This is a genomic window from Streptococcus sp. 29887 (assembly GCF_032595075.1).
In the GTDB taxonomy this organism is placed as follows: domain Bacteria; phylum Bacillota; class Bacilli; order Lactobacillales; family Streptococcaceae; genus Streptococcus; species Streptococcus iners.
The window spans coordinates 955,073-1,070,415 of the sequence record NZ_CP118735.1 but is presented as its reverse complement, the minus strand read 5'-3'; the positions used below and the strand labels follow the sequence as shown (position 1 = coordinate 1,070,415).

At 41.3% G+C, this 115,343-nt stretch carries 114 protein-coding genes and 3 pseudogenes (1 of these 117 cut by a window edge); 32 read left to right on the top strand and 85 right to left on the bottom strand.

Going from position 1 to position 115,343, the window contains the following annotated elements:
• Window positions 1–103: 103 nt before the first annotated feature.
• From topA to PW252_RS05360, 4 genes are all read right to left on the bottom strand, one after another.
• Window positions 104–2,197 (bottom strand): type I DNA topoisomerase, encoded by a 2,094-nt coding sequence (gene topA, locus PW252_RS05375; protein ID WP_248050344.1) that lies wholly within the window; start codon window positions 2,195–2,197, stop codon window positions 104–106.
• 92 nt (window positions 2,198–2,289) lie between these two features.
• On the bottom strand, window positions 2,290–3,132 hold the full coding sequence (gene dprA, locus PW252_RS05370) for a DNA-processing protein DprA (RefSeq protein WP_248050346.1): 843 nt from the start codon (window positions 3,130–3,132) through the stop codon (window positions 2,290–2,292).
• A 58-nt stretch (window positions 3,133–3,190) separates the two neighbouring features.
• Entirely contained in the window at window positions 3,191–3,748 is a 558-nt protein-coding gene (locus PW252_RS05365) for a sugar O-acetyltransferase (RefSeq protein ID WP_248050348.1), read from the bottom strand.
• A 10-nt stretch (window positions 3,749–3,758) separates the two neighbouring features.
• Window positions 3,759–4,019 carry a metal-sensitive transcriptional regulator gene (locus PW252_RS05360; RefSeq protein WP_023370330.1) on the bottom strand — a complete coding sequence of 87 codons (261 nt, stop codon included), beginning with the start codon at window positions 4,017–4,019 and terminating at the stop codon, window positions 3,759–3,761.
• A gap of 108 nt (window positions 4,020–4,127) precedes the next feature.
• On the opposite strand from PW252_RS05360, the gene PW252_RS05355 reads away from it, so the two are divergent.
• The 4 genes from PW252_RS05355 (at window position 4,128) to trhA (ending at window position 7,400) form a co-directional block, all read left to right on the top strand.
• The gene (locus tag PW252_RS05355; protein ID WP_248050350.1) at window positions 4,128–4,451 is read left to right on the top strand and encodes a rhodanese-like domain-containing protein; all 324 of its coding nucleotides are present in this window, start codon (window positions 4,128–4,130) and stop codon (window positions 4,449–4,451) included.
• Window positions 4,448–6,100 carry an FAD-dependent oxidoreductase gene (locus PW252_RS05350; RefSeq protein WP_248050351.1) on the top strand — a complete coding sequence of 551 codons (1,653 nt, stop codon included), beginning with the start codon at window positions 4,448–4,450 and terminating at the stop codon, window positions 6,098–6,100. Before PW252_RS05355 ends, PW252_RS05350 begins: the two co-directional genes overlap by 4 nt.
• Window positions 6,101–6,208: 108 nt before the next feature.
• Window positions 6,209–6,760: a DUF1836 domain-containing protein gene (locus PW252_RS05345; protein ID WP_248050352.1), complete on the top strand. Its 552-nt coding sequence runs from the start codon at window positions 6,209–6,211 to the stop codon at window positions 6,758–6,760.
• Entirely contained in the window at window positions 6,750–7,400 is a 651-nt protein-coding gene (gene trhA, locus PW252_RS05340) for a PAQR family membrane homeostasis protein TrhA (protein ID WP_248050353.1), read from the top strand. The genes PW252_RS05345 and trhA overlap by 11 nt, the downstream gene beginning before the upstream one ends.
• Window positions 7,401–7,437: 37 nt before the next feature.
• Here trhA and PW252_RS05335 read toward each other — a convergent pair whose 3' ends face one another.
• The 5 genes from PW252_RS05335 to PW252_RS05315 all read right to left on the bottom strand — a co-directional run bounded on the left by PW252_RS05335 (window position 7,438) and on the right by PW252_RS05315 (window position 11,690).
• A complete protein-coding gene (locus PW252_RS05335) occupies window positions 7,438–8,445 on the bottom strand; it encodes a YdcF family protein (protein WP_248050354.1) in 1,008 nt (335 codons plus the stop codon).
• Window positions 8,442–9,221: a ribonuclease HII gene (locus PW252_RS05330; protein ID WP_248050355.1), complete on the bottom strand. Its 780-nt coding sequence runs from the start codon at window positions 9,219–9,221 to the stop codon at window positions 8,442–8,444. The genes PW252_RS05335 and PW252_RS05330 overlap by 4 nt, the downstream gene beginning before the upstream one ends.
• Entirely contained in the window at window positions 9,208–10,059 is an 852-nt protein-coding gene (gene ylqF / locus PW252_RS05325) for a ribosome biogenesis GTPase YlqF (RefSeq protein ID WP_248050356.1), read from the bottom strand. The genes PW252_RS05330 and ylqF overlap by 14 nt, the downstream gene beginning before the upstream one ends.
• Before the next feature lie 68 nt (window positions 10,060–10,127).
• Complete coding sequence (locus PW252_RS05320; RefSeq protein WP_248050357.1) at window positions 10,128–11,183, bottom strand: tyrosine-type recombinase/integrase; 1,056 nt, start codon at window positions 11,181–11,183, stop codon at window positions 10,128–10,130.
• Between the two features lie 252 nt (window positions 11,184–11,435).
• Window positions 11,436–11,690, bottom strand: a complete 255-nt coding sequence (locus PW252_RS05315; RefSeq protein WP_248050359.1) for a DNA-binding protein — start codon at window positions 11,688–11,690, stop codon at window positions 11,436–11,438.
• 532 nt (window positions 11,691–12,222) lie between these two features.
• On the opposite strand from PW252_RS05315, the gene PW252_RS05310 reads away from it, so the two are divergent.
• Complete coding sequence (locus PW252_RS05310) at window positions 12,223–13,425, top strand: IS110 family RNA-guided transposase (RefSeq protein WP_316716854.1); 1,203 nt, start codon at window positions 12,223–12,225, stop codon at window positions 13,423–13,425.
• 230 nt (window positions 13,426–13,655) lie between these two features.
• On the opposite strand, the pseudogene ltrA reads toward PW252_RS05310, so the two are convergent.
• Window positions 13,656–14,759, bottom strand: a pseudogene (gene ltrA, locus PW252_RS05305) (group II intron reverse transcriptase/maturase); the annotation flags it as partial.
• A 941-nt stretch (window positions 14,760–15,700) separates the two neighbouring features.
• On the opposite strand from ltrA, the pseudogene PW252_RS05300 reads away from it, so the two are divergent.
• A pseudogene (locus PW252_RS05300) lies at window positions 15,701–15,865 on the top strand (ISL3 family transposase); the annotation flags it as partial.
• 174 nt (window positions 15,866–16,039) lie between these two features.
• Here PW252_RS05300 and PW252_RS05295 read toward each other — a convergent pair.
• From PW252_RS05295 to secY2, 8 genes are read right to left on the bottom strand one after another with little or no spacing between them, the layout of a single operon-like run.
• A complete protein-coding gene (locus PW252_RS05295; protein ID WP_248051471.1) occupies window positions 16,040–16,207 on the bottom strand; it encodes a hypothetical protein in 168 nt (55 codons plus the stop codon).
• On the bottom strand, window positions 16,208–17,533 hold the full coding sequence (gene gtfB / locus PW252_RS05290; RefSeq protein ID WP_248051474.1) for an accessory Sec system glycosylation chaperone GtfB: 1,326 nt from the start codon (window positions 17,531–17,533) through the stop codon (window positions 16,208–16,210). It abuts the gene before it with no gap.
• Between the two features lies 1 nt (window position 17,534).
• Window positions 17,535–19,034, bottom strand: coding sequence for an accessory Sec system glycosyltransferase GtfA (gene gtfA / locus PW252_RS05285; protein WP_248051476.1), 1,500 nt, complete (start codon window positions 19,032–19,034; stop codon window positions 17,535–17,537).
• Window positions 19,035–19,049: 15 nt separating this feature from the next.
• The gene (gene secA2, locus PW252_RS05280) at window positions 19,050–21,428 is read right to left on the bottom strand and encodes an accessory Sec system translocase SecA2 (RefSeq protein WP_248051478.1); all 2,379 of its coding nucleotides are present in this window, start codon (window positions 21,426–21,428) and stop codon (window positions 19,050–19,052) included.
• A 13-nt stretch (window positions 21,429–21,441) separates the two neighbouring features.
• Window positions 21,442–21,984, bottom strand: a complete 543-nt coding sequence (gene asp3 / locus PW252_RS05275; RefSeq protein WP_248051480.1) for an accessory Sec system protein Asp3 — start codon at window positions 21,982–21,984, stop codon at window positions 21,442–21,444.
• Window positions 21,984–23,558, bottom strand: coding sequence for an accessory Sec system protein Asp2 (gene asp2 / locus PW252_RS05270; RefSeq protein WP_248051482.1), 1,575 nt, complete (start codon window positions 23,556–23,558; stop codon window positions 21,984–21,986). The genes asp3 and asp2 overlap by 1 nt, the downstream gene beginning before the upstream one ends.
• Window positions 23,559–23,562: 4 nt before the next feature.
• On the bottom strand, window positions 23,563–25,134 hold the full coding sequence (gene asp1 / locus PW252_RS05265; protein ID WP_248051484.1) for an accessory Sec system protein Asp1: 1,572 nt from the start codon (window positions 25,132–25,134) through the stop codon (window positions 23,563–23,565).
• 10 nt (window positions 25,135–25,144) lie between these two features.
• Window positions 25,145–26,398, bottom strand: coding sequence for an accessory Sec system protein translocase subunit SecY2 (gene secY2 / locus PW252_RS05260; protein WP_248051486.1), 1,254 nt, complete (start codon window positions 26,396–26,398; stop codon window positions 25,145–25,147).
• A 661-nt stretch (window positions 26,399–27,059) separates the two neighbouring features.
• On the opposite strand from secY2, the pseudogene PW252_RS05255 reads away from it, so the two are divergent.
• Window positions 27,060–28,443, top strand: a pseudogene (locus tag PW252_RS05255) (transposase).
• A 60-nt stretch (window positions 28,444–28,503) separates the two neighbouring features.
• Here the strand turns inward: PW252_RS05255 and PW252_RS11305 are convergent.
• The 10 genes from PW252_RS11305 to PW252_RS05200 all read right to left on the bottom strand — a co-directional run bounded on the left by PW252_RS11305 (window position 28,504) and on the right by PW252_RS05200 (window position 41,645).
• Window positions 28,504–34,113 (bottom strand): KxYKxGKxW signal peptide domain-containing protein, encoded by a 5,610-nt coding sequence (locus PW252_RS11305; RefSeq protein ID WP_398582954.1) that lies wholly within the window; start codon window positions 34,111–34,113, stop codon window positions 28,504–28,506.
• Window positions 34,114–34,371: 258 nt separating this feature from the next.
• Window positions 34,372–34,683 carry an LPXTG cell wall anchor domain-containing protein gene (locus tag PW252_RS05245; protein WP_248050493.1) on the bottom strand — a complete coding sequence of 104 codons (312 nt, stop codon included), beginning with the start codon at window positions 34,681–34,683 and terminating at the stop codon, window positions 34,372–34,374.
• 34 nt (window positions 34,684–34,717) lie between these two features.
• Window positions 34,718–35,596 (bottom strand): glycosyltransferase family 2 protein, encoded by an 879-nt coding sequence (locus PW252_RS05240; RefSeq protein ID WP_248050495.1) that lies wholly within the window; start codon window positions 35,594–35,596, stop codon window positions 34,718–34,720.
• A 1-nt stretch (window position 35,597) separates the two neighbouring features.
• On the bottom strand, window positions 35,598–37,355 hold the full coding sequence (locus tag PW252_RS11300) for an SP_1767 family glycosyltransferase (protein WP_248050498.1): 1,758 nt from the start codon (window positions 37,353–37,355) through the stop codon (window positions 35,598–35,600).
• Window positions 37,352–38,356 carry a sugar transferase gene (locus PW252_RS05225; RefSeq protein WP_248050500.1) on the bottom strand — a complete coding sequence of 335 codons (1,005 nt, stop codon included), beginning with the start codon at window positions 38,354–38,356 and terminating at the stop codon, window positions 37,352–37,354. Before PW252_RS05225 ends, PW252_RS11300 begins: the two co-directional genes overlap by 4 nt.
• Window positions 38,357–39,226 carry a glycosyltransferase family 2 protein gene (locus PW252_RS05220; RefSeq protein WP_248050503.1) on the bottom strand — a complete coding sequence of 290 codons (870 nt, stop codon included), beginning with the start codon at window positions 39,224–39,226 and terminating at the stop codon, window positions 38,357–38,359.
• A 120-nt stretch (window positions 39,227–39,346) separates the two neighbouring features.
• Window positions 39,347–39,610: a hypothetical protein gene (locus PW252_RS05215; RefSeq protein WP_248050505.1), complete on the bottom strand. Its 264-nt coding sequence runs from the start codon at window positions 39,608–39,610 to the stop codon at window positions 39,347–39,349.
• A 27-nt stretch (window positions 39,611–39,637) separates the two neighbouring features.
• Entirely contained in the window at window positions 39,638–40,306 is a 669-nt protein-coding gene (locus tag PW252_RS05210) for a polysaccharide pyruvyl transferase family protein (protein WP_248050506.1), read from the bottom strand.
• A 68-nt stretch (window positions 40,307–40,374) separates the two neighbouring features.
• Window positions 40,375–40,824, bottom strand: a complete 450-nt coding sequence (locus PW252_RS05205) for a pyridoxamine 5'-phosphate oxidase family protein (protein ID WP_248050507.1) — start codon at window positions 40,822–40,824, stop codon at window positions 40,375–40,377.
• 143 nt (window positions 40,825–40,967) lie between these two features.
• Window positions 40,968–41,645: a LexA family transcriptional regulator gene (locus PW252_RS05200; RefSeq protein ID WP_248050510.1), complete on the bottom strand. Its 678-nt coding sequence runs from the start codon at window positions 41,643–41,645 to the stop codon at window positions 40,968–40,970.
• 556 nt (window positions 41,646–42,201) lie between these two features.
• Here PW252_RS05200 and PW252_RS05195 point away from each other — a divergent pair.
• Window positions 42,202–42,423: an AbrB/MazE/SpoVT family DNA-binding domain-containing protein gene (locus PW252_RS05195; RefSeq protein WP_248050514.1), complete on the top strand. Its 222-nt coding sequence runs from the start codon at window positions 42,202–42,204 to the stop codon at window positions 42,421–42,423.
• A complete protein-coding gene (locus tag PW252_RS05190; RefSeq protein WP_248050518.1) occupies window positions 42,420–42,827 on the top strand; it encodes a type II toxin-antitoxin system death-on-curing family toxin in 408 nt (135 codons plus the stop codon). The genes PW252_RS05195 and PW252_RS05190 overlap by 4 nt, the downstream gene beginning before the upstream one ends.
• A gap of 573 nt (window positions 42,828–43,400) precedes the next feature.
• Here the strand turns inward: PW252_RS05190 and PW252_RS05185 are convergent.
• Complete coding sequence (locus tag PW252_RS05185) at window positions 43,401–43,607, bottom strand: LPXTG cell wall anchor domain-containing protein (RefSeq protein ID WP_248050519.1); 207 nt, start codon at window positions 43,605–43,607, stop codon at window positions 43,401–43,403.
• A gap of 465 nt (window positions 43,608–44,072) precedes the next feature.
• On the opposite strand from PW252_RS05185, the gene PW252_RS05180 reads away from it, so the two are divergent.
• Window positions 44,073–44,456, top strand: a complete 384-nt coding sequence (locus tag PW252_RS05180; RefSeq protein ID WP_248050523.1) for a hypothetical protein — start codon at window positions 44,073–44,075, stop codon at window positions 44,454–44,456.
• A 135-nt stretch (window positions 44,457–44,591) separates the two neighbouring features.
• On the top strand, window positions 44,592–45,053 hold the full coding sequence (locus tag PW252_RS05175) for a hypothetical protein (RefSeq protein WP_248050526.1): 462 nt from the start codon (window positions 44,592–44,594) through the stop codon (window positions 45,051–45,053).
• 502 nt (window positions 45,054–45,555) lie between these two features.
• On the opposite strand, the gene PW252_RS05170 is transcribed toward PW252_RS05175, so the two are convergent.
• The 3 genes from PW252_RS05170 to PW252_RS05160 all read right to left on the bottom strand — a co-directional run bounded on the left by PW252_RS05170 (window position 45,556) and on the right by PW252_RS05160 (window position 47,910).
• A complete protein-coding gene (locus tag PW252_RS05170; RefSeq protein WP_105117912.1) occupies window positions 45,556–46,707 on the bottom strand; it encodes an iron-containing alcohol dehydrogenase in 1,152 nt (383 codons plus the stop codon).
• A gap of 170 nt (window positions 46,708–46,877) precedes the next feature.
• The gene (locus PW252_RS05165) at window positions 46,878–47,426 is read right to left on the bottom strand and encodes a hypothetical protein (RefSeq protein WP_316716853.1); all 549 of its coding nucleotides are present in this window, start codon (window positions 47,424–47,426) and stop codon (window positions 46,878–46,880) included.
• 10 nt (window positions 47,427–47,436) lie between these two features.
• Complete coding sequence (locus tag PW252_RS05160; RefSeq protein ID WP_248050532.1) at window positions 47,437–47,910, bottom strand: hypothetical protein; 474 nt, start codon at window positions 47,908–47,910, stop codon at window positions 47,437–47,439.
• A gap of 129 nt (window positions 47,911–48,039) precedes the next feature.
• Here PW252_RS05160 and PW252_RS05155 point away from each other — a divergent pair, with 129 nt between their 5' ends.
• The gene (locus PW252_RS05155) at window positions 48,040–48,837 is read left to right on the top strand and encodes a helix-turn-helix domain-containing protein (RefSeq protein ID WP_316716852.1); all 798 of its coding nucleotides are present in this window, start codon (window positions 48,040–48,042) and stop codon (window positions 48,835–48,837) included.
• Between the two features lie 571 nt (window positions 48,838–49,408).
• On the opposite strand, the gene mutY is transcribed toward PW252_RS05155, so the two are convergent.
• Genes mutY through PW252_RS05115 form a run of 8 tightly spaced genes read right to left on the bottom strand, consistent with a single transcriptional unit; the run spans window position 49,409 to window position 57,833 of the window.
• Complete coding sequence (gene mutY, locus PW252_RS05150) at window positions 49,409–50,560, bottom strand: A/G-specific adenine glycosylase (RefSeq protein ID WP_248050537.1); 1,152 nt, start codon at window positions 50,558–50,560, stop codon at window positions 49,409–49,411.
• Window positions 50,561–50,612: 52 nt separating this feature from the next.
• The gene (locus tag PW252_RS05145; protein ID WP_248050539.1) at window positions 50,613–51,002 is read right to left on the bottom strand and encodes a PaaI family thioesterase; all 390 of its coding nucleotides are present in this window, start codon (window positions 51,000–51,002) and stop codon (window positions 50,613–50,615) included.
• Window positions 51,003–52,733 (bottom strand): ABC transporter ATP-binding protein, encoded by a 1,731-nt coding sequence (locus PW252_RS05140; protein WP_248050540.1) that lies wholly within the window; start codon window positions 52,731–52,733, stop codon window positions 51,003–51,005.
• Entirely contained in the window at window positions 52,720–54,456 is a 1,737-nt protein-coding gene (locus tag PW252_RS05135) for an ABC transporter ATP-binding protein (RefSeq protein ID WP_248050542.1), read from the bottom strand. Before PW252_RS05135 ends, PW252_RS05140 begins: the two co-directional genes overlap by 14 nt.
• 4 nt (window positions 54,457–54,460) lie before the next feature.
• The gene (gene pta / locus PW252_RS05130) at window positions 54,461–55,447 is read right to left on the bottom strand and encodes a phosphate acetyltransferase (RefSeq protein WP_105117919.1); all 987 of its coding nucleotides are present in this window, start codon (window positions 55,445–55,447) and stop codon (window positions 54,461–54,463) included.
• Between the two features lie 19 nt (window positions 55,448–55,466).
• Window positions 55,467–56,360, bottom strand: coding sequence for an RluA family pseudouridine synthase (locus PW252_RS05125; protein WP_248050544.1), 894 nt, complete (start codon window positions 56,358–56,360; stop codon window positions 55,467–55,469).
• Window positions 56,360–57,178 (bottom strand): NAD kinase, encoded by an 819-nt coding sequence (locus PW252_RS05120; RefSeq protein WP_248050585.1) that lies wholly within the window; start codon window positions 57,176–57,178, stop codon window positions 56,360–56,362. Before PW252_RS05120 ends, PW252_RS05125 begins: the two co-directional genes overlap by 1 nt.
• Window positions 57,162–57,833, bottom strand: a complete 672-nt coding sequence (locus PW252_RS05115) for a GTP pyrophosphokinase (RefSeq protein WP_105117083.1) — start codon at window positions 57,831–57,833, stop codon at window positions 57,162–57,164. The genes PW252_RS05120 and PW252_RS05115 overlap by 17 nt, the downstream gene beginning before the upstream one ends.
• A gap of 85 nt (window positions 57,834–57,918) precedes the next feature.
• Here PW252_RS05115 and PW252_RS05110 point away from each other — a divergent pair, with 85 nt between their 5' ends.
• From PW252_RS05110 to PW252_RS05085, 6 genes are all read left to right on the top strand, one after another.
• On the top strand, window positions 57,919–58,494 hold the full coding sequence (locus PW252_RS05110) for a CYTH domain-containing protein (RefSeq protein ID WP_248050546.1): 576 nt from the start codon (window positions 57,919–57,921) through the stop codon (window positions 58,492–58,494).
• Window positions 58,495–58,617: 123 nt separating this feature from the next.
• Window positions 58,618–59,595 (top strand): ribose-phosphate diphosphokinase, encoded by a 978-nt coding sequence (locus tag PW252_RS05105; protein ID WP_248050550.1) that lies wholly within the window; start codon window positions 58,618–58,620, stop codon window positions 59,593–59,595.
• An 11-nt stretch (window positions 59,596–59,606) separates the two neighbouring features.
• Complete coding sequence (locus PW252_RS05100) at window positions 59,607–60,722, top strand: cysteine desulfurase family protein (RefSeq protein WP_248050553.1); 1,116 nt, start codon at window positions 59,607–59,609, stop codon at window positions 60,720–60,722.
• A gap of 1 nt (window position 60,723) precedes the next feature.
• A complete protein-coding gene (locus PW252_RS05095) occupies window positions 60,724–61,068 on the top strand; it encodes a DUF1831 domain-containing protein (RefSeq protein WP_105210395.1) in 345 nt (114 codons plus the stop codon).
• A gap of 2 nt (window positions 61,069–61,070) precedes the next feature.
• Window positions 61,071–61,274, top strand: coding sequence for a DUF4649 family protein (locus tag PW252_RS05090; RefSeq protein WP_248033663.1), 204 nt, complete (start codon window positions 61,071–61,073; stop codon window positions 61,272–61,274).
• 180 nt (window positions 61,275–61,454) lie between these two features.
• Window positions 61,455–62,096 carry a redox-sensing transcriptional repressor Rex gene (locus PW252_RS05085; protein WP_248050556.1) on the top strand — a complete coding sequence of 214 codons (642 nt, stop codon included), beginning with the start codon at window positions 61,455–61,457 and terminating at the stop codon, window positions 62,094–62,096.
• 42 nt (window positions 62,097–62,138) lie between these two features.
• On the opposite strand, the gene radC is transcribed toward PW252_RS05085, so the two are convergent.
• The 3 genes from radC to gyrA form a co-directional block, all read right to left on the bottom strand.
• Window positions 62,139–62,819 carry a RadC family protein gene (gene radC / locus PW252_RS05080; protein ID WP_248050558.1) on the bottom strand — a complete coding sequence of 227 codons (681 nt, stop codon included), beginning with the start codon at window positions 62,817–62,819 and terminating at the stop codon, window positions 62,139–62,141.
• 76 nt (window positions 62,820–62,895) lie between these two features.
• Complete coding sequence (locus tag PW252_RS05075; RefSeq protein ID WP_248043456.1) at window positions 62,896–63,645, bottom strand: class A sortase; 750 nt, start codon at window positions 63,643–63,645, stop codon at window positions 62,896–62,898.
• A 4-nt stretch (window positions 63,646–63,649) separates the two neighbouring features.
• Entirely contained in the window at window positions 63,650–66,100 is a 2,451-nt protein-coding gene (gyrA, locus tag PW252_RS05070) for a DNA gyrase subunit A (protein ID WP_248050561.1), read from the bottom strand.
• A gap of 188 nt (window positions 66,101–66,288) precedes the next feature.
• Between gyrA and PW252_RS05065 the strand changes: the two genes are divergently transcribed.
• Complete coding sequence (locus PW252_RS05065; protein ID WP_024378725.1) at window positions 66,289–67,272, top strand: L-lactate dehydrogenase; 984 nt, start codon at window positions 66,289–66,291, stop codon at window positions 67,270–67,272.
• 37 nt (window positions 67,273–67,309) lie between these two features.
• Here the strand turns inward: PW252_RS05065 and PW252_RS05060 are convergent, their stop codons facing one another.
• The 10 genes from PW252_RS05060 to PW252_RS05020 form a co-directional block, all read right to left on the bottom strand.
• Window positions 67,310–67,681, bottom strand: a complete 372-nt coding sequence (locus tag PW252_RS05060; RefSeq protein ID WP_248050564.1) for a dihydrofolate reductase family protein — start codon at window positions 67,679–67,681, stop codon at window positions 67,310–67,312.
• Complete coding sequence (locus PW252_RS11295; protein WP_248050567.1) at window positions 67,642–67,842, bottom strand: dihydrofolate reductase family protein; 201 nt, start codon at window positions 67,840–67,842, stop codon at window positions 67,642–67,644. Before PW252_RS11295 ends, PW252_RS05060 begins: the two co-directional genes overlap by 40 nt.
• 363 nt (window positions 67,843–68,205) lie before the next feature.
• Entirely contained in the window at window positions 68,206–69,159 is a 954-nt protein-coding gene (locus PW252_RS05055; protein ID WP_248032938.1) for an ABC transporter permease, read from the bottom strand.
• A gap of 1 nt (window position 69,160) precedes the next feature.
• A complete protein-coding gene (locus PW252_RS05050) occupies window positions 69,161–70,222 on the bottom strand; it encodes an ABC transporter permease (protein WP_172049734.1) in 1,062 nt (353 codons plus the stop codon).
• Entirely contained in the window at window positions 70,215–71,750 is a 1,536-nt protein-coding gene (locus tag PW252_RS05045) for an ABC transporter ATP-binding protein (RefSeq protein WP_248050570.1), read from the bottom strand. Before PW252_RS05045 ends, PW252_RS05050 begins: the two co-directional genes overlap by 8 nt.
• Before the next feature lie 136 nt (window positions 71,751–71,886).
• Window positions 71,887–72,954, bottom strand: a complete 1,068-nt coding sequence (locus PW252_RS05040; protein ID WP_248050572.1) for a BMP family lipoprotein — start codon at window positions 72,952–72,954, stop codon at window positions 71,887–71,889.
• A gap of 81 nt (window positions 72,955–73,035) precedes the next feature.
• Window positions 73,036–73,425, bottom strand: coding sequence for a cytidine deaminase (locus tag PW252_RS05035; RefSeq protein ID WP_248050575.1), 390 nt, complete (start codon window positions 73,423–73,425; stop codon window positions 73,036–73,038).
• Entirely contained in the window at window positions 73,412–74,074 is a 663-nt protein-coding gene (deoC, locus tag PW252_RS05030) for a deoxyribose-phosphate aldolase (RefSeq protein ID WP_248050577.1), read from the bottom strand. The genes PW252_RS05035 and deoC overlap by 14 nt, the downstream gene beginning before the upstream one ends.
• 14 nt (window positions 74,075–74,088) lie before the next feature.
• Complete coding sequence (locus PW252_RS05025; RefSeq protein WP_248050578.1) at window positions 74,089–75,366, bottom strand: pyrimidine-nucleoside phosphorylase; 1,278 nt, start codon at window positions 75,364–75,366, stop codon at window positions 74,089–74,091.
• The gene (locus PW252_RS05020; protein ID WP_248050581.1) at window positions 75,363–75,953 is read right to left on the bottom strand and encodes a class I SAM-dependent methyltransferase; all 591 of its coding nucleotides are present in this window, start codon (window positions 75,951–75,953) and stop codon (window positions 75,363–75,365) included. The genes PW252_RS05025 and PW252_RS05020 overlap by 4 nt, the downstream gene beginning before the upstream one ends.
• A gap of 112 nt (window positions 75,954–76,065) precedes the next feature.
• On the opposite strand from PW252_RS05020, the gene coaA reads away from it, so the two are divergent.
• A complete protein-coding gene (gene coaA, locus PW252_RS05015; protein ID WP_105114818.1) occupies window positions 76,066–76,986 on the top strand; it encodes a type I pantothenate kinase in 921 nt (306 codons plus the stop codon).
• A 58-nt stretch (window positions 76,987–77,044) separates the two neighbouring features.
• On the top strand, window positions 77,045–77,293 hold the full coding sequence (gene rpsT / locus PW252_RS05010; RefSeq protein WP_012027069.1) for a 30S ribosomal protein S20: 249 nt from the start codon (window positions 77,045–77,047) through the stop codon (window positions 77,291–77,293).
• Between the two features lie 42 nt (window positions 77,294–77,335).
• On the opposite strand, the gene PW252_RS05005 is transcribed toward rpsT, so the two are convergent.
• From PW252_RS05005 to PW252_RS04890, 24 genes are all read right to left on the bottom strand, one after another.
• Window positions 77,336–78,592: an ISL3 family transposase gene (locus PW252_RS05005; protein ID WP_316716633.1), complete on the bottom strand. Its 1,257-nt coding sequence runs from the start codon at window positions 78,590–78,592 to the stop codon at window positions 77,336–77,338.
• 169 nt (window positions 78,593–78,761) lie between these two features.
• Window positions 78,762–79,991, bottom strand: a complete 1,230-nt coding sequence (locus tag PW252_RS05000; protein ID WP_248051512.1) for a transglutaminase domain-containing protein — start codon at window positions 79,989–79,991, stop codon at window positions 78,762–78,764.
• Window positions 79,992–80,161: 170 nt separating this feature from the next.
• Complete coding sequence (locus PW252_RS04995; RefSeq protein WP_248051514.1) at window positions 80,162–81,544, bottom strand: sensor histidine kinase; 1,383 nt, start codon at window positions 81,542–81,544, stop codon at window positions 80,162–80,164.
• Entirely contained in the window at window positions 81,537–82,208 is a 672-nt protein-coding gene (locus tag PW252_RS04990) for a response regulator transcription factor (RefSeq protein WP_105117942.1), read from the bottom strand. The genes PW252_RS04995 and PW252_RS04990 overlap by 8 nt, the downstream gene beginning before the upstream one ends.
• Window positions 82,209–82,349: 141 nt before the next feature.
• The gene (locus PW252_RS04985) at window positions 82,350–82,931 is read right to left on the bottom strand and encodes a hypothetical protein (RefSeq protein ID WP_248043473.1); all 582 of its coding nucleotides are present in this window, start codon (window positions 82,929–82,931) and stop codon (window positions 82,350–82,352) included.
• A gap of 89 nt (window positions 82,932–83,020) precedes the next feature.
• Window positions 83,021–84,520: an IS1182 family transposase gene (locus PW252_RS04980; protein WP_459559304.1), complete on the bottom strand. Its 1,500-nt coding sequence runs from the start codon at window positions 84,518–84,520 to the stop codon at window positions 83,021–83,023.
• 130 nt (window positions 84,521–84,650) lie between these two features.
• On the bottom strand, window positions 84,651–85,307 hold the full coding sequence (gene phoU, locus PW252_RS04975; protein ID WP_172091491.1) for a phosphate signaling complex protein PhoU: 657 nt from the start codon (window positions 85,305–85,307) through the stop codon (window positions 84,651–84,653).
• A 27-nt stretch (window positions 85,308–85,334) separates the two neighbouring features.
• A complete protein-coding gene (gene pstB / locus PW252_RS04970) occupies window positions 85,335–86,093 on the bottom strand; it encodes a phosphate ABC transporter ATP-binding protein PstB (RefSeq protein ID WP_105125424.1) in 759 nt (252 codons plus the stop codon).
• Window positions 86,094–86,104: 11 nt separating this feature from the next.
• Complete coding sequence (gene pstB, locus PW252_RS04965; protein ID WP_044760700.1) at window positions 86,105–86,908, bottom strand: phosphate ABC transporter ATP-binding protein PstB; 804 nt, start codon at window positions 86,906–86,908, stop codon at window positions 86,105–86,107.
• Between the two features lie 24 nt (window positions 86,909–86,932).
• A complete protein-coding gene (gene pstA / locus PW252_RS04960; protein ID WP_044758719.1) occupies window positions 86,933–87,820 on the bottom strand; it encodes a phosphate ABC transporter permease PstA in 888 nt (295 codons plus the stop codon).
• The gene (gene pstC / locus PW252_RS04955) at window positions 87,810–88,727 is read right to left on the bottom strand and encodes a phosphate ABC transporter permease subunit PstC (RefSeq protein ID WP_029176378.1); all 918 of its coding nucleotides are present in this window, start codon (window positions 88,725–88,727) and stop codon (window positions 87,810–87,812) included. The genes pstA and pstC overlap by 11 nt, the downstream gene beginning before the upstream one ends.
• Before the next feature lie 2 nt (window positions 88,728–88,729).
• Window positions 88,730–89,599 (bottom strand): phosphate ABC transporter substrate-binding protein PstS, encoded by an 870-nt coding sequence (locus PW252_RS04950; protein WP_248049786.1) that lies wholly within the window; start codon window positions 89,597–89,599, stop codon window positions 88,730–88,732.
• 138 nt (window positions 89,600–89,737) lie between these two features.
• Window positions 89,738–91,039 (bottom strand): RsmF rRNA methyltransferase first C-terminal domain-containing protein, encoded by a 1,302-nt coding sequence (locus PW252_RS04945; RefSeq protein ID WP_248049784.1) that lies wholly within the window; start codon window positions 91,037–91,039, stop codon window positions 89,738–89,740.
• A complete protein-coding gene (locus PW252_RS04940) occupies window positions 91,039–91,797 on the bottom strand; it encodes an inositol monophosphatase family protein (RefSeq protein WP_248049782.1) in 759 nt (252 codons plus the stop codon). Before PW252_RS04940 ends, PW252_RS04945 begins: the two co-directional genes overlap by 1 nt.
• Window positions 91,787–92,065, bottom strand: a complete 279-nt coding sequence (locus PW252_RS04935; protein WP_105117949.1) for a UPF0223 family protein — start codon at window positions 92,063–92,065, stop codon at window positions 91,787–91,789. Before PW252_RS04935 ends, PW252_RS04940 begins: the two co-directional genes overlap by 11 nt.
• Window positions 92,066–92,085: 20 nt before the next feature.
• Entirely contained in the window at window positions 92,086–92,487 is a 402-nt protein-coding gene (locus PW252_RS04930) for a Spx/MgsR family RNA polymerase-binding regulatory protein (RefSeq protein WP_105117950.1), read from the bottom strand.
• 73 nt (window positions 92,488–92,560) lie between these two features.
• Complete coding sequence (locus PW252_RS04925) at window positions 92,561–93,298, bottom strand: potassium channel family protein (protein WP_172028889.1); 738 nt, start codon at window positions 93,296–93,298, stop codon at window positions 92,561–92,563.
• A complete protein-coding gene (locus PW252_RS04920) occupies window positions 93,291–94,214 on the bottom strand; it encodes a bifunctional riboflavin kinase/FAD synthetase (RefSeq protein ID WP_248049780.1) in 924 nt (307 codons plus the stop codon). Before PW252_RS04920 ends, PW252_RS04925 begins: the two co-directional genes overlap by 8 nt.
• A gap of 19 nt (window positions 94,215–94,233) precedes the next feature.
• The gene (gene truB / locus PW252_RS04915; RefSeq protein ID WP_248049798.1) at window positions 94,234–95,124 is read right to left on the bottom strand and encodes a tRNA pseudouridine(55) synthase TruB; all 891 of its coding nucleotides are present in this window, start codon (window positions 95,122–95,124) and stop codon (window positions 94,234–94,236) included.
• A 52-nt stretch (window positions 95,125–95,176) separates the two neighbouring features.
• A complete protein-coding gene (locus tag PW252_RS04910) occupies window positions 95,177–96,502 on the bottom strand; it encodes a DUF438 domain-containing protein (RefSeq protein WP_248049778.1) in 1,326 nt (441 codons plus the stop codon).
• On the bottom strand, window positions 96,499–96,732 hold the full coding sequence (locus PW252_RS04905) for a DUF1858 domain-containing protein (RefSeq protein ID WP_029997990.1): 234 nt from the start codon (window positions 96,730–96,732) through the stop codon (window positions 96,499–96,501). The genes PW252_RS04910 and PW252_RS04905 overlap by 4 nt, the downstream gene beginning before the upstream one ends.
• Window positions 96,732–98,075, bottom strand: coding sequence for a DUF2130 domain-containing protein (locus PW252_RS04900; protein ID WP_248049777.1), 1,344 nt, complete (start codon window positions 98,073–98,075; stop codon window positions 96,732–96,734). Before PW252_RS04900 ends, PW252_RS04905 begins: the two co-directional genes overlap by 1 nt.
• 326 nt (window positions 98,076–98,401) lie before the next feature.
• Window positions 98,402–98,869, bottom strand: coding sequence for an SRPBCC domain-containing protein (locus PW252_RS04895; RefSeq protein ID WP_248049776.1), 468 nt, complete (start codon window positions 98,867–98,869; stop codon window positions 98,402–98,404).
• Window positions 98,870–98,938: 69 nt separating this feature from the next.
• Window positions 98,939–99,394, bottom strand: a complete 456-nt coding sequence (locus tag PW252_RS04890) for a GNAT family N-acetyltransferase (RefSeq protein ID WP_248049775.1) — start codon at window positions 99,392–99,394, stop codon at window positions 98,939–98,941.
• Between the two features lie 197 nt (window positions 99,395–99,591).
• On the opposite strand from PW252_RS04890, the gene PW252_RS04885 reads away from it, so the two are divergent.
• From PW252_RS04885 to PW252_RS04855, 7 genes are all read left to right on the top strand, one after another.
• The gene (locus tag PW252_RS04885; RefSeq protein ID WP_248049773.1) at window positions 99,592–100,407 is read left to right on the top strand and encodes a Cof-type HAD-IIB family hydrolase; all 816 of its coding nucleotides are present in this window, start codon (window positions 99,592–99,594) and stop codon (window positions 100,405–100,407) included.
• A gap of 9 nt (window positions 100,408–100,416) precedes the next feature.
• Entirely contained in the window at window positions 100,417–101,637 is a 1,221-nt protein-coding gene (gene pepT, locus PW252_RS04880) for a peptidase T (protein WP_248049772.1), read from the top strand.
• Between the two features lie 119 nt (window positions 101,638–101,756).
• Window positions 101,757–102,155: a DUF5684 domain-containing protein gene (locus PW252_RS04875; protein ID WP_105117962.1), complete on the top strand. Its 399-nt coding sequence runs from the start codon at window positions 101,757–101,759 to the stop codon at window positions 102,153–102,155.
• 150 nt (window positions 102,156–102,305) lie between these two features.
• A complete protein-coding gene (locus tag PW252_RS04870; protein ID WP_248049771.1) occupies window positions 102,306–102,623 on the top strand; it encodes a PadR family transcriptional regulator in 318 nt (105 codons plus the stop codon).
• Window positions 102,620–103,732 (top strand): DUF4097 family beta strand repeat-containing protein, encoded by a 1,113-nt coding sequence (locus PW252_RS04865; RefSeq protein WP_248049769.1) that lies wholly within the window; start codon window positions 102,620–102,622, stop codon window positions 103,730–103,732. The genes PW252_RS04870 and PW252_RS04865 overlap by 4 nt, the downstream gene beginning before the upstream one ends.
• An 11-nt stretch (window positions 103,733–103,743) precedes the next feature.
• Window positions 103,744–104,322, top strand: coding sequence for a DUF1700 domain-containing protein (locus tag PW252_RS04860; protein ID WP_248049767.1), 579 nt, complete (start codon window positions 103,744–103,746; stop codon window positions 104,320–104,322).
• Entirely contained in the window at window positions 104,309–105,163 is an 855-nt protein-coding gene (locus tag PW252_RS04855) for a DUF4097 family beta strand repeat-containing protein (RefSeq protein WP_248049766.1), read from the top strand. The genes PW252_RS04860 and PW252_RS04855 overlap by 14 nt, the downstream gene beginning before the upstream one ends.
• Window positions 105,164–105,198: 35 nt before the next feature.
• Here PW252_RS04855 and PW252_RS04850 read toward each other — a convergent pair whose 3' ends face one another.
• Window positions 105,199–105,558, bottom strand: coding sequence for a DUF1304 domain-containing protein (locus tag PW252_RS04850; protein ID WP_172091472.1), 360 nt, complete (start codon window positions 105,556–105,558; stop codon window positions 105,199–105,201).
• Window positions 105,559–105,562: 4 nt separating this feature from the next.
• Window positions 105,563–106,015 carry a MarR family winged helix-turn-helix transcriptional regulator gene (locus PW252_RS04845; protein WP_248049764.1) on the bottom strand — a complete coding sequence of 151 codons (453 nt, stop codon included), beginning with the start codon at window positions 106,013–106,015 and terminating at the stop codon, window positions 105,563–105,565.
• Between the two features lie 154 nt (window positions 106,016–106,169).
• Between PW252_RS04845 and PW252_RS04840 the strand changes: the two genes are divergently transcribed.
• From PW252_RS04840 to PW252_RS04830, 3 genes are read left to right on the top strand one after another with little or no spacing between them, the layout of a single operon-like run.
• Complete coding sequence (locus PW252_RS04840; RefSeq protein ID WP_248049762.1) at window positions 106,170–106,928, top strand: threonine/serine exporter family protein; 759 nt, start codon at window positions 106,170–106,172, stop codon at window positions 106,926–106,928.
• Window positions 106,929–106,932: 4 nt separating this feature from the next.
• Complete coding sequence (locus tag PW252_RS04835; RefSeq protein ID WP_248049760.1) at window positions 106,933–107,382, top strand: threonine/serine exporter family protein; 450 nt, start codon at window positions 106,933–106,935, stop codon at window positions 107,380–107,382.
• Window positions 107,383–107,440: 58 nt separating this feature from the next.
• The gene (locus PW252_RS04830; RefSeq protein ID WP_248049758.1) at window positions 107,441–108,631 is read left to right on the top strand and encodes a cation diffusion facilitator family transporter; all 1,191 of its coding nucleotides are present in this window, start codon (window positions 107,441–107,443) and stop codon (window positions 108,629–108,631) included.
• 136 nt (window positions 108,632–108,767) lie between these two features.
• Here PW252_RS04830 and PW252_RS04825 read toward each other — a convergent pair whose 3' ends face one another.
• The 6 genes from PW252_RS04825 to PW252_RS04800 all read right to left on the bottom strand — a co-directional run bounded on the left by PW252_RS04825 (window position 108,768) and on the right by PW252_RS04800 (window position 114,245).
• Window positions 108,768–109,610, bottom strand: a complete 843-nt coding sequence (locus tag PW252_RS04825) for an amino acid ABC transporter substrate-binding protein (protein ID WP_248049755.1) — start codon at window positions 109,608–109,610, stop codon at window positions 108,768–108,770.
• A 13-nt stretch (window positions 109,611–109,623) separates the two neighbouring features.
• Window positions 109,624–110,256: an amino acid ABC transporter ATP-binding protein gene (locus PW252_RS04820; RefSeq protein WP_044764579.1), complete on the bottom strand. Its 633-nt coding sequence runs from the start codon at window positions 110,254–110,256 to the stop codon at window positions 109,624–109,626.
• A gap of 9 nt (window positions 110,257–110,265) precedes the next feature.
• Complete coding sequence (locus tag PW252_RS04815) at window positions 110,266–110,907, bottom strand: amino acid ABC transporter permease (protein WP_105242502.1); 642 nt, start codon at window positions 110,905–110,907, stop codon at window positions 110,266–110,268.
• Between the two features lie 139 nt (window positions 110,908–111,046).
• Window positions 111,047–112,858: a glutamine--fructose-6-phosphate transaminase (isomerizing) gene (gene glmS, locus PW252_RS04810; protein WP_248049753.1), complete on the bottom strand. Its 1,812-nt coding sequence runs from the start codon at window positions 112,856–112,858 to the stop codon at window positions 111,047–111,049.
• A 185-nt stretch (window positions 112,859–113,043) separates the two neighbouring features.
• Window positions 113,044–113,586, bottom strand: a complete 543-nt coding sequence (lepB, locus tag PW252_RS04805) for a signal peptidase I (protein ID WP_248049751.1) — start codon at window positions 113,584–113,586, stop codon at window positions 113,044–113,046.
• A 38-nt stretch (window positions 113,587–113,624) separates the two neighbouring features.
• Window positions 113,625–114,245: a GDSL-type esterase/lipase family protein gene (locus PW252_RS04800; protein WP_248049750.1), complete on the bottom strand. Its 621-nt coding sequence runs from the start codon at window positions 114,243–114,245 to the stop codon at window positions 113,625–113,627.
• Between the two features lie 85 nt (window positions 114,246–114,330).
• Between PW252_RS04800 and PW252_RS04795 the strand changes: the two genes are divergently transcribed.
• On the top strand, window positions 114,331–115,343 hold the 5' portion of the coding sequence (locus tag PW252_RS04795) for an NAD(P)/FAD-dependent oxidoreductase (RefSeq protein WP_248049749.1). Its footprint extends 97 nt past the window's final position; only the first 1,013 of its 1,110 coding nucleotides appear in the window; it begins with the start codon at window positions 114,331–114,333; its stop codon lies beyond the right edge, outside the window.

The following is a 115,343-nucleotide window of genomic DNA, read 5'->3' as shown; positions in this document are numbered from 1 at the left end:
AACACAGTATTTTATAGAATGCAAGACTTTTCTCTTATTTTTTTAAAAAAATTCCCATACTTTGAAAAACAACTGCCATTCCCTTGAGAATAGCAGTCTTATCTTATTTAATTTTATCTTCCTCATAGTCACCATTCGGACAGACAACTTGTTTACCACCACCACGGACTTTTTTCTCAACGAGATAGTGGTCACATTTGGGACAGGCACGACCAACCGGCTTATCCCATGAAGTAAATTCACATTCTGGATAACGGTCACAACCATAAAATAAACGATTGCGTTTGCTCTTACGTTCAATGACCTGGCCTTGTTGACACACTGGGCAAGTCACGCCGATTTCTTTGGTAATTTGTTTGGTGTTGCGGCAATCAGGGAAATTACTACAAGCATAGAATTTTCCAAAACGACCTAGTTTAATAACCATTTCGTGTCCACAAACTTCACAATCAAATCCAGCTGGTTCATCTTTGATTTGGATTTTTTCCATCTGGTCTTCTGCTTTAGACAGTTCTACCTTAAATGGTTGGTAAAATCCATCGATGACCTTCTGCCACTGCTCTTTTCCGATCTCAACATCATCTAGTTTTTGCTCCATTTCAGCCGTAAACTTGACATTGACGATATCAGGGAAAAATTCGACAATGAGTTTGTTGACAATCTCACCAAGCTCAGTCGGTTCGAAACGCTTAGCAGCAAGCTTAACATAATAGCGTTTCTGAATGGTTTCAATGGTTGGAGCATAGGTTGACGGACGCCCTACACCATTTTCTTCCAAAGTCTTAATCAAAGTTGCTTCCGAATAGCGAGCAGGCGGCTGTGTAAAATGTTGTTCAGGATTTGTTGATGTGCGTACAACTGTATCGCCTTGCTCCATATCTGGCAACATCTTATTCTTATCAGAATCATTATAGACAGCCATATAACCATCAAATTTAACTTGGCTACCATTGGCAGCAAAAATCACTCCATTTTGACCTAGACGAACACTCATGGTATCAAAGACCGCTGCAGCCATCTGACTAGCCACAAAACGATTCCAAATCAAAGTATACAGACGAAGTTGATCCTTATCCAAATATTTGGCAATGGATTCCGGTGTCAATTGAACATTTGAAGGGCGAATGGCTTCGTGGGCATCTTGGGCACCTGTCGCATTTTTAACCTTGCTACCATGTTTGGAATACTTTTCTCCAAAACGTTCTGTGATAAACCCCGCTGCCTGAGCCTGAGCAACTGGACTGATACGGGTAGAATCCGTACGCATATAGGTAATCAAACCTTGGGTACCGCCTGTACCAAGACTAACCCCTTCATAAAGCTGTTGGGCAACCATCATGGTTTTACGGGTACGGAAGTTGATTTTATTAGCCGCATCCATCTGCATGGTCGAGGTTGTATAAGGTAGTGGGGCATTTCGCTTGCGTTCCTTACGCTCCACCTGTTCAACTAAGAAATCGTCACCCTTTAAGCGTCCTAAAATTTCTTTGACCTGCTCATTGTTTTCAGCCTTAACTTTTTTGCCATCTAGTCCATAGAAACTTGCTTGGAATTTCTTTGTCCCCTTTTTAAAGGTGGCATCAATTGTCCAATATTCCTCTGGTTTGAAATTGTTGATTTCATTTTCACGGTCAATGATGAGCTTGAGGGCAACGGATTGTACTCGCCCTGCTGACAAGCCTTTTTTGACTTTCTTCCAGAGAATGGGTGAAATCGAATATCCAACGATACGGTCTAAGACACGACGAGCCTGCTGGGCATCAACCAAGTCATGATTGATAGCGCGTGGTTCCTTGAAGGCATTTTTTACAGCATCCTTGGTGATTTCATTGAAAACAACCCGGTTTTTATCCTTTTCATCTAATCCTAAAATATGAGCCAGATGCCAAGAAATCGCTTCTCCTTCACGGTCCGGGTCACTTGCCAGGTAGACTTGCTTGGCATTTTTCGCCTCTTTCTTCAAAGAATTGATAAGCGGACCTTTACCACGGATATTGATATACTCTGGCGCATAGTCATTATCAAAGTCAATAGACATACTGGATTTTTTCAAATCACGAATGTGTCCGACTGAGGCAACAACCTTATAATTTTTACCAAGATACTTCTCGATGGTCTTTGCCTTTGCAGGCGACTCTACAATAACAAGATTTTTCTTACTTACTGTTTTTTTCTTACTAACTGATTTTGTAGCCATTCTATTTCCTTACAAATATGTTTAACCTCACAAAGAATATACTATTTTTCAGTCAGTGTCAAGATTTTTATTTTCCTATAGGAGAACTTATTTTATAATTGATAGTCTGAAAGGATATCCAAGCCTGATGTAATGCACTTTGCGCCTTCTTGAATCAAATGATGGCAACCATCTGATTTCCCATCCAAAATGGAACCAGGAATGGCATAGACTTCTCTTCCACCTTCCAAGGCACGTTCGCAGGTAATAAGGCTACCAGACCGCATTTTAGCTTCGCAAACTACCAATCCTTCCACCAAACCAGCTATAATGCGATTGCGTTCTGGAAAATGATATTTGAGAGGGTCTGCACCTGGTTCGTATTCAGTCAAAACTAAATGGTGTTTTCCGATGTAGGTCTGTAATTCTCTGTTTTCTTTGGGATAAATCTTATCCAAACCTGTTCCAATAACGGCAATGGTTTGTCCACCATTTTTCAGGCTAGCAATATGGGCAGCTGTATCAATTCCCCTTGCCAGACCACTAACAATGACAAAACGATTGCTCAATTCCTTGATAATTTTCTGAACAGACTGAATACCATTTTTGCTAGCATTTCGAGTACCAACAACTGCTAGCTTGGATTTTTCCAGCAATTCTAAATCCCCTTTGTAAAACAAAAGTACAGGTGGATTGTAAATTTGCTTCAATGCTAGTGGATAGACGTCATCCAAAATCGAAAAAGATGGAAACTTGTTAAATTCTTCCCGACAGGCTTTTACATCTAAATTCTTATAATTCTCCATGAAGAGAATGGGATTTTTACACTCGGATACCACTGCAATATTGCGTAGGGATAACTTTTTGCCAACTGTTTCCTGATAGGTTAAGACCTTGTTAATGTTGAGATTTGTCAAACCTGCTTTTTTCCATTTATACAATTCAAAATTATTCATTTTCTTCACCTCATTTAGTCTATTCGCAAGGCAAAGAAAAAATTCTCCCGAAGAAGAATTATTTTTTAGGTATTTCTTTGATAACACGCGCAGGATTGCCAGCCAAAACAACATTATCACCAAAAGACTTAGTCACGACAGAACCAGCACCAACAACGACATTGTTGCCCAAGGTCACCCCAGGTAAGATAATGGCTCCGCCCCCAGCCCAAAAATTATCACCAATGGTAATTGGAGCTCCATATTCCAAACCAGAATTCCGTTCATCAGGATCCAGTGGATGAAGAGGAGTTAGCAACTGTACATTGGGACCAAGCATGGCATTTTTGCCAATGGTGATAGGACAGACATCCAACATGGTACAGTTGAAATTAGCGTAAAAATCCTCTCCGACATGAATATTACTACCGTAGTCACAGTAGAAATTGGGCTCCATATATATACGCTCACCCGTACTCCCTAGCCAGATTTTCAATTGTTCCGAACGAACCTGACCATCTAATTCATCGTTAAATCGTTTCATATTTTGACGAGCTAAAATCCGCATCTGAACCAATTCTGGATCACCAGCCTGATAAAACTGACCTGTAATCATTTTTTCTCTTTCTGTCGACATACCCCTACTCCTATTTTTTAATGATTAGATTGATGGCTTGTGCAAGACGAGCCTCTTGTTCTTCAGGGTTTTCAGACGGATGAGCGATACAATCTTGGACCTTCTGAGCAATGACCATTCCCATCATACTATTGATGCTGGAACGAACAGCACTCAACTGAGTTACGATATCAATACATTCCTGGTCTTCTTCAATCATTTTCTGAATGCCACGGAGCTGACCTTCGGCCCGTTTCAAACGGTTAATCATCTTTTTCTTATCAGTATTCATACCCTATATGGTACTGCTTGCTTCACAAAATGTCAATTTTTAACCTTGACATCTTTCGAATTCCTTGATATATTTTAGATACCCCTAAGGGTATAAAAAGGAGTAACAATGTTTAAACAACTATTATCTGGATTTTTTTCAAACTCTGACAGTCTTCCGATAACTGATGTAGAACAAGCAATACAATCATCGAATGCTGTTTTGCTTGATGTCCGCGAAATTGACGAATTTGCTAGTGGTCATATTCCACAAGCTATCAACCAGCCCTTAAGTCAGCTTGACCAATTTAAAGGCGACAAAACCAAGAACTATCTTATCATTTGTCAATCTGGCATGCGTAGCCAACGGGCGACAGAATATCTAAAATCCCAAGGCTATCAAGCAATCAACATTAAAGGCGGTATGAATGCCTGGACAGGAGGAATAGCATGAAAATAATTATTGTAGGTGGTGTCGCTGGTGGTATGTCAGCAGCTACTCGTCTCCGTCGTCTGATGGAAGATGCTGAAATCATTGTTTTTGAGAAAGGACCTTATGTTTCCTTTGCCAACTGCGGTTTACCTTATTACATTTCTGGAGAAATAGCAGAGCATGACAGTTTATTGCTTCAAACGCCAGAAAGTTTGAAACAACGCTTCAATCTAGATGTCCGCCCCTTCCATGAAGTCATTAGTATCAATGCTGACAAGCAGACTGTCACAGTGAATACTCCAAATGGTGACATCATTGAAAGCTACGACAAACTAATCCTATCCCCTGGCGCCAAGCCTGTCATTCCAAATCTATCTGGTATTGAAGAAGCAAGCAATCTCTTTACTCTTCGGAACGTACCTGATTTGGACAAGATTATGGCCAAGTTAGACCAAATCAAGTCTGGTCATGCTGTGGTAATTGGTGCAGGTTTTATCGGTCTAGAGATGGCTGAAAACTTAGCTTTAAAAGGCTTGAAGGTGACACTTGTCGAACAGGCTCCCCATGTTTTGCCAACATTTGACCTAGAGATGGCTCGATATGTGGAAGCAGAGTTAACAAGTAAGGGTGTCGAGGTTATCACTGGGCAGTCTGTCACTGCTTTTCATGAAAAAGGACAGGTTCTAGAATTGTCTAACGGACAAACCTTGTCATCTGATGTGACCATTTTATCGGTTGGCGTTGCGCCTGATAGTCCACTGGCTAAAAATGCTGGAATTGCACTGGGCCTCCGCGGTGGTATTCTCGTGGACCAAAACTACCAAACTAGTCAGAAGAATATTTATGCCGTTGGTGATGCTATTGTTGTTAAACAAGAAATTACAGGTCAAGACGCCTTGATTTCTCTGGCTTCTCCTGCCAACCGACAAGGCAGACAGGTGGCGGATGTTATCGCTGGACTTGCCAGAAAAAATAAAGGTTCTATTGGAACAGCTATCGTTAAAGTCTTTGACCTAGCTGCCGCTTCAACTGGTTTAAGCGAAGGTACTGTCCAATCACTCGGCTATAAATATGCCGTCGTTCATACGACTGGAAAGGACCATGCTGGTTACTATCTTGGTGCAACTGATATTGTTTTAAAACTCATTTTCTCACCGACTGACGGAAAAATCTTCGGTGCCCAGGCAGTCGGTCCAAAAGGTATTGATAAGCGGATAGATGTCCTTGCCACTGCTATCAAGGCTGGACTGACGATTTTTGATTTGCCTGAGCTTGAATTGACTTACGCTCCGCCATTTGGCTCAGCCAAAGACCCTGTCAATATGATTGGCTACGCTGCTATGAACATCGCAGAAGGGATTAGCCAAAACATCCAGTGGCACCAGTTAGATGAGGAGCTAGCAAACGGAAAAATCTTGCTTGATGTTCGTAATCCTGGCGAGGTAGCAAAGGGCCAGTTCAAGGAATTCATTCATATTCCTTTAGACCAACTCCGTGAGAGAATTGGAGAACTGGATGCTTCAAAAGAATACATTGTCAGCTGCCATAGTGGACTTCGTTCTTATATTGCCGAACGAATCTTAAAAGAAAAGGGATTTAGCGTTAAAAACCTAGATGGTGCCTATTCACTCTATAAGATGGCATTGCCTGAAAATATAATCCATCCATAAGCAACTAACCTTCTGTGATTTTGGGTCCAGAAGGTTTTTTCTTGACTTTTAATATGCAATATCTTACAATCTAGTTATTATTACTAGATATAAGAAGGTTAATAATCTATGAAACATTCCCTCCCCTACTGGCATGAATTACCTGATTTGGACCTCTATTTAGACCAAGTTCTGCTCTATGTTAATCAAGTAGTCAATTCTCAGGAAAGCCTTGAACAGAAAAGTTTATACTCAATGAAAATCAACAGTAGCCTAGAAAACGAAGCCGATGATAGAACTGGGGTTCATCAAGGCAAGTTGACAACGGATAATGTTGATATTCGAAGAGTATTAACGGCTGCCATGATCAATAACTATGTCAAACACAAGCAGCTCGAAAAACCTGTTAAGAAAAAATACCAGAAGCAGCAAGTGGCGCGCTTGATTGCCCTCACTATCTTAAAAAATGTCTTTTCCATTCAAGAAATCAGTCAGACCTTACATCTTCTTCTCCAGACAAACAGTTCTGAAACACTATACAATCATTTTGTTGACTGTATGCGAAACGAGGAAAATGAAGAAACACCTGACATCATTCGCTACGCTTGTCAATCCGTCAAACTCTACTACAAAACCCGTCAACTCACTGTTGAATTAGAAAGGAAATTTCATGAATCCTAGTTTGAAATTAAGTCTAAAACTTTCATTTGGTGAAGAAGTCGCAAATAGTGTCACACATGCAGTTGGGGCCTTGCTTATGCTGATTTTACTCCCTATTACTGCTATTCATTCTTTTCAAGATTATAATGTGACAGCGGTAGTCGGCATGTCCATCTTTGTTATTAGCCTCTTCCTCATGTTCCTATCCTCTTCCATCTACCACTCCATGCCCTATGCTTCTACTCACAAGTACATCCTGAGGATTATCGACCATAGCATGATTTACATTGCCATCGCTGGGAGCTACACACCTGTTGCCCTTTCCTTGGTCGGTGGTTGGTTGGGGTATCTAATTGTTGGTCTACAATGGGGATTAACTATTTTTGGTATTCTATACAAAATATTTGCCAAAAAAATCAATGAGAAATTCAGCCTCTTTCTCTATCTCTTTATGGGCTGGTTAGTTGTCTTTATCCTGCCTGCAATTCTGCAAAAGACTGGAATGGTGTTCGGCATTCTTATGCTGGCTGGCGGCTTATCCTACACTATCGGCGCCCTCTTTTATGCTAAGAAAAAACCATATTTCCATATGATTTGGCATCTCTTTATCCTACTGGCTTCCGCACTACAATATATGGCCATTGTCTATTTTATGCTATAAGAAAACAGCTTCTAGATTGTTCTAGAGGCTGTTTTTACTACATTAAACTGATGATCATACCAAGCAGATAAAGGACTGACACGATGCTCAAAAAGACCAAATGCGCCTTTCGGCTCATGACCACATAACCTACAAATTCACGAATGAAGGCATTAAGGCTAAAGTAAAATTTGGTTTTGGCGCCATAGCCGATACACTTGATTTTCAATTGTCGGGCCAATAGCAGAGCTCTGAAAACGTGATAGTAATTGGTTACAAGGGCAAATCGACTGCCTGGTTTCATCAAGGCATAGGAGAATTTCAAATTTTCTTCTGTATTGGTCGATTGGTTTTCAATAATGATATCTTCCGCAGGGATACCCTGTTCCATAGCATAATTTGCCATAGCCTGTCCTTCTGTTATGATTTCATCAGGACCTTGTCCGCCTGACATGATGAGCTTGCTGCCAGGATGTTTCTGGTAGACCGCTATGCCTTTATCAATCCGCGAAGCCAAAAGTGGTGTCACCTGGTCGCCAATCAAGCCTGCTCCCAAGACCACCACATAATCAAGTTTTCCAGGGAAAAGATTGACAAAGTTGACAAAGCTAGATGTCGTATAAAGCATGCTGATGATAATGGCATAGGACACTAAAAATCCAACATAGACAAACACCATATTGAAAAAGCTGATAGCAGAAAGGGTGCTTGCTACAGACGGCGCGATAAAGAGATAAAAAGTTAAGCCGATAGCCAATCCTAACGATAAAAAGTTATGAAAACGGACACCCTCTCGCTTCAAAATCCGAAAACCGTTCAGATAGAGGGTAATCAACAAGACAAATGGACCACTTAACAAAGCTAGAGCCAATAACATTGCCAGAGCGATTGCCAAGACCCGCAAGATTTCATTGGTTTCTAAAATACCTGTTGACACGACCCAGGCCAAAGCCCAGACAAGGATGTTCAAGGCAAATAGGGAGATAAAAATCGACCGTCGCTCCCAGAAATAAAGAAGGGCAAATAATCCAAAGGAAGCTAGTAAAAGCCAGAAAAAGACCGTCACGACGATTCCCCTCCTGCTAGCATTGACTTAATAGGCTCAAAGGTCTTACGGTGAATGGGCGTAATTCCTATCTTGTTCAAGCCGTCCAGATGCTCCGCCGTGCCATAACCTGCATTCTTGGCAAAGCCGTAGCCTGAAAACTCCCTGTCATAGCCCGCCATCATCTTGTCCCGCGTCACCTTGGCAACGATTGAGGCTGCTGCGATAGACAGGCTATTGGCATCTCCCTTGATGATGGAAGTTTGCGAAATAGGCGTATCCAGCTTCATGGCATCGATGAGCAGGTGGTCAGGTTTCTGGCTTAATTTCCCCAAAGCCTCCAACATGGCTAACTTGGTCGCCTCGTAGATGTTGACCTGATCGATGACAGCTGCATCTTTTATTCCAACACCGACTGCCACTGCTCGCTCCAGGACCTCTTGGTAGATTGCTTCGTGCTTGGACTTAGGGATTTTCTTGGAGTCGTTGAGGTATCGGATTTTACAGCCCTTGGGCAAGATGACCGCCGCTGCCACCACAGGACCTGCTAGAGGCCCCCGGCCGACTTCGTCGATACCAGCGATGAACTCCACCCCATTTTCATAAAGGGCTTTTTCGTAAGATAGCATAGCTTCTAAGCGGGCATCTTCTGCTGCTTCTTTTTCCAGCTCCTTACGGCGTTTCTTTATGGCAGCCTGAACCCCTGCTCGCTCATCCTGAGCTAAGTCCGCCCAGACTGGACTGTCCAGACTGTCTACCTGGGCCAGCAGAGCAGTCAATTCCTTAATCGTTGCCATCTAAGTCACTCACCCTGTCTAATGTATAAGTGCCTAAACGACCATCTCGAACGTCCTTGACAAAGAGATTATAAAAACGGTCATAATCATCACGGAAGCCCAATTTCTTGGTCCAGTCCATGATGAGTTCAGGCGTTTCCTGCTCCAAATCTATGCCCTTGAATCGCTCTTCTAGGCGTTCTGGATAGTTTGCCTTGAAATAGTCCAGACCAAAAATGGTCACTTCATCCATAGGCAAGAGTTGGTCCTTGATAGCTCCTGTCAGAGCCAATTTGAGCCCGACTTCTTGGTCCTCAAACTTAGGCCAAAGAATTCCTGGCGTATCAAGGATTTCAAGGTCCTTGTTAGATTTAAGCCACTGTTGGCCTTTGGTTACACCTGGTTTGTTGCCGACAACGGCAATCTTCTTCCCAGCCAAACGATTCATGAGGGTGGATTTTCCAGCGTTTGGAATACCGATAATCATGGTTCGCAAGGTCTCCTTTTGAATCCCTCTTTCGCGGAGGCGTTCAATCTTGTCTTTCATCAAACTCTTTGCTGCGTCGGTCACCTTTTTCACCGTCGCTTGCTCTTTTGAGTTGATGGCAAGGGTACGGATGCCCTGTTCTTCAAAGTAGCTCTGCCATTCTTTGGTACGAACGGGGTCAGCCAAATCGACCTTGTTGAGAATCATGAGCTTGGGCTTGTCGCCAACAATCTTGGTCAGCATGGGGTTTTGGCTGGATAGGGGCAGGCGGGCATCGACCAAAATGGTCACGAAATCAACGTGCTTGATGTTCTCCTGTACCTGTCGACGAGCCTTGGACATGTGGCCCGGAAACCATTGAATAATTGCCATGGGATTAAAACTCCTTTACTTTGGGCTTTTGTGAGCCTAACTTGATATTCTTTATAAGAAATGGGCAGTTATTGGGCAAAATCAAGCTTATTAAAATAAGTTGTGATTGCTTGAACTGATTTTTCCTGAGTCCCAACTTCAAGATGTGTAGATCCATTAGTTGTCTCGACTTCAACGTGTCCAACTCTTAATTGAATTTCTTTTAATGGTACATCATTATTATTTCTCAAAGCTGAAGTGTGAATATGACGAAAACTATGTGGAACCACGTTTTTATTCCATTTAAAACCATACCGAGCTTCGCAGTTTTTTCGTAAATCTTTATTGATTCGTGTCAGTATCGCTCGAAAACTTTGTGAGGTGATTGGTAAACCGTACTCCGTCTTAAAAAGATAATCATTCTCCCAAAATGCCTCTGATGGATGGGTTGTTATATGTGTTTGAAAATCTTTATTACGAATGGAAACTCGTTGAATTGCCTCTATAACAAAATCTGGTAGCAAGATTGTCCGCTCACCAGCTGTAGTTTTTGTTGAATCATCATAAAAATCTTCAACTTTCAAGTTATGAGATTGAAGTGACTTTGAAATTTCAACACTTTGTTTATCAAAATCAAAATCTGTTTCACGCAACGCGGAGGCTTCACCAATTCGACAACCTGAACCTACTAGAAAAATTGCTAAATCAAAGTAATTTTTATTCCTTCGCTTATTTAGTTCTATAAATAGAACTTGCACTTCTGCTTCTGTCAAAAACTTTGCTTCTTTACGTTCTTTCTTATCTGAAATTGAAGCATAAAGCTTAATCACTCTAGATGGTGAATAAGGAACAACTGAATGCAACACTCCGTAATCAAAAATTTTATTTAATGTTGATTTAATATGTTGCATGGGTGAATGACTAGCATTATATTTAGCTCGATATTCTTCTAAACTATTTCTTATCATAAGAGGTGTCATGACATCTAGAAGTATGTCATTAGGAAGCATCTCGGAAAGTCTGTTTAATACCACTCTTTCACGATTAACTGTGTTAGGTTTGACTGTTGTAGACCAAGTTGAAAACCAATGTTCGATTAATTCTCCGAAAGTTTTTATTTGATTTATATTTTGATTCAATATCATTTATGATTTTATCAATCTTGTCCAATAGTTCGCGTTCTGCTTGTCGAATAGCTTTTGGACTATTCTGTTTAAATGAAACGGAAGCTCTTTTAGTCTTATTTGTAAATGGATCTTTATATCGTTCTATTACAACATAAGTTTCATTGCCATTTTTATCTATTCTCGTTTCTAAATACATATTTTTCCTTTCATTAAAAACGATAAAATAGATAGCTAACCCATCTATTCTACCATTTTTTTTAATTTTCGTCTTCATTGTTTTATTTTCTTTTTGTCCTTATATCTCAGAAATTCTTCAAGTCGGTCAATTTGAACAAACAATGTTTTATGTGATGGATTAATAACTGCATCTCGAAATTTTTTACTCTTCTTCATTTCACGTAGCCATCTGTTCAAAGTGTGTATAGACAGCCCTGACCAAATTTTCAAAATAGTTTTCTTATCACCCCAGCCACTTTCGATACCAAAATTCATATCATTGCGATACTTACTATTTTTTGAATTCATAAATTGATCCACTTTCTTAACTCAAAAATAGTATGCCACAATTGCAGTGAAATTTAGACAAAAAATAACAGTAAGTCTTTTTCTGATGAAAAAAAGTTACATAGAAGTGATTAAATAAAGATTAATAGATGATATAAAATGCTTCAATTGGCAGTGATTCTTATTATTTATATATAGACAAAAAATAAACTTACAGACGAAAATCACTGATTCTACAAAAGGCAAATATATTATAGTCCTCCGAACTTGAAGTCAATTTTCATAAAGTTAATACTCATTTAAAATCAAAAACATACTAAGATTAGTAGTGAAGAAATCTCCGACGGGAGAGAGTACTCACTACTTTTTCTTTATGATAAAGTAGAGGTGTCTTGTTAAGTCGTGGGGCTTTTTGACGCTAGACGTCGCATCAAAAACTGGCAAGACACCTGTTTTAGAAAGAATGTTATCAAAGTATGTGGGACGCCAGACGTCGAGTATTGAAAATGACATCACTAAAACAAGGAATCATTCAAGACAAAGAGGTAATATCATGCGTGCAGTTTTTGGGATTGATGTGAGTAAGGCAAGTTCAGAAGTGGCCATTCTAGTCAATGGTGAGAAAGTTCATGGCTATACCATGTCCAATGATGCCATCGGCTTTGCTCGGCTACTTGGCGATTTGAAAACCGTTCATAAGCCAGAAATCATCTTTGAAGCAACAGGTGTCTATTCTCGTCGTCTTCAAGCTTTTCTGGATAATCATGGCTACGCTTATACGCGGCTTAATCCCTTAGAAGCTAAGAAGCAACTGGATAGCTTGCGTGTGCGGAAAACAGATCAAATTGACGCCGAAAAACTGGCTCAATCTCAATTTGTGCTGAATCGTAAACCCACTTATGTCCAAGAAGAAGTCTACCAAAACTTGCGGGATCTTAGCCGTTTCTATCAGAATCTGACCGAGGACATTGTTCGAGCTAAAAACCGTCTGCACAAGGTCTTACAAGTCACTTTTCCTGAATTGGAAAATATCTTATCAACACCATCTGGCGAACAATACTGGAACCTGGTCATAGCTTTTCCTTGCAAGGACTTCGTGCTTGATTTAAGCAAGGACGAACTCTCAGAAAGCATTCGTCAATCTACTTCAAAACGGATTTCGGACAAGCGTGTAGCGTACTTAGCCGAGAAGCTGATAGCACTAGCTAATCAATCTTACTGTGCCGTCAAGAAAACCTCTCCAATACTAGAAGAGGTGCGTTACTATGCAAAAGAATTGCTTCGGCTTTCTGAACAGAGACAAGCTGTCCTAGACCAAATGGTGGAACTAGCTCAGCCATTACCTGAATATGACATTCTGCTCTCTATTCCTGGAATAGCTGAGACTACTGCAACAAGTATTATTGGTGAACTGGGAGATATTCGCCGTTTTCAGTCTACCAATCAAATCAATGCCTTTATCGGTATTGACCTGAGACACTATGAATCTGGTAACTTCCTCGCTAAGGAACACATTACCAAGCGTGGCAATCCCTACGCTAGAAAGATTCTGTTCAAATGCATTCACAATATCGCTTCAGCCAGTCACACCAATCCTTGCCATATCGCCGACTTTTATGAGAAAAGAAAAAGACAATCGCAAACGACTTCTACAAAGCCACACACGATTGCCTCCATACATCGTCTCATTCGGACAATGTATTACCTCATTATGCATAACAAACTTTACGATTACACTTTAACCCAAAATCAGTAAGATTGTTTATGCAATATTATTGTAACACCTTATCAAAAATTTTCAACATAAGGTGTTAATTTCGTGTACTCTTTTTTACACGAAACTTTAGTCCAAAAGAAAACAATTTCCTTATTTTGACTATTGAACTCAAAATATTTTTCATCAAATACCTTGATAGGCTTGACAAATGGTAGAAAATAGCCACCTACCACTCCAAGTGGATATGGAGCGTTTTGATTTTGTTATTTTTTGAGAAGTCCCCATAGTCGCCTAGATTTCTTCTTCCATTGTTTCCAGATAACAACTCTTATTCGAGTTTTTAGTCGTTCATCAATGCTTTCCATGACTGATTTCATGTTCGTCATAGAAAAGTAGTTTATCCAACCTCGGATGACCCAGTTTAGTCGCTCAATTCGGTTGTCTAAGTCAATGCTCCACTTACGGCCTGTTAGTTTCTTGAGTTCTCTCTTGAAACTCTGTACGCTATCCTGATGTGGACGACTTTTCCAGCCCTCAGATGATTTCCAGAGCCCAAATCCTAGGTACTTTAATTTGCTCGGTCTCACAATCTTGGTCTTGGTCATGTTGACTTTCAAACCTAATCGTTTTTCAATATAACGACTAATTGAATGCATCACACGTTTAGCCGCCACCTCACTACCAGCTGTAATGACGCAGTCATCTGCGTAGCGAACGAAGCGAAGTCCGCGATTTTCCAACTCTTTATCTAGCTCATTAAGCATGATATTGGACAGGAGCGGTGATAGGTTTCCTCCCTGTGGCGTTCCAACTAGTGTTTTATACCGTTGTCCGTTGATGACTACACCAGAATGAAGGTACTTACGAATTAAAGATTCTGTATCTCCATCCTGGATAATGTTATGAACAAGTGACATCAGTCTATCTTGAGGAACAGTATCGAAAAACTTCTCAAGGTCTATGTCCACTATCCACTCATAGCCGTCATTAAGATATTCTAATAACTGGATAACGGCATGTTCGCAGGACCGATTGGGTCTGAATCCGTAGCTCTTCTCAGAGAAATAGGGTTCACAAATAGGACTAATGACTTGGACAATAGCTTGTTGTATCATTCTATCCATGACCGTTGGGATACCTAGCTGACGAACTCCGCCGTTAGGCTTGGGAATTTCAACTCGTAAAACTGGCTGAGGTTTGTACTTTCTCTGCTTTATGAGTTCTTTAGTTGACCGCCAGTGTTTGCGGAGATAGTCATCTATTTCGTCAATAGTTATACCGTCAATTCCTGCTGAACCTTTGTTAGCTCTAACTTGATTGTAAGCATCCAACATATTTGAACGAGATAGGATATTATCTAGTAACTGTGACATGTGTATATTAGCTTTCTTGTTTCGGTGTCTGTAGGATATCTTCTATTGGCGAACTTTCTTCTAGTCAATACATGACTGCATCCAATTCTATCAGACCATTCTTTACAGACACAAGTGAAGTAAGTATACTTCTGTTTGACAGCCTATATCTTTAGTGTCAAACTTTCAACAGTCACTCCCCTGACTATTGAAATATTCAGTCCTTCGTTCCGTTTCCATTACAGAAATTTCATCACTACTATAGCTTCGGCTGAGAGCTTGCCCCAGCCATTGTTGTTCAACGAAGAATATGTTGATAACAACAATAGGCGAGGTGCTTCTCATGATTCGTTGTTACTGCATCTTATTGACGACCATGAGACCTCACGGAATAAGTCATACATCTTTCCTCGTTTACACAAGATATGAGGACGTTAAAAGGTCTAAGTGAGAATAGGAATTCCGACGAAGAATCCAGTGACTCTAGGAGGAATTATCTTTTTCACACTGACCTTAGTCCGAATTCAATTACACTCGTGATTTACGCATATAGGTACGACTACCTTTTTGGATTTTAGTTTTCTGAGCCACCTTGTCCGCTATATACGCCTTCGTATCACGTTTCTGTTCGTAGTGCCACGTTTTCGCTATCCCTTCCTCTGACGATCTTGGTTTCTAGCGTCAGACTTAAATCGGTCTCTCCTCAGACCGTTTTAATCCGCTACCTCACGATAGTCAGGCTTGGGAGTCGCTATTGGGTTCACCTGTAGCGGGTGCCCACGGAGAACTTCCACCTCAGGTGTACGACATGCTCCTTCGTACACAGAAAAAGACAAACAGGCTCTATAAGACTGTAGTGGGTAAATCCACTGTAGAGATTATGGAGCCTTTTTGAGTGTAGAAAAAAAGTCCCATATGACTTACAATGAAAAGCGACAAAACTATCATTTAGATAGACTCATATGGAACAATTCAATTTTATCACACAACTACTCGGAATTAAAGACCCTAATATCGTTATTTTGGAGGTTGTGGATGCCAGGAGCCGCAAAGTGGTCATAGCTAAGCTGGATTGCCCTGCTCCCATATGCCAACATTACCAAGGGCAGATGGCCAAGTACGACTTCTAAAAACCATCCAAAATACCCTAAAACTGGGACCAATTGATCAGCAAGAGCAGCCGCTCGGTCATTCAAGAGTATATCGTCTCACATGGCTCTTCCCCCACATTCTTATTTGACATATTTTCTCACATTTTCATGCAATTTTCAAGATTTCAATTAGCTTGTAGGCAAGAATTTCTATAAGTAACGAAGGAGGGAGAAAATAACTGCCAATGTCACAAGGAAAATGATGGTGAGGTAAAAATAATTCCGTCTCTGCTTGTCTTTCTTAGGCTCAACATAGCGAGCTTCCTTGATCTGTTTCTCAATCGCTTCATCCAATAAGGGATTGCGTTTCTCTGCCATTTAGCGCTCCTCCTTCCCAAGTAACAGTTGGTAGCCAGTAACAGATTCATTGCTAGTTTCTTCACGTTGCAAGGCCACCATCTGTGGATAAGATGCTGCAAAGCCTGCCAAAGCCATCACCATGTTAGTTGGCTGGCTGGCATCAAAGCGGTGGGAAGCTGGAATCAGATCACGGTTATGAATGGTTTGCTCAAAGGCCAAAATCACCATATTTTGCTCAAAGGCCTTGCGAACCGCATCCATTACTTCTCCACTATGATTGATATCGAGGTAGATATCGCATTCTTGGAACAATTGTTGCAGCTGTTTCTGTGAAATATTTGGATAGAGGGTAATATTTGACTTCGCTTCAAAAGCCATCAATCGTTGAGACATTTCTGTCAATGCGCCGATATGGAAGTGGAAGTCTGGTAGTGCTTGGGTTAGCTCCTCTAATTTCTCAATCTGATCCGAGTTGGTTAGGATAAGGATTTCCTTTCGTCCAGCATTCTCACGCAAGCTTGGATAGATATAACCTAGGTAAGCAATCTTGGCCTTTTGTTCTTCCGGCAAGATATCCATCATCTTCTGATAAACCTGACGCTGCTGTACCAAAACACGTTGTGTACGAACGTGGGAAGAATTCAACATGACCTTCATATTTCCTGGGATGTCCTCCTGGATACCTTCCTGCCAAAATAGGATATCTTGACCTGCTTCTGGACTGTTGTAGGAGAGGAAAAAAGGAGTCGATAAAGAGTTGTACCAAATCTCTGACAATTCCCAGCCCATTTCCGCAAAATAATGGCGGAACAATTCCACACGATTGTCAAAGAAATACACTTTTCCCTGCCAGTTTAACTGAATGTCACCCGTCATGAAATTCTCAACCAAGACCTCTTGTTTTGCCTGATTGAAATAAATACGGCTAGTCACCTTCTGCTCGGCATTAAAATAGGTTCGTGCAAACAACCAACCAAAGCGATTGTAGTGGTCTGTAAAACGTACCTTTTCATTTGGTCCAAACCAGTCAACATTTTTGATGCGACGGAGGTGCTTGGGTTCGGCATAAAAAATCTTTGCCTTCCGTTGGCTGTAATCCCAGACTTCCCCTTCACCATTGGTCCCTGTAATTTCCCAAAAAGGAGGGACTTGGAGTTGGTTGAAATAAAGCGAGCACCCCTGACCTGTCTCCATTTGGCAATAGTATGAATAGGCAGAGGTCACACCTTCTGGTAGAAAACCATCATCATTAATGACAACCACAGGACCTTGGAAACCTGCCTGAGTCAGTGAATAATACAGATCCTTACTGGCCTGATGGAAGCTATCATATAATTGAATCATTTTAAACCTCCTCAATAAAGCGCAGCCACGCTTTTTCCAATTCGACCGTCAGAAATTCCTTAGCACGGTCATAGGATGCCGCCTGCCAGTCTTCCAGCTGACCTGATTGGAATAGGTCCAGCAGTTTTTCGGCAAAGAGTCGGCCATAGACAGTTGGATCATCAATGTCCAAACGACTGATCAAGCTGCCATTTCGTCCATCCTGCACAAAGGTTTGGTTGCCATAAGGAACATCCAAGCCAATAATCGGCAGGCCAGAACCAATGGCTTCCATCAAGGTCAAACCAAAACCTTCTGAGGTCGAACCTGCCAAGTAGGCTTGGTAGTGTTTATAAACCTCTGTTAAATCATGGTGCCCCATCAAGCGAATAAAAGACCAAGCATCGTGTTCTTTGATCATGGCTTCCAAGCGGCTACGTTGCCCACCCTCACCATAAATATCAAACTGAAGGTCTGGCAAGTATTTTTGGGCCTGAATCACCGCATCCACCAACCAATCAATGTGTTTCTCACTAGCCAGTCGCGAACAGGTCACTAAAGAGAAAGGACGACGGTCCCCTTCGGGCTGGCGCAATTCATCCAAACTACCAACTGGTAAAGTAAAAATTTTCGGGCGGAAAGGCGTATAGGTCTCAAATTGGGCCGCCAGCGTTTCCGCTTGCGCCTTGGTTGAGGTAATAAAGGCATCAATCTTATCCGCATTCGAAAACTGATATTCGTAATAGTTATTCCAAAGAATGGTTTCTTCCGTCACAGAATTCATATTGTAATGCTCTGCATGAATCACGACCGCCACACGGGCCTCTCCTCGGTGGCGCAGAATCGCCTGACCTGTCCCAGTAGCACGATCAATCAAGATAATGTCCTCTTTTGTCAGAGCCAATCGCTCCAACATGCGACCAATCAACTCCTCTTTTGTACAAAGGATAGCATCAGGAAAACGGAAGATACTCTGGTCACCAGAACAGTTTTCTTCATAGGCGATAGAACCATCTTCGTTGAAAAATACCCGCACATTTAAAACAGGTGCATTATCCACTGGAGCATAGTATTCCGAAAACATCTTGGTATAGCTATAGTAGTCCTTGCGAATCAGCTTCCCTTTGGAAAGAAACTCTACCTTTTGTACATAGTCTGGATGATTTTTCCGTGTAAACACCAAGATGACCAAGTCCTTGTCTTTATGCTGGTATTTGACAGATTCGGGGCTCTGTGAAACCTTGATAAAATCAGAATCTAGACTGGCTTCAAACTCCATCAAAGGATAGGTTGTCGCTGCAATCTTGACATCGGTAAAAAAGCCATAGAGCCAGATAATTTCCTGGTCTTCAAAGCCAATATTGGCTGTAAAATGAGCCAGGTTTTCTCCTTGAAACATATCTGTAAAAATAAATTTACTATCTTGGCCAATCTTTCTAAAAATGCTGGCCCGATAGGCTTGGGCATACTCTACTCCGCTGCTGGCCCAACCAATTCCACGGTTGACATTATAAATGGTCATCTTCTGTTCCTTTTCTTATACAAAATAAATAGAATGTTTTCCATCTTTCGATTGCTCTATGGTACTGAGCATAACATTTCGAGCGATTTTCTGTTTGACAAAATCAGACATCTGTTTGTAGGAACGCAGGGATTCTTGGTAGTATTCGGACATCCCATCCCTCTGGGCTGTAGATCGTGTTGTGACAACCCCCTTCAATTGTTGGAGACTGTCAACTTCTTCGACCCAGCACTCATCAATTGCCTTCAAAACAGACAGACGATAGAACTCTGACAAAGCTTCTTCTGACTGCAAAAGCATCCCTTTTTTAGCCACTTCTTCTTCCACCAATTTTAACAAATAGTTCTTAACGTCCTGGTCATCGTCCAAGTCTAAAGCTCTTGGGAAATACCTGAAAGCATAGCTATAGTTGTCCAAGATATAGCGGCGTAGCTGATGGCGTGTTCGCTCCTTGTTCTCGGCCAAATAAGAATCGATCACTTCTTCCATGATCTGGCGAACATTTTCCGCCAAGTTCTCATCATCAAGAATCAAGCGGTCCCGCAAGCCATAAATCTTCTGGCGCTGGACTCGCAGGCTTTCATCAAAGCGAATAGTTGATTGACGAGCACTGACAGCATTATCCTCACTCTTTTCTTGAGCTTGATGAATAGCCGCATGGAAGCGGCGACCTGTCAAAGCTCGACCATAATTTCTACGATCTTCACGATTATGCTTTTTAAAGTATTTTTTGACCCATTCCGGACCATAGTTGGTCAACAATTCATCTTCCAAGGAGACAAAGAACTGAGACATACCTGGTTCACCTTGACGGCCTGCTCGACCGCGCAACTGCCAGTCCATCCGACTATTGGCCATCCGCTCGGTTCCAACAACTGCCAAACCACCCAATTGTTCCACACCTGGTCCCAACTTAATATCAGTCCCACGGCCGGCCATGATAGTCGCACAAGTCACCGTTCCCAACTGACCAGCCTCTTTGATAATCAAGGCTTCTTTTGCCACGTTATTGGCTGTCAGCGTCGAATGGGCAATCCCTTCTTGCAAGAGCAGTTGCGAATAAATTTGGGTGATTTCCACAGTTCCAGAAATCAACAGCACAGGTTGTCCCTTGGCATGCAGCTCCTTAACCAGCTCCATCGTTGCATACAATTTTTCTGGAAGAGTGGTATAAATTTTATCTGGATAATCGATTCGTTGAATCGGCACATTGGTCGGAATGGAGATAACTGGAACCTTATAAGTCGAAATCAATTCATCCTCTGCCTGGTGTCCTGTACCTGTCATTCCTGCAAGTTTAGGGAACATGTTGAAGAGGCTTTGATAGGTAACTGAGCCCATGGCACGACTTTCTTTGGTTTTCTTCACATTTTCCTTGGTTTCCAAGGCTTGGTGAATACCAGATTGTAGACGGGTGCCTTCTAACACACGTCCTGTTCGATTGTCCAAGAGCTTGACCTCATCATCCTGTACCACATAATCATGATTTTTCTTGTAGAGATAGTGGGCCCGTAAGGCTAGGTTGATATGGCGATTAAGCTCCCAGTTGTCTGCATTGTAAATACTCTCTTCTGCGAAATAGTGTTCCGCATAGTCATTGCCCTTGTCCGTCAAATAGACTTCCTTTTTATCTGGGTCAAAGTAAAACTCCTCTTCGCCCAAAGTTAGTACAAACTGATCGCAGATATCGTACATATTGGATTGAACTCGAGGGGTCCCTGATATGATGAGAGGAGTTTGGGCGCTATCTAGCAAGACCGCATCCGCCTCATCAACAATAACATAGTTAAAGTCACGTAGGAACTTCTCGCTCTTTGAAGAAGCAAGGTTATCAGACAGGTAATCAAAACCCAGACCAGCACCTGTTACATAGGTGATATCGGCTCCATAGACCATTCGTTTGGTCTCTGCATCTCCTTCTTGGTCATCATCATAGACACCAAGACCAACAGTTAGGCCGAGAAACTCATAGACTTGCCCCATTTCCAGAGCATCCCGCTTGGCCAGATACTCATTGGTGGTGACCAAAATCGCGCCATTTCCTGATAGGGCATTGAGGTATAGGGGCATTGTCGCCGTCAGGGTTTTTCCCTCACCAGTCTTCATCTCCGCAATGGTCCCTTGATGGAGGGCAATTCCCCCCATCACCTGCACATCATAAGGAAATTGACCTAGGACACGGTAACAGGCCTCCCTACAAACCGCAAACGCTTCTACCAGCAAATCGTCTAGGTCCTCACCTGCTTCCAAGCGCGCCTTAAAGAGATTTGTTTGATTAGCCAAGTCTTGATCGGTCATCCCTTCATAGGTATCGGACAGAGCATTAATCTGTCGGGTTAATTTTTTAATCTTTCTCAACCGTATCTGATTCAGCAAAGAAGTCTTGTATTGCATGGTTGCTATTCCCTTATCCTTTTTGGTGAATCAAGCGACTCACCAATCTTAGTTCCTCAGGTTCCTGACCTGATGTGTAACTGCTGACATGATTTCCTTCTATCAAAGGTTTGGCGCTATTTTCAGGTCCATAAATCGCAATATGGAAGAATTCCACCTGCCGACAACCTGCACTCATTAGGGAAATCCGATAACTGAAGGCATCTTTAGGAAAGGTAAATTCTTCTTGCCCATTTCTGAGGATATCCCGTTGGATTTCCTCATTCTGGCGATTGAAATATTGAATTTGAAAATAGGCGGTCTGTTCAGGCACAATGGTGACCTTTTGCTCTAGGCGATAGGTAACTCCTGGATAGAGCAAGGGGAGTTCTGGACAAGAACGATTGGCCTGGTAGTTAGTCTGAGACCGCCAAGTTTTAATGGGTTTACCTGGTGAAAAATGAAGGTTCTCAAAGAAAATCGAGTCATCCTGTATCTGAATCATTGAACCGTACAAGTAGTTCACACCTGGAGTTACTCCTGTCCAGAGTAATTTTTGCACTAACGCTTCTACCATTACATGTCCCTTCCAAAATCATTTTTTAAAATCTTATGGTACTGAGCCATAAACCAACGGTTGATGGCACGACTATTGTCATTGTGTCGGCCTTCATACCCCTTACAGAAAATATGGACATCTTTATCCGCCAAATAATCAATCAGGCGTTCCATAGCATTGCCATCATAGTCATCCTGCTCCATATACGCAATCGCAAATTGAGTCGTATGAAAATCAGATTCGCCAAATTTATCCCAGAATCGTTGGTTAAAGGCTTCAACCGAGGCAGAATCAGCTCCACCGACAACATTACGAATCATGTCACCACTGGTTTCAAACTCGCCGGGACGCTTCAACTTCAAATTAGAAACAGTCTCTCCTAAGTTTGTAAACGGCTTCCCGACGATAACAGCATGGGGATTAAAATAAGAAGAATAGTAAAGACCTCCGAATGCCCCCATTGATAGACCAGAAAGAATCAGCTGTTGCTTTTCAAAACCTAGGTAATCTAAAGCATCCTCAATCGCTTTTTGAACCCCTTCTTCTAATTCATCTGTCCCAGAATAGAAGCATCCACCCTCCAAACGCGGATCGGCTACGAGTAGAAAGGGAGCTCCCAAGCGTTTCATCATGAAGAAACCTTCAAACCCTTCCGCTCCCCGAAAACCAGAGAAATATACATTCAAAGGAGGTTTCATATCTCCCGGGTTAAAGTAATGAAAAATTTCTTGGCGTTTGGCATCCGAATGGCGCTTGCCCCCTAAGACAAAGCGGCCAAGTCCAGAACGCGAATAACGCCAATGGAGTACACCAGTCTTGATAGATCCTGTCCCTCTGGCAGAAACAGACACACTATAGAAACCAACCTCTGGATGGGGTGCTAGAACATAAGGTTCTTTCATTTCTTCTTCACTCAAGATCTGTTTCTCAAAAACATCCGCTAAAGATCCCTTACGGATCAGATCCAACTCTAGACGAAGTTCACAGTCTCCATTTTTTATGTATTCCAACCAGATTTCAAGAGACATGGGAAAGGTCCCCAAGTTATAACGAAATGTCATTAGGGGTTGAAAATTCTCCCAAAAATCACCTGTAAACGTAACACCGACATTGCCCTCATAATCAACTTGACCTGTAAAGTTGGGATTAACATCAATCTCAGGGATCTTTAACTTAGCCCCATATTGTCCTGAAAAAAGGTTCATATGGAGAAAAGCGATCAACTCTTCCTGACTTCCCTGTATAGGTAGGTAAGACATCACCTTTCTGCGGTAAAAACCAGTCGGAGCTATATCAAAGACCTCCACATTTTCTGTCATAAAGACAGCGTAAGCTTCGATGTTATTCATCAAAGGTTCAAGTTGCTTTTCCGATAGAGAATCGGTCACTAGGATACCTGTAAAGTAAAGTGGTACCTTGGGATTTTCTCCCATTTCTGCTAATTTTTCAGCAGGAGTTTTTGCCAAAGCTGCATCGTTTAACTCTTGGAGAAGGTCTGTAATGCCTTCTGCACTCGTATAAAGCCATTCCAGATCTGCTGGAAGCTCCTTTCCCTGCGACCAATCTTGGCTTCCTATCTGTAAAATTTTCATTCTGTTAGCCTTTATTTTCTAATAATTCTTTCCACTGATCTATAATGCGACCGCTAGTGTAATCCCCCATTTTTTGAACAGTTGAAACAAGGGACCTATTCCAGTTTGTCAGACCATCAAAGTAATAAGCTACTGCTTCTGTCAGATCTTTAATTCCCATCACAATCCAACCATTTTCCCCATGCGTTACATACTCTGAAGCTTGGCTATTGACTTGTGGGATTCCGGCGCTAATACTAGCAATCTGAGTATAAAGATGCGGAACCTGTCCCAAATCCAATACCAATCGGGTCGTATCTAATTGGCGAATGATCTGATTTTCATTGGTAAAGGTATGGAAGCGAATGCTGGACAAGGTCATCTCTTGATCCTCTTCCAATTGGTTTTCACCGGCCTCTTCCGATACTTTCATGAACCGAGCAAGTGTGTATTTTTCCTGCAGAAGAGCAATTAATTCACTTTCCAAAGCCTTCATATTGCGTGCACGTTCATAGCTGACAATATCTAATTCAATCAAGGGATTTTCTTCCATTAACTGCAATAAAACATGCAGGGTTTGTAAATAGTCTTCACGGCTTGCACCGTCTATCTGCCAGTAAATAATCAATTCCTTGACCGTCTGACTGCGTCCTAAACGCAAACGTGTATCAAACGGCGTCACCTTGCTGACATGGTGAGCAGGGGTTCCCAGCTGGGCCAGACTGTACTCAAGAGCCAGCTTGTTTTTCTCCGAATCCACTACCAGGACATCACCTTCCTGAGCAAGACGCTTTAAGTCACTGCCCTCTTGGAGACTGTAACGGTCACCGCTAAAGGACAACACTTTTTTCTGTTGCTCAAAAACATCCAACAATAGGCGATTATGTTGTTCATGGACTGCCATAACCAAGTAGTCATGTTCTGTCATACGCAGACGTTTGAAGAAGAATAATTTCTCTAAAATCAAATCATCCCAACTCTCATAAGCCAGCTGGAAGAATTCCTGATCTGCCCGTGGGTTGACGGTAATGAGATTGGAAGCTTCTGCCAAGTGCTCACGAACCTGCCAGACCCCATTTTCATTCAGATAGTCCTGATGGCTAGGCTGCCCATCTGAAAAATAAAGGATACTCGATAAAAATCCACGATCGTCAAACAGGTAATGGTAGGTAACTTCATTCTCCTTAAAGTATTCCACTTTCAAGAGATTGCCGCTTTCAGCAAAATGCACTTCCGCAATCCGTTCATCCCCAATTTTGACCAACAAGGCAAAGGGAGTATAGACAAAACGTGCCCCCTGTGGCCAAGTCAAATCAGTTACCTGGAGCACCTTGGTATTTTTGCTTTGGATATTTTGAATCTCGTCAAAGAAGGACCAGTAAGGGGTTGAAAGAATATCTTGACGGTGCAAAAAATAGCGCAAATGGGGTTGGTACCCCAACAAGAGCATCATCGTTTCTTCACCCGCAGCCTGGAAGGTCTTCAATTGATTCACGGCATCGTCAAAGGTCATATTTTCAATGACACGAAACCATAATGGGGCTTCCATATACCACTTACGATTTCCTTGATACCAGGATGGGACAAAATAAAACATAGTAACTCCTTTAAATAATCTCGTCGTATTCTCTCCATGAACGAAGAATACGAACCTGTTCCACTATGCCCAACAAAAGGGTAGTGACAATATAAATATTGTTGATCAACAGTGCGATACTGATTTGCCCTTGCTGGCTCCACACCAGAAGCAAGGGCACACCTCCCATCAAGCAGGTATAGATCGCACCAACCAAGGTTAAACGATTTAGATAGAAAGAAATGTACTTCCGAGTTGCCTCTCCTGGACGAACATTCTCGATATAGTCCCCGCTTTTCTGCATATTTTCCGCGACTTCAGTCGGGTCTATATTGAAGTAGGCAAAACCAATAGCTAAGATGAAGAGCAAGAAGATATACACCAGAATCCCGAGTAATTCTGAAATACTCACCTTCCCAACCAGCTCCTTCAATATAGGATTTTCTGGAAAAATCTGCAACAGAGCTGAAATCAGAATTGGAGGCAAGGACATCAGCGTCATCGCATACATGAAAGGCATCCCTCCTGCCGGCGTCACCCGAATTGGGATATAGGTGGATTCGACAAATGCACTGATAATCATAATCCGTCGAATCGGAATCCGATACTCTGCTCGATAGACGACGACTGTAATCCAAATCAAGGCAGAAGCGATTAGTGCAATCACCACAATCGTCAACAAAAATTCGAGGCCTCCCAACCGATTTTCTGAAAAATACCGGATAATATTGATGATAAAGGTTAAAATCATGTTGGAGACAATAATAACCGATGGGCCTCCTAAGCCCTTACGGCCATTCACATTTGCCAACCACATGAGGACAAAACTACCGGCAATCATCACTACCATTGTAATTCCCCTTAAGATTGGGAGTGAATAGTCACCAAACTGACTAAACTGATAGTAATCTGATAGGGAGCTAAACCCAATGGACTGGATCAAGGCTATAATAAACATCAGTAACATGCGGTAGCGATGGCTTTGTTGGGCAGTTAAACCTTTAATTGTCTTAAAGAGTGTCAAAAAACGCCACAAGATCATCCCTGTCATCCAAGGACTCAGCCCGAGAGAAAATAGATTCAGGGTCGAAAACTGACCGCCTGTTACCATGGCCAAGTTCTCCAAGGCACTATCTAATTTATATGCACCCGCTTCAATGCCTGCAGCAGGAAGGGTTGCGATTGGGATATATTTCCCCAACGTATAGACAAATACGATGCCAACCATCCAGGTCAGGCGATTAGCTAGAGTAGAAGAACGATAGTTTCTCCATATATTTTTCATAATATAAACTTCCTATTCCTTATCATATCTAGGGATAAGACCTTATCCCCACATATGATAAATCGAAGTCGCCCTCGTTAAAGGGCAGCTTCGATTCAACTAGTATGACTTGTTCATTCTTATTCGCTGTTTCAATAAAAGTGTTAAAAAATCATTTTTTAACTGCGTTTTTGCTCATGTCTTACTAGTTTTAAATATGTCCAAAAGAGTCTCTCAATTTTAGCACTATTGCTAGGCTAAGTCAATAACAAGACTGTGAAAATACTAAGTTTTTCAATGAATACATTTTCAATTTTCCTACAGAAAATATAGCTAGTTGACACTTATTTTTCCTTTTTTGATTCTACTATTTTAAGGTTAAATGAGTCTAAAAAATCTTATGCGCCAGCTTTTTCCATAAAAACTGCTAACCGTTCCATTACTTATCTATTAGTGTACTGTTTCTTTGTCTATTATTCAACTGATTATCGGTTTTTCCATATTTAAATCAGAACTTGATACAAAGAAAGTAGCTGGCATTTGCTAGCTACTTTTCTTGGCTCTATAATTTCTGTAGTGGGTAAATCCACTGTAGAGATTATGGAGCCTTTTTGAGTATAGAAAAAAAGTCCCATATGACCTATAATGAAAAGCGACTAAACAACTCATTAGAAAGACTCATATGGAACAACTAAATCTTATCACAAATTTTCTCAGAATTAAAGATAAAAATATCGTTATCACTGATGAATATGATATGGGAACTCACTTAGAACTCCACGGTCACTTGGATTACACAGCCCCTAAATGCCCTTCCTGCAAGGGACAAATGGCTAAATACGATTTCCAAAAAGCCTCCAAAATCCCCTATCTAGAAACTGCTGGTTTCCCACTGCTTATTCGTCTTCGAAAGCGTCGCTTCAAGTGTAAAGATTGCGGAAAAATAGCGGTTGCTGAAACTCCTCTTGTCAAGAAGAACCACCAAATCTCTGTCGCGGTTAACCAGAAAATCGCCCAATTACTCATCGAAAAGCAAGCAATGACACATATTGCACACAGGCTATCAATTTCAACATCGTCAGTTCTGAGAAAGCTTAATGAGTTCAAGTTTAAAACAGATTGGAATACCTTACCTGAGGTGATGAGATGGGAGTCAAACAGTCTGGGGATAGACTGTTTGAGCTGCCTTCAAGAAGGGGAAAATGAGCTTTATCGCTCAAGATTTCAACTCCCTAAATGTCATTACTATTCTGGACGGAAGAACACAAGCAACCATCCGAAACCACTTTCTACGCTATCCTAGAAAGGTTAGAAATCAAGTCAAAGTCATTACCATGGATATGTTTAGTCCCTATTATCAACTTGCTAACCCCTTCGCTCTCCAATTTCTAAGCTCAGGCTGAAACAGTCTATTCCCAGACTGTTTCACTCCCCAATGCAAAAATTGTACTCAACCGCTTTCATATCGTGCAACACCTTAGTCGTGCTATGAACCGTATTCGTATTCAAATTATGAACCAACTCGATAGAAAATCGCAGGAATACCGTGCTTTGAAACGTTACTGGAAACCTCGCTTTCTTATTTCTAGGCTCAGGCTAAATCAGTCCACCGGACTGATTTACTTCAACAAGATAGCCGCGAACTCAGCGATAAACGATTTTATCGCCCTATGTTTCGCATGCACTTGACTAACAAGGAAATTCTAGAAAAACTCCTATCCTACTCAGATGAACTCCGACAGCACTATGAACTCTATCAGCTTCTCTTATTTCATTTCCAAGAGAAGAACTCAGACCATTTCTTTGACCTCATCGAACAGGAAATAGCCACTGTTAATCCTATTTTCCAGACGGTATTTAAGACATTTCTAAAGGATAAAGACAAGGTTTTGAATGCCCTAGAATTGCCTTATTCCAACGCCAAACTGGAAGCTACTAATAATCTCATCAAAGTCATTAAGAGAAATGCCTTTGGTTTCAGGAACTTTGAAAACTTTAAAAAGCGAATTTTGATTGCTTTGAACATAAAGAAAGAGAGAACGAAGTTCGTCCTCTCTAGGTGTTAGCTTTTCATCTACCCACTACAGTTGACAAAGAGCCCTTTTCTTTTTGCCTTCTAGCTTTGATTACTTTGCTTCTTCTTCGTCTTTTTTGCGACGTTTGTACAAACCACCAAACAAGAGGCCTGCTCCAAGCAATCCTGCCCAAGATGACGACTCCTCACCTGTACTTGGCAATACTGCCAACTTACGAGGAAGCTGTGAATCCTGTGAAGGAGTTGATTCAGAGACAGACTCTGAAACGGATTCAGATACAGACTCAGAGACAGATTCGCTGATTGATTCTGATACAGATTCAGAGACAGATTCGCTGATTGATTCTGATACAGATTCTGAGATTGACTCTGAAACGGATTCTGAAATTGATTCTGACACAGACTCTGAAACGGACTCGCTTACTGACTCAGAGATTGATTCTGAAACTGACTCTGATACTGACTCAGAGATTGATTCTGAAACGGATTCAGAGACAGACTCTGAAACGGATTCTGAGATTGATTCTGAAACGGACTCAGAGATGGACTCTGAAACGGATTCAGATACAGACTCTGAAACGGATTCAGACACTGATTCTGAAACGGACTCTGATACTGACTCTGAAACGGATTCAGAAATTGATTCAGATACTGATTCTGATACAGACTCTGAGATTGATTCAGATACTGATTCTGAAATGGATTCTGACACTGACTCAGAGATGGACTCTGATATAGATTCTGAAACGGATTCAGAGACTGATTCTGATACAGATTCAGATACAGACTCTGAGATTGATTCTGAAACTGACTCTGATACTGACTCAGAGATTGACTCTGATATAGATTCTGAAACGGATTCAGATACTGATTCTGAAATAGATTCTGAAACTGACTCGGAAATTGATTCAGATACTGATTCTGAAATGGATTCTGACACTGACTCTGATACGGATACGGATTCAGACACTGATTCTGAAACTGACTCTGATACAGACTCTGAAACGGATTCAGACACTGACTCGCTTACTGATTCAGATACAGACTCAGAGACAGATTCGCTGATTGATTCTGATACAGATTCAGAGACAGATTCGCTGATTGATTCTGATACAGACTCTGAGATTGATTCAGATACTGATTCTGAAATGGATTCTGACACTGACTCTGATACGGATTCTGACACTGACTCTGATACGGATTCAGACACTGATTCTGAAACGGATTCTGACACTGACTCGCTTACTGATTCAGATACAGACTCAGAGACAGATTCGCTGATTGATTCTGATACAGATTCAGATACAGACTCTGAGATTGATTCAGATACTGATTCTGAAATGGATTCTGACACTGACTCTGAAACGGATTCTGATACAGACTCTGAAATGGATTCAGATACTGATTCAGATACTGATTCAGATACTGATTCTGAGATTGACTCTGAAACGGATTCTGATACAGACTCTGAAACGGATTCAGACACTGATTCTGAAACGGACTCGGAAATTGACTCAGATACAGACTCTGAAATTGATTCAGACACTGACTCTGAAATTGATTCAGAAATGGATTCAGACACAGATTCTGAAACGGACTCGGAAATTGACTCAGATACAGACTCTGATACGGATTCAGAAATTGATTCAGATACTGATTCAGATACTGATTCTGAAATGGATTCTGACACAGACTCGCTTACTGATTCAGAGATTGATTCTGAAACGGATTCTGAAATTGATTCTGAAATTGATTCTGACACAGACTCTGATACAGATTCTGATACTGATTCAGACACTGACTCTGAAACCGATTCTGAAATGGATTCAGACACTGACTCTGAAACGGATTCTGAAACGGACTCTGATACGGATTCTGAAATTGATTCAGAAATGGATTCAGATACTGATTCTGAGATTGACTCTGAAACGGATTCTGAAACGGATTCTGAAATTGATTCTGAAACAGACTCTGAAACGGATTCAGACACTGATTCTGAAACTGACTCGGAAATTGACTCAGATACAGACTCTGAAACGGATTCAGACACTGACTCTGAAATTGATTCAGAGACTGATTCTGAGATTGACTCTGAAACGGATTCTGATACTGACTCAGAGATTGACTCTGATATAGATTCTGAAACTGATTCAGAGACTGATTCTGATACAGACTCTGAAACGGATTCTGAAATGGATTCTGAAACTGATTCAGACACTGACTCCGAAATTGATTCAGACACTGACTCTGAAATTGATTCAGAAATGGATTCAGATACTGATTCTGAAACGGACTCGGAAATTGACTCAGATACAGACTCTGAAACGGATTCTGAAATGGATTCAGATACTGATTCAGATACTGATTCAGATACAGACTCTGAGATTGATTCAGATACTGATTCTGAAATGGATTCTGACACTGACTCTGAAATTGATTCAGAAATGGATTCAGATACTGATTCTGAGATTGACTCGGAAACGGATTCTGAAATGGATTCAGACACAGATTCTGAGATTGATTCTGAAACTGACTCAGAGATTGACTCCGATACAGATTCTGAAATGGATTCTGAAACTGACTCGCTTACTGACTCAGAGATAGATTCTGAAACGGATTCTGAAATGGATTCTGATACAGACTCTGATACGGATTCAGACACTGATTCTGAAACGGACTCTGAAATTGACTCAGATACAGACTCTGAAACGGATTCAGAAATTGATTCAGATACTGATTCAGAGACAGACTCTGAGATGGATTCAGATACTGATTCTGAAATGGATTCAGACACTGATTCTGAAACGGACTCTGAAACGGATTCAGATACAGACTCTGAAACGGATTCTGAAATTGATTCAGAAATGGATTCAGATACTGATTCTGAGATTGACTCGGAAACTGATTCTGAAATTGATTCTGACACAGACTCTGATACGGATTCAGACACTGATTCTGAAACGGACTCAGAGATTGACTCTGATACGGATTCAGACACTGACTCTGAAATTGATTCAGAAATGGATTCAGATACTGATTCAGATACTGATTCAGATACTGATTCTGAGATTGATTCTGAAATTGATTCAGACACTGACTCTGATACAGATTCTGAGATTGATTCTGAAACTGACTCAGAGATTGACTCTGATACGGATTCAGACACTGACTCGCTTACTGATTCAGATACAGACTCAGAGACAGATTCGCTGATTGATTCTGATACAGACTCAGAGATTGATTCAGATACTGATTCTGAAATGGATTCTGAAACTGACTCGCTTACTGACTCAGAGATAGATTCTGAAACGGATTCAGATACAGACTCTGAAACGGATTCTGAAATTGATTCAGAAATGGATTCAGATACTGATTCTGAGATTGACTCGGAAACGGATTCTCTAACAGATTCAGAAATCGAATTTGAAAGTGATTCTGAATTTGATGTTGATTCAGAATTAGACAGTGACTCAGAGTTTGAGATGGATTCTGAATTTGATGCTGATTCTGAGTTAGAAGTTGATTCAGATTCAGACAATGAATGTGAGTTTGAATTCGAGAGTGATTCAGACTCAGATGTATCAACTGTGTACCAGTGCGTTGTTTCGTTAACCAATGTAGACAACGGATTTCCCAAAACATACTGAGACCCATAGTCACCCACACCTATCGAACTAAAGTTAGGTTTCCAAAGCCCCCAGTTACCAGCTCTATCCAACGACTGCCTTCCAAAATAGAACTGACCATATTGAGTACCGCCAGTACCTGTACCACCAGTCCAATACCCGATTAAACGCCAATTTTTAGCCGGACTAGTATAGAAGACCATAATACGTTGACCATTGTAAGTAGTCGTTGTATAACTCGGTTCAATAGTCGAATAGGTATTATAATTAGTCCCTGATGTCGAAGTCGAAGCTGCTATCTCACTTGTTTCAAATAACTTAATGAATCCAGTAGTATCTGTGCCATTCCAATCAACTGTACCTGTATAGGTTGGATCACGATAATATAAACTTCTTTTAATTGTCCCTTGATCATCAATGACTGTGATCAAGGTCTTAGTTCCCTGTGCTTCAACCTTACCGTGCATATAGGTAGTACCTGGAGTCAAAGCTCTGGTTGAAGTTGCATTTGTAGTCGTGGAATAGTCATAGCCAACAAATGAACGATTGCCAGATGGTGTCACTGTTTGTCCACCAATTGTCATGACAGAATAGGTAGCAATAATTGTACCGTCTGTTGTTTTATAATAGGTGGTATTTAGTGTATATGTTGGCACCAATGTAGTCCCATATACATTAGCTGAGCTGGTACTAAACCTTAATCCACCAGGAATTCCTGAAGCTGTTGCCAAGGAAGTGTCATAGGTAATTGTGATAGGTGAGTTGTCAGTATCAAGAGTGCTTGGATAAGTAAAGGTTGCACTAGATCCTGGATCAATTTTATAAGACTCTAATACTGTACCAGTTTTACTTACCAATTCTGCCAGTACTGTGTAAGTACTTGTATCTTCGTCTAATGAATAGCGAATATAAGCATTTAAAGCTGTACCACCTGAACTCTTATGGTTTTGATCATAAATATCTGTTGATGTATAACTAAATGTATGCCAACCAGCTACACTTGTACCAGCATATGGCGATGAAAATGTCAAATCAGACACTTTCGCCCCTTTAGCATCTGTCATTTCAGGGGTTGCCGTTGAAAGTGTATCAACTAAGATACCCTCACCCTCACCAACTTTAAGTGTTGCTGTCGTTGAAGTATTAAGAGCAAAAGTAATCACTCCGTCTTCATCATTTTCCAACAACAAAAAACCAATTGCTTGGTTGCTTGCTTGCAAACTGCTGATAATGGTAGCAAGGTCAGCCGCAGTCGCATTCGCATCTCCTAAGATGGTTTGAGCCAACAGCAGCTGATTACGACTGGTTCCAATTGCAGTTAGCAAGGCTTGACTTGGTGCAGTTTGGTTACTTGCGATTTGTACTAAAACCTCTGCTTCCGAAACAACTTGCTCTAAGGTTTGCTTTTCTTCTGCTACAGTTATAGCGCCTGTTTCGCTCGCACTGGTTTCCGAACCTGTTTCACTTGCTGCTGATTCACTTGTGCTGGTTTCAGAGCTTGTCGAACTTGATGGCGTAGTCGATGCTGATTCAGATTCCGAATGTGATACAGAAGTTGATTCTGAAACAGAGAGCGACTCTGAAGCCGATTGACTTTCTGAGTTCGATACGGACTCTGATGAACTGAGCGATTCGGACTCCGAAATCGATGTCGATTCCGATGCTGAGGTTGACTCAGACTGACTCGCTGATTCGGAAATCGATGTCGATTCCGAGGAGCTTACTGAAATTGAGTCTGAGTCGACAACTGTCGTCAACACGACAGTATCTGCTTCTGCCAAGGTTGATGTACTTGTCTCTGATGTCGCGACAACTTCAGAAGCCATAACGGTTTCAACCACGACATTCCCCCCCACAACAGCTCCTGCTGCTGCTAACCCGCGTAACAATTGGCTTGCTGTCATTGAACGTTTTACAGTAGCAAGGTTGACCTCGGCTGAACTTGCCGAAGACTTGCCTCCAATACGTATCAAACCGATTTGCGACATGACTGTCCTCACCCAGTGCTTACCGGATTTATGCATTTTTACACGACTTTTTCGAGATACTTCGGTAAAGTCATCTTTTCTTTGCATTTTCATTCAAAGAAATCCCCCTGATGTTTCTTTATCATTTAGTGTCCTAAAAATGTCCTATTGCCCAATAGTCCCCCTAAATAATTCATCTATTATACCAATAAATTATACTAAAGTCAATGATTTTACTGAAATGAAAACGTATTTTTCGTCTTTTGTTTTCAATTTTAATATATTGTTAAAAATAGTTTTCAAAATATATTTTCACTTTTATATCAATAAAATCATGAACCCAGTTGATTACAACTGGGTTCATAATTATTCTTGCTCTTCTTTTTGTTTTTTCTTTTTGAGTAGCCCAAATAACAGCATTCCTCCGAGCAAGGAGAGGGAGGTTTGAGATTCCTGACCTGTGCTTGGCAAGGCTTGGAGAACAGATTCGGATAGGGTTTGAGATGGGACTTGCTGAGCAGGCGTAATCGCTTCAGATTCGGAGACTGATTCTGAGATCGATTCTGAAACTGACTCGCTGACTGACTCAGAAACAGATTCTTTAATCGATTCGGAGATGGATTCGGAGACGGACTCAAAGACAGATTCCGATACGGAGAGACTCAAACTCTCTGTCATAGGCTGGTAATGAAAAGAAAAGATAAGATTACTCTCACCTTTTCCATTTTTCTAAAATTGAAATCTTTTGTATACATTTTTGATAGTCTTGCATCCTACCAGCTTTCAAATAAAAATCCTTATGTAGATTCAATCGCCATCTATAGGCTCGTAATTCTGGCTCGATATCAAAACCAATCAATGACAAGACAGTAATTCGTTCTTCAATACTTTTCAGAGGAAAGACAGAAGAGATTTCGACCGTTTTAGTAACACTTGTTTGTCTTTTTCGATGGTAATACAAACTCGTATTTGAAAAGACAATGCGATCAGCATTCAGATAAATTTTCCAGGTTGTATAGTCGTCCTCAACTTTTTCATCTTCTGGATAAACAATGCCTTCCAATAGGGAGGATTTATATAGTTTGCACCACGGAACTGTAAAGCATTGACTAATCGCAAATCGGCCTTCATACTCTTTTTTAAACCATTCTTGCGGACTATAAACCTGTCTAAAGTAATCTTGAGCTTGTAAATGGAAAGCAAATGAACTCGTCTCTTCCATAAATTGAGTAAAATTGACCACGGCAATATCTGCCTCCGCCTCTTTCAAAGACTGATAGAGGTAATCAATATGCTGAGGATCCAACCAATCATCATTATCAACAAAGAGAATATAGTCTCCACTCACCAATTGTAAGGCTGTATTTCTGGCTGCACCTACTCCGCCCCCACCCAGTGGTTTATTCACCAGTTTAACTCGACTATCTTTTTGTCGGTACTGCTCACAAACGCTAGCACTTTCATCCGTTGAACCATCATTCACCAATATTATTTCAAGATTTTGATAGGTTTGATTTATAATACTATCCAAACACTGTTTCAAATAAATACCCGCATTAAACACAGGAACGATAACCGATACTTTTTCCATCCTACTTAAACTTTCTAAATTGATCGTATAATTCTAACTTCACCCTTATCGTTCGATACAATTCTATCTGTCCTGCATAGAGGGCATCTGCTTGACATTTTTCTAAGCGCGCAACATACGAAGCGATCTGAGCTTTTGGATTGTACCCCATCGTCACTAGCAGAGCAATACGCTCCTCGGCATTACTAATCATGGTCGTAATATCCTGCAACATAGCAGATCGAGATAGTCCTTCCGGCCGTTGAGAATAGTAATAAGGACCTTCATTGGTGAAATGTATCTGATTGGCTTTCAAATACAATTTATAGATCGTTGCATCGTCTTCTCTGAGACGACCTGTCGGGTAGCGAATATCTCCAAATAAGGACCTTTTAAATAATTTCAACGGAGAGAAGGTGAAAGCAAGGTGCATATTGTTTTTCATATTTCCCTCTAAGTCCAACCAGTCTTGGATGGAATAGACCGTCTGGAAATAGTTTCCTTCATGATGGTAAAAAAGGAAAGACTGCCGTTCCTCATTGAAAGAGGTGAAATTAGTGGCGGCAATATCCGAACCTGACTCTCTCGCTCCGTCATATAGATGCTGGAGATAGTAATCTTCTACAAAATCATCTGAATCGACAAAGGTAATATATTCCCCCTTCGCACTGTCAATCCCCTTATTGCGTGCCGCAGACACCCCTGCATTTTCCTGGTGAATGACACGGATACGTTCATCTTTTTTGGCATATTCTTCCAAAACAAAGGCGCTCCCATCTGTCGAACCATCGTTAATTAATATCAATTCAAAATGAGGATAAGTCTGTTTCAATAAAGAATCAATGCAGCGGTTTAAGTAAGGCTTTACATTATAAACAGGGACAATAATACTAATTAAAGCAGGTACTGCTTGCACTTCGTGTTCTTCTTTCACCGAAACCTCCTGTAGAGTTTGCGGCGCAACACCCACCCAAGCCTTTACGGAGTAAAGGTAGTCCGCATCTTCTGTAAACTGAATATCTGTATCAAAATTATGCTCAGCGGTGTGCTTGTGGTCAAGTTTCACCTTGGATGTTGCCTTCATCTGGAACCATTCATACTCGGAATCGATGTGTCCCAAGTCAATAGCCTGATAACCCCTCTGCATCAAATCAACTGCCAAGACCTTGGCTGTCGGCCCCAACATCAGAAGGACCAACTTATCATCTGCATGCTCTAGAATCGCTTCTAAAATGTCATCGTATTTAGCAAAAGCATTCTTTGAGGGACAAACGATACGAGAAACAGAATCTGCTCCAGCAAACAGGTCGTTTCCAACCCCCGATCGACTGGTTTCACCTTCGACAATCAAAATATCTCGCCCCTGCCATAAGTCCTTAATGGCCGCAAAATAGGCTGCCGCAGGTTCCTTATCCACCAAGTCGATATAGGGACGCGAAATAAAGGTTGAACCATACCAATCAGATTGACACTCGTGGGCATAAAATTGACCATAGCGCTCAAAATGACTCTTCCAAAATTGTTGAGCATTTGAATTATACCGTTCCAATCCTTGAAAGACATCTGGCAAACACACCACTAATTCCGGAGAACTTGGAATGGTCAAAATAGCTTTTAAGGCCGCCGCTAATTCTGAATCATATGGCTGATAGGGGATGCTAGACCCCTGAATCACATCAATTTCTCCATCTCCAAATCGCACAACAGAGGACTGGTGTTCTTTGATATAAGCAAGACTATCCAAAATCGGCAAAACACGAATTTCTTCTAATTTTCTCATCCTTCTCCCCCATCACATATGGCACTAAAGACAGCATCGATCAATAATTTTTTCGTAAAATACCCTTGTCGAACCAAGGGATTAAAGGCTCTTACTCTAGCCACAAATCCCTGATAGTCAGCTGGCGTCATAGCTTGAATTTTTTCAACTGCTTCATCCAGACTGTCCACAACCAAACCAAGTCCATTCGCCTCGATGATTTCCTGATTGGCAATTCCTCTCTGAACAATCACAGGGATTCCTGCTGCTACAAAAGCACCTAATTTATACGGACAATAGAGGGTTTGATACCCCTTGTCATGATCATCCATCCAGACCAAGCCAAATCCGCCCTGCGACATTTCTAACAAGAGCTGTTCATCTGGGCGATAAGGCAGGCGTTTTACCATGGTTGGCAACTCCACCTCTTGGCGACAATAAAGATGAACCTGAACAGGATAGTTCCAACTTTTCATGAAGCTAAAACGCTCTGGTGAGCCCGGAAAGTGAATCAAGGGCTTGTAATAAGCTGGTAATTGCGGAGCATTGGTCGGATGATCCCACATCCCCTGAACTAGTGTCTTTTTCACAGTCAAACCATGTTCACGCAAGACATCAATCATCTTTTGACTCGGGGCCACAATGATATCTGCTAGATTATAGTAGGCAATGGTCCGGTCCATCAAGTAGTAATTTCCCGCAAACATTAAAGGAACAACATCGTGGATAAAAATCACAATTTTGATTTGATAGGCCTTCAACTTTGCCATCAAGCGCTCATCAAAATTCGTTGTATTCCAAGTCGGCGTTTGGAAGATGACAACATCCCCATGCCGCAAGCCAGCCACAATCCCATCCAAGCGTTTACTGAGTTCAGACGGACTATCTGCCTCCATATTATAAGCATAAACCCCTAGTTCACGATAGCCAAGCCCAATCGCAATATCTGTCACCATATTTTGTCCAAGCTGCGCCGTTGAAGATGCTGCTTGACCGTTTAAATTCGTAATATAGACTCTCATTTAGTTGTTTCCGTATTTATCTATCATCCGCTTGCGGAATTCCAGGTTCTTATAAGCTACTACATCCCCATTACGCAGTTTGCTATCCCGATTTATCTGCGAACGCCATTTGTAGGCGGCAATTTCCCGTGACAAATCAAAACCAAGCAAGCCCAGCACCTCAAGGCGTTCTGCCACTGGCTCCGTTGAAAATATTGTCGCCTGATCGGCTGTCTGGGTCATCGACCCCGCATTGACACGATAAATCAGACTAGAGCGATGCATATAGGCGATTCGATTCGCTGCCAAATATGTTTTCCAAGTTGTCCGGTCGTCCTCCCCAAAACCATCTGTCGGATAGAGGATGTATTCAAACAGAGACTTTTTATACATTTTGCTCCAAGGTACTGTGAAACAGAGGGAAATATTGTGGCCAACACCATATTGGAAAGCAAACCACTCTTCTGGGCTATAAACAGCCTCGTAATAATCATCTGCCGCAATATGTAAATTGAACTGCCCAGTTTCCTCGTAATACTGAGTAAAGTTGGAAATGGCTACATCACTTCCTGTACGAGTAAGTAGTTCATGCAAATCAGAAACATGATTAGGATCAATCCAATCATCTGCATCCACAAATACAATATAGTCCCCTGTCGCCACCTCAAGCGATGTATTGCGGGCTGCGCCTAGACCCTCATTCTTCACCTTGTGAACCACTCTAACCCGTCGATCTTGCTGACGTAACTGCTCGCACAAGAGAGCTGACCCGTCTGTCGAACCATCATTGATCAATAAAATCTCTAGATTTTTATAATCCTGTGCCATAATACTTTCGACACATTGACGAAGATGTTTTTCCCCATTGTAAACAGGTACAATTACACTCACTTTTTCCACTTAAACGCCTCATTCCCTCTTAAATATTACCTTTATCATAGCATGCCTAGACTAGAAATGCAAAAATAGTCTGTCATTTTTCTGTAAACAAAAAGGGGATTTTCCCCTTTTTTAACGATAGATTCCATAATGCTGGTGAGCTGACCACAGTCCCGTCACCATGGCTTGAACCAACTCTGGATCCATCAAGAAATCTATAACTTCCTGCCCATTGAGGTATCCAGCTTCACTCTTAAAACCTGTGAAAGCTTGGCAGCGTTCCTCTAGTTCCTTCCGAATGTCCAGATGCTTTTGTGGATTTGGCAAAGGCTGGTTCGCATCACAAGCTCCTGCCAAAAACTCCTCAACCGTCATGTGGTTGGCCAACTCACGCAAACCAGCAAAACGCCCTTCTTCAAACCCTTATTCTTGAATATTCAAAACAGGAGTTCCAAGCGCCAAACATGGCAAGGTTCCATGCAAACGAGTGGTAACGACAAAACGTGCTGACTGATAGAGGTAGAGGTAGTACTGAGCCACTTTCATCCGTTGAGAAGGGCTCATGTACTGGTGGTTGATATCCGCACTCATCCGAATAACCGGATAAATAGATTCTCTTGCCAACTTATCATAAACAGCATTGGGCAAATCAATCGCTAAGACAAAATCCTGCTTTTTCACATTCTTTTCTGGTTGAATGGTTAATGTCAAGCAACCAGACCAGTACGAGTCTACACCGATCGATTCAAGGAAGTCTTTGGTAGCTCCACTCCTCGCACCAACTGGACCATATTTTTTGAAAAATGCTCTATTTTCTTCTGTAGAAAATTGCTCTTGCACCGGATCATCGATAAACATCGATATCAATAGAGGATCGATTTTTTCATTTTTTAATGGAAAATTTTCCGGCCGATGTGAGTACCATCCGTTCATGATGATTTTTATTTCTTCATCCGTTTCCGCCTGAAACTCATTCATGTAATCACGATTGATGAAGTAGTCAATCCGTGGTAAAAAGCGACTGGTCGCAACGGATTGAATCTCATCTCCTATATTACCTGTTGTGTAACTAAAAAGGGCATATTTGGTCATGGCATTTCCTGCTTTCGGTTATTTCGTTCTAGTATAGCACAGAATAGCATGAATGCGAAGCTCGTAGCTTAGATTGTTCGAGCTTGACCTACCTCATTATTGATTTTAAAGACATACTTATGCCCCTGCGTCAAACTATGATAGAAGCCATCTCCCTCATAGACTTGGAAAATCTGCATGGTCTTGCGACTTTCCTCATCCTTGTAAACATGTTGGACATAAGGATTGTCCACAAAAACCTTCTCCAAGAGTTCTTGACTAGCCGGACGAGCTTTGCCCTCGATACGAATCACTTGAATCAAGTAGTCTTCTTCTGACAGGGCTGTTAGCGCAACACGCTCATCCCCCATCAATTGCTGATAGAAATGCGTTTCCGAACCCGTCATAAAGAAGATACCATCTTCATTGGCTGCTGTGATATGGATAGGACGCGCATGGGGATTTCCAGCTTCATCAACCGTCGCAAAAATCCCTAGCTTCATTCCTTCCAAAATTTCCATGACATCTTTGACTTCCATAAGTAGCCTCCTAGACTTACATTCTACCTAAATTATAGCAAATTCCATCCGGAAAGTTAAGGTAAACACACAAAAACCCTTCCGAATATTCCCCCCTCTAGCCCTGACGCCCACTCTTTAGCTGAGTTGTCTTTACATAGTCCCTAAACTGCCAAAGGCATAAAATGACCAACAACCTTCCCTACTATCTTAGGCTGGTCTTCATAGAAGGCAAACTTATCCGGATGGTCTGGATTGATGGACACGAGACGAAAACCTTCCTCCTCCCGATACACACGCTTGATATAGGTATGACCAAACCAGACAATGGCATATATACCGCCGTCATAATCAAAACCAGTCTCCTTGATAAGCGCCACCTCTCCTGATTGGAACATTGGCTCCATGGAATTCCCCTTAATCCAAGTCGCTACGTCATGGTCCATCTCTTTATCAAAATAGACCGTTTCTGTCTCAAACTCATCCTCAAAGCTCTCACCAGGCCCCGCCGACAGCAAAATATTGGTTCGAACCTGATAGGCCACAAATTGTACAGACTGCTCTTGTTCCTCCAATAAACGCCGTGAGTAACGTATCACCTTTCCTTGATGAGTGCTAGTCAGTTTATGGTAGACCGACAAGAGCTCAAAATCCAACTCAAAATAACCTTTAGCTACCCAAAAAGTCTCCTCCAAAGCTCGCAGATGCTTGGCATTGGGAACTGTCGTCTCCGATTCCCACTTAGAAATCGTCACCTTCCCAACACCAACCAGCTTCCCTAGATTTTCCTGCGTCATCTCATTGACCAAACGAATCGCTCGCAAACGCTCCCCTGAAAACATCCTTCACCTCAAGTTTCTTTATAAAGTAACTCTATTATACAAAATAAATGCTTAACTGACAAGGCTGAATTTTCCCTTCGACAACTAAATGGTCTATTTAGCCACAGAAGGAATTACGGAACACCGGTAAACAAGAAACAAGGCCAAGGCGATACACAAGCTATCCTGAACACCTTGAACAAGTACAAAAAACACCCCATGGTGTGAACCATGAAGTGTTGTAAATGCTGTAATGTAGCTGGTTCTTAACGTTTTGAGAACTGGCTAGCTTTACGAGCTTTCTTTAGACCTGGTTGGACCATTGTTTATTTCAACTAATTTCAAAAGCTTGCAATATCAACGTTTTCACTGTTTTTCAAAACCCAAAATTTCATCCAATTTCAACTACTTTCATCAAAATAAGGTAAATTTTCAAGCAAATTAAGCAAAATCGAACCAGAAAATACAAAAGTTTACCTTATAATGATTCTAGAAAATGGAAGCAACTAGTAGTATTCACTTTTATTTTTTGTATATATCATGTATAATGTATTTACAAATGCAGGAGGTATATCCGATGAATGTTTTATTACGCAAAACAGGTAACAGCACTGTTATCACTATCCCAAACGCTATTAAAGAAGCACTTGGTGCAGAAATTGGTGAAGAAATCGAATTCGTCACTTCAGGAAATAATGTCATCATCCGTAAAGCTGAACCAACATTTGACTTTGACAAAGAGTTAGAAAAAGCTATGAGCCAATACGATGAATTATTGAAAGAGTTGGTAGATAGATGAAATACCTATCCGCTGAAGACATTATCAAAATCAATGTCATGGTCATTGGCAAATATTCCCCAAAGGAACCAGTTGGGATAGCTGATCCAAATAGCCTTCAGATGATTGTTGAGCAGCCAAAACAAGAAATTTTTGGAAAAATACTCTATCCCGACATTTATAGTAAAGCTGCCATTATCTGGATAAACCTAATTAAGAAACACCCTTTCAAGAATGCTAACAAGCGAACTGCCGTGCTTGCTTTACATATGTTTCTAGCAATGAATGGATATCAATCCAATCTTTCCTTAAACGATGGACTGAAAAAAACGATTGATATTGCTACTTTTCAAGGTGACTTCGAGGAGCTAAAGGATTACATTATCCAGTTCTTGAAAGAAAAAAATCGAGTGTACAAAAAATAAAAAAGTGGTTATCGGCCGAGAAGTTGATAACCACTTTTTACTTTCTACTGTATTCTTATTACCAATAGTAACCTGACTGCAATTACTTATCAACATTGATTGCAGTTGTTTTTACTTAGAGCATCTGCTCTATCAATTACTTCAAGATAATAATTCCCGACTGTATTTTTTATATAGACAAGTAATAATAGTTTATATGAACCATCTACTCCCTCGAATAGACAAAAGATAAAATGAGATTGGTTTTCATTTGGGTTATTTGAAATAAATGATTTAGGAAATATGTAATTATCAGGATGTAAATCATCTGGTTTAAAAAAGTTAGTATTTTCATTTAAATGTATATGTACTGCATTAAACGAAAATAACCACTGTCTATACTTAGATTATCTTCTTTAAGATACGGTTTAAGCATATAGGTAGACTTTATTGTTCCTAAATTTTCATATATCCTGATTCTAGGCACCTCGATTTCCTTCTTCGCACCATTGAATGAAGCTTTTACTTTCGACTTACCTTCTATTTTATAAGAAATTGATAGCATAAAATGTTTTATTACCCTCAAAAATCTTATTAATGTTTTTTTCTTTTTACTACCAATCCTATACTTGCCAAACCAAGTCCAAACATTTGTAGTATTGAACTATTTGTTTGACCAGTACTCGGTAGGGTCTTTGTCCCTTCCACATGTGAATAAACTGTTTTTTCAGCTAATTTTGAAAGTACAGCATTGCTATTTTGGACTTTTCTTACTGTTGTATTTTCAGTTTTTAAACCCATATTTTTCAATGGTATTGATGACTATGCTTCTTGCTTGCCAGATTGGCTCTCAGTTTCAGGTTGCTTAGCAATTTTGACTTTAAGATAGCTCAAAAGATTCATTGATATAAATTTGCAATTCATTATTCATTAAAAGAAATTGATTCAAAAATAACGGATCATTTATTAGTCTATTCTATGTAAAGCAACTTCTCTAGAGGTCGCTTTTTTCTTATTTTCATCTAATTCAGCCCCAATATTAATAATTTTTTTTGAATATCAGACCTTAATTTCGCTAATGTATGTATAGATTGGATAAATTCATCAAACAGAACTACAAAATCCTCGAATCCGAGATTTTGCAATCGCAATAGAAGTTTCATCAATTTTTTCTTCAAATCCATACTGATAAATCAAGCTCAAATTGTTTCGTTCGACTGGTTTTAGGTGATTTGAAATGTAAAAACTTCTACAATGAAACAAATAATGTCGAAATTGAAAAACGTATTAACCTGTGTAACACTTTTTTCAAATATTGACATTATCCATCCAACAGAAGAAGATATCATTATTCAAGGAATTGAGATTGCATACACCTTTTCTATATTAGAAAAAATCTCATATCAGACAAGACTACTTCTACTAAGACTATTCTCAAAAGTTGAACAACCAAATAAGTCAAGGTATGTGGGAATTAATGACAATCCTTTTGATCATCACATCATTTCCTCAAAGTTAGGATACAACTACGCGATAGTATTATATGATAAAACAGCAAAAGCACAATCAGACAATTACTTAGAGAATATTAAAAACCATGGTTATAGAATTTATAGACTTGAGTTTGTAATAAAAAAAAGGGAAAATTAATGAATTGCTTGGATCACGAATCCTATCAGATATTTCTGACGAAACCATAAAAATTTTTTTAATGAACAGATCAACCTAGCCGTCAACAATCTCATTCTTGAAATAAAAAAATCAGTACAATTAACTGATAGGACATTGAATTACTATTTTAAAGAGTTTGGCAATAATGATTATATTCGTCGTTTTTTCTCTGGTATTCTAACTCCTGCACTAGAAAAATCCATGGCAATTGCTTTAGATGAAGAAATTTTTTGTCATTTAGAACTACTATTTATCAAGTCTTCTAAAAATAAAAGCCGGATCAGAAGACGATTGATTAATGAGTGTATTATTCAAAGTAAGGACAAGAAGTACATACTTTCAAAAATGATAACATGGCAAACCTTAATAATATTAAAAATTATGAACTCCTACATCTACTGTGACGAGATTCAATCAACAACTGTCAATCAAAATTTCAATGATGTGGGAATGAAAGTAATATCTCTAAAACCATTTAACAGCAAAACAAGGATAACTATCTATAACAACCTTCTCTCTTTGAGAACTAAGAGCACTACCATTGAAAAAATAATACTCGATAGATGGAAAAAATAGATCATAGAAAGTATATTATATATAAAACGATTGATTAAGTTAAGTAAGAGGCTAGGCAAAAACTAGCCAATAACTAAAAAATACACAGACAGATTAAGCTACTACTGATGAAATCCAGCCTAAGATGTATTGCAGTTTACAATACATCTTTTTTTAACCTTCAAATGGGCAGAATTTTGGACAAATTTTGATTATCATTGCACATTATTGCATAGCAACGAAAAATATTATAAAAAATAGAATTGAATTAAAAATAGAAAAAGCCTTATTAATCAAGGCTTTACATAGTTAGCAACTCTATTTTATCGTTGATTTACGTCTTCTCTCACACCATGGTAATAATTCAACCATTGAATAATTGCCATGTAAAACCTCCTTTGTATTACTTCATTGAAAAAAGCCGTCAAACGGCTTGTTTTGTCCTATTATAGCAAAATTAAAAATACCTACAATCTTCGTTTACATACTTAATTGTAGGTATTTAAATTCTAAAATCTATTGGTTAAAACAATTCTTTATAAAAAGCGATGGTTTCTTCCAATGTTGGCATGAATGGATTACCTGGTGCACAGGCATCAATCAAGGCATTCTTAGATAGGTATTCAAAGTCAAACTCTTCTTCCTTGATGTCCAACTCTGTCAATTTCTTAGGAATACCAACTTTAGCCGACAATTCTTCAATTTGTGCAATGGCGTAGTCTGCACATTCTTCATCAGATTTACCTGCAATATCAAGTCCCAGTGCTTTAGCAACATCACGGAAGGCTGCAGGCACACGTTTGGCATTTTCACGTTCGATGATCGGTAAAATCATAGCACAGCACACACCGTGTGGCAGATCATAGACAGCCCCCAATTGGTGAGCCATAGAATGCACATAGCCTAGACCAGCATTGTTGAAACTCATACCGCCCAAGAAAATAGCATGGACCATAGCTTCCCGAGCTTCGATATCCTGTCCATTCTCAACTGCACGAGGTAAGTACTCTTTAATAAGCTCAATCGCACCCATAGAGAGTTTCTTCGTCACGCCATAAGCACCCGGTGTTACCAAAGCTTCAATAGCATGAGTTAAAGCATCCATACCTGTCGCTGCTGTCAGAGCCGCTGGTTTAGAGAGCATCAGTTCAGGGTCATTGACTGACATGACAGCCAAGCTATTTTTGTCTACCATAACCATTTTTACCTTACGTTCTTCATCGGTAATAACATAGTTAATGGTAATTTCAGCAGAGGTGCCCGCTGTTGTGTTGATAGCCACAACAGGCAAACCAAGTTTTTCAGACTTATGAAGACCTTCATAGTCTTGCGGTTTTCCACCATTAGTTGCCATAATGGAAATACAGCTTGCCGCATCTTGAGGTGATCCGCCACCAACTGAGATGATGAAATCACAGTCATTTTCTTGAAGAGTAGCTAGTCCATCATAAACATTTTTACAGGTTGGGTTTGGATCAACCTGACTGAATACCACATAGTTTACTCCTGCTTCATCCAGAGGCTTGGTTACCTTAGGAAGAATATCGCTAGTGCGGATAAATTCATCCGTCACAAGCAGAGCCTTCTTATAACCCAAATCCTTAACGTAACCACCGATTTCATTGACACAACCGCGACCAATCAAGTTGACCGCTGGGACGTAAAATGTTGCCATAGACAACCTCCTGTAAGATTTATAGTAGTTAATGACATTGTTTTTCTTTATGTTATTATACTATAATTCTTAGATGTATTCAACTATTATGTGACGTTTTTAACAAAATAAAATGATATCTAAAACTCCTAACCTTGCTTGCAATCATATTACATTTCATTCTGATTTACTCAGCTGGCAATTTGAAATATCCCTGTCCAGTTTGCAAAGGCTTCCTTACGCATTTTTTCAATTTCTACTCGGAAAGCTTGGGCAAGACTGGCACGATTGAAGGATGGAGCTATTTTGTGTCTATCTGTCATCACTTTTTGAACTAGGGTTTCTACCTCTTCTCCATCCCTAATTCCTATATTCCAAAGTTCTTGTAGAACACTTGTATGAAACTGTTTTTCGTATTCTTTCATGGCCTCAATGGTCCAGTAATATTCACTACTTTCATCTTTTAACCATTTCCAAACAACATCAGCTTGCTTGGACTTTGGCTTTTCTACTTCACAGGCCTGACACAGCAATAACTGGTTGGATAAGCTTTCTACATGAAACCATTTCCCTGAAACAATCGGAACATTTTTTACTCCACAAGTGCTGTGGCAGCGCCAGCAAAAAGGGCTTAATGTTTCAGTATTCTTTAAAATACCTAAGTCCAGCAATTGGTCCGACCAATATTCTACAACTGACAAGAGGTTGGTCGTTTTCTTATTCCAAATAAACATGTTCATATCTACCTTTCTACATTCTTTCCAGCATCTGGGCTTGAACTAAACTAGCTTGTATCATTGCTAATTCTACAAGACAAGCAAGATTGGTTAAGTCTACATTTTCAAACATTCGGTGAGAGATAAATAACTTTGGTTGTAATCTCGTGAGCGGTTTTGCCCAGTCTTGAATGCCATCATCAAATTGTTTTACTGACTGAAAATAAACTTGACTAACCAACATATAGGCTCTGCTATTTAACAAATAAGCATAATCCTGCATTAAATCACGACAAAATGAGGCTAGCCATACTGCTGCATACTTTTCTTCATCCTCTAGATAATGATTTAATAGCTGAAAAGTTAGCAGACTACCTCTACTCATTTCAGGACTAACTACTTGAAACTTGCTTTCCTTGCTCATCAAGGGATGCAAATGAAAATGTTCTGCATAGACTTCCCATTCTCTGTAAATATCTGCCCAAGTAATCTCAAGATTATTTTTCATTTCTACACACTCCAACTAGGATTTGATACCATCATAACACCATTTTTGATTTTTGTCAAACACGTTAAACAATGTTTGTCAAAAAAATATTCTTGTGGTATAATATGTTAAACAAAGCGAGGTACTGGCATGATTCTAGGTGATATCTTAAAAGAATTTCGAACTAAAAACAAACTATCTATGGATAGGTTTGCAGAACTTTCTGGTTTAACAAAGGGATATATTTCTATGTTAGAAAAAAATCAGCATCCTAAAACAAAAAAAGCTCTCCTTCCCACCATGGAAACACTGGAGAAGGTTGCAAAAGGCATGAACATAGCTGTTTCTGATTTGGTTCAGAAACTTGATGACGACCAAGCTATAGCCCTGACGCTTACCCCTGCCCAATTTGGACAATTTAAACAATCTATTTCTCAGCAAGCGCAAGTTTTAGATCAGACACTAGAGGGTGAATTTCATGACAGGTGGATTGCTTTCGGGCAAGAACAAGTAGCAGCAATGCAAACCTCTAATTCTAAATCAGCAACTGTACTTCATCTAGATGACTACCGTGAACGAACGGAATTGGCTGTTCCTGGCAAGGTTTCAGCTGGTACTGGCTACTGGCAGGATACAGACTTTGACAACCTAGTATCCTTTTATAGCGAAGATATCCCTGAAAATTATCAATATGATACAATCGCTCAGGTTGTCGGAGATTCCATGGCACCTAGTATTCAGGATGGGGACTACCTCTTTATTCGTCTGACACCAGACATTCCTCTGAACTCAATTGGGATTTTCTCAGTTAATGGGGAAAATTTTGTTAAAAAATACAAGGGCTCTTACTTACAATCCCTCAACCCTGACTATGAGGATATTTATTTAAACCAGGAAGATGACATCCGTCCAATCGGTAGAGTAATTGCTGTCTATAGTCAATCCTAACATATAGGAAAGCCAAACATAACAATAGCGAAAAGGAGGCCTTTCAGCCTCCCTTTTGTCTTTTAAATTGGAAAAGTCCATTACCAAAGTTGCACGACAAATAGTTAATGATTAAGTAATTATTCTGCTACCCTTATGTCTTTGATTGTCCTCTTATTTTGTTGTCTAAGTGTGGAGATTGCTTATTATGATGAAAATCACTAGAGGTTTTCTGATTTTCTTGGTTGCTAGCCAAGGATCTACCTTGACCATACAGTATTTACGACACGAATAAGGATTAGCCTACTTTTGATTGAACTGGGTAGCAAGGCTAAGTGTGAGTGAATGCTAAGCATTTTGCCAACAGATGCCTTTGGGCATCAAAGTAGGGATAACGGACTTTTCCCCTATTAGCCATCGTCCTTTGGAGAAAATGGCTAGTAGTTAGCTTGATTAAATGAACGCTGGAATACTCCTTTCAACCAGGATAGATGGCGTTCAACATCTCAACTTCATTATCTGATTTCTTCTAAGAATAGTATACCACTTTTAGAAAACGCTATCAAACAATTATGTGCTCGAATGTTATTTTTTATTGCTCAATTTTTTTAACATATGCTTCCCACATCTTCTGCTGGGGTTTGGCAAAGGGATAGATAGGAAAATCTTCTACGGAAACCCATTTTAATTCTTTGGTTCCTAGAAGTTTGGTTGTTTCTGCAACTCCTTCGACCAATTCTATCTGCCATTTGCGGTGACTGAAAATGTGCTGAACGGTGTCAAATTCTTGCTTCTGCCAATCAACAGCCATGCCATAATGTTCTGTAAAGCTCTGCCGAATATCTAGTTGTACAACTTCTTCTGCAACTTCAAAGAGGGAAACTTGTTTGTCAACGACTGCCCCTTTTTCCAAAAGCGGAAAGGACCAAAACCCCGATAAGAGCCCGGCTTCATTATTTTTTTCCAATAAAAATTGATTGTCTTTATTGCGGATAATAAAACCTTGATATGCAACTGGAACTGGCTTTTTCTTTGGTGCTTTGATAGGGTACTTGTCCATGGTGCCGTTTAAATAGGCCGCGCTAAAGTCTTTGACTGGACTGTCCTGGGGGCGTGGGTTGACTGGTGATTCTATATCAGAACCCAAATCCATCAAAGCCTGGTTGAAATCTCCGGGTCTGTCGGGGTCTATCAAAATTTCCATCACAGCTTGAAAAATCTTGCGATTAGCTGGCAAGCCAATGTCGTAATCCACTTCAAATAGACGACTGAGAACACGCATAACATTGCCATCCACTGCTGGCTCTGGCAAGTTAAAGGCAATACTTGAAATGGCTCCAGCAGTATAGGGACCTATGCCTTTCAAACTAGAAATTTCCGCATGCGTGGTCGGAAATTGCCCTGCAAAGTCGTCCACCATTTGTTGAGCTGCCTGTTGCATATTGCGAACACGGGAATAATACCCCAAACCTTCCCATAGTTTGAGAATGACCTCCTCTGGAGCCTTAGCCAAATCAGCAATAGTCGGCAAGTGATGAAGAAACCGTTCGTAGTAAGGAATAACAGTATCCACCCGTGTCTGTTGGAGCATGATTTCGGATACCCAGATTGCATACGGATCCCTGGTTCTTCTCCAAGGTAAATCTCTTTTATTGGCATCATACCAATCCAAAAGTGCCTTACGAAAAGCTTGAGCCTTTTCTTCAGGCCACATATCAATTCCATATTCTTTCAAATCTAACATAAATCTAGTATAACACAAAGAAAAGGAGCTAGCTTTTGCTAACTCCAACTATTTATTTTTCTATCTTTCCAGTCACAAACATGGTAAAACTTGCTGAGGCGATTAATTTACCATCTTGATTTTCTATCTTTACCTCAACGACCTTTGTTCTGTTACCATCATGGCTACAAGCTCCAATGACAGATAGGTCATCACCAGGTTTAGCCGCTTTCAGATAGTGGATATTGGATTGCAGAGTTACTGCATATGAACCTTGGGCCACAATCGTTAATCCTGCAACCGAATCAGCAAGTGTAAAGAGATAGCCTCCATGTGCCATTCCATATGGATTTAAAGAACTCTCTGACACTGTAGTTGTTAACATAACTCGTTGATTATCAAGCATCTCGACCGAATAGTCGTCCAATACTGTAATAGAGTTTAATTTCAGTTTATCTAACATCTAATCCTCCTCCAATTGCTGGCTTGTTTGCATTTGGTAATAGATACCTTTTTTAGCCATTAAATCATCATGATTGCCTTGCTCAACAATTTTTCCATCCACCATAACTAAAATCAAGTCAGCTGACTGAATGGTTGACAATCGGTGGGCAATGATGAAGCTGGTCCGCCCTTCCATCAACTTGCCAAAGGCTTCTTGTACCAAGAGTTCCGTCCGTGTATCGATGGAGGAGGTTGCCTCATCCAATATCAATATTTTAGGGATTTTAACAAAAACACGCGCAATGGACAAGAGCTGACGTTGGCCTTGTGATAAGGATGCACCTCCGTCTGTCAATACCGTATCGTACCCTTCTGGCAACTGGCGAATAAAGAAGTCTGCATTGGCTGCCTTAGCCGCTTCAATGACCAATTCCCTTGTGGCATTGGGATAGCCATAGGCAATATTGTCATGAATGGTCCCAGATTTTATCCAAGTCTCCTGTAAAACCATGCCAATCTGTCTGCGAAGGTCCTCTCGGCTATACTGGCTAATCGGAACACCGTCCAAAACAATCTGACCAGCCGTCACATCATAGAAGCGCATAAGTAGGTTAATCATGGTTGATTTACCTGCTCCTGTTGGTCCAACAATAGCAATTTTCTGGCCGGATTTAACTTCAATATTTAAAGCTTCTATCAAAGATTGGTCATCTCTATAAGCGAAAGACACATTTTCAAAGGAAATAGCTCCCTTTAACTCCTCTGAATCGATTTTCCGCTCTGCCTGATCGTCAATACTAGCTTGATCCAAGATAACAAACAGCCTGTCTGCACAAGCTAAAGCGCTCTGCAATTCCGAAAGGACCGAAGAAATTTCATTAAAGGGCTTACTGTACTGACTAGCATAATTGAGAAAAGTTGTCAGCGAGCCAACGGTAAAATGACCAGCCATAATCCTCATAGCACCCAGACCAGCTAGCAAGGCATAGATGAGTGCATTGACAAAGCGGGTACTTGGATTGACCGTTGAAGAGGCGAAAATCGCTTTTTGAGAATAGGTCGCATATTGTTCATTAACTGCTTGAAAATGTTCTGTAAATTGCTCCTGGGCATTGAAAGACTGAACCAAGGTCAACTGGCTGATGGATTCCTCAAGCAACTGGGACTGTTGACCTCGCGCCTGAGTTTGCTTTCTATAATAACCATAGGACTTCTTGGCGATATAGCGTGCTATAATCAGCGAAAGCGGGGTCAAGGCTACGACGACCAGCATCATGGTCATATCTAGCCTAGCCATTGTAAAAATGGTTAGGAATATGGTTAACAGACCAAGGAAAAATTGGTTAAAAATCATTAGCAAGCCATTGGTCAACTGCTCACTATCACTTGCAAAACGAGCGACCAAGTCACCAACAGACTGACGGTCTAAATAAGATAAGGGCAGCTGATGCAACTTAATATAGACCTGCTCACGCAAATCTGCAACCATACCATAGACCAAACGATTGGTTTCAAGGGGGAGATAGGATTGCACCAAGGTATTGAGCACGATAACAAGACCCATTTCCCCCAGTAAGACAAGCAAAATCTGCCTATCTGCTAGTAACACCGCATCAACAGCTTGACCAATCAATATTGGTAGATAGACAGTTAACAAGACCTGAGCTACTGTTCCGATCAGCAACAAGGACATTCTAAGAGGCTGCTTTAAAACCAATCGAATCAGTTGCTTAAAACTAGATTGTTTCATGGCTGTCCTCCTCCTTATGTTGAGATTGGTCGATTTCTTGGTAAATAGCAGAGCTTCTCAGCAAATCTTCATGGCGACCAAGTCCAACTTGGTGACCTTGATCCAAAACTAAAATCTGATCTGCCCTACGCAAACTATTGGTTCTTTGTGACACCATAATCAAGGTCTGTTCCGGAAATTCTTGACGAATTGCTGCCAATAAGCGGCTTTCCGTCAAATAATCCAGAGCGGATGTTGCATCGTCCAAAATCAATATTGGAGCCTTCTGTAAAATAGCACGCGCAATGGTCAAGCGTTGTCTTTGTCCGCCAGAAAAATTCTTCCCAAAGGCTTCTACAGAACTATCCAGACCACCTTTTTCCTCAACGAAAGATTTAGCCTGTGCAATTTCCAATGCAGACCACAAGTCGCTATCCGCCACAGTGTCTAATCCCAATGAGAGATTGGAACGAACAGTTCCGGCGAAGAGTTGTGCCTCTTGAGGAACTATCGCTATTTGTTGCCGCCAAGTTTTCAAATTCCGAGGACTTTTCCCATCAATATAAAGAGAAAGTTGCTTGGTCGGCATGGCATAGAGAGCCTGTAGTAAATCTACTAGGGTAGATTTACCTGAACCTGTACCGCCGATAATCCCCATAAACTGCCCCTTGCGCAGTTGGAAGTTTATGTTAACCAAGGATTCTTCAGCTGATTTTGGGTAAGCAAATGTAAGATCATGAACTGAGAAAACCAATTCCTGGTCCCTACTATTAATCACAGGCAAATCAGCTTCCACATCCTCAGATTCTTGTTCAAAAACCTCTTGGATACGCTGGGCTGAAATATAGGTCTGATTAAGGGTAGAAACAACCATAATCATCTTAACCAGCTCAACCAGAATTTGCAAAAGATAGTTGATGAGGGCAACCAACATCCCTTGTTCAAGTAAGTTTTGTGAAACTGCACCATTTCCCTGCCAGATGAGAATGAGCAAGGTGGTATTAACAACAAGAAAAGTCAGGGGAGATAGGAGGCTAGACCCAAAACCAGCCTGCAACTGGTGTTTCTTGTATGTCCGGTTGATGCCCTGGAAAGTCTTGATTTCACGCGCTTTTTGTCCGAATGCACGAATAACCCTCCAACCCATAACCGTTTCTCCTACCTGCCCTACCAAACTATCTACATCCTTGCGGATGGATTGATACATGCGGCTAGTAATAATGGAAATTCCTGTCACTATGATAAGTAAGAGGATAATCATTCCTAGAAAATAGACAGACAAACTTGGACTAATGTAGAAGGCCATCATCAGCGAACCAAATACAACAATCGGCGCCCGTAAAAATAAGCGTAAAAATGTATTGATTCCTGTCTGAATTTGCAAGGTATCACTGGTCAGTCTGGTCAATAGACTTGAAGACGACAGAATATCCCGACTAGATTTTGGGAGCGAAAGAACCTTCTGGTACAAGTCATTGGTCAAAGCTTTTGTCACTCCAACCGCTGCCTTAGCTGAGAAATACTGGGCAGTGAGTGAAACGAAAATACCGACACAAGCTAGACCAACCAATAATAAAAGCATGGCAACCAGGTCCCCCTGATTGCCATTTGGAATGATTGTATCAACAATGAAAGCGATAATTAAAGGGACTAGGAGCTCAAAACTAGCTTCTAATAGTTTAAAAACCGGACCTAGAATCGCTTCCTTCTGATAGGGTTTAAAATATCTAAAAAATCTTTTCATCCGTTTATTCAGCAGCAATTGCTTGTGCAGCTGTGATGATACCAAGCTTGTAAACATCTTCTGAACTGCATCCACGTGAAAGATCGTTCACAGGCTTATTCAAACCTTGCAAGACCGGACCTACCGCTTCGTAACCACCAAGACGCTCAACTACTTTGTAAGTAATGTTGCCTGCTTCAATAGCTGGGAAGACAAAGACATTGGCTTGACCTGCTACTGGACTTCCAGGCGCTTTCAAACGAGCTGTATCAGGAACCAAGGCAGCATCCATCTGCAGTTCTCCGTCAATCAAAAGGTCTGGGCGAAGTTCTTGAGCCAGGCGAGTTGCTTCTACAACCTTATCAACACGTGGACCTGAACCTGAACCTTTTGTAGAATATGAAATCATTGCTACTTTCGGATCGATACCAAATGTTTTAGCAGTTTCTGCTGATTGGATTGCAATCTCTGCCAAGGTTTCTGCATCTGGTTCAATGTTGATTGCACAGTCACCAAAGACAAACTTGTGCTGGTCTTTAACCATCAAGAAGACACCCGAAGTACGCTTAACACCTGGCTTAGTTTTAATAATTTGAAGGGCAGGACGTACAGTATCTGCTGTTGAGTGGATAGCACCTGACACCATACCTTCTGCTAATCCCATTTGCACCAACATAACACCAAAGTAGTTGACATCACGCAAAATTTCATCAGCTTGTGCTTCATCAACCTTGCCTTTACGAAGAGTAACAAATTCATGTTTCATGGCATCAAAGTTTCCGTAGTTATTAGGGTCAATAACTGTGATACCAGGGTTTGAGAAACCAAAGTCTGTCAACAAAGTATGGACAGCTTCAGGTACACCTAGGATAATTGGCTCCACCAAGCCTTCAAATTTCAAACGAGCTGCTGCACGCACGACACGCTCATCTGTACCTTCTGGGAAAACGATACGTAGTTTTTTACCTACGATTTTTTGCTTCATTTCACCAAATAAATTCCGAATTTCCATCTAAATTCTCCTTAAAATTTTATTTATTAGTTAACATTTTGATAACAGCCTGAAAATCGTCTGGAAGACCTGCTTCCAAGTCAATCCTTTGGGCTGAGAAAGGATTGTCAAAGGCCAAGTTGTGACAATGCAAGGCCTGACGTTGAATACCACATTCTAAACTGCCACCATACATATCATCTCCCAATAAAGGAAAACCAATATGTGAAAAATGGACACGAATCTGGTGGGTTCGACCAGTATGGAGTTGAATATCAACCAAATGAATATCTCCCCAAGATTGAACAAGTCGATAGGAAGTATGGGCATATTTACCCGTCTTGGTCACACAGCGTGTGATAATACTATCTTCTGGACGACCAATTGGAGCAATGATATCCCCCTCAGCTTCCAAAACACCCTCTCCCTTAACCAGAGCATAATAGCGTTTGTGAATGAGCTTGGCCTGCAACTGCTTGTCCAGTCGAGCATGGGCATAGCCATGCTTGGCAAAGAGCATGACCCCCGAAGTATCCCTATCCAGGCGTGTGACAATATGAACCTGTTTGTTTTCATAAGCCTGATCGACCAGATAGCCCTTGACAAAATTGGCAATGGTAGAAGAATGGAGTGCTGAAGGTATCGAAGCATATCCAACTGGCTTATTGATAGCAAGAAAGTGGTCATCTTCATAGATAATATCCAGCGGAAAAGAAATCGGTTTCAAACTTCCGGTCAAATCCTCCTCAGCTGGTATGTCAATTGTAACCCTATCTCCAATATCAAGCAAGTAAGTTGCATTGCGTTCCATATCATTGACCCAAATATTGCCACCTGTATACTTGATTTTTGCCAACAAGCCCTTGGAAACACCGTGTTTCTTCAGAAAGGTTTTAATCTTGGTATGCTGGTCAGCTATAAATTCAAACCGCATTACTCCACCTCTCCGATAAAAGCATCTTTGACCCGATTCCAAAAACTGGTGTGACTTGGTGTAGCAAGAAAATGAATTTTATGCTGGTCAATCTGGTACTCTATCTTTTCGATATTATCATAAACATAGGTCTTGTTATCAACGGCAATAGAATAGCGGTCACTATGTTTGGGCTCAATGACTATCTTGTCTTTTTTGGGAACCACAATAGAAGAACCCAAGGTCCGATAAACGCGGTTATTTAGACTGGCTACTTCTGCAATCTGCAGGGCCTCAATGGTCGGATGCAAAACAGCACCACCTAAGGATTTATTGTAGGCCGTCGAACCTGTTGGAGTAGATACTGAGATGCCATCTCCCCTAAAGCGTTCAAACGGTACATTGTTGATAATGACATCCGCCACCATGGTTTTGGATAAACGCTTGATAGTCGCCTCATTCAGAGCACGCGCCTCCACTACGCGACCATCTGCCAACTTGACTTTAACATTTAAAATGGGATAGGATACCTTGGCACCTGTATCAAGCTTGAGGTTCTCAATCAGTTTCTCCACCTCAAAGTCACGATAATCCGTATAAAATCCTAGATGGCCTGTATGAATACCGACAAAACGCACACGGTCAATCAACTTTTCATACTTATGAAAGGCCGACAGGAGCATACCATCACCACCGATTGAAATCACAATATCAGGATTTTTAGGTGTCAGTATGAAATTTGCTTCTTTCAATTTTGTCCAAAGTTCTTTGGAAACTGCCTCACTCTTTGGATTTCGGCTAGCGAGCAGAGCGATTTTTTTTCTACCTGTATTCTTCATCTGTATCATCACTATTTCCGACACCGTCATTCAGCTTCCTATGTGCAGGATCGAATAAGGCCTGGGCCTCCTGAATGTCGTTACGGATTTTTCGCATCTCCTCATCTAATTCATAGGCAATCTTTGCTGTCACTTCCAAGCGCTTCTTGATTTCTTCAGGAAAATTCCCCTTATATTTATAGTTGAGGGAATGCTCAATGGTTGCCCAGAAATTCATGGACAGGGTACGGATTTGGATTTCTGCCAATACCGTTTCATTGCCATTTATAGTGTCCACTGGGTACTCAATCACCACATGATAGGAACGATAACCCGAAGCCTTCATATAGTTGATATAATCCCTTTCGTGAACAATTTGCATATCCTTGCGCTTGCGTAAAATCGCCAAAACTTCCTCAATATCATCCACAAATTGGACCATAATCCGAAGTCCAGCAATATCCTGCATATCTTGAGCAAGATTTTCCAACTTAATGTGTCGCAGGGCCATTTTCTCTTTGATGGATTCAATAGGCTTTACCCGTCCAGTCACGAACTCTATAGGAGAGTGTCGATTGGCTTTCCGGTACTGCTTGCGAATACCACGCAGTTTGATCTTCAACTCACCTACTGTCTGGATATAGGGGTCTAAAAATTCTTCCCAGTTAAAGTCCATACTGCCCCTTTCTTGTCAAAATTTTTAAATTGTATTAGAATAACACAAAGACTATTCTATTATAACATATGAAAGGGTTTACTGCATGAAAAACCACCTTGAAATTGAGTATAAAACCTTATTAACCAAATCCGAGTACCTACGCCTTCTCTCTGATTTTTCAGACGTAAGCCCTGTTCTTCAAACCAACCACTATATTGACACTCCTGATTTAGATATGAAGAACCACCGTTTTTCACTCCGTATACGGACTTTTAAGGAAATAGCAGAGCTGACCCTAAAAATTCCCCAGGAAATTGGCAATCAAGAGTACAATCAAGTTCTAGACATCCAGACTGCTCTTCAGCTAATAGAAAACTTCCAACTGCCTGCTGGCCACATTGCCGACATCATCTCAGCAACAGATGTTCCGATTGACAAACTGGCTGTCTGGGGGAGCCTGACTACCAAACGTCATGAAAAAGAAACCTCCATCGGACTTATGGCCCTAGATGAAAATGAATATGCCGGGCAAGTGGATTACGAACTGGAAGTTGAAGTGACTGATGCCCACCAAGGCAAAATTCTCTTTGAAGACTTTCTCAAGAAGAACTCCATCCAATTTAAATATGCCAGCAGTAAGGTTGCACGAACTGCTAGCCATCGAAAATCAGTCCAATAAGGCTGATTTTTTTACTTGAATACTGAAAAAATTTCTTTTTTTTGATAGAATAGAACCATCTATTGTAAAATTTTCTTTTATGTTTCTCATAAAAGCTTAGTGTGTAAAAGGAGTTACTTGAAAATGGGTCAACCACTCGGTGAAAATAACATTAAAATCTTCTCACTCAATAGCAATCGTGCCATCGCTGAAAAAATTGCCGCATCAGCTGGTCTTCCACTAGGAAAATTATCATCACGCCAATTCTCAGACGGTGAAATCCAAATCAACATTGAAGAATCTGTCCGCGGTGTAGATGTTTATATCATCCAATCTACTAGCTACCCAGTCAACAACCACTTGTGGGAATTGCTGATTATGATTGATGCCTGCAAACGTGCAAGTGCAAACACTATTACTGCAGTTATGCCTTATTTTGGCTATGCTCGTCAGGACCGTACCGCATCTCCACGCGAACCAATCACTGCTAAACTTGTTGCCAATATGTTGGTCAAAGCAGGTGTTGACCGTGTCCTAACACTCGATTTACACGCTTCTCAAATCCAAGGTTTCTTTGATATTCCAGTTGATAACCTTCTTACAGAACCATTATTCGCTTCTTATTACATGGAAAAAGGGCTCTGTGGTGAAGACGTCGTCATCGTTAGTCCAAAAAATTCGGGTATCAAACGTGCGCGTAATATCGCGGAATTCTTGAATGCTCCTATTGCTATTATTGACTATGCTCAAGATGATTCTGAGCGTTCAGAAGGTTACATCATCGGAGATGTTGCTGGTAAAAAAGCTATCTTGGTTGATGATATCCTAAATACTGGTCGAACCTTCTCACAAGCCTCAAAAATCGTTCAAGAGGGCGGAGCTACTGAAATTTACGCTGTTGCCAGCCATGGTCTGTTCGCGGGTAGTGCGGCAGAACTTCTGGACGCTTCTCCAATCAAGGAAATCCTTGTAACCGATTCAGTCGCAAGTAAGGAACAAGAGCCTAAAAATATCGCCTTTATCACTGCTAGTGACTTGATTGCTGATGCTATCCATCGTATTCAAGAACACCAACCACTTAGCCCACTCTTTAAGTTTACAAATCCAGAAAAAGAGAACTAGGAGTACCTTATTTGATTTATTTAGATAATGCAGCTACCACTGCCCTATCTCCCACTGCTCTCCAACGGATGTTGGAAGTAGCACAAGAAACCTATGGCAATCCCTCCAGTATCCATCAGGCTGGAAGAAAAGCCAACCAAATTTTACGCCAAGCCAGACAGGACATAGCCCAAGTTCTCGATGTCCCAGCAGATCACATCATTTTTACAGCTGGAGGGTCTGAGGCTGATAATTTGGCTATTCAGGGCTATGCTCTTGCCAATCAAGCCAAAGGCAAGCACCTGATTACTACTGCTATCGAGCACCATGCAGTTCTTCATACCATGCAGTACCTTGAGGAGCGTTTTGGGTTTGAAGTAACCTATATTCAGCCGATCAATCAGGTCATCACTGCCCAGCAAATCCAAGAAGCCCTACGCCCAGATACCATCTTGGTCAGTACCATGTTTGCCAACAATGAAACTGGCCAACTGCTTCCCATTAAAGAAATCGGTCAACTATTGGCCGACCATCAGGCAGTCTTCCATGTAGATGCTGTGCAGGCAATCGGAAAAATGGATGTGAAGCCCGCTGACTATGGGATAGATTTTCTAGCTGCATCTGCTCATAAATTCCACGGACCAAAAGGAGTCGGTTTTCTATACAGTCGCTTGCAGGGTTTTGATTCCCTTATTCATGGAGGGAAGCAAGAAAACCAACACCGAGCAGGCACAGAGAACCTTCCAGCCATTGCTGCCATGGCACTTGCTCTTCAAGAACAGGTCTATCAACTTGACAGTAATGTTCATCACATCCAAGGCTTGAAAAATCACCTCCTAGCTGGATTAGATGGCTATTCATTTTACATCAACCAAGCTGGTCCCCATCTCCCTCATGTTATCAACATCGGTTTCCCTAATAAGCTCAATGAGCAAGTCCTCATGCGACTAGACTTGGCAGGCATTGCAGTTTCAAGTGGGTCAGCTTGTACTGCTGGCGTTGTTCAGAACAGTCATGTACTTGAAGCCATGTACGGAAAAGATTCTCATCGGTTGAAAGAGTCCATCCGTATCAGCCTATCTGAAACAAATACCCTAGAAGAGATAGATATTCTTCTTACAGAATTACAAAAAATCATTGGAGGATAAAATGGCCTTTCAACAATCAGTTAGCCTAAAAGATTGCGCATTTACCTATCACATTAGCCCTAACATCAAAAAATACACCCTGAGAGATACCACTTTTGAACAAACAAAAGCAGGGCACTACCAACTCACGCGCCTCTTGGAAGAAGTTCCTAACTCAAATCAGGGTTTTCTTTTAAAGATTATTGTCAATAAAGAGTTGAACGGTTTTAAAATCAACATCACAGACAAATCTGGCTTGCACCTGGTCAATATCTTTAAAGAAAATGGAAACAAGGTCATCCAGGAAAAATTCTACTTCTTGATGGATAGCTTAGTGGACCGTGACCTATTTACCAAGGAAGGTTAAGCATGATTATTATTCACTATCAAGATGCTTACAAAATAGACAGAAAACAGGAATTTGACAATCTGGATGCAGCCAAACTGGCCTTCTCAGGTTGCCTCACTCTTCCTGATTACTATCCTGTAACCAAACTAACACGAGATGGTCACGAGCTAGATTATAAAGGAACCATTGGTGACCTCTACCGCTACTTTCAAACACTAGACTAGGCAACATTTCATGCTTAGTCTTTTTCAATCCAATCTGTTGATTTTTTCACAATCTTGGACTAGAATAGAAGAAAGAATTGAAAATGAATGAAAAATTGGTAGGCCTATACTCAAGTAAAATAAGCATTAGACCAGTCAGCTAGTATAGTATTGTCGTCAACCATATTTAAGGAGGTCATTGTGAAAAACGAAAAAAAAGCAGATATCCCGCGCGCAACTGCCAAGCGCCTTTCGCTCTACTATCGTATCTTTAAACGCTTTTATGCCGGCAATATTGAAAAAGCTAGCTCCAAGGAAATTGCAGAAGCCATCGGTATCGACTCCGCAACCGTGCGCCGTGACTTCTCCTACTTCGGTGAACTAGGTCGCCGTGGCTTTGGCTACAATGTAAAAGAATTGATGGATTTCTTTGCGGAAATTCTCAATGACAATTCGATTACAAATGTTATGCTTGTTGGTGTCGGAAATATGGGCCGTGCCCTACTCCACTACCGCTTCCATGAGCGCAATAAAATGAAAATTGTCATGGCCTTTGAAGCGAATGACAATCCAGCGGTTGGGACGGTTGATGAAAATATTCCCATCCATGCTATTTCCGAAATCAAGGAACGTATTTTGGAAGCAGATGCCCAAACAGCTATTCTGACTGTCCCAAGTATCAAGGCTCAAGAGGTAACCGATATATTAGTCGAAGCTGGTGTCAAAGGCATTCTCAGTTTCTCTCCGGTCAATTTATCGGTTCCCAAAGATGTAGTCGTTCAGTATGTTGACCTGACCAGCGAGTTGCAAACCCTTCTCTATTTCATGCGCAAGGGTGAATAATGAACAGAGGAACCGAATTCCCGGCTCCTCTCTTTTTATCCTCTAAAATAGCTCACTTTCTTCCCTAAAAGAATAATAGTCCTTATTACCTACAATCAAATGATCCAACAAGACCAGTCCTAGTGTTTCGCAGGACTTTTTTAAATTCTCTGTAAACAACAAATCGTTCCTACTTGGCTCAACGGATCCCGATGGATGATTATGAACAATGATAATGGATGTTGCCATGCATTTTACCGCATAATGCAAGATCTCTCTTGGCTCAGCAATACTCCGATTGACACTTCCTATAAAAATGGTCTTTTGGTAGATAATCTGATTTTGCGTATTGAGATAGAGGGCAACTAGATGTTCTTGCTTTTTATCTCCAAGTTCTTGGATCATCTTTCGGCCCAATTTCTCACTGCCTAAAATTCGTTCATTCAATAAAAGCTCCGACTGGTTAATCCGTTTTCCTAACTCAATCATGGCCTTGATTTCAATCGCTTTGACACGACCGATGCCCGTTAATTTCTGCAATTCTTCAATAGACAGCTCCCTTAGGGCAGCCAAACTTTCCAAGCGATTGAGCAGATTATTGGACAGGATAGAAACAGGCTCATTTTTGGTTCCAGTTCGGATGAAAATAGCCAATAATTCCTGATTACTCAATCTTTCCGCCCCAACTTCCAGTAATCTTTCACGTGGCAAAAGCGCCTCTTCCTTAAAATCAATTTGGTACATAAATTCCTCCTCACTTATTTTATTCGTAAACAAGCAAGAAAATGAAAAAAGACTGAGAAATTCTCAGTCCTAAACCTTATTGACCATAATCATATTGGTTATATGATTTGTTAAATGAATCAAGTATATCTTGTGAGGTTTCAGTATAAGGCGTTGTTGATTCTAGCACACCTTTTACGATAATCCGTGCAGTTGCATCATAGTCTGTACAAGTTACCAAGGTTACTTCTGTTCGACCCTCTACATCATCAATAACATAGACACTCTCAGGTGTAACTGTCTGTACACTGTCAATCACATAAGTATAAACATTGGTCTTGTCAGTAATATAGATTTTCATGCCATTCTGAGCACGGTCCAATGGAGAGAAGAGAACATCTGCAGCACCGGCTACACCAAAAATATGGTGACTAGCCAAAGCGTAATTTCCTTTCCCCATTTCCTGGGTTTCCTTCATGGTTCCAGCACCGTACATTAAAGATGTGTTCCCCACACCCTTGAAAATCGGCAAATTGATTCCAAGTTCTGGAATAGAAATACCTCCAATTACAGGCAACCGTTGGGCTTCCCACTGGGCAGCCAATATAGCTTCGGTCGAAATTGCCTGAACCTGTTCAAAATCAAAAGTCGTTTCTGCCTCTTTGTTTTTTTCAATGTCCTCAGCAGTCACTTTTGAAATCTGATATTTATTGGTGTTCCATCCAATAATGAAATTACGGATTGAAGTGTTGAAGATGAGAGCCAGGGAAATCAAGACCAGCAGCAAAGCTAGAAGATTACGCCAAATCCCACTTTTTCCTTTTTTATTTTTAGTACGTTTTGACATACAACTACTCCTGCTCTTCTTCATTCTTAGCATCTGCAGCATCTACCAGTGCAAATGTCATAATTTTTGCCTCATCGTTTAGACGCATTACCTTGACACCCATGGTTGAACGACCAGTTTGGGAAATATTGGCAACACTTGTACGAATAATTACACCTGTATCGGTAATGACCATAATGTCCTCATCACCAGATACCGTTGTCAAACCTGCCAGAGAACCATTTTTCTCAGCAACTTTGAGGGTCTTAATCCCCTTACCACCACGGCCTTTGGTAGGATATTCGCTGGCTGGTGTCCGCTTACCAAAGCCTTTCTCCGTCAAAACAAGAACTTCTTGATCATCTGAAATCATGGTCGCGCCAACCAACTGATCTCCCTCACGTAAATTGATACCACGAACACCCGTTGCAGTACGCCCCATATTCCGAACATCTGTTTCTGTAAAGCGAACAGAGTAACCAAATTTGGTTCCCATGATAATATCCGCCTGACCATTTGTCAAGAAGACGTTAATCAATTCATCTTCTTCTTTCAGATTCAAGGCCTTAAGACCACTTTGTCGAATATTAGCGAATTCTGAAACACTGGTCCGTTTGACAACACCTTGACGGGTTGCGAAGAAGAGATAGCTGTCTGCTTCCTGGTCCTTGGTCACGTTGATGATGGTCTGAATAGACTCATTTTCTTCTAGCTTGAGCAAGTTGACAACTGGCAAACCTTTAGCCGTACGTCCATACTCAGGGATTTCATACCCCTTCAAACGATAAACACGACCTTTATTGGTAAAGAACAAGAGGCGATCATGGGTGCTAGTCGAAACTAACTCACGCACAAAATCATCGTCCTTGACACCTGTTCCTTGAACACCACGTCCACCACGTTTCTGAGCCTGGAATTCATCCTGAGCCAGACGTTTAATGTACCCTTGATTTGACAGGGTAATCAAGACATCTGTTTCCTCAATCAAGTCCTCATCTTCAAGAGAAAGAACTTCTCCGACCATCAATTCTGTACGGCGTGGGTCAGCGTATTTGCGTTTGACTTCATCTAATTCTTCCTTGATAATGGTCACAACACGCTCTGGTTTGGCCAAAATATCAGCCAAATCAGCAATCAAGGCAATCAGCTCATCATATTCAGACTGAATCTTGTCACGTTCCAAGCCTGTCAAACGACGGAGGCGCATATCAAGAATAGCCTGACTCTGACGTTCAGAAAGCTCAAATTTCTCCATCAACTCAGCTTGGGCAATAGCGTCCGTTTCTGAATTACGGATAATGCGAATGACCTCATCAATGTGGTCAAGGGCAATCAGCAAGCCTTCCAAGATATGAGCCCGCGCTTCTGCTTTTTCTTTATCAAATTGCGTACGACGAGTGACTACTTCCTTCTGGTGTTCAATATAAGATTCTAAAATCTGACGGACAGAAAGAATTTTCGGCACCCCGTTTTGGATGGCCAACATATTGAAACTGAAATTAGTCTGCAACTGAGTTTGCTTGAAGAGATTATTCAAAATAACATTGGCAGAAGCATCGCGGCGAACTTCGATGACAAAACGCACACCCTCGCGGTTGGATTCATCCCGAACAGCCGTAATCCCGTCGATACGCTTCTCTTGCACCAATTTGACAATATGCTCTTGAACCTTGGACTTGTTGACCATGTATGGAAACTCAGTAACGACAATACGCTCACGGCCGTTTCCATACTCTTCAATCTCCGTACGAGAACGAAGGGTAATAGAGCCTTTCCCTGTTTCATAGGCACGGTGAATACCAGATTTGCCCATGACCAAGGCACCAGTCGGAAAGTCTGGCCCAGGAAGGACTTCCATGATTTCACGAGTTGTTACTTCTGGATTGTCCATCACCAGCTTCACAGCTTCGATGGTTTCTCCCAAGTTATGTGGCGGAATATTGGTTGCCATACCAACGGCAATACCAGTCGTACCATTGACCAAAAGGTTAGGGAAGCGAGCCGGTAGGACTTCTGGCTCACGCTCACTGGCATCATAGTTGTCCGCAAAGTTTACCGTGTTCTTGTTAATATCACGGAGCATTTCCAGAGCAATCTTGCTCATACGAGCTTCCGTATAACGTTGGGCGGCCGCACCATCACCGTCCATAGAACCGAAGTTTCCGTGGCCATCAACTAGCATATGGCGATAGCTCCACCACTGCGCCATACGTACCATGGCTTCATATATGGCACTATCTCCGTGCGGATGGTATTTACCCATAACATCCCCTGTAATACGGGCAGATTTCTTATGGGGTTTATCTGGTGTAATCCCTAACTCATTCATTCCGTACAAAATACGGCGATGAACAGGCTTGAGACCATCTCGCACATCTGGCAAAGCACGCGAAACGATTACACTCATCGCATAGTCGATGAAGGATGATTTCATCTCATTGGTCAGATTTACCGTTACTAAGTTTTTATCTTGCATTATATGCCTCTTTCAACAGTCATTGTGCCTCTATTATACCATATTTAAGGTTAAAATTCTTTGTTGGAAACTAGCATGTAAACATTTTCAAACACCTTTTCACAAGTGACAAAATGTATAAAAAGTGCTAGAATGGTAGATGGTTGGGATGAGGTCATCCCCAAATAAAACTAAGGAGATGTTTAGCAATGACTGCAACTAAACAACACAAAAAAGTTATCCTTGTCGGTGATGGTGCCGTAGGTTCTGCTTATGCTTATGCCCTTGTTAACCAAGGTATTGGTCAAGAATTGGGTATCATCGATATCAATAAAGACCGTACACAAGGTGACGCAGAAGATTTGAGCCACGCATTGGCCTTTACTTTCCCTAAAAAAATCTATTCTGCTGAGTATTCAGATGCTCACGATGCAGACTTGGTTGTTTTGACAGCTGGTTTGCCACAAAAACCAGGTGAAACACGCCTTGAATTGGTTGAGAAAAACCTTCGTATTAACCAACAAATCGTTACTGAAATTGTTAAATCTGGTTTCAACGGTATCTTCCTTGTTGCCGCAAACCCTGTTGACGTATTGACTTACTCAACTTGGAAATTCTCAGGTTTCCCTAAAGAACGCGTTATCGGTTCTGGTACTTCTCTTGACTCAGCTCGTTTCCGTCAAGCATTGGCTGAGAAAATTGGCATCGACGCACGTTCAGTACACGCCTACATCATGGGTGAGCACGGTGATTCTGAATTCGCAGTTTGGTCACACGCTAACGTTGCAGGTGTGAAATTGTACGACTGGTTGCAAGATAACCGCGATATCGATGAGCAAGGTCTTGTTGACTTGTTTGTATCTGTTCGTGATGCAGCTTACTCAATCATCAACAAAAAAGGTGCAACATACTACGGTATCGGTGTCGCTCTTGCTCGTATTACTAAAGCAATCTTTGATGATGAAAATGCAGTTCTTCCATTGTCTGTATACCAAGCAGGTCAATACGAAGGTGTTGAAGATGTCTTCATCGGTCAACCAGCTATTATCGGTGCACACGGTATCGTTCGTCCAGTAAACATCCCATTGAATGATGCTGAATTGCAAAAAATGCAAGCTTCTGCTAAGCAATTGAAAGACATCATTGACGATGCTTTCGCCAACCCAGAAATTGCTGCTGGTGTTAAAAACTAAGTATACTAAAAAGGTGAACCATTGGTCCACCTTTTTTCTATTTTCGTATATCATACCGTAACATGGCAATGCCATCTGTAACCGTTGACTCTACTAAAATCAATTTCTGCTCTTTAGTCAGGCCATCAAAAAGTGAAATACCCTCACCTAAGATTATTGGAATAATCCCAATAATGAAATGATCAATCAATTTTGCTTCCAAGCAAGTTTGTACAAACCCTGCTCCACCAATAAGCCAGATATCACTACCCTCAGAAGAACGCAAGCACTCAATTTCTGGAATAATATCTTGCACAAAGCGAACATTCTCATAATCAGCCTGTTCAGCACAACTGGCAATAATAAACTGCTTGTCCTGATAGCCTTCAATCATCTCCAGAGGGCAATCTTCCAATGATTTACGCCCCATGATGACCGTATCACAGCTACTGAAAATGCAGGATTATCGAATTGCCAGGTCGTGTCAAATTGATCCGTACCATGCCCTTCTATCCAATCATAACTCCCATCTGTTCGAGCGATATAACCGTCCAAACTCATTGCAATATTCAAAACTAGGCGTCTAGCCATAACTTTCCTCCTCACATATTCTCGGGTAACCAAGTATAACATAAAAATCTATAGTAGGCAGAAGATGGATTTTAATTTCGAGCAAAAAGTGTCACCTATGCTGCTAGACTAGTTTGCCTTCTGATTTTCAAGATTATTCATCGCTCTCTTATTTTTGGAATCGGGTTGAAACAGTTCACGAAACTGTAGATTGCTTTTACAATTCTAGGCTCAGGCTGAAAGATCCTATCCCCAGCTTCTTTCACTCCATTGGACCTTAATTCGCTTCCGTATTTTCAAGCTCATGATAAAAAGGTCTACTGGACCTTTACTCACCATCGTGTTTTCATGCTCGTGAAAAAACAACCCGTCGGGGTTGTTTTTTTACTTCGATTTAATATAGTTAACGCCGTCGGCTTTTGGTGCGACTGCTTTTCCGAAGAAGGCAGAGAGGGCAACGACTGTGATAAGGTAAGGTGCGATTTGGAGATATACGGTTGGAATATCTTTCAAACCGGGAAGTTGGCTACCTACTACCGCTAAACTTTGTGATAGACCAAAGAAAAGACTGGCTAACATGGCACCAATTGGGTTCCACTTACCAAAGATTACTGCGGCCAAGGCGATGAAACCTGAACCTACGATGGTTGTTGCAGAGAAGTTGATGTTTACGGATTGGGCACTTACTGCACCACCAACACCACCAAGGAAACCAGCAATCAATACACCTGCATAACGCATAGCATAAACATTGATACCAAGTGTATCAGCTGCTTGTGGGTGCTCACCAACTGAGCGCAGACGAAGTCCAAATTTAGTCTTATAGAGAATGAACCATGCCAGGAATGCAGTTGCAATAGCCACATAACCCATCAAACTCGTATTCTTAAAGAATATATCTCCAATAATCGGAATATCAGCCAATACTGGGAATGAAAACTTACCGAATGACTGAGTGATGCTGTCAGTTTGTCCCTTGTTATAGATAACTTTGACAAGGAAGACACCCAAGGCTGGAGCTAGAAGGTTCAACACTGTACCAGATACGACATGGTCTGCACGGAAATTTATCGTTGCCATAGCGTGAATGGCTGCAAATAGAACTCCTGCTAAACCACCAACTAGGATTGCTAACAAAGGAGTTGCTTTACCAAAGGTTTCAGCAAATTCAATGTTGAAGACAACACCAGCAAAGGCACCGATAACCATAATTCCCTCCAAACCAACGTTTACGATACCGCCACGTTCAGAGAAGACACCACCAAGACTTGTAAAAATCAGAGGTGCTGAGTAAATTAACATCTGCGAAATGAGTAAGGCAAGAATGGAAATATTCATCTTATTTCGCTCCTTTCGCTTTATTTTTTGCTTTAAGCAATTGCTCAAAGATAAATTTCACACCGATAAAGAAGATGATGGATGCTGTAACAACGTTAATCAATTCAGGTGGAATTTGGGCACGAACCATACCTGGTGCCCCAACAGAGAGAACACCAAATAAGAAGGCTGCCAATGGGATACCGAGTGGTGAGTTTGAAGCCAAGAGGGCAACAGACATACCGTTGAAACCAATATCCAAGTTACCACTTTGAATGTAGACATTTTGGAAGGTCCCAAGACCCTGGATAGCACCAGCAAGACCCGCAAGGGCACCTGAGATAACCATTGAAAGAATGATGGTACGTTTAGCTGACATACCTGCGTAGTCAGATGCCGTTGGATTCAAACCAACCGAACGGATTTCAAAACCAAGTGTTGTTTTAGTTAACAAGAACCAGATGACCAAGACAGCTATAATTGCAAAGAAGATACCCAAGTTCATCCGTGAATTGTCTGTCAAAGCGCGGAGCCATTCTGTCTGGTAAGAAGCATTGGCTGAAACGTTGATCGTCGAATCCGTATTCTTCATCAAATCATCAGCAAATATTTCCCGAATGATATAGTTACATGAGTAAAGCAAGATGTAGTTCATCATGATTGTGACGATAACTTCACTGGTACCAAGATAGGCACGCAAGATACCTGGAATAGAACCAGCTATACCACCAGCAATCATGGCAATAACTACTGTCGCTAAAATAAGAACTGGACGAGGCAAATCTGGATTTGACAAGGCAAACCAGCCTGCGAATACCCAGCCCACATAGGCTTGACCAGGCAAACCGACGTTGAAGAAACCAGCACGGCTAGCCACTGCGAAACCTAAAGCGGTAAAAATCAGTGGTGCCATAGCACGGAAAATTTCACCAATTGATTTTACATTACCAAAAGCTGAATAGAATAGTTCTTCGTAGCCCCAAATTGGGTCATAACCGAAGACAAGCATGATAATGGCACCTAACAACAGACCAGAAAATACTGCCAAAAATGGAAGGGCCACATTGTGATATTTCTTAGGCATGACTTTCTCCCTTCTCTAATTTTCCACCTGCCATCAAGACACCCAACTCCTGCTTATTTGTAGTCGCAGGATCGACAATACCATGGATAGTACCGTCATGGATAACAGCAATGCGGTCTGAAACATCCAAAATTTCATCCAATTCAAAGCTGACAACAAGAACTGCCTTGCCCTTGTCACGCTCTGCAATCAAACGTTTACGAATGTACTCGATAGCGCCGACGTCTAAACCACGAGTTGGTTGGCTAACGATGAGAAGATCTGGGTTACGGTCAATTTCACGGGCGATAATGGCTTTCTGCTGGTTACCACCTGACAAGGCCTTAGAAGGAACTAACTCACTGGCACCACGCACATCGAACTCTTCCATTAGCTGACGTGCCTTTTCATTGATAATATTGTAATTCAGAATACCATTCTTAGAGTTTGGCTCCTTATAGTATGTCTGCAAAGCAATATTTTCTGCAACAGACATTTGCAAAACCAAACCATCACGGTGACGGTCTTCAGGAACGTGGCTGACCTGCATCTCAGTGATTTTACGAGGTGTTTTACCAACAACTTCCTCACCCTTGATGGTAATGGAACCTGATTTAACCTTACGCAAACCTGTAATGGCTTGGATAAGCTCGCTCTGACCATTTCCATCAATACCGGCAATACCAACGACTTCACCAGCTCGAACTTCAAGATTAAGGCCTTTAACTGCCGGAATGCCACGGTTTTCGTTTACTACCAAATCCTTGATAGACAGAATAACTTCCTTAGGATTTGAAGGGATTTTTTCTGTTTTGAAAGATACAGAACGTCCAACCATCCACTCAGCCAAGTCTTCATTGGTTGCACCCGCGACATCAACAGTTTCAATGGATTTACCACGACGAATAACAGTAACACGATCCGCAACAGCACGAATTTCATCCAGTTTGTGAGTGATCAGAATGATAGACTTGCCTTCTTCAATCAATTTCTTCATGATTTTGAGAAGCTCTGCTATTTCCGCAGGAGTCAAAACAGCCGTTGGCTCGTCAAAAATCAAGAGGTCTGCACCACGATAGAGAGTCTTCAAAATCTCTACACGCTGTTGAGCTCCGACAGAAATATCTGCTACTTTAGCTGTCGGATCAACTTCTAGGCCGTAACGCTCTGACAATTCCTTGATTTCAGCAATGGCTTTTTTGAGGTCAATCACTCCTGCCTTTGTTGTTTCAGAACCAAGAATGATATTTTCAGCAACTGTGAAAGCATCAACCAGCATAAAGTGCTGATGCACCATACCAATACCTAAATGGGCAGCTTTAGAAGGTGAGTCAATGGATACAACCTCACCGTTAATTGCAATTTCTCCGCTGGTAGGTTCCAAAAGACCTGCCAACATATTCATAAGAGTTGATTTACCAGCGCCATTTTCACCAAGAAGGGCATGGATTTCTCCTCGTCTGACATGTAAGTTGATGTGGTCATTTGCTACAAATTCACCAAAAATCTTGGTAATATTGCGCATTTCAATGACATTATCCCTAGTCATAATCTTCTTCCTTTCTGACTATCATTTTTGTCAGTAAAACCTACCAGCTTCTGATAGGCTTTACTGAGAAAAATTCTCAGCTCCGAAAAGGGCGACCGATTTCAGCCGCCGCTTCGGAAAATTCTAATTCAAAAGATTAGTTTTCTGGAGTTTCTGGAACTTCAACCTTACCATCGATGATCGCTTGTTTCGCTTCAGCGATAGCTTTTGAAGCATCTTCTGAAAGGTTGGTTTCAGCCAATTCTACACCTTTATCTTTCAATGAGAATTGAACTACAGTACCACCAGGGAATTCTCCTGCAACAGCTTTTGTTGCGATATCTTTAACAGCAGTACCAACCTCTTTGATTGTAGAAGCCAATACGAAGTTAGAAGCTTTACCATCTTTAGATGTGTACTCACCTTCTGCAGATTGGTCACGGTCAACACCGATTACCCAAACTTTATCAGCTTCGTTACGAGTTTCGTTTTCAGCTTTTGCAGCAGCAAATACACCGTTACCTGTACCACCTGATGCGTGGAAGATTACATCAGCACCTGCAGCGTATTGAGCAGCAGCAAGTGTTTGACCCTTAGCAGCATCACCAAATGAGCCAGCGTAGTCAACTGTTACTTTGATAGATGGGTTAACAGATTTAGCACCTGCTACGAAACCAGCTTCAAAGCGGTCGATTACGACACCTTCCATACCACCGATGAAACCAACGTGGTTAGATTTTGTTGATTTAGCAGCTGCAACACCTGCCAAGTATGATGCTTGGTGGTCAGCAAAACCAACGCTAACAACGTTGTCAAGGTCTGGAACAACAGAGTCAACGATAACATATTTTGTATCTGTGTTATTTGGCGCTACTTCTGCAATTGCAGATTCCAAGGCAAAACCGATACCAAATACAAGGTTGTAACCACCTGAAACAGCTGAATCTAGGTTTGTTACATAGTCAGATTCGCTAGCTGATTGGAAGTAGTCATAGCCATTACCTTTTTCAAGACCAGCTTCTTTACCCCATGCAGTCAAACCTTCCCAAGCTGATTGGTTGAATGAACGGTCATCAACACCACCGATATCAGTAACGATCGCAGCTTTTACTGATGACTCAGCAGTTTCGCTACTTGATGAGCTATTTGATGTACGGCTACCGCAGGCAGCAAGAGTAAGTGCTGCAAGTGATACAACACCCAAACCAACAAGTTTCTTGTTCATTTCTGAACCCTCCTAAAAAATTCTATGGCAACATTTCGTTGCAATGATAAATGGTTTCAGTCTAACGACTGGCTTACAAACTTAGGTCAAGTCTGTAAAAGAATATGGAAGTAATTCCCCGACTGTCATCTCGACTGTCGATTTATCTTTAGCGACCAAGGTCACTTTTAGATCCTGTTCAAAAAATTCTGCCATCACTTGACGACAAGCCCCACAAGGAGAGATTGGCTTTTCTGTTTCACCATAAATGACGATTTCAGAAAAATCAAGGACTCCCTCAGAAACAGCCTTAAAGATTGCTGTTCTTTCCGCACAGTTTGTTAAGCCAAAGCTAGCATTTTCTATATTCACCCCTGTAAATATTTGACCATCTTTAGCAACCAAGACTGCACTTACCGGAAAGTGAGAATAAGGAACATAAGCATGACAGCTATTTTCTACAACCAAATCAATCAGATTAGTAGTCGCCATCCGCCTTTTCTCCCTTCATAATGGCTACACCTGAAGAAGCTCCGATACGAGTTGCACCTGCTTCAATGAAGGCAATTGCATCTTCATAAGAACGAGCTCCACCGGATGCTTTAACACCCATATCTGGTCCAACCGTTTTTCTCATTAGTGCAACATCTTCAACAGTTGCTCCACCGGTTGAGAAGCCTGTTGAAGTCTTGACAAAATCTGCACCCGCTTCTTTTGACAATTGACAGGCTTTTACTTTTTCCTCTTCTGTCAATAGGCAGGTTTCGATAATGACTTTGACAAGTTTTTCCCCACTCGCTTCTACCACTGCCTTGATATCTTCTAAGACCAATTCATCATTTTTAGACTTCAAAGCGCCGATATTGATGACCATATCAATTTCATCAGCACCGTTTTCAATAGCATTTTGGGTCTCAAAGGCTTTAAGAGCTGGTGTGTTTGCACCCAAAGGGAAACCGATGACGGTACAAACTTTTACGTCACTATCCTTCAATTCTTGGGCTGCGTAGGCTACCCAAGTAGGATTGACACAGACACTAGCAAAGTCATATTCTTTGGCTTCTGCCAAAATCTGAGCAACCTGTTCTTTAGTGGTTTCTGGCTTTAAAATGGTATGATCGATATATTTATTAAGTTTCATACTTTCTCCGTACATTAAGAAATAATCTCGATGATTTCTTTCGTTTTTACACTTACTTTATCTATTTTAACATTTTTCTTGAAATTTGTAAGCAAATTTTCCGAAATATTTTCATTTGCGTAAATTGTTGCGATTTTTTCACCCTTGGCAATCGCTTCTCCGACTTTCTTATGGAAGACAATTCCTGTTTCATAGTCCAAATCGTCTGTCTTAACAGCCCGACCAGCACCAATTCTCATAGCAAATAGTCCGAATTCCAAAGCAGGAAGTCCAACGATGTAACCATCTTCATCAGAGAGTACGTCAACCTGATTAGAAACTTGAACCGGACGGTACAAGTCTTCCAAATCTCCGCCCTGAGCTACAACCATCTCTTCAAATTTCTTGAGGGCTGCACCATTATCAATATGCTGACGAACTTCTTCAACCGTTTTTTCAACGTTTGCCAAACTGAGCATGATTTGAGCCAATTCACAGATAAATTCTGTCACATCTGCTCTGCCATTTCCCTGAAGAATTTCCAAGGCTTCCAAAATTTCCAAGCGGTTACCAATAGAGGTACCTACTGGCTGGGACATATCTGTCAAGACAGCCACTGTCTTGCGACCAACAGCTTTTCCAAGGTCAACCATAGTTCGTGCCAGAACACGCGCATCTTCGATGTTCTTCATGAAGGCACCTTCGCCAACAGTTACATCAAGAAGAATGGCATCGGCACCTGCCGCAATCTTTTTAGACATGACTGAGCTTGCAATCAGAGGAATGATATCCACAGTTGCCGTCACATCACGCAGGGCATAAAGTAATTTATCAGCCTTAACCAGATTGTCCGATTGACCGATAACAGCCACACCCGTTTCCTGAACTTGCTTGATAAAGTCTTCTTGACTTATTTCGATTTGGTAGCCCTTAATAGATTCCAACTTATCAAGTGTGCCACCTGTGTGGCCCAGACCTCGACCGCTCATCTTTGCAACGGGAACACCAAAACTTGCCACAAGCGGTGCCAAAATCAAGGTAACCTTATCACCTACACCACCAGTTGAGTGCTTATCAACCTTAACACCTGCAATCGCTGAAAGGTCAATTTCCTCACCCGAATGCACCATAGCCATTGTCAAATCTGAAATCTCTCGTGTGGACATTCCCTTAAAATAGATGGCCATCGCCAAAGCTGACATTTGGTAATCCGGTACACTTCCATCCACATAGCCATTAATCAACCACTGGATTTCCTCAGTGGTTAACTCCAAGCTATCCCGTTTTTTCTGAATTAAATCAACTGCTCTCATTCTTTCACACTTTCAAGGATATAGTATCCCTTATCTTTTTTTATAATCTGGCAATTTCCAAATACTTCTTCCATCCGTTTTTTAGCGCTCGGTGCCCCTTGTTTCTTCTGAATGACAATGGTTAGGCTACCACCGTCAACCAAATGTTCCTTGGCACCTGTAATCACTTCATGCACAACTGATTTGCCAGCTCGAATGGGAGGGTTAGAAATCACATAATCAAAACTACCCTCAACTGATTCATAGACATCGGATTGGAAAATCGTCGCAGAAACACCATTTTTCTCAGCATTTTTCTCGGCTAGCTCTAAAGCTCTGCTATTGACATCAATCATGGTAACATTTAGGTCATAGACTTTTGCTAAGGTCAATCCCAGAGGTCCGTAGCCACATCCTACATCCAAGAGAGTTTTTCCCTTCGCTAGTTCCAGGGAATTCAAAAGCACCTGACTTCCATAATCAACCATTTTCTTACTAAATACACCAGCATCTGTTAAGAAAGTCATAGGAGTATCCAGCAAGCTGACACGGAGTTCATGAATATCATGTGCTGCACTTGGATTCTTTTCATAATACATATTAGACATACTCCGATTATACCATTTCTTAAAAACGTTTTCAAGAGTTTTGCAAGATTGGAAAATATGATAAAATGTAAGTATTATGTAAAACGCTTACTTCTATTAGAAAGAATAAACTATGAAGAATGAATTTTTAAATTTTGAAGAAATCGACCGAAAAACCTGGCAACAGCTCCATCGGAAGACCACTATTCCCCTGAGCCAAAAAGAGCTCAATTCAATCAAGAGTTTCAATGACCGTATCCAACTGCATGAAGTATCGGACATCTATCTGCCTCTCATCAACCTTATTCATATTTATCGGAAGGCTCGAAAGGACCTCAATTTCACCAAGAGCCTCTTCCTGCAAAAATCCATCAAGCCTCAGCCTTTTATTATCGGTGTTTCTGGTAGTGTGGCCGTAGGAAAATCCACCACCAGCCGCCTGCTTCAAATCCTAATCGCCCGAACCTTTAAACACGCCAAGGTTGAATTGGTCACAACAGATGGCTTCCTCTATCCAAATGCCATTCTGGAAGAGCGCCAGATATTGAACAAAAAAGGATTTCCAGAGTCCTATGATATGGAAAAATTGATTGATTTCGTGGATAAAATAAAAAATGGTTACGATTGTCAAATCCCTGTCTATTCTCATGAGATTTATGACATCGTACCGGATCAGCTTCAGGAAATTAAGGCCCCTGACTTTCTCATTGTCGAGGGGATCAATGTGTTTCAAAATCCACAAAACCAACGACTTTATGTCAGTGATTATTTCGACTTGTCTATATACGTTGATGCCGATGTGGAACATATTGAAACCTGGTACCTAGAACGTTTCCAAAAATTATTAACTCTGGCAAAGAATGACCCAAACAACTACTACCATCGTTTTACTCAGATGACCTATCCAGAAATCATTGCCATTGCCCAAAATACTTGGAAAAATATAAACCTAGCTAATTTGGAAAAGTTCATCGAACCTACCCGAAACCGTGCAGACATTATTCTCCATAAGGCTGATAACCATGAGATTGATAAAATTTATCTAAAAAAATAAATTTCACTTGTCAAAACCTATCTTTTCAGATATAATGGTATAGTTAGTACAAGAAAGGGTGGAGGTGAAACCATTGGCAAACATTAAGTCAGCTATCAAACGCGCTGAATTGAACGTTAAACAAAACGAAAAAAACTCAGCACAAAAATCAGCTATGCGTACTGCAATCAAAGCATTTGAAGCTAACCCATCTGAAGAGCTTTTCCGCGCTGCTAGCTCAGCAATCGATAAAGCAGAAACTAAAGGTTTGATTCACAAAAACAAAGCAAGCCGCGACAAAGCACGTCTTGCATCAAAACTTGCTTAATAAAAAAAGGCTCTTTGTCAACTGTAGTGGGTAGATGAAAAGCTAACACCTAGAGAGGACGAAGTTCGTTCTCTCTTTCTTTATGTTCAAAGCAATCAAAATACGTTTTTTAAAATTTTCAAAGTTCCTGAAACCAAAGGCATTTCTTTTAATGACTTTGATGAGATTGTTGGTAGCTTCCAGTTTGGCGTTCGAATAAGGCAATTCCATGGCGTTTAAAACCTTTTCTTTATCCTTTAGAAATGTCTTAAATACCGTCTGGAAAATAGGATTAACATTGGCTATTTCCTGTTCGATAAGGTCAAAGAAATGATCTGAGTTTTTCTCTTGGAAATGGAACAAGAGAAGCTGATAGAGTTCATAGTGCTGTCGTAGTTCCTCTGAAAAAGACAGTAGTTTTTCTAGGATTTCCTTGTTAGTCAAGTGCATGCGAAACATAGGGCGATAAAATCGTTTATCGCTGAGTTTACGGCTATCTTGTTGTATCAATTTCCAGTAGCGTTTCAAGGACCGGTATTCCTGCGATTTTCTGTCGAATTGATTCATAATTAGAATACGAACGCGGTTCATAGCACGGCTAAGGTGCTGCACAATGTGAAAGCGGTCCAGAACAATCTTGGTGTTTGGAAATAGCTGTCTAGCCAATTTGTAGTAAGGACTAAACATATCCATGGTAATGACTTTGACTTGATTTCTAACCTTTCTAGGATAGCGTAGAAAGTGGTTTCGGATGGTTGCTTGTGTTCTTCCGTCTAGAATAGTTATGACATTTAGGGAGTTGAAATCTTGAGCGATAAAGCTCATTTTCCCCTTTTTGAAGGCATACTCATCCCAGCTCATCACCTCAGGTAAGGTATTCCAATCTGTTTCAAACTTGAACTCATTAAGCTTTCTCATAACTGATGAGGTTGAGATAGATAGCCTGTGTGCAATATGTGTCATTGCTTGATTTTCGATGAGTAATTGAGCAATCTTCTGGTTAACAGCGACGGAGATTTGGTGGTTCTTCTTGACAAGAGGAGTTTCAGCGACCGCTATTTTTCTGCAATCTTTACACTTGAAGCGACGCTTTCTAAGTCGGATAAGCAAGGGATAACCAGCAGTTTCTAGGTAGGGAATTTTGGAGGGTTTTTGGAAGTCGTATTTTGCCATTTGTCCCTTGCAGGAGGGACATTTAGGGGCTGTATAATCCAAATGACCATGAAGTTCTAAGTGAGTTCCCATATCATATTCATTAGAGATAGTGATATTTTTGTCTTTAATTCTGAGAAGATTTGTGATAAGATTTAGTTGTTCCATATGAGTCTTTCTAATGTGAGTTTGGTTGCTTTTCATTATAGGCCATATGGGACTTTTTTTCTACAATCAAAAAGACTCCATAATATCCATAGAGGATTTACCCACTACAGATATTATAGAGCCTAAAAAAAGAAACCTTCGGGTTTCCTTTTTTTTTATTCTCTCATACTCACCAACCTGTCACTTCAAATGTATAGGTCTGGTCATTATAAAAATACTGATAGGTATATACATCTCCCAAGGCATAAAAGAGATTATTGTTGTCACTGCCTGCTAAATTCACCATTTCTTGCAAGGCTTGCTGGTTTGCAAATTGCAGAAAAATCCTCTCTGCCCCCTGCTCTTTCTGCTGACGAACACTTTCTAAGATAGCTAGCTCATCAAAGCTTGGGAAATAGGCTCCCATTTGCATATAATAATTAAGGGAATTGTCTTGAGCAGATGGATAGGCCAAGGGCCTTGACTGAAAAGGGTATTCCTTGCCCCAGTAAACCAGTAAATCACTATCAGCCTTTCTACTTCTATTTAAAAATTCATCCGTAACACAGAGATAGTCATAAGAAATATCTGATTTTGCTTGACCACCCATGGCTTCTTCAAAGACAGGATCACCCCAGGTCGTGTCAATACCGTAGTACTGACCGTCAATCTGAACCAGGTTCCATGCATGACCGATTTGGTTTCCCTGCTCACTATTGGCCATTCCACTCACATAGATACAATCTATACCAGCTAATTTACATAAATACTGAAAGGTTCGGCTATAGCCTGCACAAACAGATTTCTGTTCAATAAGAACACTGGTAATGCCCTGTTCTTTCCAAGAAAGACTGTCATTGGACAGGGCCTCTAAATCATAATCAGTTTGTTTGATAATGGTTTCGTAGAAAAACTTGACCATCTCATAATCTGAACCCTTAGGAGCCTGTTCAATAATAGCTTGGGCAAGATTTTCAAGTTGCCAACTGACTTGCTCAACATCATCAGGATAGATAGGATTTGATAAGTCTGAAAAAACAATGCCGTCAACCATGGCATCCGTTAACCAATAGTATTCCGGGAAATCATTGGCAACAGAAAAATAGACACGAGTATAGGTTTCCTGATTGACCGAATCAATCTCAATCCTGCTTTCTCTTTTTCTCAAGCCATTAACAAATTGGAGATAGACACGCCGTTCCCTGTCTGTATCCAACTCTTGAAAATAAAAATTCCCCGCAACTTCTTCCCTTAGCGCAGACAATTCTGCCTCACGTTCTTTCTTCTCCTGAACAAATTCAAATTGCAGGTCTTTTAGTTTGTCTGCAACTTGGTCAGTTGAACAAGCAGTCAAAGTAATCACCGAAAGACTGAGGAGGCAAATAAGGGTTGATTTTCGGGTATAGAAATACTCTTTCATGGTTCACTCCTAACAAGAATTTGCTCTTGAACTAGGGAAAGAACAGAGTTCAGAGCACTTACAGATTAGTATATCATACTTGACAAAAAAGAGGAGTAGGGAAACCTGTTTAAAGGTTCCCCTACTCCTCCTAGTTTATCTCATTTGTTCAAGAGCTAATCTTGCTAGTATTATTTGGGAAGATGGACTTCAAAAATACTCCCTTTGGGTTGATTATCTTTGACAAGAATTTGACCATTGAGGGATTTGATAATCTGTTGAGCCAAAGAAAGTCCCAGACCAAAACCACCTTTTTGGCGTGTCCGTGCCTTATCAACCCTATAAAAGCGGTCAAATATTTTCTTCTTATCTGCATCTGAGATACCTAGACCATTATCAGCTACAGCGATGGAAACATGGCGCTCCTTCATAGTAGCCGTAATGTGAATATCACCATTCTCATCCGTGTATTTCATTGCATTATCAAATAATATCGTTAATAATTGCTTCAACAGAACCCTGTCCGTTCGGAAGGACTTTTGAATGAGATTGTTACACTTAAATTTCTTGCCATTTTCCTCAGCAATGATACGGTAGTTTTCAAACACTTCATCCAAGTAGGCAGGGCTCACCTCTACCATATCTAACTTAAATCCATCATCACGCCGAGCAAGATTGAGCAGATTGGTCGTCAGTAGGCGCATATTTCGTACTTCTTCCAGACTAGAACCAATACTCTCACTACTGTCCAAAATCGTTGCTTCTGGATGACGGAATAGACTTTCCAAACGATTTTGCAATACTGCTAGTGGTGTACGCAATTCGTGGCTAGCATTCTCAACAAAATCCTTTTGCTTTTGATAGCTAATTAAAATTGGTTTCATGCTGAGATTAGCCAAGTAAATACTAGCGACAATCGAAATCAACCAAGCTGAAATCATAACTACAGCTACAGTCGATTCATAAGTTCCAATAGAAGACTTTATCTGGCTGACATTGACCAAAATCGTTGCGCAGGTAATATCATAGTTAGAATAATAGCCCAAATCCTCTGCGGATAATTCAACCGTGATATAGCGGTAATGTTCCTCAGAACCAAATGGAGTTTCAACCGTCAACTCCTTGATTTCCCCCAACTTTTTTTTATCGACTTTCAAATCGGATAAACCTGTAAAATTATCCGGGTTCAAAAGCGCACCACTCTTGCTATAGAGCAAAACATGGGTATTGGTGCCTAACCTCATTGGCTGATCACCTTTCTTATCCTTTGGTGGTGGAGCCTCCGATGAAGCAGTAGTTGAGGAGGAAGTTGTTGCAGAAGGTTGCTCACTTTCATCATGGATAATAAATTCAGAATCAGGCTCATAGGTCCGCGCAATTGCAAAACCTATCATCATAGAGGGTTCATCCTTAATCCAACTCAATGTATCATCCGTCGTCTGATACATAGTGGAACGCATGAGCTGAAAGATGATAGCTGTCATCAAGCCAAATATCAGGGTAAATACAGCAAAATAGCGAATGAAGAAGGAAAAACTTTCCGTATTGACAATCTTTTTATATCTCTTAAACATTCTTTAGAATGTAGCCGACACTGCGAAGGGTTTGCAGATTTTCCCCGAAGGCCGTTCCTTTCAATTTTTTACGAACTTTTGACACATAAACTTCCACTACTGAAATGGTCGTATCGCTGTCAAATCCCCACAAGCGATCGAAAATCTGTGTCTTAGGTAGGATAACATTTTGATTTTGTAGGAAATAGACCAATAGTTCAAACTCTTTGCCCAATAGTTCAACCTCTTTACCATCTACCTTTGTGGAATTAGTCGCAAGATCAACTGTCACATCACCGTAGGTCAATTGATTGTCGTTGAATTTACCTGAACGTTTAAGGAGGGCTTGAATACGCATTTTCAACTCTTCCAAATAGAAAGGCTTGGTCAAATAATCGTCCGCACCCAATTCAAATCCATGACCTTTATCTTCAAGACTTTCCTTGGCTGTTGTAATCAGGACAGGGGTTGTCACTCCTTTTTCACGCAATTCTTTCAAGACTTGGAAGCCATCCTTCTCAGGCAACATCAAGTCCAAGAGAATAAGGTCATACACACCTGACTCAGCCTCATAAATTCCTTCTTCTCCATCGAAAACTTGCATAACATCTGCAAAATCATCTAGGAAGTCAAAAACTGAATTGGATAGGCTTAAATCGTCTTCTACTAACAAAATCTTTATCATACTTTTCACCTTTTTCTACTACGTAAAATCGTTCAAGGAACTATGGAAGAACTTGAACTTTGATTTTCTGTCACTTTTATCGAGTTCACTCTGTATGACCAACAAAGCTGGGTCAATTATACCATTTTTTTCTTATTTTTCCTATTGGTTTGAAGTGCTAGAACTACCTGAAATTTGGGATTTTATTTCTTGATTCTTCTCTTTTAAAGCATTTACCTCATCTGAGGAAGTATTTGATTGTGTTGTACCACTTGTAGCATCCGGAGGGGTTGTCCCTTGACCAGGGGGCATGCCTTGACTATTTCCATTCTGTCCTGGAGGCAGGCCTTGGGTATTGCCATTTTGGCCAGGTGGCATACCACGCATCTTACCGTTTCGACCCGATGGCATTCCTTGGGTTGTTTCGCCTGCTGCATCTGGTGGAGTCATACCTTGACTATTCCCATTCTGTCCTGGAGGTAGGCCTTGAGTGTTTCCATTTTGACCAGGGGGCATGCCTTGCATACCACCATTAGAGGCGGGCGGCATTTGATTACCTGCGATTGAATTAGCTTGTCCGTTCGTTGCTCCATTCTGAGCTAATGCAGCTTGGCTTTGTGTCGATACAGCTGTTGAAGATTTTGAAATGCTCATACCACCAGCAAAACCTACAGTGGCCGCAGTTATAGCAACCGCTGCCAAAACTGTTTTAGACTGTGACTTTAATTGATTGATTATTGACATAAAATTCCTCTTTTCAATAAAATTTTATCATAACGAGTCTTTACTCACCTGATGACAAGAACAGTATAGAATGAAAAACTTAAACCAATCTAAAGAATCATTGCATTTTCCTTAAAGCAAACTAAAAGAAGTCCTCTCGGACTTCTCAGAATGAAGACAAACATCTCGCTTGATGTTTGTCTTTTTCTGTTTATTGGTCTGATAGTCCGTCTTTTTGCCAGAATAGTGGCTATTTGGACAAAATAAAAAGGCTTCCCTGCCCTCATTTTTACCAATTTCTTGAGATTTAAACACGCCAAAGTCAGTCCAACCTTATCCTCCATTTTGGACTTGCCTTTCTCTCTTGTGTAACGAAGATTGTGGTACTCTTTGGCTGTCCCAAAGAGGCGTTCAATGGTTTCTTTCCGCTTCTGGTAGAGCTCCTTCATACCTTTCCTGTGCCGAATCTCTTCACAGCTTTCTAAAGCCTCTTTCCAAATGTGTCGAGTTACCACTTTCTGCTTGTTCTTGCTTTCTGTACAAATTGATAGAAGTGGACAAGTAGCACAGATAGCTGAGTCACTCTTATATTCCCGATAACCTTCTCTGGTTGTAGTGCGATAGGTTAAGACCTGATTCTCAGGACAGATATAACAGTCATAGTATTCATCATAGACAAAATCCTTCGAGCGTAGTTTCCCTTTCTTTCCTTTCGGTCGTGTATACGGAAAGACTGGAGTAATCTCTTGTTCTAGGAGGAAGCGAGCGATACTTGGGGTCTTATAGCCAGAATCGGCAACGAGAAAGCTAGGCTGAAAGGGTTGGAGTTTAGCGAAGAGTACAGGAAAGGCCTGGCTGTCATGGACATTGCCAGCCTCCACGCTATAAGCCAGAGCCCAACCATGCTTGTCACAAGCAACCTGAGCTGTATAAGCAAATACTTCCTTATGGTCCCCTTTATGAAACCAGCCACTTTCAGGGTCAGTTGTAGAAATTTTCTTAGCGATGGGTCCCTCCTCTTTTGCGGGCCCTAGCGGCTTTTTTGCATGCTTTTCTCTATCCCTGTTAATTTCAATCTCTAGCTGGTCACTCATAAACTTGGCTTGCTTTTCAATTTCACGATTGATGAATTTACGATTATTCGCCGCAGCCTTGATATGGGTACCGTCAATGAAAATTTCTGTTGGATCTATGAAGCCTGCATTGACGCAGAGACCTAAGATATGGGTGAAAATGCCTTCAATAACTTGTCTATCTTGAAAACGACGGACATAGTTCTTTCCGTAGGTAGTGAAATGAGGCACCTTATCATCCAGTCGAAGACCAAGAAACCAACGGTAGGCAGTATTGACTTCGATTTCCTTAATGGTTTGACGCATGGAACGAATGCCGAAGAGACACTGAAGGATTGGAATTTTAATGAGCAGAATAGGGTCAAGACTAGGACGCCCTGTATCATCGCTATAGCTATCTGCGACTAAGTCATAGATAAAGGAGAAGTCAATAGCTTCCTCTATTTGACGAAGGAGATGATCTTGAGGAACAAGGTCATCTAAACTGTAGAAACCAAATTGACCGCGATTGTAGTCTGGATTTTCTTTGTGTAACATAGCGATTCTCCCTCTGCTTATTAGCTAGTATTCCTATCTCTATTATACTACTTTACATATGAAAAAGCCGTTAGAAATATAATTCTAACGACTTTGTCTTCATTCTGAGAAGTCCTCTCGGACTTCTATCTTACAATTCAGTGATGTCGCCTGTTCGTAGGTAAACAACCCACTCACAGATATTTTTAGCATAGTCACCAACACGTTCCAAGTAAGTCAACACTTGGAAATAGTCACGACCAGCAACCAAAGAATCTGGATTTTTCTTGATTTCCTCAGTTGTCAATTCTTGGATAGATGAGTAAAAACCATTGACCATTTCGTCACGTGCCGCTACTTCATAAGCACGCTCCATGTCCGCATCACCAAGGTAAAGTTCCAAGGTTTGCTCTACTAGTTGACGAACCTCGCGACCCATTTTCTTGATTTCTTCTTCAACAACAGGAATGCGAACTTCCCCCTTCATACGAATCGCAGCCTTGGCAACTGAAACAGCATGGTCACCCATACGCTCCAAGTCACTAGTAGCCTTCAAAACAGTGATAACACGACGAAGGTCTGTTGAAACAGGTTGTTGAAGGGCAATGATTTCAAGTGATTTTTTCTCTAGTTTCACTTCAAAAGCATTGATTTTCTTATCCGCTTCAATCACTTCTTTTGCTAACTCACGATCATGAGTGGTGAAAGCACGAACGGCATTGTTAATTTGTGCCAATACTTCGTTACCCATGGCATAAAATTGATTATGGAGTTTGCCTAATTCTTCTTCAAACTGAGCTCTTAACATACGAACCTCTTTTCTATTTCTTACGGCCTAGCCGAATTTACCTGTGATGTAGTCCTCTGTTTCTTTACGTTTCGGACTGAGGAACATTTCTTTGGTCAAGTCATACTCGATCAAATCTCCGTCCAAGAAGAAACCAGTTCTATCTGAAATACGTGACGCTTGTTGCATCGAACGCGTTACCAAGACCATGGTATATTTGTCCTTCAAACCATAAAGCGTATCTTCAATCTTACCAGCTGAAATTGGGTCCAAGGCTGATGTTGGCTCATCCAGCAAGATAATCTTTGGACTGGTTGCCAATACACGAGCTACACAGACACGCTGTTGCTGACCACCTGACAAACCAACGGCTGAATCATGCAAGCGATCCTTGACCTCGTTCCAAATAGATGCACCAATCAAAGAACGTTCTACTGCTTCATCCAGAATTTGCTTATCCTTAATACCGTTGATACGAAGACCATAAACAACATTCTCATAGATGGACATAGGGAATGGGTTCGGTTGTTGGAAAACCATGCCGATTTCCTTGCGAAGGTCTACTGTATCTGTACGAGGACTGTAAATATTTTTCCCATTGTAATCAATAGCACCAGTCAAGGTCACTTCTGGATTCAAGTCGCCCATGCGGTTAATGGCACGCAAAAGCGTTGACTTACCAGAACCTGACGGACCAATCAAGGCTGTAATTTCATTTGGATAGAAATCAATTGAAACGTTATTCAAGGCCTTTTTCTTATTATAGTAAACAGACAAATCTTTTACTTGTAAAATAGGTGATGTCATTGTTTCCCTTTCTATCCAAAGTGTCCTGAAACGTAGTCGTTAGTTGACTTGAGTTTTGCATTTTGGAAGATATTCGCTGTCTTGTCGTACTCAATCAAGTCGCCAAGATAGAAGAAAGCTGTGTAATCACTTGCACGGGCTGCCTGTTGCATGTTGTGCGTTACGATGATTATGGTGTAGTCTTTCTTCAACTCAAACATGGTTTCTTCTAATTGCATGGTTGCTATTGGGTCCAAGGCTGAAGCAGGTTCATCCATAAGCAAGATTTGTGGTTTCACAGAAATCGCACGTGCGATACACAAACGTTGCTGTTGTCCACCCGACAAGGTAAAGGCTGACTTATGCAAGTCGTCTTTTACCTGATCCCAGAGGGCTGCTTGTTTAAGAGAAGTTTCAACGATCTCATCCAAAACTTTTTTATCTTTCACACCCGCACGCTCATGGGCAAAGGTGATGTTGCGATAAATTGATTTTGCAAATGGGTTTGGACGTTGAAATACCATGCCGATATGCTTACGAATTTCGTAAACGTTCATGTCTGGTCTGTTGATATCAATACCTTCATAAAGGATTTGGCCTGTTACCTTAGCAATGTCAATCGTATCATTCATACGGTTTAGACTGCGAAGATAGGTTGATTTACCACAACCTGATGGACCAATCAAGGCTGTAATTTTATTTTTTTCGAACTGCATATCAATGCCCTTGATGGCTTCATTTTTACCATAGTAAACATGAACATCTTTTGTCGAAAGGGCAATATTTTCATCTGGGAAAGTAATGATATGGCGTTCATTCCAGTTATAATCTGCCATTTTTTCTCCTTATAAGTCAGACTTCTAAGCTGCTGAAGTCATTTTCGCATGAAGTTTCTTACCGATATAACGAGCTGAAAGGTTGAAAATCAAGATGAATACCAAGAGGATGGCTGCTGAACCAGCTGACACTTGAGTTGCATCTGGGATAGTCCCTTCGCTGTTTACCTTCCAAATGTGAACTGCAAGGGTTTCAGATTGACGGAAGATAGAAATCGGACTCGTAACACTCAATGGATTCCAGTTTGACCAGTCAAGGGCTGGTGCTGATTGACCTGCTGTATAGATGAGGGCAGCTGCTTCACCAAAGATACGACCAGATGCCAAGACGATACCAGTAACAATACCAGGCAGTGCTTCTGGAATAACAACGTGAAGTACTGTTTCCCAACGTGATAAACCAAGGGCCAAACCAGCTTCACGTTGCGTATGGTGAACGTGACGAAGACTATCCTCAACGTTACGGGTCATCTGTGGCAGGTTAAATACTGTAAGAGCCAAAGCTCCTGACAAGATGGAGAAACCATACTCAAACTGCACTACGAAAATCAAGTAACCAAACAAACCTACAACCACTGATGGGAGAGATGACAAAATCTCAATACAGGTACGGATGAAGTTTGTCAAAGGACCTTTCTTTGCATATTCTGCCAAGTAAATGCCTGCACCTGTTGACAAGGGAACAGAAATCAAGAGCGTCACAACCAATAGGAAGAATGAGTTGTAGAGCTGAATTCCGATACCACCACCAGCTTTATATGAAGATGATTTGCTGGTCAAGAAATGCCAGTCAACATGTGGCAAACCACGGAGCAAGATATAGAGAATAAGTGATGTCAAAATAACAACAATCACCGTAGCGATGGAGTAAAGAATACCAGTCGCCAATTTATCGAATTTTTTAGCGTGCATAGTTTTTCTTACCCTCTCTCGTAATAAATTTCATAATCATGTTAAAGATAAGGCTCATCAAGAGCAAGACAAGGGCCAAGGACCAAAGAACATTGTTTTGAACTGTTCCCATAACCGTATTACCAATACCCATAGTCAATACAGAAGTCAAGGTCGCTGCAGGCGTTGTGAGAGAAGTTGGGATAACCGCTGAGTTACCAACTACCATCTGAATCGCCAAGGCTTCACCGAAGGCACGCGCCATTCCGAAGATTACGGCCGTGAAAATACCTGGTTTAGCGGCATTCAAGATAACGCGCCAAATTGTCTGCCAACGAGTTGCACCCATTGCCAAACTTGCTTCACGGTAGTGACGAGGCACCGCACGCAAACTATCGACCGTCATAAAGGTTACTGTTGGTAAAATCATGACAAAGAGGACAAATACCCCTGACAAGATACCAAAACCAGTACCACCGAAGATTGAGCGTACAAAAGGCACAACCACTTGCAAACCAATGAAACCATATACTACTGACGGAATTCCGACTAGAAGCTCGATAACAGGTTGCAAGATCTTAGCACCACGCTTAGGTGAAATTTCTGTCATGAAAACTGCTGCACCGATAGCAATTGGTGTTGCTACGATAGCTGACAAAATCGTAACGATGAAAGAACCTGAAATCATCGGAAGAGCACCAAATATTTTCGAGCTTGGTTCCCACTTGCTCCCAAACAAGAAATCAGTGATGCTTACACCATCCACAAAGAAAGTCGATAAACCACGTTGCGCAACGAAAATCAAAATCATGGCAACGATAAAGACAATCAGCGATAGGCAAAGGAAGGTAATAACCTTACCAAACTTCTCCAAGCGAGAGTTCTTAGACGGAGAAGATAATTCTTTAGCTAGTTGTTCGTTTTTCATGCTTACTCCTTCTCTGTCACCGTGCCATCAGCACTCTTTTCAACCTTCATATCATTGATAGAGATATAGCCCATGCTTTCAACGATACCATCTTGAACTTCATCTGACATCATGTAGTCCAAAAATTCCTCTGTCAATTCAGTTGGCTCCCCCTTAGTATACATATGCTCGTAAGACCAGATTGGCCAAGCGTTGGTTGCTACGTTTTCAGTTGTTGGAGCAAAGCCGTTCAACTTAATTGTCTTAACTGAATCATCTACATAAGCAAACGACAAGTAAGAAATCGCACCCGGTGTTTGAGCTACAATAGACTTAACCATCCCGTTTGAGTCCTGTTCTTGACTTTGAGCAGCTGCTTGTCCATCCATGATGACTGTATCAAAGGTTGCACGAGAACCAGAACTTGCTGCACGGTTGATGATGGAAATTTCCAAATCCTTGCCACCAAGCTCCTTCCAGTTGGTAATCTCACCAGTGAAAATCTTACGGAGATCTTCTGTGGTAATATCGTCAACTGTTACCTTTTCATTGACAATAACAGCTAGACCTGCTACGGCAACCTGATGGTCGACCAATTTGCTAGCATCGATACCGTCCTTCTCTTCCGCAAATACGTCTGAATTTCCAATCTGAACCGCCCCAGACTGAACCTGTGACAAGCCAGTACCTGATCCACCACCTTGAACGTTAACAGATTTTCCGATATTGACACTACCGAATTCATCTGCTGCGGCTTCAACTAGAGGTTGAAGGGCTGTAGAACCGACTGCAGTAATAGACTCTCCACGGTCAATCCATGAGGAACAACCAGCAAGAGCTACACTACTCAAAAGAAACAAAGCTGCAATTCCAAGCTTCTGCTTTTTTTTCATTTCGTTATTTCCTTTACATTTTTCAGTGGAATCTCCTTTTGATTTCCTTGTATTTTACAAGGAATTTACAAGTTATTTCCACTCATCCACTATATCATATAAAAAGACAAGTTGCAAAAAAAATCTGCTTATTTTCAACTAAAATCTCAAGCCCTTAGGAAAGGCATTTTTAAGGGTTCCTGAAACAATTTTCGCAAATCCTAGACCGTTTCCTTGAACTGCAACCTGATACCAACCATTAGGTAGATCTTTAGAAACTGCAACAGTTTGTCCAGAAACATAGGCTGGAAAATCATCTAAGCTGATGTCAACTCTATGCTTGACTTCTGAACTATGCAGCGCCAGACCCAAGGCGAAACTGGGTTCAAAGCGTTTCTTCTTGAAAGTGCCCAAATGAAGTCCATTCCGTGCAATCTTAACTTTAGACAAATCTGGCAATCCATCAGGCAAGAGATAAAGATTATCTCCAAAAACCTGTAACAAACCGGACAATTGAACAGTTAAATGTTTCTGCTCAAATTCTTTCCAGAGAGCTTGTTGTTCTCTATTTAAGTTTGATTTTCCTGGCTTCATTTTTTTCTGCTTGGCTTCACCTCTATATCTAAACTTGGCTACAAACTGCCCCTCTCCTGCAAAATGATGGGGGTACATGCGAGCCGTTTGAGGGTAGCCAATACCTTCTGTCATGCCATTGATTTTGGGAATATCAAGCAACTCTAGCTCATAATTCTCCAATAGCCAAGCGACAATTTCTTCATTTTCCTCTGGTGACCAAGTACAGGTCGAGTATATTAACTGACCTTCTGGAGCCAGCATTTCTAAAGCGGATTCTAAAATTTCTCGCTGTAGGCTAGCACACTGGGCTGGATAGTCTTTTGACCAATATTGAATGGCCGCTGGATCCTTTCTGAACATCCCTTCCCCGGAACAAGGAGCATCTAAAACAATCATGTCAAAATAGGCTGGAAAGACCTTGGTCAAGCGGTCGGCAGACTCATTGGTCACGACTACATTTCTTGCTCCAAAGCGTTCAATGTTTTCAGCTAGAATTTTTGCCCGTTTGCTTGAAATTTCATTACTCACTAGCAGTCCGGTATTGTCCAGATAAGAAAGCAGGTGGGTTGATTTTCCACCCGGTGCAGCAGCCAGATCCAAGACCTTCATTCCCTTTTCAGGACTAGCAACCTGTCCTACTACTTGGGCAGCTGGTTCTTGTGAATAGACCAAACCAGTCACGTGTTCAGGCGATTTCCCTGAAACTTTACCATAGTAAGACCAAGGCATATCTGGAATTGGTTGGTCAAAAGTGACTTGATGTTCCTTCAAGGGATTTGTCCGAAAACCTGAAATAGCTGGCTCATCAAAACTCTCAAAAAATGCTTGGGCTTCTGGACCAAGCAAATCACTATATTTATCAATAAAATCCTGTGGTAATTGCATTAGAATAAATACCTCTTCACTTCTTCTAAGTGCTGATTGGCAACGAGGACAACATGTTCTCTCTTATCAAATGAAGGCACTTCTGCTTCCAAGCTCAGTAAACTAAATCCCAAACCTTGTCCAAGAATACTTGCTGCAGCATAATCCCATGGATACAAATAGGAAGCGTAGGCAAATAACCTTCCTTCTAAAACATGGGAAAATCCAATACCTGCACTGCCAACTGACCGTGTGCCTAAAGTCTGATTTGCTAGGTCAGCCAAGCCATGTTGATTAGCTGCGTAGAGTTGAGCATTCAAGCCCATCAGACTTTGCTGGAGGGGAGCAAATGTCTGTTGCTTTAACGGCTCCTCATTGCAACATACTAGAAAGTTTCCACCTCCGTGAAACAACTTGTCCTGTATCACATCATAAATCAGACCAAACTGTCCAACTCCGTTTTCAAAATAGGCGACCATAATGGCAAAATCATTTTTCTGTGCAATAAAATTGCTAGTTCCATCAATCGGATCGATGACCCATACATTTCCCTGTGAAATAGAACTGACGTCGCCACCTTCTTCACCAAAAATGAAGTCTTTGGGATAATTTGTTTTAAGTTTCTTAGTAAGGTAATCTTGAACTTCCTTGTCCAAGTGGGTCACCAAATCTCTGGCACTAGCCTTTTCTTCAATTTCCAATTGATCATCTAAATGCTGACGTAAGAAATCCCCTGCAGCCAAAACAAGCGATTGGGCTAAGCGATACTTAGTTTCCAAGACGGACAACCCCTTTCCCTTTCTCCTTAGCAGCCTTGATAACTTGATAAGTGGAATAGCCAGATACTTCTTCAAATTCTCGATCAATCTGGCGCTCCTGCCCCTTACTCTTTACAACATCCTTAAATTCTTTATAGCTGGTAAGGATAGCACTTGCATCCGCACCTTTTTCATAGGCTGCCTCCACCTGATTTAAAAAAGAAAGCACGGAGGAAATCTCCTCTGTGCTCCACGAAAAATCAAGTGGATATGAATAATTTTTGTTCATATCTTCTAAATCTATCTTTCTTATCCGATTTCTGCCCTCAATGTAGCATTTTTTAGTTCTTGCTTGCGGTATTTGCGTGGTAAGAATGCACGAATTTCATCTTCATTGAAACCGATTTGCATCCGTTTCTCGTCCAAAATAATGGGACGGCGCAAAAGACTTGGGTAAAGTTCAATCAGCTCAATCAACTGTTTAATGGACAACTCATCTACATCAATATTCAGCTTTTGAAAAACCTTGGAACGAGTAGAAATCAAATCATCTGTTCCATTTTCAGTCAAAGCCAATATTTTTTTCAGTTCATCCGCCGTCAAAGGGCTGGTCATGATATTGTGTTCAACAAAAGGGACTTCGTGACTGGTCAACCAAGCACGCGCCTTACGGCAACTGGTACAACTCGGTGATAAAAATAACGTAATCATCCACTAATCCCCCCTTCTACATTATCCTACAAGTCTATTATAATGCATTTTAGCTCAGTTTTCAATAGGAATTTTAGTCTAATTCTCTTAATTTTTCTAAAGCTTCTATTTTAGCTTCTAATCGCTTGATTATCTCTGTTTGTTCATCCATTTTTGAAAGCAATAAATCCAACTTGGTTTCTTTTTCTGTTTCAGAGAAAAAGCGGGTAATGGTCGAAGTCACCATACCAAAGGTACTAATTCCGACCAACATCAAAAGGATGGCAATTACTTTTGAAATGGTATCTTGGGGAACAATATCCCCATAACCCACGGTTGTCATGGTAACAATAGACCACCAAACTGCGTCAAAAAAGGATTTGCCTTCAATGGCTGATAACAGGACGCTAGCAGTCAAAACGGCTGAAAGGTTTAACATCAAGACCTTGGACAAACTGTTAGTATGTAAGAGCCTATTAACCGTATTCCAAAAACGATTGGAAAGGGCAAAAATGCGAGCCACCTTGACCAACCTAAATAGCCGAGCCAAACGCCCCAAACGAAGAAAACTAAAGACGGAATCGAAAGGAATAATCGCAATCAATTCTAAAATATGGGTTTGAATGTAGTCTATACTATCATCTGCATAATAGAGGTTGACAAAGTAGTCACAGACGAAGATAAACCAAAGTAGCCAGTCTAAGGCGTTATAGCCAGCCGAACTTGCAATACTGGCATCTATCAGCTCAAGAATAATCAAAAAAACATAAACGATAGCTAGATAGGTCATCCCTTTTTCATATCGGGGATCTTGAATTATTCTTTTAATCATTTTCCCCCCATTGCAGAGCGAATACTTCATCCAACTTCATCTGTTCCATTAGGCTATCAATGCCATCAAATTTGACCATGTCGCGAATTTTTTCGAGCCAGAAAATAGTGATTTTTTCACCGTAAATAAAGCGGTCAAATCCAAAAATATGGGCCTCAATCCGCATGTCTGTTCCGTCAAAAGTGACATTTTTTCCAACGCTTGTCATGGCACGATAGCGTCTGCCATCCACTTCAACATCGGCTACATAGACCCCTTCTGATGGCAAATGTACTCGGTCAAATGGAGCCAGATTTGCTGTAGGATAGCCGATTGTGCGGCCTCTGGCATCCCCATGCACCACAATTCCTTCCGTCATAAAAGTATAGCCTAACAGACGATTGGCTAATGCAACATTTCCTACTTGAATGGCTTGTCTGATACGGGTAGACGATACCTTTTCTCCATCTAGACAGACTTCTTCTACGATTTCAACCTGCCCATCAAATAGACTGGTCAAATCCTGGACATCTGCTCTGCAATTGCCGAAATGATAATCAAAACCAGCCACCAAGACCTGGGCATTAAGACCTCTTATGTAGCGGTCCAAAAACTGCTGGGGGGTGTTACTGGCAAATTCACTGGTAAATTTGGTCAAAACCAGCTGATCCACACCGTATGTTTCTAGGAGGCGATAGCGTTCCTCTTGACTGGTCAAATGAAGCAAGAGCTCTGGAGCGAAACGAGCAAAGGCTAGGCGAGGGGACTCTGGAAAGGTCAGTACGGTCACCGACAAACCCTTTTCATCCGCCACCTTCCTAGCTCGGTCCAGGAGTGCCTTGTGCCCCATATGAATGCCATCAAAATAACCTAGAACCAAAACAGTCGGCTCTTCCTGATAGAGTTCTTGATAATTTTTAATCGTTCTAATCTTCATAGTGTTTATTTTATCACAACTAGGCTAAAACTTCTTCAAGAAAAACCTTCCGAGGCTTATAGACTTGGTCACGTTTTTCTAGGATAGCCACCAGTTTCTCCTTATGAAAACCTGCCAACAAATTCGCCTGACTATCTAAGCTTATAAAACGACCAAATCTGGCATCAATAACTTGTTCAATCGTCAAATCAACAATCGGCAAGTCACCAATTCCTTGTTCAATGGGACGAAGGAAGGAATAGTCAGCTTGAGCCACCTTGTCAGCGATTTCGTCAATTGTCAGGGCATCTGATAAATGCATACCAGCCGATCTTGTCCGCTCCAGCTTGGACATATGGCTAGCGTAGCCTAGTTTAGCTCCCAAGTCAACAGACAGGGTACGGACATAGGTTCCCTTGCCACAGCGAACTCGGAAGGTGAATCGTGCACAGTCATCTGCTAACTCAATCGGGCTGGTTCGTTCAAAACTGTAAATGTCGATTTGGCGTTGAGGACGTTCGACTTCTTCACCCGCCCGTGCGTATTCGTAGAGTTTGCGGCCCTTGACCTTAACGGCTGAGTACATGGGTGGAATTTGGGTGATGGTCCCTACAAAGCTAGCCATGGCTTCATCAACTGCCTGCTCTGCTATTTCCCGAACAGGTGTCCGCTCGACGATATCGCCCGAAGCATCTTCTGTCGTGGTCGAGTAGCCAAGAGTAATCTCCCCCTCGTAAATCTTGCCCTCTTCCTGCATATACTCAATCATGCGCGTAGCCTTGCCGACTGCGATAGGCAGAACGCCTGTCACATCTGGATCCAAGGTCCCACCGTGGCCAATCTTCTTCTCCTGCAAAATCTTGCGGAGCTTAAATACAACATCGTGCGAGGTCATCCCCGCCTCTTTTTTTACATTAATAATTCCTGAAATCATGTTCTCATTATAACATAAAGGACCGCTCTTGTGGGCGGTCCGATACGATTTAGATATCCCGATGAAAATCGCTATCAATCTCAAAAAATGGTTGAATATCCTGAACATACTCCAAAACGCCTTGAAACTCTCCTTGGTCATCACGCACCGCCTTATAGACCACATAGACAAACTTGCCCATGCTCTCGGACTTGAACCACATGGTGACCTGGTCTTTTTGTCCTGTGCGGAGCAAGGCAAAAATCTTCTTGACCTTATCCACTATTTTGGGAGGATGGCAGAGCTCCACATGGCGTCCAATCTGGCTTGGCGTTCGTTTGAAAATCATGTCTTCGACAGGGTGGCTGTCATTGTAATATTGGAAAATGTCATCCTTGTTGACAAAGGTTAATTCCAGTGGTAAATGATTGAGGATAAGATTAGCTTGCTCAACAGATAAATAACCGTTGCCGAAGGTCTGCGGACTGGTTCTGTCCTGAACAGTTTCTGACTTTTCCTTGGGTGTGAAGGTAATGGTAAACTGGCCTTCTGGCGTGTCGATAATCTGCTGATTTGGTCCTGCTGGCTGCGGAGAAACAGCATTTACTTCCTGCTCTGCTATTTCCCCAAAAACCTCCCGATGAGGTACCCACTTGGCTGTCGGCTTGACAATGGCGTAGCCGTAGGCGTCGCTGTCCGCTGCCACTTGGAGCCAGTCGTCCTGGGTGAAAATCTCCAGCAAAATCATGAGAAGGATGGCCTCTTCCTTGAACATCATCTCTTCAAATTCCTTGGCAAAGGTTTCAAAATGGGCTTTTGTTGCTGCTATGTCACCTGTTGCAAGGGTTTTGCGAGCCGTTTCGAAGAGATCGCGAATCTCATCGTCCACACCCCACATGACCTTGGGCGGTGCATCGTGTCCGTACCGCTCCATGATCGGAAAGAAGACCTTTTCCTTTCGGGTATAGTGGTTTTCAAACTGTCCCAAGAGGTCAAACTGGCGTGTCAAGCCTTGCAGGAGCTGGTCTTTCAGCTCCGCATCTTCTGTCTGCTCATACTGGTCGATGATACGGCGGATGCGTAAGAGAGCTGCCCGCAGTGCCAGGTTTTCCTGCTTGAAGACATAGACAGGGTGCCCTTCCTGATCCATATCCGCCACTTCCACATCTGCAATGGCTCCTTTGAAGAGGTTGGCGTGGATATTGCAAAGGTTCATGACGTCTTCAAAAGTGATGCCCGTATCGCTAGATATAAGTTCATGCTCCATCATGGAAATTTCCAAGGCAGAAACTCCCGTGAAATGCTGATTAAACTGGTCCTGAACAGACTCTGGGCTGGCACCATTGTGCAGGTCCAAGAGAATATTCTTCAAAATGTCAATCCGTTGGTCTGTCATGCTTCTCCTCCTATTACCTCATAGCCGTTGCATTCCAAGACCTGTTGAATGCGGTCTAACGGAATCTTGGTCATCTTGGAGCCTGTCTTAAGACTGGTCACCTTACCAACAGTGTTGAGCATAGCTGGATTAGCCAAGGGCTTGAAACCAAGCTCAACCAGTATATCCTTGACTTCTGGGTGCTGGTGGATAATCTCTGCAACAGGCAGATTTAGATCGATTGTGTTCATTAATTTTCTCCCTTCAACGCCTCAAACTTCGCCTTCATCGTAGGGTTATTGCGGGTTAGTTTTTTGACAGAAACATCTTCCAGCTTGTTATTAGCCAGTCGTAGCTGGTTTTCGCTGGTAGTCAGGGCTGCCTTGACCGCCTCCATTCGCTTGATTGCCTTGTCAATCTCATCAATAGCCTTTTGGAAATTGGTGCTGGCTGACTGGTAATTCTTGGCAAAGGCTGTTTTGAAGGTCGCCAAATCTTCTTCAAAATGGGTAATATCGATATGCTGTTCTCTGACCAAGGCCAACTCCTGCTTGTACTTCAAACTGTTGAGCGCAGCATTTCGCAAAAGCCCTATCAACTGAATAAAGAACTGGGGACGCACCACGTACATCTTCTCGTACTTGTGGCTGACATCTACGATACCCGTGTTGTAGTAGTCGTTGTCCGCCTCCAACATGGTCACCAAGACCGCATACTCGCAGTCCTTCTCCCGACGGTCCTTATCCAGTTCCTTGAAAAAGTCCTCGTTCTTGTGTTTCTTGACCGTATCGTCCGCCTCGTTCTTCATCTCAAACATAATGGAGATGATTTCCACCCCATTCTCGTCCAGCTCCCGATAAATGTAATCGCCCTTGGAACCACGCGCCGACACCTGATTATCCTTCTCAAAGTAGGCATTAGGAAAAGCCAACTGCCGCACTTTATTGAATTCCGCCTCGGCATAGAGCTCCAAACTCTCGCCGATCGCCTTGGTCGATTGCTGGGCCTTGAAATTCTTGTAAAATTCCACCTGCTCATCCGCTGCCTTGAGCCGCACCTCGTACTCCTGACGGGTGGTCGCCAGCGCCAATTCCTGCTTCTGCTCCTGCATAGCCAAAGCATTCTGAGCCGCGTCACGCTCCTTCTCCACCTGAGCCACCGCCTGCTGCAACTCCAACTCCTTGGCTAGCTCGATTTGCCCCAACTGAGCCTTGAGCTCTTGGATTTCTTGGTCTTTTTTGGACATAGCAGAGCTAATTTCAAGTTCCGACTGACTAACCAGCGTATCTAGTTTTGCTGTCAACTCGATAATTTCTTGGTCTTTTTTGGAAATAGCAGAGCTGATTTCAAATTCTGTCTGACTAGCTAGCTTGTCCAAGCGTGCAGTCAGATCAAGAATTTCCTTGTCCTTGTCGCCCAGTTTGGCCTGTAAGTCATTTTCAGCTCTCTGGGACAATAATTCCCGTTCCCGCTCCAAACGGTCGTGGATTTCCTTTTCAAACTCCGCACCACGCACCTGGGCCAAAAGTTGACTGTATTCTGTTTCATTGACCGTAAAAACGGTAGCGCAATGAGGGCAAGTAATATTGTGCATAATTTTTCCTTTCATCTTTCATCAATCAAGCAACAACAGTTGAAACTATTTCCTCTTTCTGCGAACAAGATAGGAAATCAGTTCATATGTGGCATATACAAAGCCAAGTATCCACAAAAAGTAAAAGAAGCGAGGGATATTCCGTGGATCGATAAAAAATAAGCGATAAAAAACGTAGATAGTCAAAGCTAGTATCCACCGCCAGCCCCAAGTCATTTTTCTCTTTATGAACCACTCCAACCAATCCTCACCTGAATTGTAACGTGTTTCATAATATTCTTCTCGTATTTGAGCCCACCATCTCTTCATTTGATGCACCTCATTTTCTACAACTTCAATTCCTTTTCTAAGAAAGCCAACCATTTTTCCTGTAATGGTTGACCTGCAGGCAGGTCCTGACCTTCTAAGAGGTTTTTGATACATTCATTCTGCACCAACCAACCTGTCATATCTTTTTGAGCATCCGCATACTCGTTACCAAAATCGACTGGGATTTCTTCCTCAAAGACAATCAAGGTTCCTTGCTCCTGCTGGCTCAAACTGAAAGAAACCGTGGCAGTATCCCAAGTGTAAGCAATTTTTTCCTGTGGTTGATAGGCCAATAAATCCATCGCTTCACGGAAGTTTTCCATTTCAAATACCAACTTGTCACCTTCGACCCTCAACTGAGGAAACCAGCGAGCAAAGCCACTATCCGTCGCCAACAAATCCCATGCCTCCGCCAAATTAGCTGGAACAGTGTAGCAAATGTTGAGCAGATATTTCTCTGCCTCTTTTTTAACAGCAATCTTCATACGAAACTCCTATTCTATCCTTCTATTATACCAAAAAACACCGGTCTATATCCGATGTTCTCTATGTGTTTATAACTTTTTAACCATGACCAAGCAAGGATTCCATTCATCCCAGAGGGTCGGAAATACCTCTAACTTGACAAAACCGCAGGATTTATAAAAAGCAATGGTCTGGTCGTATTCCTTATAATGCCCTTCATCCACTGTCTTGACTTGCAAGTAGGCATAGTCCTTCCGAGCCTCTTCCTCCAAGGCTTGCATGAGCAAACGTCCAATTCCCTGGCGATGATAGGCTTTCTTGATGCCCATACAATGAACATCTCCGCAAGCCTCCGAAGAATTAGTCAGGGTCACAAAACCAACAGCTTCATCAGCATCATAGGCAGCCCACAGCGGCAAGGCAGAACCATCTTGAATGTAAGCTCTGGTACTCTCAGGCAAACCAAACCATTCTGGCAAGTCCGCTAACACCTCCTCGATAATCCTTGCCTTGTCAGCGACAGTTGATACAGTTACAATCTTCATTTTTACTCCTTTTGGGAGATTAGTTTCTGATAACCTCCCCTTGATTCATTTTTTCTACAGCAATTCTATTTTTTAATACTTTCATCTCAATCGCCCCCTTTCTATTTTGTTCTATTATATAGCATTTCTTTTAGTATTTCAATCCGTCCTCTCCCGATTTGTGCTATACTAGATGTATTGGAAACAAGGAGGAATATATGATTAAATTACTCGCCCTTGATATGGACGGAACGCTCTTAAATGAGGAAAAAGAACTGATGCAGCCGCAAATCGATGCTATTCATAAGGCTGTAGAGGCTGGTGTAACAGTTGTGCTCTGTACAGGACGGCCTTTGGTTGGCGTTAAGCCCTTTGTAGAGCAGCTCGGCTTTGACACCGAGGAAGAATTTATTATTGTCAATAATGGTTGTTCAACGCATTCGACAAAGGATTGGGCACTGATTGACTGGGAAGAACTGTCTATTGCTGATATTGACTATCTTGCTACTTTTATTGAGAATGACCATGTACAGATTTCCCTCTTCGATGAGGAAGATTATTTCGTTCTTGCGGAAAAAGCCAATGACCGAGTGAACTTGGATGCTAGTTTAGTCGGTATGACACCACAGCCAATTGACTTGGACGAGGCAACGTCTGGTAAACACCGCTTCTTTGAAGCCATGTTTGTCGGTGAAAAAGAGCATATCGATATCTTTGAAAACCAACATAACTCTGTACTCAGTCAGAAATACTCCACCGTTCGTTCACAAGACTATCTCTTGGAAATTCTGCCAAACGGTGCCAGCAAGGCTTCTGGTCTTAAAAAATTGGCAGACCGCCTGGGGATTTTACCTGAGGAAATCATGGCAATGGGAGATGCCAACAACGACCTTGAAATGATTGAATTTGTTGGACTTGGTATTGCCATGGGCAACGCGAACGAGCAGGTCAAGGCTATCGCTCAAGACATCACAGACACCAATGAAAACAACGGCGTTGCCAAAGCCATTGAAAAACATATTTTGAACAAATAAGGAGATATTATGAAATACCCAACACTCTTAGACCGCTTTTTAGTCTATGTAAAAGAAAACACCCGTTCAGACGAGCACTCAACCACCACACCTTCTACTCAAAACCAAGTTGAGTTCGCACAAAACATCCTTCTACCTGAAATGAAACGGATTGGCTTACAGAATGTCCACTACCTGCCGAACGGCTTTGCAGTGGGAACACTCCCTGCCAACGACCCCAGTTTGACACGCAAGATTGGTTTTATCGCCCATATGGATACGGCTGATTTCAACGCAGAAGGTGTCAATCCGCAAATCATCGAAAACTACGACGGCAATCCAATTGCCTTGGGAACTTCTGGCTATGAATTGCATCCAAAAGACTTCCCACAACTGGCTAACTACCACGGTCAAACCCTGATTACGACAGATGGTACGACCTTGCTAGGTTCTGATGACAAGTCCGGAATTGCAGAAATCATGACTGCTATCGAGTACCTAGTCCAAAATCCCGACATCAAACATTGCGAAATCCGTGTCGGTTTTGGTCCTGACGAGGAAATCGGTGTCGGTGCTGACAAGTTTGATGTAGAAGACTTTGATGTGGACTTTGCCTACACCATGGACGGTGGACCTCTTGGCGAACTCCAGTACGAAACCTTCTCAGCAGCTGCTGCCAAGATTGACTTCCTAGGTCGCAACGTCCACCCAGGATCTGCCAAATACCAGATGATCAACGCCTTCCAGATGGCTATTGATTTCCACAATGCCCTTCCAGAAGCAGACCGTCCTGAAAAAACTGAAGGTTACGAAGGTTTCTTCCACTTGATGAATATGGAAGGGAGTGTCGATACTGCTTCTACCACCTACATCATCCGCGACTTCGAAGAAGAAGATTTCCTTGCCCGCAAACAGCTCATGCTGGACATTGCTGAAAAGATGAATGCCAAGTTTGACACCCCACGCGTTATCGTCAACCTGCATGACCAATACTACAACATGAAGAAAATCATCGAAAAAGACATGACCCCAATCAACATCGCAAAAGAGGTCATGGAAAATCTGGATATCAAGCCACTGATTGAGCCAGTTCGTGGAGGAACAGACGGCTCTAAGATTTCCTTCATGGGCATTCCAACGCCAAACATCTTCGCTGGTGGTGAAAACATGCACGGCCGCTTCGAGTTCGTCAGCCTGCAAACCATGGAAAAAGCTGTTGATGTGATTTTAGGTATTGTAGCTTACAAATAAGAAAGAAAAGTAGGTTTTCTGAAAAAATCTACTTTTTTTGAAAATTGTTCGATATAACTATTGTATTATTTAAATAATACTGTTATAATAGAACCATCAAAAAGAAATGGAGTTTTATTATGACAGAAGAAACATTTGCACAAGGTATTTTAGTTGGGCTTTGGGGAGCCGGTATGATTTTTTCACTCATTTGGTATGTCCTCGTAACTATTTCCAACTTCATCCTCTTTAAAAAAGCTGGCTATGCTGGTTGGAAATCTCTCATTCCTTTCTACAACCTATACGTCCAACAATGTATCACATTCGGCGAAGACAAGGGTTGGTTTATCCTCTTCCTACTCATCCCACTTGCTGGACCACTTTATGGCATTTATTTGACTTACTGCTATGGTAAAGCATTTGGTTTGTCTGATATTCAAGCCATCTTCTATGTCTTGTTTACACCACTTTTCAATGTCTACATTGCCTTCAATGACGGTAGCCGCTACCAAGGACCACAAACTTTCTTTATCGACTAATATCAAATGAAGCAACTTTTCCTATTTGGAAGGGTTGCTTTTACTTTTTTAAAAAATATATAAAAAATTTATATAATTACTTGATTTTAGTAAATGATAGGTATATAATTTATATATAAAATAATTACATAAAGATAAAGAGGTGATTTCATGTACTACCCCGTATCCTCTATCTTGATTGAATTTCTAATCTTGGCCATCGTGGAGAAACAAGATTCTTATGGCTATGAAATCAGCCAAACCATCAAGATAGTTGCTGATATAAAGGAATCCACGCTCTACCCTATCTTGAAGAAACTGGAAAAGGCGGGCTACGTCACCACCTATACCCAAGAATTTCAAGGGAGAAAGAGAAAATACTACACCATCACTCCTGCTGGACGAGAACACATCCCCTACCTACAGGATGAATGGAATGCCTACAAAGACCATATCGACGGAATTATAGAAGGGAGCCTACGAAAATGACACGCGCAGAGTATTTGAACCAACTAGAACAAGCACTGACACAACTCCATCCAAGTGCTAGACAAGAAGCTCTAGACTATTTTAATGAATATTTTGATGAAAAAGGTGATGACCAGACAGCCATTGCTGAACTAGGTAACCCCCAAGAAGCAGCAAATGAAATCATCGCCAACCTACCCGAAGATGCCCTAATTGCTAAGGAAGACCGAGGAGCTTCACATTCATCTAAACAATTTGATTTCAACTTTGATTTTGATTTTCAATTTGACTGGGATGGTTTTTTCAACAATTTCAAACATTCAGCTTTTCAATCTAGAGAAAGGATGGAATTGGAGGCGAAGATTGAAGAATTACCTGAGTTTTCAAATCTACAGATTTCTCTCGAAGATCAGGCTCTTAGTGTTCAAACTTATGACGGAGAAACTGTCTTATTGCACAATCCTGTTTCTGAAGATGGGAGCTACCAGGCTTTTGACTATCAACTGGTTCAGGATAGTTTGTACCTAACAAGCAAGCCTTCCCCTAATCACCTCTACTTCTCAAACAATCAAGCCAGCTCTGCTATTCTCAAAATCCCTAAAAAACTCCTGCCCCTTACCAATCTTAATCTGAACACAAGAGATAGCAGTCTAACCATGGTGGATGTGCAAGTAAGCGAACAGTTGGCTCTTAAGGCAACTGACACTAGTCTGACAATGTCGGATCTACAAAGTCCTCTAGCTTCTCTACAGCTAGAAGATACTACCTTATCTATTTCAGGTGGGCAATCAAGGGATTTGACACTGAAAGCTAGTGATTCTATCATCAATCTGACAAGTCTTTACCTGTCACATGCCAGCATAGAATTAGAAGATTGCGTCTGGAAGTTGAACGAGTTTGCACTAGAAAACAGCCTAAACTGTAAAGCCGAAGATACTATTCTAACATTTAAACCTACTACAGACATCAGCATAGACATTACTGAGGAGGATTCTAGCCTTAAACTTCCAAGGGATAAGGCGTTTACAATAATGAAAGAGGATGACATCACTCATCTCAGCTATAGGCAAGAAAATAGCCCTGCTCAGCTGGTTATTCATTGTCAAGACTGCCGGCTTACTGTTGGATAAAGGAGGTTTCCATGAATCGCAAGGAATATTTACAGAAGCTTGAAAAACATCTCAAGCACCTACCAAAAGAAGATTTTCAAGATACCTTGGACTATTTCAATGAGTTTTTCGACGAGAAAGAAAACGACGAGCAAGCCATAAAAGAATTGGGCAGTCCAAAAGATGCAGCCCGTGAAATTCTAGCCAATCTCTATGATAAAGAGAAGATTGAGGATAAGCCCAATACCAGCAATATGGTTTGGCTGACCATCCTCTCTATCCTTGCCGCCCCAATCGGCATACCCCTAGCCATCAGCTTGGTCGCCCTCTTCATCATCCTTCTCGTGCTCATCTTCAGTGTCTTCCTACTGCTTATCTCACTCTGGATTGTCCTCCTCAGTCTGGCAATCACCCAGCTACTCCTCGCCTTTGACCTCTTCACACTATCATGGTCTACCTCTCTACTCTTCACAGGGCTAGCCCTTGTCTGCTTGGCACTCACCCTCTTGGGTAGTAAATTCACTCTAGACCTTGGAAGCAAAACCTTCTTGCTTGTTTTACACTGGATACAAAGAACGATTCGCAAAGGAGAGTATCATGAAAGAGCTTAAACCATTTACGAAAATCAGTCTGAGCCTGCTCAGTCTTGGAGCTATTCTAAGCCTCATTAGCTACCTAGCTGGTGGTTGGACAAATATGAAACTTGTTGCAGAAAACTATTTTCAGCCCCAAACTACCAGTTTTAGGGACATTAGGGCAATAGAAGTTAATGAAAAACTGTCCATCATGCCCTCGCCCGACAACCAATTCCACCTCCATTACTACCGAAATCAGCATAAAGACATCGACCTCCTCAGTCACCAAGTTCAAGATGGAAAGTTAAGTATTTCTAGTGCTTTTCAAGGCATCGTTTCTTATGATGGTTTACTCGAGCCCATCTTACATCTTGTCAATGACCAGAATATTGCCTACTACCAACCAGTTTTACAGATCCCCAAAAACAGCACAATCGAAACACTCTCAGGCACCCTTCAAGGAGATCTTTATCTGGATAAAGTAACTATTCAAAATTTTGAACTCACTGCAGAAGATGGGGACATCTTGATTGAAAACAGTCACATCAGCCTTAGTAGTCTATTACACATCAATGGAGAAGTAGCAATCAATCAGTCCACATTAACAAGTCCAGCGGATATCACAGATACTACCGGGAGTATTCTAACTGTTGAGGATGGGGATTTTAAAGCAGAAAATCTAAAACTAGTAGGAAGACATAACATCAGTAATTACAATGGTTCGATTGACATTTCTCTTCATCCCAAAACAAAAACTGACATCTATATAGATGCCAGTCAAAATAATCTGGGAATTGACCTTCCAACCTATTCCAATCCCCAAGCCACTAATTACCTCCACATCTCTACACTAGATGGTGAATTGAGCATCCGGTAATCGCTAAAAGCCCTCCTGACGGAAGGCTTTTTCGTTTATTTAAACAACAAAATAGAAATTAAGGCCAAGATTGCTGGTCCACCTTGTTTTAATAGGATTTTAGGATTGGAAGATATTGCCCCATAGACAGCCGCCGCAATCACAAACAAGACAAAAATTGTGGTAATTTCAAGATTGCCTGTGAAAATTCCATAAAAAAGAAATACAGCTACTAGACCATTATAGATACCCTGATTTTTAAACAAAGCCGAAACGGATTGACGTGATAATTCTTCTTGATCCATACCAAATGTCTGGCTTGTCTTTTCAGACTGGGTCGCGAAAGTTTCAAGGTACATGATGTACAGATGCTCAAGGGCTACAATGCTAGCTAAAATAGTTGTAAAAATTGACATAAGTTTATTCTCCTTTTTCTTCAATGACAGTTTCAAGAGGCAGGTCTTGAAGACCAGAAACTAATTTCTTCAAAAGATAGCTCAATCGCTCTTCTTCCTCATCAGACAAAATGCTTTCCATTGCAGCTTTCACGGCTAGGTGTTGGGCAGTTGGATGAACCTGTAATTCATTTACTGCATACTGGGTGGGTTGAACCAGCATTTCTCTTTGATTTTCAGGATTGCGCTCCCTTTGAATATAGCCCTTGTCCTCTAAAATTTTTAAATGTCGGGTTATGGCTGCACGGTCAATTTGAAGTTTTTCCTGTAAATCTTGTTGTGAACAGGGAGCTTGGTCAAGCAAGTTGGTCAAAAGCTGATAACGGGTCAGACTAATCCCTAACCCCTTTTCAAACAAACTAGTGACTGCCTCGTCTGCAAGTTTTAGCTGATAAAGTAATTGAGAAAGATGTTTCATATTTCCACCTTTTTTGTTGATTTATCAACTGTTGATAAATCAATTATATCAGAATACGAATATTTTTCAAGAATTTTGCTTAACTTTAGAAAACTCTATCATGTAAAAAGCAAGTTTTGGTATAATAGTTTTATATTAGGAAACGGAGGCTACCATGAACGATACAAAAGAACTCAACTTAGCGATTGATGTGCTCATGTTAGCGGGTGCCATTCTCTTACAAAGTGGTGCTGAAATCCACCGAGTAGAAGATACCATGGTTCGGATTGCCCGTTCACAAGGAATAGAAAATGCAAATGTCTTAGCCATCCCAGCCGCCATCTTCTTTTCAATAGATCATACCAATATTTCTCGAATGAAACGGATTGTCAATCCAGTACACGATATGCAAAAAGTTTGTCTGGTCAATCAGATTTCTCGTACCTTAACCGCAGGACAAATGAGCCTAGAAACTGCACAAAATGAATTGAAAACTATCCGAAACCTGCCCCTGCCCTATACACAACTCCAAACGATTTTAGCAGCCGCCCTAGCTGCCCCCTTTTTTACCATCATGTTTGGTGGCAATTTATTGGATGCAATAACGACAGTCTTTGCGACCTTACTGGCTTTTCCCTTCTCCCTCTTGGTAGATCGTCTTATTCGGATTGAGTTTGTATCGAAATTTGCTGGAGCTTTGGCTTTTTCCCTATTCTCTTTACTGCTTGCAAAGTATTCTGACCTACCTATCAATCCCAATATGATAAATGCTGGTGCAGTTATGCCGTTTGTCCCTGGGATTGCCTTTACAAATGCTGTACGGGACTTGATGACCAACCATCTCAATACTGGAATGACAAAAATCTTCCAAACCTTGCTTGTCATCCTCTCCCTAGGAGCAGGGACAACCGTTGCACTCTTAATTGTGGGGTAGATCAATGAATGTACTTTATTTTATCTTACAGGCTATAGCTTCTTACATTGCTATCGCCGCCTTTCTTATTGTTCTCAATGTTCAGAAACAGTTGCTTATTCCAGGTGGGATATTGGGTATGTGTGTCTGGTTGCTCTACCTACTCCTTCTTGGTCCGACCAATGTTATCATTGCAACACTTATAGCTGCTATTGTAGGATCCTGTATTAGTCAAATATTGAGTATTCTGTATAAAACACCATCCGTTATTTTCTCTTTAGCCATTCTTGCCCCCTTAGTTCCTGGCTATCGAGCCTATTTGGCAACTACGCAATTTGTATCAGAAAACTATAAAGAAGCCTTGGTAAATACGACTACCGTGCTTATGCTCGCACTGGTTATACCAATTGGCATGACCAGTGGAACCATCCTGATGCAAATTTATCGCTATCTTCAAACTAAAAAGTCTATCTGAGTTTCTTGAAAGCAGGTAGACTTTTTGTTAGAATAAATGAATATGTTTAGGAGGAGCTATGAAACAACAAATTCAGAACTTAAAACTTGCCGAACGTGGTGCCATCATTTCCATCACAGCCTATATTGCCCTCTCAGGTATCAAGTTGGCTGCTGGTCATATTTTTCATTCTGATGCACTGACTGCCGATGCCTTTAATAATATTTCGGATATTATTGGCAATATCGCCGTCCTAGTCGGTCTGCGAATGGCTCAGAAACCAGCGGATACAGATCATAAGTTTGGTCACTGGAAAATGGAAGATTTAGCTAGCCTCATTACATCTTTCATCATGTTTGTGGTTGGTTTCCAAGTTCTTTACTCCACCCTTATCAAAATCATGAGCAACCAAACTGTAGAGATTGATATGACCGGAGCAATAGTTGGTATTTTCTCAGCACTTGTAATGGTCGGTGTTTATCTTTACAATAAATCACTCGCTAAGAAGGTTCATTCCAAAGCCTTAGAAGCAACTGCAAAAGATAACCTCTCCGACGCCGTGACTTCTATTGGAACATCTATTGCTATTATTGCAGCAGCCTTCAATTTCCCCATTGTCGATAAAATTGCTGCCGTTATTATCACCTTCTTCATCTTGAAAACGGCCTATGAGATTTTCATGGAGAGTTTCTTTACTCTTTCTGACGGTTTTGATGAGGAACTCCTACATAAATATGAAGAAGATATTCTTAAACTCCCCAAAATTGTTGCCGTCAAATCCCAGCGTGGCCGAACTTATGGCGCCAACATCTATCTGGATATTGTTTTAGAAATGAATCCAGATTTGTCCGTCTATGAAAGCCATGAAATTACCGAACAGGTGGAGCAACTTCTCACCTTAAAACACGGTGTTTTTGATGTTGATATCCATGTCGAACCCTCCGAAATTCCACATGACGAAATCTTTGAACATGTCTTTGATAAACTTTACCGCTTGGAATCAGAAATTCAAGCTCATGAACCTGGTTATGAAGATTTAATTGATGAGAACTATCTCTTGATTGATGCCAAAGGTCGTTACCTCAACAAGGCTGAGATGCTCCAAGCCCATCCAGTCCAATCCACCTACCTCTCCAACTACCAAATGACCTCTGTCAGTCAGAAATCCAAACTAGTCACCTTCGAAATTGGCGACTACGTCCACACATCCCTCTGGCGACGGCATGAAAATTGGACAGTGGTATTTCATCAAATATCCAAAAAAGCCTAGTCATTTCGACAAGGCTTTTCGTTTATTATTATTTATACTCAATGAAAATCAAAAGTAGCCTAGGAAACGAAGCCGACGATAGAACTGAAGTTCATCTAGGCTCTTGACAAGGGATAATGTTGATTTTCGAAGAGTATTAGTTTTTCACTGCGTCTGTGGCAATATCTTCACCGAACCATTTTTGTGAAATTTCTTGGAATTTTCCTTCTTTATACAGTTCAGTAAAGGCTTTGTTGATGTTCTCAACTAGTGTCGTATCTGACTTACGAGCACCTACTCCGAAGGTTTCATTTTCAAAACCAGCATCAATAATGTTGTAGTCTGCAATAATTCCCTCTTGTTGCAAGTAATAGTTTGCATAAACACGGTCAATCAAAAGACCATCGATACGATCATTTTTCAAGTCAATCAAGGCTTCGTTAAATGTCGCATACTGACTTGCATCATTATTCTGAACGATGTCTTTCAAGATTGCTGGTTGAGATTCAAAGACTGAGTAGCCAGAAGAACCTGCTTGCGCACCCAAAATCTTATCCGCCATGTCAGAAACTTGACTGATATTGGATGATTTTTTTGTCACAAGAACTTGCTGGTTATCCATATACGAATCAGTAAAGAGAACTTTCTCCTTGCGCTCATCAGTTACAGAATAGCCATTCCAAATCAAATCAATATTGCCATTGTTCAATTCAGTTTCTTTCAAATCCCAATCAATAGGTTGCCATTTGACTTCAATACCATATTTGTCAAAAACTGCTGTTGCCAAATCAATATCAAAACCAGTATATGTACCATCAGCCTCTTCAAAGCCCATTGGGACAAAGGTCTTATCAAAACCAATAGTAATAGACTTCTCAGATTCATAAGTTGACCAATTGTCAGACTTAGTTGTTGACTGGCTAGAGCCACAAGCAACAAGAGCAAAACTGGTTACAAGAGCCGCAGCTCCAAGCATCATTTTTTTCATATTCATCATCATTTTATTCCTTTTCTTAATGTTTCGGTTCAATCTTGATGATTTCATCTGCTATATTTTCGGCAAATTGCATATCGTGGGTGACCACAATTTGCGTGATTCCAGTAGCCCTATTTTCAAGAATGAGTTTTTCAACTTCTTTTCTCAATTCAGGGTCTAAGGCCGAGGTTGGTTCATCATAGCCGATAATCTCAGGATCAATCATCATAGCACGCGCCAAAGCCACACGTTGCTTTTGTCCACCCGATAGTGAAAACGGATAGGCAGTAGCGTGGTTAGCCAGGCCAAGAGTATCCAAGAGTTTAAGGGCCTTGTCTTCCGCCTCTGAACGCGACATATTCTGCGTTTTCATAGGAGAGAGAACCAAGTTTTCCAAAACGGATAGGTGTGGGAAAAGCTGGAAGTCTTGGAAGACAAAGCCCAGCAGATGTCGTTTCCCCAATTCCTCAAGTGGCAGTTCTTGACCATTATAAATCAAGGTTCCTGAATCAATGGTTTCCAATCCTGCCAACATCCGTAAAAGAGTAGTCTTACCGCCACCTGATTGACCGACGATGGCAATTATTTTCCCCTCTGGAATGACCAAATCATAGTTGGAGAAAATCTGTTTATTATCAAATCGTTTGGATAGATTGCGTAGTTCTAACATGACTTCCTCCTATCTATAATAGTCAAATTTCTTTTCTACTTGTTTAGAAATAAGTGTAACAGCTCCAATCATCAACAGATAGATTGCTCCTGCAATAAACATTGGTGCCAAACTTGCGTCACGGTTGGCTGCAGTTCGGCTAGCAAGCAAGAGGTCGCTAACCCCTAAGGCATATACCAAGGATGTATCCTTGACCAAGGTCATTACTTCATTGAATACACTTGGCAAGACAATTTTCACCACCTGTGGCAAGACGATATAACGAATGGTCTGAACAGGAGTAAATTTCAAGACCTTAGCAGCTTCATACTGACCTTTAGGAATCGCCTCTATACCACCACGGAAAATTTCTGAAAAATAGGCTGCATAATTAAGCGTAAAAGCCAAGATAACAGCAGGCATACGGTCAAAAGTGATACCAACACTAGGTAAAACATAATAGACAAAAATCAGTTGCAAGAGCAAGGGAGTTCCACGCATAATTAAAACGTAGAAATGCAATAGCCATTGCAAGGGTTTAAATTTTATTTGTATTAAAAAGGCAAGAACAGCTCCCAGAGGCAAGGATAGTATCAAAACTAGAAAAAATACTTGCAGGGAAACCACCGCTCCATTTAATAGACTGGGCAGAACTTCTAAAACATAATCCATAGAATTCTCCTAAAAGAATGATTAGGTTCTAGTATAGCAGAAAATATCTTGTATTTCAAAGAATAGTTTTCAATTTTCGAATAATTTCCCTAAAAATTGTATAAAATTGCAAAAAAGGTCGATAAATTCGACCTTCCTTCTACTCAACAGTAACCGATTTTGCCAAGTTACGTGGCTTATCAACGTCTAAACCACGTTGTAAAGTTGCATAGTAGGCAATCAACTGAGTTGGAACAACCATTGCAATAGCTGACAAGAATGGATGAACTGTTGTAACAGTGATGTCATCTTCTTCCTTAGCTACTGCTTCATCTACAATTGTCAAGACATTGGCACCACGCGCCACTACTTCCTGAATATTGCCTCGAGTATGGCTTGCAAGGTGTGGATGATTTGAAATCAAGGCCAAGACAGGAACACCGTCTTCAATCAATGAAATGGTACCGTGTTTCAATTCACCTGCCGCAAAGCCTTCACATTGGATGTATGAAATTTCTTTCAATTTCAAGCTGGCTTCCATAGAAACGTAGTAGTCACTACCACGACCGATATAGAATGCGTTGCGAGTAGTTGATAAGAGTTTTTCAACTTTTTCAGCAATCACATCTTTTTCTGACAAGCTGGCCTCGATAGATTGAGCTACGATGGACAATTCATGCACCAAGTCAAATTCTTTCGCGTAGGCATTGCCATTGGCATCACCGACAGCCTTAGCCAAGATTGCCAATGTCGCAATCTGTGCAGTGTAGGCTTTTGTAGAAGCTACCGCAATTTCTGGACCTGCATGGAGCAACATGGTGTAAGTCGCCTCACGTGATAGGGTAGAACCTGGAACGTTGGTCACAGTCAAGCTTGGGATGCCCATTTCATTTGCTTTCACCAATACCTGACGGCTATCAGCTGTTTCACCAGACTGGCTGATCATGACAAAGAGAGGTTTCTTGCTCAAGAGTGGCATGTTGTAACCCCACTCAGAAGAAATACCCAATTCCACTGGTGTATCAGTCAACTTCTCCAAGAAGTCTTTTGCGGCAAATCCTGCGTGGTAAGATGTTCCAGCAGCCAAGATATAGATACGGTCAGCTTCTTGTACCGCCTTGATAATATCCGCATCAACTGTCACTTTACCTTCTTCATTTGTGTATGCGCTAATCAATTTACGCATAACAGTTGGCTGCTCATCAATTTCCTTGAGCATGTAGTAGGGATAAGTTCCTTTGCCGATGTCTGACAAGTCCAATTCAGCTGTGTAGCTACCGCGCTCAATAGCATTACCATTATAGTCCATAACTTCTACGCTATCTTTCTTCACGATAACCAATTCTTTGTCATGGATTTCCATATATTCACTTGTTTCACGAATCATCGCCATGGCATCTGAGCAGACCATGTTGTAACCATCACCCAAACCAATCAAAAGTGGCGATTTATTTTTGGCAACGTAGATTGTATCTGCATCCGTAGCATCAATCAAGGCAAAGGCGTATGAACCTTGGATGATATGAAGAGCTTTTTTGAAGGCTTCCAAAGTAGACAAGCCTTCCTCAGCAAATTGACCAATCAAGTGTACAGCAATTTCTGTGTCCGTCTGACCTTTCAAGTCATGACCTGCAAGATATTCCTCTTTGATTTCTGCGTAGTTTTCAATCACACCGTTGTGAACTAGGATATGTCCAGCAGTTTGAGAAGTATGTGGATGAGCGTTGTTCTCAGTTGGCTTACCATGAGTCGCCCAACGAGTATGACCGATCCCTGTTGTCCCTTCAGTCTTATCGCCAACTTTTTCAGACAATTCTGCAATGCGACCTACTGCTTTCACAAGATGAGCTTGCTCACCACCTGTCACAAAAATACCTGCTGAATCATAACCACGGTATTCTAATTTTTCAAGTCCTTGAATCAAAATATCAGTTGCGTTTGTATTTCCAACAACACCAACGATTCCACACATATCATTTCACCTACGATGTTTCTTAACATCGGCTTTCATTTTTTCATAAATTGGTCTAGTCAACTTTTTTTCAGAAAAAGACCAGTGAAATCAGTATATAACAAGTCATATGTGTTGTCAAGAAAAAAATTGGTCTAGTCAGATTTTGAAAATAAGCCAGAAAATTGATTGAAAAAAGACCAGCCCTACTGGACCAGTCCTGTCTTAATAAAACCAAATTCTGAGAGGGGACTTAAACGGAAGGTCAGTCGCCCAATAATATGTTTTTCAGCAATTAAACCAAAGCTACGGCTGTCCTGTCTATTTGTCCGAACGTCGTTCAGAACCAGATAATGCTTTTTTGGAATACTGATATGTTGGCCACCAGTCAAGGTTGCGAGATTGAAATCTTCTGTATAACTCTCCTGAGAATGCGGAGTCTGCAAATAATTCTCCGAAACAATCACATCGTTTTTATATAAGACATCATCCATATATGTAACGGTTTCGTCTTCCATGGCAATAATACGACTGACATATTCTTTACCTTCATGCCTATAGAGAACGAAATCCCCATGTGTTAAGTCAGCCTTGCGAACTGTTACAATAAAGTCGCCTTCTTTGATATAGTTATTTGCCATCTGGGATGTGATGGTTACTGGTTCAAAGAACCATACTCTCAAACCAATCAATCCAAAAATCAACAGAATGACCAAACTTATCTGCTTTACTAAATCTCTCTTTACCATAATCTCTCCAATCAATACTATTATACCATAAACTCAGGTTATCCATTGATAAGATGACGGTATATTTCCTCTGCAATGACTTGATTTCCAAGAGGTGTCAAGTGCAAGCCATCGCTATAATATTCCAAATGCCCCTTGGTTAAGGGATAGAGGTTGATAACTGGCACATCCAATTCCTGACCAATGGCTGTAATAATGGTTTGCAATTCGTCTTCTATAATCTGATTATTGAGCCCGAAGCGACTGGTTGGCACGAATGGTGGAATGACCAAGTAAAGATCTGGTTGGCTAGGCAAACTCAAGTACCGCTCTGCCATTTCCCTATATTCGCTAATAAATCGCTCCTTATTCCAGTATGGACCACGGCTGTCATTGCTACCAATCATGATAATGACAATATCCGCCTCACTCTCAAGTGATAACTGGGCATTTTTCTCTTTAAAATAGGGATAATCCGACGTCGACTGAAGCGAACGACCACTTAAGCCGAAATTGGACACCTGATAAAGATGCCCCAGCTTCTCTGCTAAAATACAGGGATAGGCATCTTTTTCACGGTTCTCCAGTCCGTAACCGTAGGTCAGGCTATCGCCAACTGTTGCAACTTTTATGGCCCCACTTCCAACGGTTAGGACCTCTGGATACATAATATCTGACACGTGAACTCCTCTGATTTTCTTATTATTCTATTGTACCATCTTGAAAAAAATAAATAAACTTCTGAATTTGTGATATAATGAACATATGGAAAAAAACGTGATGATTATAGGCGGAGGGATTGTCGGCTCAACAGCTGCCTTCTACCTCTCCCAAGATGAAACTGTCAACCTAACCCTCATTGACCATGGTGTCGGCACCGCTACTCGTGCAGCTGCTGGGATTATATGCCCTTGGATGGCCCAAAAGAAAAATAAAGATTGGTATAAACTGACTTCCGAAGGCGCAGTCTTCTATCGCAAATTGGTCGCAGATCTAGAGGCTACTGGAGCCATGGACATTCCTTTTAAACAGACTGGAACTATCGGCCTGAAGAGCAAGCCAGAATTGCTAGAAAAAATCCAAAAGATTGCGGAAGACCGCCGTGTAGATACTCCCACCATTGGTCAAATTACAAGCTTGCAAGGCGAAGAAATCAGCGATTATCTCCCACCGCTCAAACCTGACTTTTACGGCATTCATTTAGAAGGAGGCGGCCGTATCGATGGTGGGCGTCTGATTGACATTTTGCAAGAAGAAGTTTTGAAAAATGGCGGAGCGCGTCTTCAAGGTCAAGCAAGACTGCTAGACGCTCACACTGTCAAACTAGATGGACAAGAGCTGACAGCCGACCACATCATCCTGGCTACAGGAGCCTGGTTACCACATATCCTAGAACCTCTTGGTTATCAGGTGGACATTCGTCCACAAAAAGGACAATTGTTGGAATTAGATACCCAATACGACACAAACAACTGGCCAGTCTGCATGCCCTATGGGCAAATTGATATACTGCCATTTGAAAATGGTAAAATCATCGTGGGAGCTACACACGAGGATGATATGGGTTATGACCTGACACTCGACCCTGAAAAAATCCAAGCTATGCAAGATAAGGCAACCGAGTTTATGCCAGACTTAGCCAACTATCCCGTTGCCAGAACACGTATCGGAACCCGTGCCTACACTTCAAACTATGCACCATTTTATGGCAATATCGAAGACATGAAGAATGTTTGGGTTGCTAGCGGTCTAGGTTCCTCTGGTTTGACAAATGGTCC

Excerpts from the sequence above, each read along its gene's own strand:
- PW252_RS05025 (WP_248050578.1), bottom strand. The coding sequence starts at position 75,366 with ATGAGAGCAGTTGATTTAATTCAGAAAAAACGGGATAGCTTGGAGTTA.
- PW252_RS04840 (WP_248049762.1), top strand. The coding sequence starts at position 106,170 with ATGAACGATACAAAAGAACTCAACTTAGCGATTGATGTGCTCATGTTA.
- asp1 (WP_248051484.1), bottom strand. The coding sequence starts at position 25,134 with ATGTTTTATTTTGTCCCATCCTGGTATCAAGGAAATCGTAAGTGGTAT.
- PW252_RS05205 (WP_248050507.1), bottom strand. The coding sequence starts at position 40,824 with ATGGAAGTCAAAGATGTCATGGAAATTTTGGAAGGAATGAAGCTAGGG.
- asp2 (WP_248051482.1), bottom strand. The coding sequence starts at position 23,558 with ATGAAAATTTTACAGATAGGAAGCCAAGATTGGTCGCAGGGAAAGGAG.
- pstB (WP_105125424.1), bottom strand. The coding sequence starts at position 86,093 with ATGACATCACCTATTTTACAAGTAAAAGATTTGTCTGTTTACTATAAT.
- PW252_RS05120 (WP_248050585.1), bottom strand. The coding sequence starts at position 57,178 with ATGAAGAATACAGGTAGAAAAAAAATCGCTCTGCTCGCTAGCCGAAAT.
- PW252_RS05090 (WP_248033663.1), top strand. The coding sequence starts at position 61,071 with ATGATTATTATTCACTATCAAGATGCTTACAAAATAGACAGAAAACAG.
- PW252_RS05040 (WP_248050572.1), bottom strand. The coding sequence starts at position 72,954 with ATGAACAAGAAACTTGTTGGTTTGGGTGTTGTATCACTTGCAGCACTT.
- PW252_RS04945 (WP_248049784.1), bottom strand. The coding sequence starts at position 91,039 with ATGCAATTACCACAGGATTTTATTGATAAATATAGTGATTTGCTTGGT.
- PW252_RS04875 (WP_105117962.1), top strand. The coding sequence starts at position 101,757 with ATGACAGAAGAAACATTTGCACAAGGTATTTTAGTTGGGCTTTGGGGA.
- PW252_RS05110 (WP_248050546.1), top strand. The coding sequence starts at position 57,919 with ATGAAAAACCACCTTGAAATTGAGTATAAAACCTTATTAACCAAATCC.
- PW252_RS04910 (WP_248049778.1), bottom strand. The coding sequence starts at position 96,502 with ATGACAGACCAACGGATTGACATTTTGAAGAATATTCTCTTGGACCTG.
- PW252_RS04815 (WP_105242502.1), bottom strand. The coding sequence starts at position 110,907 with ATGGATTATGTTTTAGAAGTTCTGCCCAGTCTATTAAATGGAGCGGTG.
- pstA (WP_044758719.1), bottom strand. The coding sequence starts at position 87,820 with ATGCACGCTAAAAAATTCGATAAATTGGCGACTGGTATTCTTTACTCC.
- PW252_RS04830 (WP_248049758.1), top strand. The coding sequence starts at position 107,441 with ATGAAACAACAAATTCAGAACTTAAAACTTGCCGAACGTGGTGCCATC.
- PW252_RS05170 (WP_105117912.1), bottom strand. The coding sequence starts at position 46,707 with ATGGCAACATTTTACGTCCCAGCGGTCAACTTGATTGGTCGCGGTTGT.
- radC (WP_248050558.1), bottom strand. The coding sequence starts at position 62,819 with ATGTACCAAATTGATTTTAAGGAAGAGGCGCTTTTGCCACGTGAAAGA.
- PW252_RS05345 (WP_248050352.1), top strand. The coding sequence starts at position 6,209 with ATGAAACATTCCCTCCCCTACTGGCATGAATTACCTGATTTGGACCTC.
- PW252_RS05050 (WP_172049734.1), bottom strand. The coding sequence starts at position 70,222 with ATGCCTAAGAAATATCACAATGTGGCCCTTCCATTTTTGGCAGTATTT.
- pstB (WP_044760700.1), bottom strand. The coding sequence starts at position 86,908 with ATGGCAGATTATAACTGGAATGAACGCCATATCATTACTTTCCCAGAT.
- PW252_RS04835 (WP_248049760.1), top strand. The coding sequence starts at position 106,933 with ATGAATGTACTTTATTTTATCTTACAGGCTATAGCTTCTTACATTGCT.
- PW252_RS05185 (WP_248050519.1), bottom strand. The coding sequence starts at position 43,607 with ATGGGTTTAAAAACTGAAAATACAACAGTAAGAAAAGTCCAAAATAGC.
- PW252_RS05320 (WP_248050357.1), bottom strand. The coding sequence starts at position 11,183 with ATGATATTGAATCAAAATATAAATCAAATAAAAACTTTCGGAGAATTA.
- PW252_RS05060 (WP_248050564.1), bottom strand. The coding sequence starts at position 67,681 with ATGGGGCGTAAATCATTGGAAGATTGCCCTCTGGAGATGATTGAAGGC.
- PW252_RS04845 (WP_248049764.1), bottom strand. The coding sequence starts at position 106,015 with ATGAAACATCTTTCTCAATTACTTTATCAGCTAAAACTTGCAGACGAG.
- phoU (WP_172091491.1), bottom strand. The coding sequence starts at position 85,307 with ATGTTAAGAGCTCAGTTTGAAGAAGAATTAGGCAAACTCCATAATCAA.
- PW252_RS04920 (WP_248049780.1), bottom strand. The coding sequence starts at position 94,214 with ATGAAGATTAGAACGATTAAAAATTATCAAGAACTCTATCAGGAAGAG.
- PW252_RS05165 (WP_316716853.1), bottom strand. The coding sequence starts at position 47,426 with ATGAACATGTTTATTTGGAATAAGAAAACGACCAACCTCTTGTCAGTT.
- PW252_RS05365 (WP_248050348.1), bottom strand. The coding sequence starts at position 3,748 with ATGTCGACAGAAAGAGAAAAAATGATTACAGGTCAGTTTTATCAGGCT.
- PW252_RS05145 (WP_248050539.1), bottom strand. The coding sequence starts at position 51,002 with ATGTTAGATAAACTGAAATTAAACTCTATTACAGTATTGGACGACTAT.
- PW252_RS05180 (WP_248050523.1), top strand. The coding sequence starts at position 44,073 with ATGTCGAAATTGAAAAACGTATTAACCTGTGTAACACTTTTTTCAAAT.
- ylqF (WP_248050356.1), bottom strand. The coding sequence starts at position 10,059 with ATGGCAATTATTCAATGGTTTCCGGGCCACATGTCCAAGGCTCGTCGA.
- PW252_RS05315 (WP_248050359.1), bottom strand. The coding sequence starts at position 11,690 with ATGAATTCAAAAAATAGTAAGTATCGCAATGATATGAATTTTGGTATC.
- PW252_RS04935 (WP_105117949.1), bottom strand. The coding sequence starts at position 92,065 with ATGAACAAAAATTATTCATATCCACTTGATTTTTCGTGGAGCACAGAG.
- PW252_RS05005 (WP_316716633.1), bottom strand. The coding sequence starts at position 78,592 with ATGGAACAACTAAATCTTATCACAAATCTTCTCAGAATTAAAGACAAA.
- PW252_RS04855 (WP_248049766.1), top strand. The coding sequence starts at position 104,309 with ATGAAAGAGCTTAAACCATTTACGAAAATCAGTCTGAGCCTGCTCAGT.
- PW252_RS05000 (WP_248051512.1), bottom strand. The coding sequence starts at position 79,991 with ATGAAAGAGTATTTCTATACCCGAAAATCAACCCTTATTTGCCTCCTC.
- PW252_RS05155 (WP_316716852.1), top strand. The coding sequence starts at position 48,040 with ATGATTCTAGGTGATATCTTAAAAGAATTTCGAACTAAAAACAAACTA.
- PW252_RS05125 (WP_248050544.1), bottom strand. The coding sequence starts at position 56,360 with ATGCGGTTTGAATTTATAGCTGACCAGCATACCAAGATTAAAACCTTT.
- PW252_RS04865 (WP_248049769.1), top strand. The coding sequence starts at position 102,620 with ATGACACGCGCAGAGTATTTGAACCAACTAGAACAAGCACTGACACAA.
- topA (WP_248050344.1), bottom strand. The coding sequence starts at position 2,197 with ATGGCTACAAAATCAGTTAGTAAGAAAAAAACAGTAAGTAAGAAAAAT.
- lepB (WP_248049751.1), bottom strand. The coding sequence starts at position 113,586 with ATGGTAAAGAGAGATTTAGTAAAGCAGATAAGTTTGGTCATTCTGTTG.
- PW252_RS05140 (WP_248050540.1), bottom strand. The coding sequence starts at position 52,733 with ATGAAACAATCTAGTTTTAAGCAACTGATTCGATTGGTTTTAAAGCAG.
- PW252_RS11305 (WP_398582954.1), bottom strand. The coding sequence starts at position 34,113 with ATGCAAAGAAAAGATGACTTTACCGAAGTATCTCGAAAAAGTCGTGTA.
- PW252_RS11295 (WP_248050567.1), bottom strand. The coding sequence starts at position 67,842 with ATGGCTAGACGCCTAGTTTTGAATATTGCAATGAGTTTGGACGGTTAT.
- PW252_RS04825 (WP_248049755.1), bottom strand. The coding sequence starts at position 109,610 with ATGATGATGAATATGAAAAAAATGATGCTTGGAGCTGCGGCTCTTGTA.
- PW252_RS05020 (WP_248050581.1), bottom strand. The coding sequence starts at position 75,953 with ATGTCTAATATGTATTATGAAAAGAATCCAAGTGCAGCACATGATATT.
- PW252_RS05045 (WP_248050570.1), bottom strand. The coding sequence starts at position 71,750 with ATGACTAGGGATAATGTCATTGAAATGCGCAATATTACCAAGATTTTT.
- PW252_RS05225 (WP_248050500.1), bottom strand. The coding sequence starts at position 38,356 with ATGAGAGTCTATATTACGAATTTAAACGGTCAAGCAGCATCTTCAACG.
- PW252_RS04985 (WP_248043473.1), bottom strand. The coding sequence starts at position 82,931 with ATGTCAATAATCAATCAATTAAAGTCACAGTCTAAAACAGTTTTGGCA.
- dprA (WP_248050346.1), bottom strand. The coding sequence starts at position 3,132 with ATGAATAATTTTGAATTGTATAAATGGAAAAAAGCAGGTTTGACAAAT.
- gtfA (WP_248051476.1), bottom strand. The coding sequence starts at position 19,034 with ATGACCATTTATAATGTCAACCGTGGAATTGGTTGGGCCAGCAGCGGA.
- secY2 (WP_248051486.1), bottom strand. The coding sequence starts at position 26,398 with ATGAAAAATATATGGAGAAACTATCGTTCTTCTACTCTAGCTAATCGC.
- PW252_RS04860 (WP_248049767.1), top strand. The coding sequence starts at position 103,744 with ATGAATCGCAAGGAATATTTACAGAAGCTTGAAAAACATCTCAAGCAC.
- PW252_RS05350 (WP_248050351.1), top strand. The coding sequence starts at position 4,448 with ATGAAAATAATTATTGTAGGTGGTGTCGCTGGTGGTATGTCAGCAGCT.
- PW252_RS04885 (WP_248049773.1), top strand. The coding sequence starts at position 99,592 with ATGATTAAATTACTCGCCCTTGATATGGACGGAACGCTCTTAAATGAG.
- glmS (WP_248049753.1), bottom strand. The coding sequence starts at position 112,858 with ATGTGTGGAATCGTTGGTGTTGTTGGAAATACAAACGCAACTGATATT.
- gtfB (WP_248051474.1), bottom strand. The coding sequence starts at position 17,533 with ATGATTCAATTATATGATAGCTTCCATCAGGCCAGTAAGGATCTGTAT.
- PW252_RS05310 (WP_316716854.1), top strand. The coding sequence starts at position 12,223 with ATGCGTGCAGTTTTTGGGATTGATGTGAGTAAGGCAAGTTCAGAAGTG.
- PW252_RS05105 (WP_248050550.1), top strand. The coding sequence starts at position 58,618 with ATGGGTCAACCACTCGGTGAAAATAACATTAAAATCTTCTCACTCAAT.
- PW252_RS05210 (WP_248050506.1), bottom strand. The coding sequence starts at position 40,306 with ATGACCAAATATGCCCTTTTTAGTTACACAACAGGTAATATAGGAGAT.
- coaA (WP_105114818.1), top strand. The coding sequence starts at position 76,066 with ATGAAGAATGAATTTTTAAATTTTGAAGAAATCGACCGAAAAACCTGG.
- PW252_RS05055 (WP_248032938.1), bottom strand. The coding sequence starts at position 69,159 with ATGAATATTTCCATTCTTGCCTTACTCATTTCGCAGATGTTAATTTAC.
- PW252_RS05330 (WP_248050355.1), bottom strand. The coding sequence starts at position 9,221 with ATGGCAACGATTAAGGAATTGACTGCTCTGCTGGCCCAGGTAGACAGT.
- PW252_RS04890 (WP_248049775.1), bottom strand. The coding sequence starts at position 99,394 with ATGAAGATTGTAACTGTATCAACTGTCGCTGACAAGGCAAGGATTATC.
- PW252_RS05065 (WP_024378725.1), top strand. The coding sequence starts at position 66,289 with ATGACTGCAACTAAACAACACAAAAAAGTTATCCTTGTCGGTGATGGT.
- PW252_RS05095 (WP_105210395.1), top strand. The coding sequence starts at position 60,724 with ATGGCCTTTCAACAATCAGTTAGCCTAAAAGATTGCGCATTTACCTAT.
- PW252_RS04895 (WP_248049776.1), bottom strand. The coding sequence starts at position 98,869 with ATGAAGATTGCTGTTAAAAAAGAGGCAGAGAAATATCTGCTCAACATT.
- PW252_RS04980 (WP_459559304.1), bottom strand. The coding sequence starts at position 84,520 with ATGTTACACAAAGAAAATCCAGACTACAATCGCGGTCAATTTGGTTTC.
- PW252_RS05295 (WP_248051471.1), bottom strand. The coding sequence starts at position 16,207 with ATGGCAGAGAAACGCAATCCCTTATTGGATGAAGCGATTGAGAAACAG.
- PW252_RS04995 (WP_248051514.1), bottom strand. The coding sequence starts at position 81,544 with ATGTTTAAGAGATATAAAAAGATTGTCAATACGGAAAGTTTTTCCTTC.
- deoC (WP_248050577.1), bottom strand. The coding sequence starts at position 74,074 with ATGAAACTTAATAAATATATCGATCATACCATTTTAAAGCCAGAAACC.
- PW252_RS05360 (WP_023370330.1), bottom strand. The coding sequence starts at position 4,019 with ATGAATACTGATAAGAAAAAGATGATTAACCGTTTGAAACGGGCCGAA.
- PW252_RS05240 (WP_248050495.1), bottom strand. The coding sequence starts at position 35,596 with ATGGAAAAAGTATCGGTTATCGTTCCTGTGTTTAATGCGGGTATTTAT.
- PW252_RS05160 (WP_248050532.1), bottom strand. The coding sequence starts at position 47,910 with ATGAAAAATAATCTTGAGATTACTTGGGCAGATATTTACAGAGAATGG.
- PW252_RS05195 (WP_248050514.1), top strand. The coding sequence starts at position 42,202 with ATGAATGTTTTATTACGCAAAACAGGTAACAGCACTGTTATCACTATC.
- secA2 (WP_248051478.1), bottom strand. The coding sequence starts at position 21,428 with ATGCAATACAAGACTTCTTTGCTGAATCAGATACGGTTGAGAAAGATT.
- PW252_RS05075 (WP_248043456.1), bottom strand. The coding sequence starts at position 63,645 with ATGTCAAAACGTACTAAAAATAAAAAAGGAAAAAGTGGGATTTGGCGT.
- PW252_RS04900 (WP_248049777.1), bottom strand. The coding sequence starts at position 98,075 with ATGCACAATATTACTTGCCCTCATTGCGCTACCGTTTTTACGGTCAAT.
- PW252_RS05035 (WP_248050575.1), bottom strand. The coding sequence starts at position 73,425 with ATGGCGACTACTAATCTGATTGATTTGGTTGTAGAAAATAGCTGTCAT.
- PW252_RS05190 (WP_248050518.1), top strand. The coding sequence starts at position 42,420 with ATGAAATACCTATCCGCTGAAGACATTATCAAAATCAATGTCATGGTC.
- PW252_RS04820 (WP_044764579.1), bottom strand. The coding sequence starts at position 110,256 with ATGTTAGAACTACGCAATCTATCCAAACGATTTGATAATAAACAGATT.
- pstC (WP_029176378.1), bottom strand. The coding sequence starts at position 88,727 with ATGAAAAACGAACAACTAGCTAAAGAATTATCTTCTCCGTCTAAGAAC.
- PW252_RS04925 (WP_172028889.1), bottom strand. The coding sequence starts at position 93,298 with ATGATTAAAAGAATAATTCAAGATCCCCGATATGAAAAAGGGATGACC.
- pepT (WP_248049772.1), top strand. The coding sequence starts at position 100,417 with ATGAAATACCCAACACTCTTAGACCGCTTTTTAGTCTATGTAAAAGAA.
- PW252_RS04950 (WP_248049786.1), bottom strand. The coding sequence starts at position 89,599 with ATGAAAAAAAAGCAGAAGCTTGGAATTGCAGCTTTGTTTCTTTTGAGT.
- PW252_RS05355 (WP_248050350.1), top strand. The coding sequence starts at position 4,128 with ATGTTTAAACAACTATTATCTGGATTTTTTTCAAACTCTGACAGTCTT.
- pta (WP_105117919.1), bottom strand. The coding sequence starts at position 55,447 with ATGGAAATTCGGAATTTATTTGGTGAAATGAAGCAAAAAATCGTAGGT.
- gyrA (WP_248050561.1), bottom strand. The coding sequence starts at position 66,100 with ATGCAAGATAAAAACTTAGTAACGGTAAATCTGACCAATGAGATGAAA.
- trhA (WP_248050353.1), top strand. The coding sequence starts at position 6,750 with ATGAATCCTAGTTTGAAATTAAGTCTAAAACTTTCATTTGGTGAAGAA.
- asp3 (WP_248051480.1), bottom strand. The coding sequence starts at position 21,984 with ATGGTAGAAGCGTTAGTGCAAAAATTACTCTGGACAGGAGTAACTCCA.
- PW252_RS04905 (WP_029997990.1), bottom strand. The coding sequence starts at position 96,732 with ATGAACACAATCGATCTAAATCTGCCTGTTGCAGAGATTATCCACCAG.
- PW252_RS04930 (WP_105117950.1), bottom strand. The coding sequence starts at position 92,487 with ATGATTACGTTATTTTTATCACCGAGTTGTACCAGTTGCCGTAAGGCG.
- PW252_RS04990 (WP_105117942.1), bottom strand. The coding sequence starts at position 82,208 with ATGATAAAGATTTTGTTAGTAGAAGACGATTTAAGCCTATCCAATTCA.
- PW252_RS05115 (WP_105117083.1), bottom strand. The coding sequence starts at position 57,833 with ATGGACTTTAACTGGGAAGAATTTTTAGACCCCTATATCCAGACAGTA.
- PW252_RS05135 (WP_248050542.1), bottom strand. The coding sequence starts at position 54,456 with ATGAAAAGATTTTTTAGATATTTTAAACCCTATCAGAAGGAAGCGATT.
- PW252_RS04850 (WP_172091472.1), bottom strand. The coding sequence starts at position 105,558 with ATGTCAATTTTTACAACTATTTTAGCTAGCATTGTAGCCCTTGAGCAT.
- PW252_RS05200 (WP_248050510.1), bottom strand. The coding sequence starts at position 41,645 with ATGTTTTCAGGGGAGCGTTTGCGAGCGATTCGTTTGGTCAATGAGATG.
- PW252_RS05245 (WP_248050493.1), bottom strand. The coding sequence starts at position 34,683 with ATGACAGAGAGTTTGAGTCTCTCCGTATCGGAATCTGTCTTTGAGTCC.
- PW252_RS04870 (WP_248049771.1), top strand. The coding sequence starts at position 102,306 with ATGTACTACCCCGTATCCTCTATCTTGATTGAATTTCTAATCTTGGCC.
- PW252_RS11300 (WP_248050498.1), bottom strand. The coding sequence starts at position 37,355 with ATGAGAAAATTAGAAGAAATTCGTGTTTTGCCGATTTTGGATAGTCTT.
- mutY (WP_248050537.1), bottom strand. The coding sequence starts at position 50,560 with ATGTTAGATTTGAAAGAATATGGAATTGATATGTGGCCTGAAGAAAAG.